This window comes from Pedobacter psychrodurus, assembly GCF_004331735.1.
Classification (GTDB): Bacteria; Bacteroidota; Bacteroidia; order Sphingobacteriales; family Sphingobacteriaceae; genus Pedobacter; species Pedobacter psychrodurus.
The window spans coordinates 288,358-378,326 of the sequence record NZ_SJSO01000007.1; the positions used below are offsets into that span (position 1 = coordinate 288,358).

General features: G+C 36.3%; 83 protein-coding genes, 1 other RNA gene and 2 pseudogenes (1 of these 86 running past the window's edge). 37 read left to right on the forward strand and 49 right to left on the reverse strand.

What is annotated here, in order from left to right; translation table 11 throughout:
• Nucleotides 1–1,291: the 5' portion of an NADP-dependent phosphogluconate dehydrogenase gene (gene gndA, locus EZ456_RS11250; protein WP_131530161.1), read on the reverse strand. Its footprint begins 125 nt before the window's first position; 1,291 of the gene's 1,416 nt are visible here — the first part of the coding sequence; it begins with the start codon at nt 1,289–1,291; its stop codon lies beyond the left edge, outside the window.
• Between the two features lie 86 nt (nt 1,292–1,377).
• On the reverse strand, nt 1,378–2,136 hold the full coding sequence (locus EZ456_RS11255) for an ROK family protein (protein ID WP_131530163.1): 759 nt from the start codon (nt 2,134–2,136) through the stop codon (nt 1,378–1,380).
• 164 nt (nt 2,137–2,300) lie between these two features.
• Here EZ456_RS11255 and EZ456_RS11260 point away from each other — a divergent pair, with 164 nt between their 5' ends.
• The 7 genes from EZ456_RS11260 to EZ456_RS11290 all read left to right on the forward strand — a co-directional run bounded on the left by EZ456_RS11260 (nt 2,301) and on the right by EZ456_RS11290 (nt 13,647).
• Complete coding sequence (locus EZ456_RS11260) at nt 2,301–3,521, forward strand: sterol desaturase family protein (protein ID WP_131530165.1); 1,221 nt, start codon at nt 2,301–2,303, stop codon at nt 3,519–3,521.
• A 605-nt stretch (nt 3,522–4,126) separates the two neighbouring features.
• A complete protein-coding gene (locus EZ456_RS11265; protein ID WP_131530167.1) occupies nt 4,127–7,339 on the forward strand; it encodes a SusC/RagA family TonB-linked outer membrane protein in 3,213 nt (1,070 codons plus the stop codon).
• A gap of 10 nt (nt 7,340–7,349) precedes the next feature.
• Entirely contained in the window at nt 7,350–8,915 is a 1,566-nt protein-coding gene (locus tag EZ456_RS11270; protein ID WP_131530169.1) for a SusD/RagB family nutrient-binding outer membrane lipoprotein, read from the forward strand.
• A 24-nt stretch (nt 8,916–8,939) separates the two neighbouring features.
• Nucleotides 8,940–10,502 (forward strand): DUF5689 domain-containing protein, encoded by a 1,563-nt coding sequence (locus tag EZ456_RS11275; protein WP_225876522.1) that lies wholly within the window; start codon nt 8,940–8,942, stop codon nt 10,500–10,502.
• A gap of 96 nt (nt 10,503–10,598) precedes the next feature.
• Nucleotides 10,599–12,008, forward strand: a complete 1,410-nt coding sequence (locus EZ456_RS11280) for a calcineurin-like phosphoesterase C-terminal domain-containing protein (protein WP_131530171.1) — start codon at nt 10,599–10,601, stop codon at nt 12,006–12,008.
• Nucleotides 12,009–12,025: 17 nt separating this feature from the next.
• On the forward strand, nt 12,026–12,925 hold the full coding sequence (locus tag EZ456_RS11285; RefSeq protein ID WP_131530172.1) for a glycerophosphodiester phosphodiesterase family protein: 900 nt from the start codon (nt 12,026–12,028) through the stop codon (nt 12,923–12,925).
• Nucleotides 12,926–12,951: 26 nt separating this feature from the next.
• Nucleotides 12,952–13,647: a GDSL-type esterase/lipase family protein gene (locus EZ456_RS11290; protein ID WP_131530174.1), complete on the forward strand. Its 696-nt coding sequence runs from the start codon at nt 12,952–12,954 to the stop codon at nt 13,645–13,647.
• Between the two features lie 216 nt (nt 13,648–13,863).
• On the opposite strand, the gene bioD is transcribed toward EZ456_RS11290, so the two are convergent.
• The 4 genes from bioD to EZ456_RS11310 all read right to left on the reverse strand — a co-directional run bounded on the left by bioD (nt 13,864) and on the right by EZ456_RS11310 (nt 16,976).
• Entirely contained in the window at nt 13,864–14,472 is a 609-nt protein-coding gene (gene bioD, locus EZ456_RS11295; protein WP_131530176.1) for a dethiobiotin synthase, read from the reverse strand.
• The gene (locus tag EZ456_RS11300) at nt 14,473–15,594 is read right to left on the reverse strand and encodes an aminotransferase class I/II-fold pyridoxal phosphate-dependent enzyme (protein WP_131530178.1); all 1,122 of its coding nucleotides are present in this window, start codon (nt 15,592–15,594) and stop codon (nt 14,473–14,475) included. It abuts the gene before it with no gap.
• Between the two features lie 74 nt (nt 15,595–15,668).
• Entirely contained in the window at nt 15,669–16,121 is a 453-nt protein-coding gene (locus EZ456_RS11305) for a hypothetical protein (RefSeq protein ID WP_131530180.1), read from the reverse strand.
• A 78-nt stretch (nt 16,122–16,199) separates the two neighbouring features.
• On the reverse strand, nt 16,200–16,976 hold the full coding sequence (locus EZ456_RS11310) for an XRE family transcriptional regulator (protein ID WP_131530182.1): 777 nt from the start codon (nt 16,974–16,976) through the stop codon (nt 16,200–16,202).
• 133 nt (nt 16,977–17,109) lie between these two features.
• Here EZ456_RS11310 and EZ456_RS11315 point away from each other — a divergent pair, with 133 nt between their 5' ends.
• Nucleotides 17,110–17,460: a GIY-YIG nuclease family protein gene (locus EZ456_RS11315; protein WP_029275228.1), complete on the forward strand. Its 351-nt coding sequence runs from the start codon at nt 17,110–17,112 to the stop codon at nt 17,458–17,460.
• A 178-nt stretch (nt 17,461–17,638) separates the two neighbouring features.
• Here EZ456_RS11315 and EZ456_RS11320 read toward each other — a convergent pair whose 3' ends face one another.
• Together EZ456_RS11320 and EZ456_RS11325 are read right to left on the reverse strand one after the other, a co-directional pair.
• Complete coding sequence (locus tag EZ456_RS11320) at nt 17,639–20,812, reverse strand: peptidase MA family metallohydrolase (protein WP_131530184.1); 3,174 nt, start codon at nt 20,810–20,812, stop codon at nt 17,639–17,641.
• 173 nt (nt 20,813–20,985) lie between these two features.
• Complete coding sequence (locus tag EZ456_RS11325; protein ID WP_131530186.1) at nt 20,986–23,436, reverse strand: transglycosylase domain-containing protein; 2,451 nt, start codon at nt 23,434–23,436, stop codon at nt 20,986–20,988.
• A 143-nt stretch (nt 23,437–23,579) separates the two neighbouring features.
• Between EZ456_RS11325 and EZ456_RS11330 the strand changes: the two genes are divergently transcribed.
• A complete protein-coding gene (locus tag EZ456_RS11330) occupies nt 23,580–24,458 on the forward strand; it encodes a polyphosphate kinase 2 family protein (protein ID WP_131530188.1) in 879 nt (292 codons plus the stop codon).
• On the opposite strand, the gene rnpB is transcribed toward EZ456_RS11330, so the two are convergent.
• The 12 genes from rnpB to EZ456_RS11390 all read right to left on the reverse strand — a co-directional run bounded on the left by rnpB (nt 24,458) and on the right by EZ456_RS11390 (nt 33,102).
• Nucleotides 24,458–24,854, reverse strand: an RNA gene (rnpB, locus tag EZ456_RS11335) — RNase P RNA component class A. The two genes, EZ456_RS11330 and rnpB, sit on opposite strands and share 1 nt — an antisense overlap.
• A 58-nt stretch (nt 24,855–24,912) precedes the next feature.
• Complete coding sequence (locus tag EZ456_RS11340) at nt 24,913–25,335, reverse strand: c-type cytochrome (RefSeq protein ID WP_131530190.1); 423 nt, start codon at nt 25,333–25,335, stop codon at nt 24,913–24,915.
• Between the two features lie 152 nt (nt 25,336–25,487).
• Nucleotides 25,488–26,138: an SCO family protein gene (locus EZ456_RS11345; protein ID WP_131530192.1), complete on the reverse strand. Its 651-nt coding sequence runs from the start codon at nt 26,136–26,138 to the stop codon at nt 25,488–25,490.
• A gap of 150 nt (nt 26,139–26,288) precedes the next feature.
• A complete protein-coding gene (locus EZ456_RS11350; RefSeq protein ID WP_131530194.1) occupies nt 26,289–26,549 on the reverse strand; it encodes a YHS domain-containing protein in 261 nt (86 codons plus the stop codon).
• 129 nt (nt 26,550–26,678) lie between these two features.
• On the reverse strand, nt 26,679–27,110 hold the full coding sequence (locus EZ456_RS11355; protein ID WP_131530196.1) for a hypothetical protein: 432 nt from the start codon (nt 27,108–27,110) through the stop codon (nt 26,679–26,681).
• A gap of 11 nt (nt 27,111–27,121) precedes the next feature.
• Nucleotides 27,122–28,099, reverse strand: coding sequence for a transporter (locus tag EZ456_RS11360; protein WP_131530198.1), 978 nt, complete (start codon nt 28,097–28,099; stop codon nt 27,122–27,124).
• Complete coding sequence (locus tag EZ456_RS11365) at nt 28,062–29,072, reverse strand: cytochrome-c peroxidase (protein WP_225876523.1); 1,011 nt, start codon at nt 29,070–29,072, stop codon at nt 28,062–28,064. Before EZ456_RS11365 ends, EZ456_RS11360 begins: the two co-directional genes overlap by 38 nt.
• 27 nt (nt 29,073–29,099) lie before the next feature.
• Nucleotides 29,100–29,870, reverse strand: a complete 771-nt coding sequence (locus tag EZ456_RS11370) for an MbnP family protein (RefSeq protein WP_131530200.1) — start codon at nt 29,868–29,870, stop codon at nt 29,100–29,102.
• A gap of 162 nt (nt 29,871–30,032) precedes the next feature.
• On the reverse strand, nt 30,033–30,347 hold the full coding sequence (locus tag EZ456_RS11375) for a hypothetical protein (protein WP_131530202.1): 315 nt from the start codon (nt 30,345–30,347) through the stop codon (nt 30,033–30,035).
• Between the two features lie 145 nt (nt 30,348–30,492).
• Nucleotides 30,493–30,879 carry a type II toxin-antitoxin system VapC family toxin gene (locus EZ456_RS11380; protein WP_205945072.1) on the reverse strand — a complete coding sequence of 129 codons (387 nt, stop codon included), beginning with the start codon at nt 30,877–30,879 and terminating at the stop codon, nt 30,493–30,495.
• Nucleotides 30,867–31,136, reverse strand: a complete 270-nt coding sequence (locus EZ456_RS11385; protein WP_131530204.1) for a hypothetical protein — start codon at nt 31,134–31,136, stop codon at nt 30,867–30,869. The genes EZ456_RS11380 and EZ456_RS11385 overlap by 13 nt, the downstream gene beginning before the upstream one ends.
• 229 nt (nt 31,137–31,365) lie before the next feature.
• Nucleotides 31,366–33,102: a phospho-sugar mutase gene (locus EZ456_RS11390; RefSeq protein WP_131530206.1), complete on the reverse strand. Its 1,737-nt coding sequence runs from the start codon at nt 33,100–33,102 to the stop codon at nt 31,366–31,368.
• 269 nt (nt 33,103–33,371) lie between these two features.
• Here EZ456_RS11390 and EZ456_RS11395 point away from each other — a divergent pair, with 269 nt between their 5' ends.
• Nucleotides 33,372–34,685 (forward strand): aspartate kinase, encoded by a 1,314-nt coding sequence (locus EZ456_RS11395; RefSeq protein ID WP_131530208.1) that lies wholly within the window; start codon nt 33,372–33,374, stop codon nt 34,683–34,685.
• Here the strand turns inward: EZ456_RS11395 and EZ456_RS25110 are convergent.
• Nucleotides 34,674–34,838, reverse strand: a complete 165-nt coding sequence (locus EZ456_RS25110) for a hypothetical protein (RefSeq protein WP_158273013.1) — start codon at nt 34,836–34,838, stop codon at nt 34,674–34,676. The two genes, EZ456_RS11395 and EZ456_RS25110, sit on opposite strands and share 12 nt — an antisense overlap.
• A 165-nt stretch (nt 34,839–35,003) precedes the next feature.
• Between EZ456_RS25110 and lysA the strand changes: the two genes are divergently transcribed.
• Entirely contained in the window at nt 35,004–36,170 is a 1,167-nt protein-coding gene (gene lysA / locus EZ456_RS11400) for a diaminopimelate decarboxylase (protein ID WP_131530210.1), read from the forward strand.
• 71 nt (nt 36,171–36,241) lie between these two features.
• Here lysA and EZ456_RS11405 read toward each other — a convergent pair whose 3' ends face one another.
• The 5 genes from EZ456_RS11405 to EZ456_RS11425 are packed head-to-tail and all read right to left on the reverse strand — an operon-like array spanning nt 36,242 to nt 41,563.
• Nucleotides 36,242–36,454, reverse strand: coding sequence for a hypothetical protein (locus EZ456_RS11405; protein WP_131530212.1), 213 nt, complete (start codon nt 36,452–36,454; stop codon nt 36,242–36,244).
• A gap of 42 nt (nt 36,455–36,496) precedes the next feature.
• Nucleotides 36,497–37,309, reverse strand: a complete 813-nt coding sequence (locus tag EZ456_RS11410; RefSeq protein WP_131530214.1) for a hypothetical protein — start codon at nt 37,307–37,309, stop codon at nt 36,497–36,499.
• A gap of 13 nt (nt 37,310–37,322) precedes the next feature.
• Nucleotides 37,323–37,703 carry an SRPBCC domain-containing protein gene (locus tag EZ456_RS11415; protein ID WP_131530216.1) on the reverse strand — a complete coding sequence of 127 codons (381 nt, stop codon included), beginning with the start codon at nt 37,701–37,703 and terminating at the stop codon, nt 37,323–37,325.
• Nucleotides 37,690–40,356, reverse strand: a complete 2,667-nt coding sequence (locus tag EZ456_RS11420) for a DUF3857 domain-containing protein (RefSeq protein WP_131530218.1) — start codon at nt 40,354–40,356, stop codon at nt 37,690–37,692. The genes EZ456_RS11415 and EZ456_RS11420 overlap by 14 nt, the downstream gene beginning before the upstream one ends.
• A 16-nt stretch (nt 40,357–40,372) precedes the next feature.
• Nucleotides 40,373–41,563 carry an acyl-CoA dehydrogenase family protein gene (locus EZ456_RS11425; RefSeq protein ID WP_205945073.1) on the reverse strand — a complete coding sequence of 397 codons (1,191 nt, stop codon included), beginning with the start codon at nt 41,561–41,563 and terminating at the stop codon, nt 40,373–40,375.
• A gap of 113 nt (nt 41,564–41,676) precedes the next feature.
• Here EZ456_RS11425 and folB point away from each other — a divergent pair, with 113 nt between their 5' ends.
• Complete coding sequence (gene folB, locus EZ456_RS11430; protein WP_131530219.1) at nt 41,677–42,045, forward strand: dihydroneopterin aldolase; 369 nt, start codon at nt 41,677–41,679, stop codon at nt 42,043–42,045.
• 1 nt (nt 42,046) lies between these two features.
• Nucleotides 42,047–43,456 carry an FAD-binding oxidoreductase gene (locus EZ456_RS11435; RefSeq protein ID WP_131530222.1) on the forward strand — a complete coding sequence of 470 codons (1,410 nt, stop codon included), beginning with the start codon at nt 42,047–42,049 and terminating at the stop codon, nt 43,454–43,456.
• 147 nt (nt 43,457–43,603) lie between these two features.
• On the opposite strand, the gene EZ456_RS11440 is transcribed toward EZ456_RS11435, so the two are convergent.
• Nucleotides 43,604–44,098, reverse strand: coding sequence for an acyl-CoA thioesterase (locus EZ456_RS11440; RefSeq protein ID WP_131530224.1), 495 nt, complete (start codon nt 44,096–44,098; stop codon nt 43,604–43,606).
• A 75-nt stretch (nt 44,099–44,173) separates the two neighbouring features.
• Here EZ456_RS11440 and EZ456_RS11445 point away from each other — a divergent pair, with 75 nt between their 5' ends.
• Nucleotides 44,174–44,608, forward strand: coding sequence for an Hsp20/alpha crystallin family protein (locus tag EZ456_RS11445; protein WP_131530226.1), 435 nt, complete (start codon nt 44,174–44,176; stop codon nt 44,606–44,608).
• A gap of 244 nt (nt 44,609–44,852) precedes the next feature.
• Complete coding sequence (locus EZ456_RS11450; RefSeq protein WP_131530227.1) at nt 44,853–46,169, forward strand: nicotinamide mononucleotide adenylyltransferase; 1,317 nt, start codon at nt 44,853–44,855, stop codon at nt 46,167–46,169.
• 1 nt (nt 46,170) lies between these two features.
• Here the strand turns inward: EZ456_RS11450 and EZ456_RS11455 are convergent.
• From EZ456_RS11455 to EZ456_RS25115, 4 genes and pseudogenes are all read right to left on the reverse strand, one after another.
• Nucleotides 46,171–46,377: pseudogene (locus EZ456_RS11455) on the reverse strand (Txe/YoeB family addiction module toxin); the annotation flags it as partial.
• Between the two features lie 56 nt (nt 46,378–46,433).
• Nucleotides 46,434–46,643 carry a DUF2683 family protein gene (locus EZ456_RS11460; protein ID WP_131530229.1) on the reverse strand — a complete coding sequence of 70 codons (210 nt, stop codon included), beginning with the start codon at nt 46,641–46,643 and terminating at the stop codon, nt 46,434–46,436.
• A gap of 97 nt (nt 46,644–46,740) precedes the next feature.
• The gene (locus tag EZ456_RS11465) at nt 46,741–47,763 is read right to left on the reverse strand and encodes a S66 peptidase family protein (RefSeq protein ID WP_131530231.1); all 1,023 of its coding nucleotides are present in this window, start codon (nt 47,761–47,763) and stop codon (nt 46,741–46,743) included.
• Between the two features lie 598 nt (nt 47,764–48,361).
• Nucleotides 48,362–48,523: a hypothetical protein gene (locus EZ456_RS25115; RefSeq protein WP_165501306.1), complete on the reverse strand. Its 162-nt coding sequence runs from the start codon at nt 48,521–48,523 to the stop codon at nt 48,362–48,364.
• 242 nt (nt 48,524–48,765) lie between these two features.
• Between EZ456_RS25115 and EZ456_RS11470 the strand changes: the two genes are divergently transcribed.
• Complete coding sequence (locus EZ456_RS11470; RefSeq protein ID WP_317130000.1) at nt 48,766–50,145, forward strand: DEAD/DEAH box helicase; 1,380 nt, start codon at nt 48,766–48,768, stop codon at nt 50,143–50,145.
• A gap of 144 nt (nt 50,146–50,289) precedes the next feature.
• Here the strand turns inward: EZ456_RS11470 and EZ456_RS11475 are convergent, their stop codons facing one another.
• The 3 genes from EZ456_RS11475 to EZ456_RS11485 all read right to left on the reverse strand — a co-directional run bounded on the left by EZ456_RS11475 (nt 50,290) and on the right by EZ456_RS11485 (nt 53,725).
• Nucleotides 50,290–51,567, reverse strand: coding sequence for an OmpA family protein (locus EZ456_RS11475; protein ID WP_131530233.1), 1,278 nt, complete (start codon nt 51,565–51,567; stop codon nt 50,290–50,292).
• Nucleotides 51,568–51,965: 398 nt separating this feature from the next.
• Nucleotides 51,966–52,496: an RNA methyltransferase gene (locus tag EZ456_RS11480; RefSeq protein WP_131530235.1), complete on the reverse strand. Its 531-nt coding sequence runs from the start codon at nt 52,494–52,496 to the stop codon at nt 51,966–51,968.
• Between the two features lie 62 nt (nt 52,497–52,558).
• Nucleotides 52,559–53,725, reverse strand: coding sequence for a galactokinase (locus EZ456_RS11485; protein WP_131530237.1), 1,167 nt, complete (start codon nt 53,723–53,725; stop codon nt 52,559–52,561).
• A gap of 76 nt (nt 53,726–53,801) precedes the next feature.
• Between EZ456_RS11485 and EZ456_RS11490 the strand changes: the two genes are divergently transcribed.
• Both EZ456_RS11490 and EZ456_RS11495 read left to right on the forward strand, forming a co-directional pair.
• Nucleotides 53,802–54,851, forward strand: a complete 1,050-nt coding sequence (locus tag EZ456_RS11490; RefSeq protein ID WP_131530239.1) for an aldose epimerase family protein — start codon at nt 53,802–53,804, stop codon at nt 54,849–54,851.
• Between the two features lie 2 nt (nt 54,852–54,853).
• Nucleotides 54,854–55,249 (forward strand): DUF1398 domain-containing protein, encoded by a 396-nt coding sequence (locus EZ456_RS11495; protein WP_131530241.1) that lies wholly within the window; start codon nt 54,854–54,856, stop codon nt 55,247–55,249.
• A gap of 169 nt (nt 55,250–55,418) precedes the next feature.
• Here EZ456_RS11495 and EZ456_RS11500 read toward each other — a convergent pair whose 3' ends face one another.
• Genes EZ456_RS11500 through ribD form a run of 4 tightly spaced genes read right to left on the reverse strand, consistent with a single transcriptional unit; the run spans nt 55,419 to nt 58,862 of the window.
• Nucleotides 55,419–56,279, reverse strand: coding sequence for a nucleoside phosphorylase (locus EZ456_RS11500; protein WP_131530244.1), 861 nt, complete (start codon nt 56,277–56,279; stop codon nt 55,419–55,421).
• A 59-nt stretch (nt 56,280–56,338) separates the two neighbouring features.
• Nucleotides 56,339–56,953 (reverse strand): IMPACT family protein, encoded by a 615-nt coding sequence (locus tag EZ456_RS11505; protein ID WP_131530246.1) that lies wholly within the window; start codon nt 56,951–56,953, stop codon nt 56,339–56,341.
• Nucleotides 56,940–57,809: a DMT family transporter gene (locus tag EZ456_RS11510; protein WP_131530247.1), complete on the reverse strand. Its 870-nt coding sequence runs from the start codon at nt 57,807–57,809 to the stop codon at nt 56,940–56,942. The genes EZ456_RS11505 and EZ456_RS11510 overlap by 14 nt, the downstream gene beginning before the upstream one ends.
• Nucleotides 57,810–58,862, reverse strand: a complete 1,053-nt coding sequence (gene ribD / locus EZ456_RS11515) for a bifunctional diaminohydroxyphosphoribosylaminopyrimidine deaminase/5-amino-6-(5-phosphoribosylamino)uracil reductase RibD (RefSeq protein WP_131530249.1) — start codon at nt 58,860–58,862, stop codon at nt 57,810–57,812.
• 80 nt (nt 58,863–58,942) lie between these two features.
• Between ribD and prmC the strand changes: the two genes are divergently transcribed.
• The gene (prmC, locus tag EZ456_RS11520; RefSeq protein WP_131530251.1) at nt 58,943–59,809 is read left to right on the forward strand and encodes a peptide chain release factor N(5)-glutamine methyltransferase; all 867 of its coding nucleotides are present in this window, start codon (nt 58,943–58,945) and stop codon (nt 59,807–59,809) included.
• Between the two features lie 106 nt (nt 59,810–59,915).
• On the opposite strand, the gene xerD is transcribed toward prmC, so the two are convergent.
• A complete protein-coding gene (gene xerD, locus EZ456_RS11525) occupies nt 59,916–60,815 on the reverse strand; it encodes a site-specific tyrosine recombinase XerD (protein ID WP_131530253.1) in 900 nt (299 codons plus the stop codon).
• 146 nt (nt 60,816–60,961) lie between these two features.
• Here xerD and aroQ point away from each other — a divergent pair, with 146 nt between their 5' ends.
• On the forward strand, nt 60,962–61,378 hold the full coding sequence (aroQ, locus tag EZ456_RS11530) for a type II 3-dehydroquinate dehydratase (RefSeq protein WP_131530255.1): 417 nt from the start codon (nt 60,962–60,964) through the stop codon (nt 61,376–61,378).
• Nucleotides 61,379–61,530: 152 nt separating this feature from the next.
• Here the strand turns inward: aroQ and EZ456_RS11535 are convergent, their stop codons facing one another.
• Both EZ456_RS11535 and EZ456_RS11540 read right to left on the reverse strand, forming a co-directional pair.
• The gene (locus EZ456_RS11535; protein ID WP_131530257.1) at nt 61,531–62,544 is read right to left on the reverse strand and encodes a glycosyltransferase family 2 protein; all 1,014 of its coding nucleotides are present in this window, start codon (nt 62,542–62,544) and stop codon (nt 61,531–61,533) included.
• Between the two features lie 5 nt (nt 62,545–62,549).
• On the reverse strand, nt 62,550–63,422 hold the full coding sequence (locus tag EZ456_RS11540) for a lysophospholipid acyltransferase family protein (RefSeq protein ID WP_131530259.1): 873 nt from the start codon (nt 63,420–63,422) through the stop codon (nt 62,550–62,552).
• A 39-nt stretch (nt 63,423–63,461) separates the two neighbouring features.
• On the opposite strand from EZ456_RS11540, the gene EZ456_RS11545 reads away from it, so the two are divergent.
• From EZ456_RS11545 to bioB, 6 genes are all read left to right on the forward strand, one after another.
• Nucleotides 63,462–64,073 (forward strand): WbqC family protein, encoded by a 612-nt coding sequence (locus tag EZ456_RS11545; protein ID WP_131530261.1) that lies wholly within the window; start codon nt 63,462–63,464, stop codon nt 64,071–64,073.
• Between the two features lie 3 nt (nt 64,074–64,076).
• Nucleotides 64,077–65,198 (forward strand): magnesium/cobalt transporter CorA, encoded by a 1,122-nt coding sequence (gene corA / locus EZ456_RS11550; protein ID WP_165501307.1) that lies wholly within the window; start codon nt 64,077–64,079, stop codon nt 65,196–65,198.
• 61 nt (nt 65,199–65,259) lie between these two features.
• On the forward strand, nt 65,260–65,511 hold the full coding sequence (locus EZ456_RS11555; protein WP_131530263.1) for a type II toxin-antitoxin system ParD family antitoxin: 252 nt from the start codon (nt 65,260–65,262) through the stop codon (nt 65,509–65,511).
• Nucleotides 65,504–65,806: a type II toxin-antitoxin system RelE/ParE family toxin gene (locus EZ456_RS11560; protein ID WP_131530265.1), complete on the forward strand. Its 303-nt coding sequence runs from the start codon at nt 65,504–65,506 to the stop codon at nt 65,804–65,806. Before EZ456_RS11555 ends, EZ456_RS11560 begins: the two co-directional genes overlap by 8 nt.
• Nucleotides 65,807–65,898: 92 nt before the next feature.
• The gene (mgtE, locus tag EZ456_RS11565; RefSeq protein ID WP_131530267.1) at nt 65,899–67,248 is read left to right on the forward strand and encodes a magnesium transporter; all 1,350 of its coding nucleotides are present in this window, start codon (nt 65,899–65,901) and stop codon (nt 67,246–67,248) included.
• A 110-nt stretch (nt 67,249–67,358) separates the two neighbouring features.
• Nucleotides 67,359–68,360, forward strand: coding sequence for a biotin synthase BioB (gene bioB / locus EZ456_RS11570; RefSeq protein WP_131530269.1), 1,002 nt, complete (start codon nt 67,359–67,361; stop codon nt 68,358–68,360).
• Between the two features lie 180 nt (nt 68,361–68,540).
• Here the strand turns inward: bioB and EZ456_RS11575 are convergent, their stop codons facing one another.
• Nucleotides 68,541–68,951, reverse strand: coding sequence for an organic hydroperoxide resistance protein (locus EZ456_RS11575; protein ID WP_116249745.1), 411 nt, complete (start codon nt 68,949–68,951; stop codon nt 68,541–68,543).
• Nucleotides 68,952–69,375: 424 nt separating this feature from the next.
• Here EZ456_RS11575 and EZ456_RS11580 point away from each other — a divergent pair, with 424 nt between their 5' ends.
• Both EZ456_RS11580 and EZ456_RS11585 read left to right on the forward strand, forming a co-directional pair.
• On the forward strand, nt 69,376–71,772 hold the full coding sequence (locus tag EZ456_RS11580; protein ID WP_131530271.1) for a gliding motility-associated C-terminal domain-containing protein: 2,397 nt from the start codon (nt 69,376–69,378) through the stop codon (nt 71,770–71,772).
• On the forward strand, nt 71,772–72,770 hold the full coding sequence (locus EZ456_RS11585; protein ID WP_131530273.1) for a PorP/SprF family type IX secretion system membrane protein: 999 nt from the start codon (nt 71,772–71,774) through the stop codon (nt 72,768–72,770). The genes EZ456_RS11580 and EZ456_RS11585 overlap by 1 nt, the downstream gene beginning before the upstream one ends.
• Before the next feature lie 64 nt (nt 72,771–72,834).
• Here the strand turns inward: EZ456_RS11585 and EZ456_RS11590 are convergent, their stop codons facing one another.
• On the reverse strand, nt 72,835–74,994 hold the full coding sequence (locus EZ456_RS11590) for an FUSC family protein (RefSeq protein ID WP_131530275.1): 2,160 nt from the start codon (nt 74,992–74,994) through the stop codon (nt 72,835–72,837).
• 742 nt (nt 74,995–75,736) lie between these two features.
• Here EZ456_RS11590 and EZ456_RS11595 point away from each other — a divergent pair.
• The 3 genes from EZ456_RS11595 to EZ456_RS11605 all read left to right on the forward strand — a co-directional run bounded on the left by EZ456_RS11595 (nt 75,737) and on the right by EZ456_RS11605 (nt 77,668).
• Entirely contained in the window at nt 75,737–75,955 is a 219-nt protein-coding gene (locus EZ456_RS11595) for a hypothetical protein (RefSeq protein ID WP_131530278.1), read from the forward strand.
• Nucleotides 75,956–75,960: 5 nt separating this feature from the next.
• Nucleotides 75,961–76,242, forward strand: coding sequence for a type II toxin-antitoxin system YafQ family toxin (locus EZ456_RS11600; protein ID WP_131530281.1), 282 nt, complete (start codon nt 75,961–75,963; stop codon nt 76,240–76,242).
• 73 nt (nt 76,243–76,315) lie between these two features.
• On the forward strand, nt 76,316–77,668 hold the full coding sequence (locus EZ456_RS11605; protein WP_131530283.1) for a PhoH family protein: 1,353 nt from the start codon (nt 76,316–76,318) through the stop codon (nt 77,666–77,668).
• 127 nt (nt 77,669–77,795) lie between these two features.
• Here EZ456_RS11605 and EZ456_RS11610 read toward each other — a convergent pair whose 3' ends face one another.
• The gene (locus EZ456_RS11610) at nt 77,796–79,007 is read right to left on the reverse strand and encodes a TCR/Tet family MFS transporter (RefSeq protein WP_131530285.1); all 1,212 of its coding nucleotides are present in this window, start codon (nt 79,005–79,007) and stop codon (nt 77,796–77,798) included.
• A gap of 553 nt (nt 79,008–79,560) precedes the next feature.
• On the opposite strand from EZ456_RS11610, the gene gyrA reads away from it, so the two are divergent.
• The 3 genes from gyrA to EZ456_RS11625 all read left to right on the forward strand — a co-directional run bounded on the left by gyrA (nt 79,561) and on the right by EZ456_RS11625 (nt 84,512).
• Nucleotides 79,561–82,152 carry a DNA gyrase subunit A gene (gyrA, locus tag EZ456_RS11615; protein WP_131530287.1) on the forward strand — a complete coding sequence of 864 codons (2,592 nt, stop codon included), beginning with the start codon at nt 79,561–79,563 and terminating at the stop codon, nt 82,150–82,152.
• Nucleotides 82,153–82,178: 26 nt separating this feature from the next.
• Nucleotides 82,179–83,267: a tetratricopeptide repeat protein gene (locus EZ456_RS11620; RefSeq protein WP_131530288.1), complete on the forward strand. Its 1,089-nt coding sequence runs from the start codon at nt 82,179–82,181 to the stop codon at nt 83,265–83,267.
• 99 nt (nt 83,268–83,366) lie between these two features.
• Entirely contained in the window at nt 83,367–84,512 is a 1,146-nt protein-coding gene (locus tag EZ456_RS11625) for a tetratricopeptide repeat protein (RefSeq protein WP_131530289.1), read from the forward strand.
• A gap of 126 nt (nt 84,513–84,638) precedes the next feature.
• Here EZ456_RS11625 and EZ456_RS11630 read toward each other — a convergent pair whose 3' ends face one another.
• Nucleotides 84,639–85,667, reverse strand: a complete 1,029-nt coding sequence (locus EZ456_RS11630) for a hypothetical protein (protein ID WP_131530290.1) — start codon at nt 85,665–85,667, stop codon at nt 84,639–84,641.
• A gap of 100 nt (nt 85,668–85,767) precedes the next feature.
• Here EZ456_RS11630 and EZ456_RS11635 point away from each other — a divergent pair, with 100 nt between their 5' ends.
• Nucleotides 85,768–86,469, forward strand: a complete 702-nt coding sequence (locus EZ456_RS11635; protein ID WP_131530291.1) for an endonuclease V — start codon at nt 85,768–85,770, stop codon at nt 86,467–86,469.
• Nucleotides 86,470–86,551: 82 nt separating this feature from the next.
• Entirely contained in the window at nt 86,552–86,683 is a 132-nt protein-coding gene (locus EZ456_RS25810) for a PLDc N-terminal domain-containing protein (protein WP_394343142.1), read from the forward strand.
• A gap of 8 nt (nt 86,684–86,691) precedes the next feature.
• Here the strand turns inward: EZ456_RS25810 and EZ456_RS11645 are convergent, their stop codons facing one another.
• The 4 genes and pseudogenes from EZ456_RS11645 to EZ456_RS11660 all read right to left on the reverse strand — a co-directional run.
• Nucleotides 86,692–87,039 (reverse strand): hypothetical protein, encoded by a 348-nt coding sequence (locus tag EZ456_RS11645; RefSeq protein ID WP_131530292.1) that lies wholly within the window; start codon nt 87,037–87,039, stop codon nt 86,692–86,694.
• On the reverse strand, nt 87,040–87,933 hold the full coding sequence (gene hemF / locus EZ456_RS11650; RefSeq protein WP_131530332.1) for an oxygen-dependent coproporphyrinogen oxidase: 894 nt from the start codon (nt 87,931–87,933) through the stop codon (nt 87,040–87,042).
• Between the two features lie 129 nt (nt 87,934–88,062).
• On the reverse strand, nt 88,063–89,295 hold the full coding sequence (locus EZ456_RS11655) for an MFS transporter (RefSeq protein WP_131530294.1): 1,233 nt from the start codon (nt 89,293–89,295) through the stop codon (nt 88,063–88,065).
• 114 nt (nt 89,296–89,409) lie between these two features.
• Nucleotides 89,410–89,670 (reverse strand): annotated as a pseudogene (locus EZ456_RS11660) (transposase); the annotation flags it as partial.
• A 93-nt stretch (nt 89,671–89,763) separates the two neighbouring features.
• Between EZ456_RS11660 and EZ456_RS11665 the strand changes: the two are divergent.
• The coding region (locus EZ456_RS11665; RefSeq protein WP_131527395.1) for a transposase at nt 89,764–89,969 on the forward strand (206 nt) is incomplete at its 3' end.

Consider the following 89,969-nt stretch of genomic DNA (forward strand, 5'->3'; position numbering starts at 1 on the left):
TATCGAAATAAGTTAGGGTAGAGGCAAATGCAGGAATACCCAAACCTGAATTGATACAGGCACTGATTGTTTTGCGTGTGCCCGATAAAGTACCTTTAATGATGTTCTGGATACCCGCATCACCGAATAAATGTTCGAGCGCATTGTTTTTATCATAAGCCTGATAAATATCCTCCAAGAATTTAGCCCTGATGATGCAACCTCCACGCCAAATTTTGGCAATTTCCTGTAACTGTAAGTCGTATTGGTATTCTTTTGAGGCCTGAACCAGTAAATGCATACCCTGTGCATAAGCACTGATCATAGAGAAGTAAAATGCATCCTCCAGCTCGTCAACAGTAACAGCTATTTTAGTGTCTTTTTTTCCGAATGCTTCTTCTAAAGAAACCCTTAGTTTTTTGAATTTCGATAAATCGCGGTTGGAAACGGCTTCATTAATGGTTGGTACGGGTAACTGAAGTTCCATTGAAACCTCTGATGTCCATTTACCAGTGCCTTTTGAGCGCGCTTCATCTTTAATCTGATCTAAAAGATCGTTTTGTGTTTCGGTATCCTTAAATAAGAATATTTCGGCAGTAATTTCCAGTAAAAATGATTGTAGTCTGCCTTCATTCCATTTTTTGAATACTTGATATATATCGCTGTTAGAATAGCCTAAACCATTTTTAAGGATTCCATACACCTCAGCAATAAGCTCCATAATGGCATATTCGATTCCATTGTGCACCATTTTAACAAAGTGGCCAGAAGCACCAGGGCCAATGTAGGTTACACAAGGATCGGTTCCAACTTTTGCAGCTACGGCATCAAAAACATCTTTTACTACATTATAAGCTTGTTTATCGCCACCTGGCATCATACTCGGGCCAAAACGTGCACCTTCTTCGCCACCAGAAATGCCCATTCCGAAGAAATGTAAGCCATCTTTCTCTAACTCATCCACACGGCGGTTAGTATCGGTAAAATGTGAATTCCCACTATCGATAATAATATCTCCTTTGCTTAAAAGTGGTTTTAGTTCTGCAATAACGCTATCTACAATTGGTCCGGCTGGTACTAATAAGATTAATGTACGTGGTGTTTCTAAGCTAGAAATAAAGCTTTCAATATCGTCAAATCCTTCTAAGTTGTGTTTCTTGCCTTCTTCTTCAAGTTTCGAGATCATTTTTCTGTCTTTATCGTAACCTGTTACAGAGAAACCTTTATCAGCCATATTTAATAATAAGTTCCGGCCCATAGTGCCTAAACCGATCATTCCCAATTTATATTTTTTCGAATCGTTATTTGCCATTTTTTATTTTTTAGGATATACCCAAAATTAGGGTTTACAAATTAATATTGCAGCTATTGTTGTTAAAAGATTGTAATAAAGACTAATTATTTTTTAGGTTCAACAGTAAAGATATTGTACTTGTCGGCCAGTTTCCAGAGTTTTGCCCCACCTTTAATTCCATCTCTGTTGGTTACAATTTTAATATTGCTTTCTAATTTAAAATCTATTTGCTTAGAATTGCCACCACCAATATATAAGGTATCATAATTGAAAACCGTTTTATAGATTTCGATTACTTTTTTTAGTCTTTTATTCCAACGTTCAGTTCCAATTTTTTCGAAAGCCTTATTACCGATATAATCATCATAGTCTTCTTCTTTGTTGATCGGGAAATGTGCGAGTTCTAAATGGGGCAGTAATTCTCCATCAAATAATAAAGCCGTTCCAAAACCAGTACCTACCGTAAAAACAATTTCAAAGCCTTTGCCTTCAACCACACCTAAGCCCTGTTGGTCGGCATCATTTACCAAACGGACTGATTTACCTAACTCGTTGGCTACACGCTGAGCGAGATCAACATCTGCCCATTTATTTTTAGCCAGGTTGGGTGCAGTTTTAACAATACCGTTTTTGACATAACCAGGAAAGCCGATCGACACCCGATCATAGCTATTGGGGAAGGGCTTAATCAATTCAACAATGCCAGAAACAATGTCTTTCGGAGTAGCCTCGGGCGGGGTTTTACTTTTTAAATATTCGGTAAGCATATTTCCACTTTCATCCAAAAGAACCGTTTTTATACTTGTGCCGCCAATATCTATAGATAATATATTGTTGTTTTCAGCATTTTTCTTTGTAGCCATAGTTGTGTATTTATAATTTCGAAGTTCTACAAATAAATTAAAACGGCAAACATTAAATCAAGATCGAAGTAATTTAGGTGTAATAATATATTCTATAAAATCTATGTATTTAATAGAATATATTTAAGTTTGTTCCGTTAAACTTAAAAAAGATCTAAATTGTTATGACGGTAAACTACCTTGCATTTGCTATTCCAGCATTTTTTATTTTTGTATTTATTGAATTTAAGATCGCTCAGCACCAAAAGAAGTCGAAAATTTTTAAATACGAGAGCACGGTTGCAAATTTTAGCGTAGGTATTGCCGAAAGATTGTTGAATTTATTTATTGCAGCAAGTTTTTATCAGGTTTATAATTGGGTTTATGTCCATTACGCGATCTTTGATATATCTACTAAATGGTATGTATGGATACTATTACTTTTCTCAACAGATCTTGTTTGGTACTGGTATCACAGGCTTGGCCACGAAATTAATTTTTTGTGGGCTGCACATATTGTGCATCACCAGAGCGAAGAATTTAATTTATCGGCAGCGGCCAGAATTACGACCATTCAAGCCATTTTTCGCAATGTGTTTTGGTGTATATTACCATTAGTTGGTTTTCATCCTAACATGATTATCACCATACTTTTAGCTCACGGAGCCTATTCATTTTTTACACACACGCAATTAATCGGTAAACTGGGCTGGCTTGAAAATATATTGATTACGCCTTCTTTACATGGTGTTCATCATGCTTCTGACGAAAAATACCTCGATAAAAATTATGGTGACGTTTTTGTGTTCTGGGATAAATTATTCGGTACTTTTCAGGCAGAAGAAGAGCCGCCTCAATATGGCTTAACACATCCTATTAAAAGTTATAGTTTCCTTTGGCAGCATTTTCATTACTATTTAGAAATAGGAGAGGCATACAAACGTGCAAATGGATTTAAGGCCAAGTGGAATGCCATTTTCGGAAGTCCTGCGTTGATGGATCAGAACATCCGGCCTGTTTTAGAAGAACGTTACTTTCAAAATAAAAAACAGCATGTTGCTAAGCCTAAGTTTAAAACCTATTTAAATATACAGTTAATAGTAGTGGTTGCAATGCTTACCTGCGCTACACTGTTTTATAGTTATTTGACACCATTTAATAAGGGTTCAATACTTATTTTTATCTTAGTTACCTTAATCAATATCGGAGCGCTTTTGGAGCAAAGAAGGTGGATTTATTATTTGGAATGCTTCAGGCTGATTTTGATTTTCGCTGTCTTTTTCTACACTTTTAATCTGGTAGAATTTTTAATATTTCCTGTGATTATCTTAATTGCACTGGAACGGACATTCTCTTTACGTAAACTTTACATGAAGCATGTATTTGAGCATGTCAAGGCAGGTTAATGGTGTTTCTTTACCTTTCGATTTTGGATGATATATAAATGTTACAAGCTGGTGTTTCGTTTTGTTTTCCTATTCACTTTAGTGCCCCATAACTTGTAATGAAATTATTACGCAGTGGATTTGTGTCGACGATTTAATTAATTGTTTACCTCATTTTCTTTTCTTAATAACAATCAGTCCATTTTTTTATTACTTTTTTGCAAAATTCGTTTATTGCATTCCCTTTGCAATTGTCAATATTTATGTCTGTTTAAACATTCAATTAAAAAATATTTCCTGGCAATTTATTTTATTGTTTTTAGTTTCGATTTGTTTTGTTAATTTTATTAACGAAATATATAGTAAGTTAAAATAAATAAATCGCAACATATTTGGGTTGCTTTCAATACGTTAATGTTCACTTAATATATTTTTAACATAAACAGGCTTACTTTGCCCGCAAATCCGGACAAAATAAATCGAACATATGAACCCTATTACTAACCGGATATACTATAATAATTATGATCAAAAATTTTACTCAACAGATTTCGTGGCATCAGTGCGTTCTGCATGTAAAGCAAAGCAGTCCCGATAATCACCTAAAGCAGAGCAGTACTTTTTTTATGAGTAAACTAAAACGCTTTAGCCTTTTGGTGTATGCCATAATAATACAGCTAATTTGTATTAATGAAGGTTTTGCGCAAACTCCGGCACAAAATATTGTAATCAAAGGTACCGTATTGGATGATCAGGATGGGCAAATATTAATTGGAACAACAATAACGGATAACAATAAAAAGTTTTTAGGAGTGACCAATGAGAAGGGGAATTATACTATCAGTATTGCTAAGGGAACTACTGTTCTTTATAATATGGTGGGCTATTCAACTTTGCGGAAAACGTTTAATAATAGCGAAAACAATGCTACGATAAGGCTGGCTTCATCTACCAGTCAGTTAAATGATGTGGTTGTTACGGCATTAGGCATAAAGCGTGAGGAAAAATCGTTAGGTTATGCAGTTTCTAAATTAGATAGTACGGCCTTTACCAATGCGGTTTCTAGTAACTGGACAGATGCTTTATCGGGCAAAGTTGCAGGTTTAAATTTGGTTAGAAATAGTGGCCCAGCCGGTTCAAATAAAATTATTCTTCGTGGTGAAAATAATTTGACAGGAGATAACGAAGCCTTAATTGTAATTGATGGCGTTGTGGCGAGTAGTTCGGCAAGGCGTACAGGCGGTACAGGAGGCGGTGTTTACGGTACATCAGGAGATATTATGCCTGCCGATTTTGGTAGTGGATTAAATGATTTAAATCCTGATGATATAGAAAATGTAACCGTATTGAAGGGGCCTGCTGCATCAGCATTGTATGGACAGCGTGGAGCAAATGGGGCCATCATCATCACAACAAAATCTGCCAGCTTAAATAAAAAGAAAGTTAATATCTCCTTTACTTCAAACAGTGCATGGGAAGAAATTAACAAAAGTCCTGATAGGCAAACACAATACGGCGCTGGGGTATCTGGCAATTCATATTACTCATATGGAGCGAGTGCCGATGGAGCAAACACCAATTCTACAAGTTCTACTTATGGCCCTGAGTTTTCTCCCGGAGCGATGTTTTTTCAATATGACCCTGCAACCAGAGCGCAAGGATTAACCAGAACACCATGGGTGGCAACTCCTGATCCAATTGATGCATTTTTTAAAACCGGTTTCGAATCATCCAATTCATTTGGTATAGATGGTACTTATAAAAAAGTGGGTTTACGCTTCTCTGCAAGCCATGGCAATAACGAATGGATTGTGCCAAATACAGGTTTGGAGCGAACTACTGCTGCATTAAATATTACAAGTAACGTAACTAAAAAACTAAACATTAACGCCAAGGTGCAATATAGCAATAGAAAAAGCGATAATTTACCAGCCACGGGTTATGGTAATCAGTCGTTAATGTATTGGTTTATGTTTGCACAACCAAATATGAATATTGATTGGTATAAAGATTATTGGGCAACAAACTTAGTTTACAGACAGTTTACAAATTTAACTACCACTTTCCCTGAAGGCCCATATGCTATATCAGAGCAATATTTGAACGGACAAAGACGGAATGGTTGGTTAGGAAACATCCAAGCGACTTATAGATTTACGGATGCATTGAGTTTAATGCTTAGAGCATCGGGAGATTTGAATAATGATGTTCGCGAAACTCTTCGCCCCTGGGATGCTGCAGGTAATAAATTCGCACATGGTTCTTATCGCGTTGCGGATATACGATCTTACGAAATAAGTGCCGATTTTTTATTAAAGTATAATAAACAATTAACTAAAGATATTCAGCTTACTGCTAATTTAGGTGGTAGCCAAATGCGTAATCAATACAACAAGCTAGAAAAAAGAGCTGATGGATTAGTTATTCCAAATTTTTATGAGTTAAGCAATAACGAAAATCCTTTAGTTTATGCCCCCGATACGGCACAATACAGGCTCAATAGCTTTTATGCTTTAGCTTCTTTAAGCTTTAAAAACTACCTTTATTTAGATATAACAGCCCGTCAGGATTGGAACAGTACATTAGCAACAATTACTAGAACTGATAATGTTGGTTTTTTCTATCCTTCTGCAAGTTTGGCTTTTGTTGCTTCCGATTTTTGGAAACTACCAAAGGTAATCAGCTTTGCTAAATTAAGAGCCTCTATTGCCAGTGTTGGTAGTGGTGGCACCACGCCTTACAGAACTGCTTATAATTATTTGTACGCAGCAGATGGTATTTACCCTGATAGTGCGATGAATAATCCACGTGTTTTGCCAAATCCCGATTTAAAGCCACTAAAAACGACCACAATTGAGCTTGGTTTAGATTTAAAATTATTTAACAACCGATTAAACTTTGATTTTGCAGCGTATAGCGGAAACACCAAAAATCAGATTTTGAGTCGCATTGTTGATAAGGCTTCCGGTTATAATGTTCAAGTAATAAATGTGGGTAGGGTAGATAATAAAGGCATTGAGCTTGCTATAAATGCTACACCACTAAAATCTCGCACTTTTAAATGGGAGGTAAATGCAAACTTCTCGGCCAATAGAAATAAAATTAGGGAACTGGCAGATAGTTCAGTGGTGTTACGTACTGGTGCGCTAGGTGGCGGACAAGTGGTTGCCAATGTTGGCGGTAGCATGGGCGATATGTATGGTAGAGGTTATTTACGTTCACCAGATGGGCAAATAGTTTTTAATCCGACCACAGGAGTAGCGCTGGAAAATCCTAATTTGCTGTATTTAGGTAACACAATACCTCAATTTAGGTTTGGTTTTGGCACTAGTATTACTTATAAAAATGTTAGTGTTAGTGCATTGTTTGATGCACAATTAGGCGCAGTTGGGCATTCTTTAACATTTTCTAGAATGGCATCGTTAGGTAAACATAGTATTACCTTGCCAGGAAGATATAATGGCGTAGTTGGCGACGGGGTACTTCTAAATCCTGATGGAACATACCGTAAAAATGATGTGGTAGCCACCGATATGAATGCCTATTACGAATCAATTTATGGTAGTGGGCAAGCAGAAGGAAGTGTATTTAGAACGGATTACTTAAAATTTAGAGAAGCAAATTTAACATACAATTTTGGGCAAAAAGTGCTTAAAAGTATAGGTTTTACTAAATTGAGTCTAGGTGTTTATGGGCGTAACTTATTTATTTGGTCGCCTTGGCCAGCTTTCGATCCCGAGTTTGGAACATTAGCGGGAGGAGATATAGTTCAAGGTTTTGAAACAGGCCAATTGCCTTCAACCAGAACTTTTGGAGCCCGTTTAGTAGTTGGACTTTAATTTTATCAACATGAAAAATTATAAACAAACATTAGCATATACTTTTTTAGCCATTATTGGTTTAACCTTTAATTCTTGTACAAAAGACTTTACCGGAGTTAATACCGATCCTATTGGCAAGAGCACAACAACAGCAAACCAATTATTAGCACCTGCTTTAGTTGGTGTTCTTAACGCAAATATGAACAGAAATTGGAATTTTAATAACCAACTAATGCAAGTTACGGTTGAAATTAACGATTCGGAAGGTCGTGTTTTTAGGTACGATGTACGAAGAACACAGGCAGATTATACCTGGAACAATTGGTACTTATTTTTAACTGATTTAAAAGATATTTATACCATTGCCAGCAAGCCAGAATCGCTAAACAAATCATATCAAGGCATATCACTTGTTGCTCAAACTTGGGTATCTCAATTATTAACTGATACTTATGGAGATGTACCTTATAGCGAAGCCAATTTAGGTAAAGAGGGAAACGTACAACCTAAATTTGACAGACAAAAAGATATTTATGCTGATATGTTTGCCAAATTAGAACAAGCTAACCAACTTTTAAAAGAGGGCACGCCAATTAATACCACTGGCGATCCTGTTTTTCAAGGCGATGTTTCAAAATGGAGAAGGTTTTGCAACTCGTTATATTTACGATTATTATTAAGGGCATCGGGCAAAGCCGAAGTTGCGCCAACTATAATTGCCAAAATAAAACAAATTGTTGATGGCAACCCATCAGAATATCCGATAATGCAAAATAATACCCACACGGCTAAAATTTTATGGAACGGAACAAACAGCAGTACGGCAGTTTTTTCATCACCATTTATGGTAAATATTAGAGCTGCTGATTTCAGAGGAATTCCTATTTGCAATTTCTTTTTGGGTAATCTGGTAACATGGGATGACCCCCGTATGAATAGTAATTTAACAGGTAACAATGTTAATCGTTTTTGTATAGATGCTGCACCAAATGGTGGTTTTGTTGGTATTCCAAGTGGTTATGCTCAGGGATCTGGTCTTACGGTTTTATCTCACTTTAATTCTGATGCTGAAAATAAGCCCACCTTACAAACTGATCGTTTTACAGGTATAATTATGAATGCTGCCGAAGTTGATTTTATTTTGGCAGAAGCTGCTGCAAGAGGATGGATTAGTGGCCCAACTGAAAAATATTACTACAAAGGAATGGTTGATGCGATAAATTATTGGTTGCCAAATTACATCAGTACAACAACTGATAGTAGGTTTATTGATTATGTACAGGCAGCCAATTTAGATTGGGATTCAACACTTCCATTGGATAATACCACATCCGGAAATAGTCAGTTAGAAATGATTCATATACAAAAATACTACGCAATGTTTTTGGTGGATTTTCAGCAATGGTTTGAATATCGCCGTACCGGGCATCCTATTTTACCAAAAGGACCCGGTTTGGTTAACAACCAAAAAATGCCAGCAAGGTTAAATTATCCAGTGGTAACACAATCAACAAATCCAACTAGTTATAATAATGCAATAGCTGCACAAGGTGCTGATGACATAAATACCTTAATGTGGTGGCAGAAACCATAATTATTAAAATTGAGTTAAAAAGTTATGAATAAAATAATAAGAAATATGCTGTTTGCACTAGGGTGTATTGCAGTTATAATAAGTTGTAAAAGAGATACCGATTACGTATTATCAACACCGAGTATGTTTATCCCAAATGTTGATTTACGCAAAATTTATAAAAATACCGAAGTAACGCTTACAACCGAAAATATGCGTGGGGCCAGTATGGTTAAAGGGCAGGTAATTTCTAATCATTCTACCAATAATTTGCCATCGGGTTTGCTCATCATTCAAAATACTAGAATTGTTGGTGGGCTAGATTCATTAAGAGGTATTGCCATAAACATTGGTGTCGATGCCGCAAAATATGTTCCTGGCGATTCTGTTCATGTTAAAATTGAAGGTGGAGTGTTGAAACGTGTTGATGGTACGTTACAAATTATGGGCAAAACTGCTGCTGATGTTACTAAAATTGCTTCAGGTAAAACTTTATATATTTCGAGAGGATATGGCAATCTAATAGCTACTTATCCAGATAGGTACGAATGTACTTTGCTAACTATTTATAAATGTACATTCAATCCAACATTATCTGTTACAGAAACCTTAGCAGGCGATAAAGTTTTAAATGATGGTACAAATGATTTCGGATTCTATACCGATCCAAAAGCGTCATTTGCATCTGTAAAGCCACCATATTCTGGTAATTATAAAGGGATAATAATCAATAAAATCGTTAATGATAAAATACTTCCACAACTACGTATAACTAATGCTAATGATATTGGCGCTTTAAGCACTAACATTGATGCTCCTGAATGTGTAATTTCAGGCTTTATAAGTGATGTAAATGGTGGTGATGGCAACAATGAATACGTTCAGCTCAGGGCTACTAAAGATATTAATTTTGCCAACACGCCTTTTTCTTTAATAGTTTCTAATAATGCTGGAGCATCTGTACCAACGGGTGTACCAGCACAAGGTTGGGCAACTGGCCAGCAGCGTACTTACAAAATAAATCTAACTTCTGGCACTGTAAGCAAAGGCGATTTTTTTTATGTTGGTGGTATAAATAAATTAATTAACGGCGCTAATTCTACATCAATTGCCTCATCAAAATGGATTAGGGCATTAGATTATAATAAGGTGAGCGATCGTTTTAACTCAGCTAGTACAGTTACTGGTAATGCCACCACCGGTTTAATGGCAAATAGTGGTAATGCATTCGGGATGGCAGTATTTAGAGGTATTGAGGTTACCGGAGCTACTGTACCTATCGATGTATTGTGGGTTAGTACTGGTGGGCTTTTATATCAATCTGGCGGTGCCCCTAATTATGGTGGAGGTTACAGAATTGGTAATACTGATATTTACGATGTCATTAATCCTCAAAATTTAGTTCCTCAACCTTTTTACAGAGCAGGTACAAATACACAATCGTTAACCTATTTAACTGCAGATTTAGGCTATTTCTACCTTTTAGGCGGTGCTTATGATACAAAATTAAATAAATGGGTAAAAGCAAGAACGCAAACTCCAATTCTTTTAACTAAAACCTCAGCACTTACAGATATTGAGCCTGCTAACGCAACTGAAATAAGATAATAAATTATAAAAAGTTAAAAATATCTATAAAAATCTTTGTCATCTGCGGAAGAAATCATTTTATATTCTTCCGCAGTAAGTAAAAAATCATTCATAATGAATAGAAGATCCTTTATTCAAAAATCTGCACTCTTAGGTACAACGCTATTTGTTAGTATCAAAGCTTTTTCTTTTTCATCGCTATTAGAAAACAAAATTTCTGGTAGGATATTAAGTAAAGGAAAAGGAATAGCTAACGTTGTAGTTTCAGATGGCTTTAACGTAGTTCAAACTGATAAATCAGGCTATTACACCATCGAAATTAATCCCCTGGCGAAATTTGTCTGGATTAGCACACCTTCAGGTTACGAATTTAAAACTGAAAGTTCTATTGCTAAATATTACGAAAGCGCATTAGGAAAAACCAATCTGAATTTTGAGTTAACACCGCTGAAACAAAATGACAACCGTCATAATTTTATTATATGGGCCGACCCTCAGGTCAAAAACAAAAAGGATGTTGCGCAGATGATGGAAACTTCAGTTCCGGATACGATAAAAATTATCAAGGCAATGGATCCAAAAATTCCTGTTCACGGTATTACCGTTGGCGATATTGTTTGGGATAATCATGAGCTATTTACTGATTATAATGCTGCCGTTACTAAAATGGGAATTCCATTTTTTCAGGCTTTAGGCAATCACGATATGGATTACAGAATGGGTGGTGATGAAACTTCTGACAAAACCTTTCAGGAGCATTACGGTCCAACATATTACTCATTTAACCGCGGAAAAGCACATTATGTTGTGCTAGATGATGTTCGCTATTTAGGCACTGAAAGAAATTATGACGGATTTATTTCCCAGGCTCAATTAGATTGGCTGGCAAAAGATTTGAAGTATGTAGCTAAGGACACATTGCTTATCATTAATCTTCACATTCCTGTACATAACGCAGTTAAGAACAATGCGGACTTTTATGCTGTATTGAATGGATTCACTAATGTTCACATTATGTCGGGCCACACACATTACAATCGCAATGTAATAACCAATGGTATTTTCGAACATAATCATGGTACTGTCTGCGGTGCCTGGTGGACAGGCCCTATTTGTGAAGATGGCACTCCAAGAGGTTACGGTGTTTATGAAGTTAACGGCACGGAGTTGAAATGGTTTTATCAGCCGACAGGCTCAACAAAAAAAGAACAGGTTCATATTTACGTCGATGATTTAACCAACCAGAAGCGACTGATCGCCAATGTTTGGAATTGGGATCCGGAATGGAAAGTTGAATACTTTTTAGATGGAAAAGCCATGGGTCCGTTAGAACAGCAGAAAGGTTACGATCCCTTATCAGTAAGTTTATATAAGGGTGATAAATTGCCCGCAGGAAGAACATTTCCCGAGCCAAGCAAAACAGACCATTTATTTGTGGCACATTTTGAACCTTCAATCAAAAAGATAAAAGTCGTTGCTACTGATAGGTTTGGTGAAAAGTTTGAGGCTGATTTTACGGCTTAATTTAATAAGAAAACATTATGAAAATTTCGAAATCCTTAGTTGTGATTTGTATGAGTGTCATTACTCTTCAAGCGACTGCACAAGTTGCTGAATTTCCAAAATTTAGTGCAGAAGCACATCGTGGTGGGAGAGGCTTATGGCCGGAAAATACCATCCTGGCAATGCAAAATGCGATGAAAATTGATGGCATTACAACCCTTGAAATGGATACGCACATTACTAAGGATGGTCAGGTTGTGGTGACCCATGATGATTATTTAAGTCCGGGTTTTATGCTTACGCCTGAAGGAAAGGAAATTCCATCAACTGATGCAAAAAGATATCCGATTTTTCAAATGGAATATAAGGATTTAAAACAATTCGACTTAGGCACAAAACCATTGGCTGGTTTTCCAAATCAGCAAAAAGTTAAAACAAATATTCCCTTGATGAGCGATTTGATAGATGCCGTTCAAAAAGACATAAAAAAGAATAAAACAAAACAATTTTTTTATAACATTGAAACAAAGTGCGATGCAAAAGGGGATGGCATAACCAATCCTGAACCTGCAGTTTTTGTCGAATTACTGATGGATGTTATCAAAAAGAAAAAAATCATGCCTTATGTGGTTATCCAGTCTTTTGATAAAAGAACAATTCAACTTATTCACGAAAAATATCCTGACGTAAAAACATCATTCCTGGTCGCAAATAAAAAATCTTACGAAGAAAATATTGCAGATTTAGGTTTTAAACCCTTTATTTTAAGTCCGCTGTGGCAAATGGTAAACGAAGAACTGATTAAAAAAGCACATGCCGATGGCGTAAAAATCATTCCCTGGACTGCTAATACCTTAGCTGATATTCAGAAATTAAAAGCCTTAAATGTAGATGGAATTATTTCTGATTATCCGGATATTTTAGTTCAGGCAAAGTAGTATTTTCGGCTTTATAAAAATTGAAAATGAAAGCACTTTTAAATAAGCTATTAATAACCGCAGTTGTCTTTGCCCTGAGTTTTACAGCAGCTACGGCTCAGGTGGTAAAATGGGACAGTACCTATCGTCCGGGGAAATATGTTGAGCTGGTGGCTAAGTTTAAAGCCGATTCAAAATCAAAAAAGGATATTGTTTTTTTAGGTAACAGCATTACTGCCGGAACGGATTGGGCTAAACTTTTGGATCTTCCAAAGGCAAAAAATAGGGGGATCTCTGGTGATATAACTTTTGGTGTTTTAGAACGTTTGCAAGATGTAATTGATGGTAAACCAGCAAAGGTTTTTATTTTGATTGGTATAAATGATATCTCCAGGAATATTCCAGACAGCGTGATCTTAAGAAATTATAAAACAATGATCGCCAGAATCAGAACAGGATCGAAGAAAACAAAGATTTATTTCAATACACTTCTGCCTGTGAATGCTGCTTTCGAAAAGTTTAAAAACCATTATGGTAAAGACGAGCATATTTTGTGGTTGAACGATGAAATCAGAAAGTTTGCTGCTAAAAATGTAACCGTTATCGACCTGTATCCAAATTTTACCGATCAGGACAAACATTTAAGGGCAGAGCTTACCAAAGATGGCCTGCATCTTATTCCTGCTGGATACCAGGTTTGGGCAGATTTTCTTAAAAAAAGCAGTTATTTAACCGAGAAATAATATGATTTAAAAAGAAGTCAAGTTTAAAAACTTGACTTCTTGCGATTTAGTGCCATGTTATTTAACCATTAATAGTTGCAGAAACTCTACATCTCTAAACCTTGTTGACGCGGTCCCGATATAAAATCGGGGCAAGCAGAAAACAGGACGAAACATTAAAAGAAGTACAACAATTGCTTTCCAGAAAAATAAGCTATTACTAGCTTTTGGGATTTATTAAATAAAAAGGTTCTGGCTTGCAATCAGTACTTTTTCTCTATCTATATTTTTTAAGCTGGGTACACTACCTAGCTTTTTTATTTTGGTATACTGAAGAATATATCTTTCGGTTTCCGTATTTTCATCGCCATTAAAAATGATGCCTTTAATCGGAATTTCGTATTGTTTAAGCAGATTAATTGATAAAAGCGTATGGTTAATGCTACCTAAATAATTTTGTGATACCAATATTACTTCTACATCTAATTTTTTAATCAGGTCGATAATCAGCTCGTTTTCGTTTAAAGGTACCATTAAACCGCCAGCTCCTTCAATAATCAAATTGTTATCAGTTAAAGGAATGTTGATTTTGTTAAGTTCAATCTCAATTCCATCTAACTTGGCTGATAAATGCGGTGATAGGGGCTGCGTTAGCCTATAGCTTTCTGGGTGGATAACCGTTTGGGTATTGCTTATTAAACTATCTATGGATATGCTATCGCTGGTATCTAAATCTCCCGATTGGATTGGTTTCCAATAATCTGCTTTTAGTTTTTCGGTTAAAATGGCACTGATTAATGTTTTTCCGATACCCGTTCCAATTCCTGTGATAAAATATTTAGCCATTTAATTTAATTCTTTAAGATGATTAACCAACGAAATAATTTCCTCGTCGGTATTAAAGTTGTGAAGACAGATTCTGAGCCTTTCTTTGCCCAAAGCTACTGTTGGGCCTAATATTGCCCGTACATCGAAACCTTTGCTTTGCAATGCTGTAGCTGCCAGTTTAGTCGCTTCATTTGATGAAAATAAAATACCCTGAATAGCACTTTCGCTATCAAGTGCATTAATGTTTTGCTCTTTTAACATATTTCTAAACAATGCAATTTTTTGATGAATCAGCTGATGATCAATATTATTTAAGTGCTGGTATGCCGATCTAACTGCAACTATACTATGAATGGGAGCAGCTGTGGTGTAAATGAACGATCGTGCAAAATTAATGAGGTAGTGGCGTAAGTTTTTACTTCCTAAAATAATGGCTCCATGTACACCCAAGGCTTTTCCAAAGGTTACAATTCGTGCAAATACCTTGTTGGTTAGGTTAAGCTGGTTAATCAATCCGCTGCCGTTCGCACCAAAAACTCCTGTAGCATGAGCTTCATCTACAATCAGGTTGGCCTGGTAACGCTCGCAAAGGTTAGATACCTCTATTAATGGTGCAATATCTCCATCCATAGAATAAACGCTTTCTACTACTACAAATATGTTTCCCTTTGAAAGTTTCAGTTTGGTTTCAAGATCGTTTATATCGTTATGACGAAATTTATAACGTGTAGCATGACTTAATCTACAGCCATCTATAATACTCGCATGAATCAATTCGTCAGTGATAATCGTATCGCCACGCTGTGGTATGCTTGATAGTAGCCCTACATTGGCATCATAACCAGAGTTAAAGATTAATCCGCTTTCAGCCAGATGAAAATCGGCAATAAACTGTTCGGTTTCTTCCGTAAATGCGGTATTCCCGCTTAACAGTCGCGAACCACCAGCCCCGTTCAGGTAATTGGGCAGTGTTGCTAGTATATTGTCGATTAAATTTTTTAATTCACCAGATCTGGCAAAACCTAAATAATCATTAGAACAAAAATCAAAAGGAGGGATGTTCGTCGATAAATTCCTGATCGAAAGGTTATCTTTTCGTTCCTGAAGTTTATCATTAAGAAAATGTTCAATTTTGCTCATCGGTCAAAAGTAAAAAAAGCGTCCCGAATAATCGGAACGCTTTTAAAAATATAATTAATTACTATTTGTACTATTTATCCTTGTGCAGGAGGATTAGAAACTACAGGTGCTTTATCTTTTTTGCCTCTGCCACCCATTCCTTTTCTCATTTTATCTCCCTTTTCTTTGGCTTCGGCACGGAAAGCATCCATTTTAGTTTTTTGTTCAGCAGTTAGAATACCATCTATTTTAGCTTTTTGCTCATCAATAGCTGCTTTACGCTCTTTCATTTTACCTTTCATATCGCCTTGATCAGCAGATCTCCAAGCCTCCATTTTCTTTGCGTTTTCCAACTCAATGGCGTAAATTTTGGTTTTTTGATCAGCGGTTAAGCTTAGCTGTTTCTCTAATCTAGTGGTTGCCTTTTCTGCTCTTTGCTCAGCAGTCATTTTAGGCATTGCCCGTCTTGCTCTCTTTGTAGTGTCTTGAGCAAATGCAGCGGTTAATCCCATTACTGCAATTGCTATTGTTAAAATTGCCTTTTTCATGTTATGTTTTTTTATGTGTTTGTTAATCAATAGATACATAAAAAGGCAAACGGTTTAATCGGCTGTTGTTAAAAAGTGTTAATTTTTATTTAATTGAGAGATTGACTTCTGCATTTGTGCCATCATCTGTGTCAGGGTTTCCATTGTAGGGTCTGGTGCAGGTTCAGGTAATGAGGTAGAAATATATGCTTTGGCTCTCCAGATTTCCAGGATGTCGTCGGCAGCAATTGTATAAGCATCGTATACCTTATTATCTGATACCAGCTTTAAATCTTTGTTCTCTCTAAAACGATTACCCGCTCTTTTATATACTACACCTTCATTTTTACTAATCACGATGTAGGTTTCGCCAGTTTTTACTTCATTCCAGTTATCGAGATACTCACCAATAATCACACTCCCTGGTTGAACAGGTAACATACTATCACCCATAATTTCGAAAGCCCTAAATGTACCTTGTCTTAATGCAGCTAAAGGAAGTTGAAATTTCGGTAGGTCGCTAATATATTGAGGATCTGAAAACCCGTTCAAATAACCAGCACTGGCTTTAACCGGAACCAATTCGATATTTTCTCGGTCGTTCTGATCAACAGAAATGCTGAGTACCCTTAGGTTAGATCCCTGGCTTTTTGGCTTCGGTTTCCAGCTGTCAGATATTTTCTCATTGATGAATTCATCGATGGTAAGATCAAAGTATTCGGCTATTTTTTTTAGCAAATCATATTTAGGTTCCGCCCGGTCTTCCTCGTAAGCCCCGATGAGCGATCTCTTGATTTCCATAATATCAGCGAAATTTTGCTGTGTATGGCCTTTTTTCTTCCTGAGGTACTTTAAATTATTTGAAATATTTGACATAAAAATAAATTTTAAAATAAATTTGGAATTACTAAAATAGTTAGTAATTTTATGCTCATAAAGTTAGTAATATTATTTTGAATTGCAAGAGCGTATACTAAATAGTTTAGTTTTAATTTTTAAACATAAGATCATGAAAAAGTTTGTTTATATCGTTACCGACAGAAATCGCACAAGTATGCATGTGGGCATGAGCTCTGATTTAATGAAGACACTGGATTTCTACAAACAGATGCCAAACTTGTTTTTTGATAATGGACAGCAATTAACCCGCTTGGTTTACTTTGAAGAGTTTAAAACAGAAGCACAGGCTTTGTTGCGTTTTAAATCAATTAGCCGGTTTACACGCATGCAGAAAGAACGTTTGGTAAGATCTTGTAATCCAGATTGGATTGATTTAACTATAGGCCTCGATTTCGAAAATATTCTTTTACATCGGAATATAAGCAATCAGGTTAAACTATCATTTACAAGTTTATCCTAATCAATTTTTAAGATTTAATAATTTGTAGAATTGATTAGAAATAATGATGAATAAATATATACCTATAAAAAATGCTTGAATGATAAGGACCATCGGTATCCAATCATTCAAGCAATCATTAATTTATTATTTGTTTATCTATTTAGTCATTCTCTCATTCAATCATTCTCTCATTATTTTACCACCCTGGCGCAAATGTTAAACCGAATACTCCAGTTTTAACATCTTTCCTCTGGAAAGGAATTGCATAGTAAGGTTCTAATACAAAATAGCCAAAAACGTTTACCCGTACCGATATACCAACACTCATTGCCGGTACACGTTCTGTTGTTGCTTGATAAGTAACAAGATTTCCTTTTTCATCTTTAGCTGGTTCGCCGTTACTATTTAATACAGATTCTGTCGTATAGGTCGGTTCACTTTTAAACTTTACCTTGGTATCGTTTGTCCAGGCCAATCCCGCATCAAAGAATAAATTCAGGTCAGAGAATAAAAATTTAGAAGGTATAGCCGCTAATTTTTTAGGCCCCGTAAAAGGTAAACGGACTTCGAAATTGAAAACTGCTATTTTACTTCCTGTTAACTGGTTAATGTCGAAAGATTCTGACGATTGGGCTGAGGTGCTTTTGTAAATTGAGTTTGATTCGTAACCTCTAATTAAATAAGGATAACCCAAATACATTGGATAAAGTCTATCTGCATCTTTACCAATTCTTAAAGTATTGTAACTTCTAACGGCAAAAGTTACAGGCTTAGCTCTCCAATATTTACGAAGATCGGCCGTTACACCAGCAAAATTATAGGTGCCAAAATATTTTTCCCCACTTACGCGGTATCTAAAACCATCAAGTGGACCAGTAAGACCAAAAATAGAATTATCACCAACAAAGCCAGCATTTAATTGATATAGTGTAAAGGCATTAAAAGGAATTCCATAATCTTGAGAAGCTACGTCGTTAGAAATTCTCTTTTTGTCTTGACCAATGTAGTAACCAGCCGAATTGTAATAATTGCTATACCGATCAACTCTATAACTATAATGCGAGAATGCACCCCCCAATTCGAATCTATGTATTTTACTAAATGGATAAGCCCCAAAAACCTGGATCTGATCTTCGAATGTTCTAATAATATCTGTCCTATCTGCTAGGGCATTAACAGTTTGGTTATCACCTGTAGGGATATTTTCGTATCCATAGGACCTAAACCCTGATACATAAGGAATATGTGAAATGGCGGCACCCCAATTGATCCTGCTTTTCTGATTGATATAACCAACTAATCCGCCAAAGTCATAAATTTCGCCATTTACGGATAGGTTTGCAATGATTTGGTTGGTACCCAAAATATCACTGAACATCCCAACAATACCACCTGAAACACCGGTTCCGAAACGGCTGGTAGACACGCCAACACCACTATTAGCTAAATAATCTAACCTGAATTTTGGTTTGTAAGGAACAGTTTTCATCGAATCGGCTATGGTTTTTTCGAAACGATCAAAATTATTTAAATTAGAATTGATGATGTTTACACCAATGTTTTCCATTGGGGGAAGGATAGCGGCATCAAAATTTTCTTCCTGATTGCCAATGCGTTTCGCTTTAAAACTGCTTAATTTAGCATTATACAAGGTGTAACGCTGGTAGCGGTAATAGCTATACACAATTTCATCAGTTGTAGAAACGGAAATTGCAGGTGAAAATTCGGTAATCCCACTAATTCCTGTAAAATAATCAGTTAACTGATCAACAGTATTATCTGCGAAATTGTATTTGTATAAATTTCTAAATCCATCTCTGTTCGATAGGAAATAGATATTTTGACTATTTGAAGAGAACTGTGCATTTAAGTTATTCGCTCCTGGAAAAACATCTAAATTGCTCACTGTTTTAGAAGCAATATCGTAAACAGCCAGGTTTATAGGCAATACTGCATTAATTACATTGGCTTGAATGGCTGCTCTATCTGATGAAAACACCAATTTTTTGCCATCAGGCGAGTAACTAGGTGCATAATCAGAATACACATCGTTAGTAATTTGAGTAACCGTTTTAGTATCTAAATTATAAGAGAAAATGTCGCTCTGTCCTTCAACCATGCCCGAAAAAGCTACATCTTTTCCATTTGGCGACCAGGTTAAATTACCAAACTGCTGCACCTGATCCATTGCTGTTTGAGAAACCGTAGTTCCGTTTGAAACATTGATAATCATCATCTGGTTTTTGCCATGACTGAAGATACTAAAGGCAAATTGTTTACTATCCGGCGACCATGCCCCGGCTGACTCTATAAAGTTGAAATCATCAATGTGGCCATTGGAGATCTGACTGCTTAGCTTCCTGATAATTCTCCCTGTTTTGGCATCTGCGAGAAATAAATCAATACCAAAAAGGTCTTTTTCAGACATGAAGGCTAAATATTTTCCGTCTGGACTAAGGGCAGGGGCAACGTTCATATTACCTGCGTTTTTGTTGTCGATGATTTTTGTACCCGTAATTTTGATTTGCGAACTATCTGCTTTTAACATTGGTTTATAATGCGCATCAATAGAATTTTTCCATAAACCCGATAATGTTTTGTCATCGTATCCAAAAGTATACCTAATGGCATTTTCGTAACCATATTTGGCGGTATTCTTAAATAATGGAACAATAGTGGTATCGCCATATTGAGAACCAATGTAAGTCCAAAATGCCTGACCATAACGATATGGAAAATATTTGTTAGAGTTGGTTAAATCTTTTAATGAAGGGATATCACGGTTTAACATGGCATCGCGCATCCACATGGAAGTAAATGCGTCCTTTTTCCCGATTGACAAGTATTCGGCCATGCCTTCAACCATCCATAATGGTGTTTGGCCAACATTTTCTAAGCTAATCGAATCTTTTTCGAGCAGAAGGTGGTATTGAAAAGCATGGACAAGCTCGTGTCCTAAAACGTGCCTTGTTTGGCTATTTAGTTCCATAACAGGCATAATCACCCTATTTTTTAATGCCTCTGTAACCCCGCCGGTACCAATTCCAATTTCTCCGTTAAGTACTGTTGTTTGCTGGAAATCAGGATGATTATTGTATAGAATAATAGGGTTTTTCTTTAAAAAAGTATCTCTAAAAACTTCCTGATGCATTTTGTACCAGGTTTCAGCATCTTGCGAAAAACGTTTTAAAAGTTTCTCGTTTTTGATGTAATAGTAAATCTCGAAATGAGGAGTTTGCAAAACTTTAAACTCGAGTTTTTTATACCTTACCTTGTTTTGTCCGAAATATTGGGCCTTAACAGAAAAAGAAAGAATAAGCAGGAGCAATAAAAAAGAATATCGCCTTAATAAAGTAGAGCCTATTTTCATATGTGTGGTTTTAGTAATGAAGTTCAATAATTTACGAAAATGAAATTGTAAGAGATTTGGAAAATAAAAATAGCAATTGTTTAAAACAGTATTAAAATTTTAACACTTTTTAAAAGTTTTTCTACCAACAAACGCAGATGGATGATTTATCTGGTTTATTTGCCGCAATAAAACTAAGGTTGATTATTCTCGTTCTTTTTCTTTTCTTTTTCTTCCTGACGTTGTTTTTTTTTCAGTTCTCTTTCTTCCTTTCTGGTTAAGGGAACAGTAGCAGCTGGAGGAGTTTGAACAGGTTCAGCTTTCTTTTCTTCTTTTTTTACTTCAGGTTCAACTGTTACAGGGATAACCGTTTCTGGTGTTTCGGGAACGGTAAAATCTGTAGAATCTACCGCTAAACTGTCAGTTGATGTCGTATCTCTAATAATCCGTGGGCTAGGGCAGTTGTAGGTTCTGGTAATATCAACCTTTGCTTTAGGAAACGGACCATAAGTATAACCTGAACTTGGATCGAGGTATACTTTCTCCATAAACTTAGCGAAAATTGGTAGCGCCGTTCTAGAGCCTTCTCCTTGTTCGCCGTTTTTAAAGTGTGCTGTTCTTTCATCACATCCCACCCAAACACCAGTTACCAGATCTTTGGTTAAACCCATGTACCAGGCATCTACATAATCAGAAGAAGTACCTGTTTTACCGCCAATTTGATTATTTTTTCTAAACAGATCGGGCCATTCCCATAATGCTTGCGATGTACCTTCTGGTTCCTCCATACCACCACGGAACATGTAGGTCATTAACCAGGCAATTTCTTCTGTTAAAACCCTTTTTGTTTTAGGTTTAAACTCATCAATTAAATTGTTATCCTGATCGGTAATTTTCTCTACTAAAATGGGATCAGTTTTGATTCCTTTATTCATAAAGGTAGCGTAGGCTTTTACCATTTCGTAAACCGTAACATCGTTTGAACCCAAACTTACCGATGGAACAGATTCTAAATGGCTATCGATGCCGCATTCGTGTGCATATTTTACTACATTATCCCAACCCACCTTTTCAGTTACCTGAGCAGTAATGGTATTCACCGATTTTGCCATCGCCCACCTTAAACTCATTTCTCGGTACGTAACGCTGTAATCGGCATTTTTTGGCTCCCAATATTTAGTTTTACCTTTATCCTGATAAGCAATTTTAACCGGTTTATCAGTAAATTTATCACAAGGGCTCATGCCTTGTTCTAAGGCCGTTAAATAAGCAAATGGTTTAAAAGTAGAGCCCGCCTGACGTTTAGATTGATTAACGTGATCGTATTTGAAAAACTTATGGTCGATACCACCAACCCAAACTTTAATTTTACCACTTGCAGGTTCCATAGTCATCATCCCCGTATTCATGATTTTTCCATAATAGCGGATCGAATCTAAAGTAGAGAATGAGGTATCGCGATCGCCTTTGTAAGTAAAGATCTGCATCCGCTTCTTTTTATTAAAATAGGCATTAACAGAATCTGGATTGTTAGGGAATTTCTTTTGTAAAAGCGCATAAATTGGCAAGTTTTTCATCGCTCTTTCGGGATAATCAACCTTTTGCTTTTCTGAGTCATACCAAGGATCTTCGTTGCCCCACACACTATAAAACCTGCGTTGCAAAATCCTCATCTGATCCGCAACTGCTTCTTCAGCATATTTTTGAAGTTTAGAATCGATAGTAGTGTAAATTTTTAAGCCATCCTCATAAAGGTCGTAACCATTATCTGTACACCATTTCTCCAAGTTTTTTGCTACAGCTGCCCTTAAGTAAGAGTCGCCATCGCTGCCATCCTGCATTTTACCTTCTTTTAGTTTAATCGGTTCCTTTGATAATTCGGTTAAACTATCTTTACTGAGGTACTTGTATTTGTTCATCTGCGCAAGCACCACGTTTCTTCTTTCTAAAGCCTTTGCAGGATTTTTAGTTGGATTATATAATGTTGTGCCTTTTAACATACCCACCAGCATAGCTGCATCTGTAGTGGCTAAATCTTTTGCTTCCTTATCAAAGTAAATCCGGCTTGCCGTTTTTATTCCAAAGGTATTATTACCGAAAGAAACGGTATTGAGGTACATGGTGATAATATCATTTTTAGAATAGTTAGATTCTAACTTTACAGCAGTCATCCATTCCTTTAATTTTACAATTAAGGTTCTTACCAAAGGTATTTTGATCAATAATCCCTGCGATTTATTGTACCGTGTTCGGTACAGATTTTTTGCCAATTGCTGTGTAATGGTACTGGCTCCGCCATCTTTTCCTAAACCAACAACCGCACGGCCAACTGCTTGTACATCGATGCCCCAATGTTTGTAAAAACGCACATCTTCGGTAGCGACCAAAGCCTGCACTATACTAGGCGCAATTTCATTATAATTTACAGGCGTTCTGTTTTCTTTAAAGTATCTGCCAATCAGTTTTCCATCAGCAGTGTAAAGTTCTGAACCTACACGGAGGGTAGGCGCTTTAATATCTCGAACACTTGGTGAGTAGCCAAATAGCCACAAAAAGTTTAATTGAAGGGCAGAAAAGAAAATTATTATAAAAAATAAAACTATTGTAGGATAACGTAAGTACTTGTTTTTTATCTCTTTAAACATATTGGATAAGATGATCTTTAGGTAAAAGCTGTGGCGTTAAATATAAAAAACTCTATATGCAAATTAACGTATTTAATTTACTTATTTTTTAGTTCTATATTTAAATTATTGATGCATCGATTTATCTAAAACAACACATGATTATGAAAAACGAATTTAAAGGATTAATTGTACAAGGAGATAAGAAATTTTCTATAAAAGACCATAAAACAGATTTTACTGGCGGTTATAATAAAGAAAAAGCTAAAGATGCATTGGTGAATTCGAAAATAGAGCTAGATCATTTGCAGGAGAAATTATATGCATCTGGAAAACATTCTGTTCTGATTATTTTTCAGGCCATGGATGCTGCTGGGAAAGATAGTGCGATTGAACATGTAATGAGCGGACTAAATCCGCAGGGATGCCAGGTGTATAGTTTTAAAGTGCCAACATCAGAAGAATATGAGCATGATTTTTTGTGGAGACATTATAAAGCTTTGCCAGAACGTGGCAGGATAGGTATTCACAACCGATCGCATTATGAAAACGTTTTGGTTTGTAAGGTACATCCCGAATATATTTTAAGTGAAAATATCCCAGGCTTTAATGATGTAAAAAAGATCAATAAAAACTTTTGGCAGCAGCGTTATAAGAGCATTAAAAACTTTGAGGAACATTTAACGGCTAACGGGACTGTAATTTTGAAATTCTTTTTAAACGTGAGCAGGGATGAACAAAAACAACGCTTTTTAGAACGTATAGATGATCCTACTAAAAATTGGAAATTCTCTTCCGGCGATATTAAAGAAAGGGCATTGTGGGATAAGTATATGGATGCCTATCAGGATGCGATTAACGAAACTAGTACAGCAGAATCGCCTTGGCACATCATACCTGCCGATAAAAAATGGTTTGCACGGCTGGCAATAAGTGAAATTATTGAAGATAAATTAAAAAGCCTTGATCTGAAGTTCCCTATTTTGGGTGAAGAGGAAGTGCTTAAACTTGGCGAAACCAAGAGTATCTTATTAAGTGAATAAAAAAATGCAGGTCTATAAGCCGGGTTCTGTTTCCTGATTGCTCAGGATTTCTATCATTTATCCACTATAAACGTTGCCGTTTATCTCTAACGACCTACCCACTAACATCGGACGGGCAGCCCTTTATCCCGACGTAAAGTCGGGACGTTAGCCTATTTGGTCTTTCAACTCTCGGGGTTTACAAACCACTACAGTCGCCTGTAATGCTCGTGCGCTCTTACCGCACGTTTTCACCCTTACTCCGATAAATCGGGGCGGTATATTTTCTGTTGCACTAATCCGTAATTCAGGTTTTCATTCCTGAACCCCTTTCCGTTAGAAAGCGAGATGCCCTGCGTTGCCCGGACTTTCCTCTCTCCCGGTTTTACCCGAAACAGCGATAGAACAACCTGCATTTTGCGCAAAGATGAGTTTTTTTAACCACAAAGGCACAAAGAACACGAAGTTTTTATCTCTATTTACAATTCTGCAAATGTTTTGAAACCTGCGAGTAAGGTACGAAACCCTGCTTATTGCCGAACGAATTGGTGATATAAACCATTACCTGTGCTACATCTATATCGGCAAGTTCGGGGAAGGCTGGCATTTTTTCTTTGTATTCTTTCCCATGGATCATTAAAGATTCGTTTGCGCCGTTTTTGATGAAACAAGCTAATCGATTTTTGTTTGTTTTTAAGAAAACTGAATCCGTTAATGGAGGCGCAAGCTGACCTAATCCCTCACCATTTTCACCATGGCAATTCTGGCACTTAGCTTTATAAATATCTTTTCCATTCGACATGTAGTTTTGTAGATCGATAGTTTCTTGGTTTTGGCAGGAAATGATGATGGCAATTATAAAAAGAAAAAAGACGGAGTTGATGATGTACTTGCGCATTGATGTTTTGCTGTAGAAATCGTCATTTCGAACGGAATGAAATGGAGCTGAGAAATCTTTTGCATTGATTATATATAGATTTCTCTCCCGAAAGTTCGGGACTGCACTTCATCCGATAGCTATCAGATCGAAATGACGATTAAATTATAACTCTATTTATTATACTCCGCCAATAAAACTGGAATATCCTTTTTCAATTGTTCTACCTGTTCTTCTTTAGTACCATCATAAGCTCCGCGGATATGCCTGTCTTTGTCTATTAAAACCAAATAACCTTGATGAATGTAGCCATCTTTTGCCGTGCTGTCTTCACCAACGGCCACTAAATAGTTTTTCTCGGCCAAAGTATAAACGCTGTCTTTACTGCCATAAAGAAATAGCCATTTCGAACCATCTACGCCAAGTTTTTGTGCGTATTTTTTTAAAACACTAGGCTTATCATATTTAAAATCGATAGTGTGTGATACAAACATCACATCAGGATTGAGTTTAAATTCACTGAAAACCGTTGCGAGGTTTCGGTGCATGGTAGGGCAAATGGTTGTACAAGAAGTAAAGAAGAAATCGGCTATATAAACTTTGCCATCAGTGGCTTTGCTTGTTGTTACCACACTATCTTGGTTTAAGAAAGACCAATCAGGAATGGTTTGATAAACGGTATCAATTTTCTCTACACCTGCTGCATCTCTAACGGTTTCGGCATGGCGCTCTCCGTAAAAAGGAAGTTTTCTTTCTTGTTTACAAGCAGTAAATATAGAAACTGCCAGTAGGGAACTAGCAAGGTAAGCAGTAATTTTGTTCATGATTTTATTTTAAAAATGTAAATATACAAGGTATTTTTCTTAAGAAATTAATTGTTTGGAAAAGTCTGAGGTCGGGAGTCCGGAGACCGAGGTCTGGATGCTCAAACAATTTGACTCCATAGCTTTTAACTTCGGTCTTCTGCCGATCAATTACTTTTTAACATACTTAGTAGGTTCTGCCACAAACTTTTGTTTACAGCTTTCTGAACAAAAATTATAGATAACTTTATTGTAAACGGTGGTTTTCGATGCACCAGCTTTCACCTTCATTTTGCAAACTGGATCTACCAATACTTTCTTTGCTGAATCGATCAGGGTTGTTTTTGATCCGCTGATTGTTGCGTTGGCATTTGATTTTACTGCTATTGTTACTAATCCAATTAGGACTATTACAAGATTTAATTTTTTCATTTTGAATTTCCTTTGATTGATTTTTTTTAGGTTCCGAGATCAGTAGTCGGAATTCCGAGGTTAAAGCGTATAAGGATTTGCTTTTTACGCTTCCGACATCGGACCCCTGACCTCTGACTTTCTGATTATTTATTTAACTTGATATACTTTTATCAATGAATCTGATTCTCGTGTAACCTTAATATAGCTATCTTCAACAGCCCTGATTTTGATCATTTCAGATTTGTAATAGTCCAGATCTTCTTTTTCTGTTTTTCCCTTAAAATCATCTTTAAAGAAATGCATCCAATCCATCATCTTTTCATCAGCAGCATTTAACTGAGTAATTAATTTACCAATTTTTTGCTTTTGTACAGCTGAATCTGGAGAAAGTTTAATCTGATCTGAAACCAAGAGCGTATCTAATTTCATTTTATTCTTAATTACCTTTTCGCCATCAATCATCAATTTATCATGGATATTTAATACTTCCTGGCGAACTGCTTTGGCATCGGGTTCTGTTTTGCAGGAAATAAACAAAGCGGTTACGAAGCATAACATTGCAATATTTAATCTGTTCATATTCTTTTGATTTAAAAATTATAAGTAATTCCAACATAAACCTTTCCAGCACTCATCGGATGATCGGTTTCGGCCTCCCAAATGTTTTTTTGAACCCCAGCGTTTAATGCTACATTTTTATAGAAAACATCTATACCTGCGCCACCCATCAAGTTATTCATGACATGTTCTCCTGTTTTTTGGCCATTGTATTTTTCTCCGCCAGAATACTCGTAAAAGAACTGAGCAGAAGGCATCACTTGAACGTCCTTGCCAATCCTTTGCGTGTAAAAAATATTCAGAAAACTGGTGGTACTGTTGGCAATACCTTCATCACGGCTATTCGTTCCGTTAACCTTATAAGAAGTATTTAAACTTGCGCCAAATTTACCTAAGCCCACCATATAGTTTAGGTATATAAAACCATCGGTACTTCCTGTTCCGGCCTGCATTAGCGATGAATAACGGATACCTGCTGTATTTTTAAAATCATTTTTGCCAGTGGGCAACTTTATACCGGCACCAGCAACTAATTGTTGTTTGAAATTATCTTCTAATTTTTGAACGAGATGATAACCCGCATACAGATTGATATCACCGATGCTCGAAATAGAAGAAGTATAACCATTGTAGCGTTCGCTATTGGAAACATAAGGTAAAATAGCATTGATTTCGAGTTTGCTATTGATGAAATATTTCCCCCTGATTTCTAAGGAGCGGTAAAGCTCATAATCACTGGGATTGCCTGCGTGATTAGTTATTGGCGAATCCTGACTTCGTGCGGGAATAAAGAAATTTCCTCCATTCGGGAATAAGGAATGCGATTGTCCTTCATAACCACTAAATGAGCGGTAGCGATACAAAAGACTAATGCTGTTGCGGTTATAATAGGGGGTGATCCCCATGAAGCAGCCGCATATATCGCAGGCGAAAACCTGACTGCTCATGAGTACGAAAACTAAAATCAATAATTTACGACTCGCTGTATAGTGTGTTTTTGATAAATTCATGGTCTGTTAATGTTTTTAAAAAGGCTTTAATCTGCTCTTTTTCTGTGGTATTTAAAGGGATGCCAGTTTTCAATTGCGCATCAAGATTTGTTGAGGCTTTTACACCAGAATTGTAATGTTCCAAAACCTCATCCAAGCTATAAAATCGGCCATCGTGCATGTATGGGCTCGTATATTCGATGTTGCGTAAAGTAGGTACACGGAACTTTCCGAAATCTGAAGCTGCGCCCGTAATGTGCGACCGTCCTTCATCTGTACTTACTAAATCCAAGCCATTATTGCGGTAAGAAAAATCAGTAAAAAATGGCTCTGCGTGACAAGAGGTGCATTTTTCTTTGAAGAGGTTATAACCTGCTAGTTCGGTCGAAGTAAAAGCAATGCCACTCTCTTTACGTATTACTTTATCGTATTTCGAATTGCCTGAAACCAATACCGCTGTAAATTGAGCAATCGACTTTAAAATCACCTGTGAGTTAATTTCTGTTGAACCAAAAGCCTGTTTAAATAAATCAGGATAAGGCGCTGTGTTTTTCAGAAATGCAATGATGGTTTCTATATTCGTTCCCATTTCGCAGGCATCGGTAATGGCATTCAATGGCGAAGTTTCGATGTTTTTTACACCACCATCCCAGAAGAATGCTTTTTGCCAGGCCAGGTTAAAAAGTGGAGGGGTATTCCGTTTTCCCTGGCAGTTGTTTACACCGTGGCTTACCTTATGGTCGAGTTGGGTAAATGCTGCAAATTGCTGATGGCAGCTTCCGCAAGAAACGCTTTTATCGGCCGATAATCTTCCTTCATAGAATAATTTTTTACCCAGCGTAAAACCCGCATTGCTTAATTTATTGTCTTCGAAATTATATGCCGGGGCAGGGAAGTTGGCCGGAACCGAAAAAGTAATTTTCTTCTCTTCGGGCGTTACTTCATCTTCATTCTTGCTACAGGCATACATCAACGCAATGCTTAAAAAAAGCATTGCGAAGACAGTTATTTCCCTTGACATTTAGTTGTGGATGTGATCTAACCGAAATAAGCCATTTGCATAGTTATTGGCTACAATTACAGAATTTGCTCCACCCATAGTAAAATATAATGTAGAGAAACTAATATCGGTTTTTCCTGTAAATAACGCAGCCGCATTCACGATAAAGTGCATATTTGGTTTTCCATCGGTTCTCACACGAAGTGGATTTGCAGCATTAATTTCAGTAGTGAATGTTCTGATTGTATTATTTGGATCAGTAACACCACCAATGTGAAAGGTAAGTGCATTTCCAGTTGCTGCTGATTGTGGCGAAGTTCCCTCTAATTTAACAAATATGTAGCCGCTGTTCCATGTCCAGAACATGCCGTTAATCGGATCTAAAGCTCCTGTTTGTGCACCTGCGAAATTACGGGCATAATCTACACCTATAGTGTATTCTATTTTAGTATAATCGCCTGTTGGCACATCTTTTAATGTAATGTTTGTTGATTCTGCTTTAGAGGCATCGATTAAAAAATAGCTTTCAGGAATGAGATAAGTTGTACCATCGGCTTTGCTTAATTTGATATTGCTTACATAGTATTTAAATACGTTGATCTTAAAATCTTCGCCTTTGGCATTTTTGTAAGATGTGGTATTTAAAACTAATGGACTTCCGTTTACCTGGTTTTCGAACTCAATAGAGAAGGTAGATTTGGTATCTGCGGTAACTTCGTCGGTATTTTTTTTACAAGAAGACAATAATATAACAGGGCATAACAATGCCAAAAAGTATGTTGAAATTTTCATTTTAAGGAAATTGGATAAATAAAATATTTAAGAAATTCTAATACGGCTCGTCATGCTGATCCGATAGCTATCGGATTTAATTCAGCATCTTGAAAATACATGATAGACCCTGATCCCGATTTATCGGGACATGGTGACGATCGCAAAAAAAAGAAGATTTACTTAAACCGCTTTCGGTGGATGAAAAATAAAGATAGAAAGGTCTCTAACCGGTTTTTCGATGTAAAGATTTTCTGAAGTAATAATGAAATAGGGAAGATGATGGTTTACGGCTACAATCTGAAATCTAGGTTCAGCCTCTGCAATTCTTTTAAGATTTTCTTGAGCCTGTTTGTTTTTCCCATCAAGGTCTTTCAGTTTTTTGGCTAAGAAACACTGTCCATCACAATGTAATTCTGGGTGTTCTTTATTAATACAGAATACACTTGTGATGTATTCTTTGTTCATTTTATAACCAGAATATATGACTAATTGCATGGCACCGTTAGAAACGGTACATGTGATGATAAGATATATTAAGAATTTTTTGAACATGGTATTGCGCTGCAAAAGTATTAAAGAAATTGGTTGCAGCAAAGAAAAAATAAGAAAGTCGCAGATTTCTTATTTCTAAGGATCAGTTTTAAACTTTGTATAGTTTGAAATTTTCCAGAAATTTAAAATCCTTAAGATTTAATGTGTAAAGTTCTAGATCATGAAATATTGATGTAGATGCAATTAAAGCATCGGGCAGATTAAGATTATGTGATAAAGAAAACTGTTCAACCAGCTTTACTGCTTGGGTAGATATTGGTGAAGAAATTGGCAGAACAATTAACTTTTCTATATCTTTTCTGATCAGATTTAATTCTCTTTTATTTCTCGCTCCATAAAGTAATTCTGCACAAGTAACATCAGAAATAGCAACATTATCCTGACCAATTTTTTCAAAGATCTCAATGATTAAATCATTGCCCTTATAAATTTCGATAAAGATGTTTGTATCACATAAAACCATTACCTGTTCCAAGCTTTATCTCTAAGTTCTGCTGAGTTAACGCTGTAGTCACTCCAAATGCCTTTAGATAAAGAAAATTTGGTCGTTTTTGTTGATTTCTTTGAAGATGTGGTTCTTAGTTCAGCATCAATATCCCATGATTTTAGAAAAGCTAACAAGGCATCAATTTTATTTTGTTCTACATTATCTTTTAAAATTATCTCTGTCATAGGTCTATTCTTTAGTGTGTGTAAATATACGCAATCTATTTTTATTGATGGATTTTGCATCTGATGTTTTGTTTTTTGCCACAGAATCACGGAAGGCATGAAAAATTTTCTTTATGTTTCTTCCTCCGTGTTAATTTGTGTTTCTGTGTCTAAAGATTTCTATGATTCACTACGCTTAGTCGAAGCAACGGCCATCCTTTGAGATTGTTTGCAATCCACTCATAAACAAAAAAACACAGATGAAAATCATTCATCTGTGTTAATCTTTTTTATCACATAACGGATAAAATTACGCCTGCAAATCAGTCATTACTGCTTTGATTTTTTCGCCAAGTTGTGCGTTAACTGATTCAAAATCAGCTCTATCAGCTAAAGGTGCATTCACACTGCAATAGAATTTAATTTTTGGCTCTGTTCCACTCGGACGTGCTGAAACGATGCTACCATCCTCAGTAATAAACTGTAAAACATCCGAAGTTGGATAATCCAATTTGGTTACTTTTCCGGTGGCCAAATCTGTTTCCTGACTTAATTCATAATCTTTAAGTACCGAAACTTTAGAACCACCTAATGTAGCAGGAGGGTTTTCTCTGAATTTAACCATCATGGCTTTAATTTCTTCGGCACCTGATTTACCTTTTTTGGTCAGCGAGACAAGATCTTCCTTGTAAAGACCGTACTCTACATACATGTCTAACAATGCATTGTATAAACTTGCACCCTTATCTTTATAATAAGCGGTCATTTCTGAGATAAAAGCGGCAGAAACCACAGCATCTTTATCGCGTACTAAATCGCCGATCAAGTAACCATAACTTTCCTCACCACCGCCAATAAAATATTTTTTGCCTTCTAACTCCGTCATTAACTGACCGATGTATTTAAATCCGGTTAAGGTGTTGTAATAAGTAACATCCTTTTTCTTTGCGATTTCTTCGATCAAATTAGAAGTTACGATTGTTTTCACAATAAACTGATTACCATCTAATTTTCCGTTAGCTTCCCAGGCTGATAAAAGATAGTTAATCAATAAACATCCAGTCTGGTTGCCGTTAAGCAATACCCATTCACCGTTATTATCTTTTACTGCAATACCTACACGGTCAGCATCAGGATCTGTAGCCAAAACTAGATCAGCGTCAATTTCCTTTGCTTTGTTCATTGCCAAAGTCAGTGCATCTTTTTCCTCTGGATTAGGATATACTACCGTTGGGAAATTCCCGTCTGGTGTACTTTGCTCTTCAACTAAAGTTACGTTGGTAAAACCAAATTGCGCTAAGGCTTTAGGAACCAAAGTAATCCCTGTTCCGTGGATAGGTGAGTATACAATTTTAAGATCGTGCTGTCTTTTAATCGCTTCTGGTGAGATTGAAAGTGCTGTAATACCATCTAAATAAAGTTTATCTACATCTTCACCGATCAATTCGATGTTTGCATCTACACGGTCAAATTTAACTTCGTCGATACTTTTGATCTTGTTTACTTCATCAATCACCAATTTATCATCAGGAGAAGTGAACTGGCCACCATCAGCACCATAAGCTTTATAACCATTATATTCTTTAGGGTTATGAGACGCGGTAAGCATCACACCGCTCTTGCAACCAAAATGGCGCACAGCGAAAGAAAGTTCTGGTGTTGGTCTTAATGCAGAGAAGAAATAAACATGGATTCCATTCGCTGAGAAAACATCAGCTGTAATTTTAGCGAAATAATCAGAGTTGTTACGGCTATCGTGTGCAATGGCAACTTTAATTTTTTCGTTAGGGTATTTGTTGTTTAAATAATTGGCTAATCCCTGTGTAGCTGTTCCAATGGTATATTTATTAATCCGGTTAGAACCTGCACCCATAATACCACGTAAACCACCAGTTCCAAATTCTAAACTTCTATAAAATGCATCCGTTAATTCGGTAGTTGCATCTTTATCTACAAGGGCCTGAATTTCTGCCTTAGTATTTTCATCGTAATTTCCACTTAACCATTGATTGATTGTGGCTTGTGTTGATTGGTCAATTGCCTGCATTGAGCTGTTTTTTAAATTTAATATCTGGTGTTGAACAAATTTTATTGAATGATGTTTGGTTGAAATGCATTTATTTCAACTCATCCAAATTTTATTTTGTTGAGGGTGTTGCTTTTAAGCTGCTTTTGTTTAATTTCACGCCCCGATACAATAATAAAGAAAATTACATATTCCAGTATTAAAATGAAACCATCATAATTTTTCTATAGCCAAAAGTAAATAAATAAATTATGATAGCTTCATTACCGTTAAAAACAATAAGCAAGTAAATGAAAATATTAAAATTTGGGGGTACCTCCGTAGGTAGCCCTGAGCGCATGACGAAATTGTTGGATATTGTTAATCCAAACGAAGAGCAGATCGTAGTTCTATCAGCCGTGTCTGGTACTACAAATAGTTTAGTAGAAATTGCAAATTATTTTTTAGCTGGAGATAAGAAGAAGGGAAGCGAGTGTGTCGAAAATCTATATCAAAAATATAAAACTTTTGTTGTTGAGTTATTGCCTGCAGCCGAATTTCAAGAGCAAGGAAATGAAGTAATAGATTATCACTTCGGTTTCTTGGCCGGATTGGCAAATGATATTTTTACTTCAATCGAAGAAAAAGTGGTGTTGGCTCAGGGTGAGTTGTTATCTACAACACTATATCATATCTATTTAAAATCAATTGGTGTACCATCGGTATTACTGCCTGCTTTAGATTTTATGAAAACTGATGAAGATAACGAACCAGATATTCCTTTTACCACAAAGCACTTAATACCTTTGTTGGAGCAACATAAAGACAATAAACTATTTATTACGCAAGGATACATTTGCCGCAATAGTTTTGGCGAAGTAGATAACCTGCGCCGTGGCGGAAGCGATTATACTGCATCTTTATTGGGTGCAGCAATTCTTGCCGAAGAAGTTCAAATCTGGACGGATATCGATGGTATGCATAACAACGATCCTCGTGTTGTTAAAGGTACCAAGCCAATTGCTCAATTATCTTTCGATGAAGCAGCTGAGTTAGCTTATTTTGGTGCGAAGATTTTACACCCTCAATCTGTTTTTCCTGCACAGAAATATAAAATTCCGGTTCGTTTGTTAAATACGATGGAACCTTCTGCAGCTGGGACTTTGATTACGCACGATAGTGAAAAAGGTAAGATTAAGTCAATAGCGGCTAAAGATGGTATTACGGCAATCCGTATCCAATCGAGCCGCATGTTGTTGGCATACGGTTTCTTACGTAGGGTTTTTGAGGTTTTTGAACGTTACAAAACACCGATCGATATGATAACCACATCTGAGGTTGCCGTATCGTTAACCATCGATGAAACAGCTCATTTGCCGCAGATTATCGAAGAGCTGGAGAGTTTCGGAACTGTTGAAGTTGATACCGATCACAGTATTGTTTGTGTAGTTGGCGATTTCGGTTCGGAGAAACATGGTTTTGCAAGCAGGGTTTTAGAAGGCTTAAAGCATATTCCGATCCGTATGATTTCTTATGGTGGAAGTAATTATAACGTATCGCTTTTGATATTAAGCGAATATAAAACCGAAGCTTTAAGAAGTCTGCACAATAGATTATTCGAATAAGAGGAAAAAGGCGCCGATGATTACCAGCAATCCGATCAGGAAGTGAAAAGCCAGAAAGCTTGATGGTAATAATCCGTTTTTGTATTTTTTGTAGGAGTTATACAATCCTGCAGAAAGAATAAGAACAATAAATATGGCGGCTGCTATCTTCATTTTTTGATAAATAATAGGAACAGTACAATAAGAAGTAACACGATAAAAAACCGGATTTTTCCATTGTATTGTTTCTGGGTAATTCTTCCATGCTTTAAATCCAGGTAGTTACCCAAATAAATTAGCCCAAAGAATAAAATTATAATTATAATAAGGAATTTGAACATGTTCGCCGATAAAGATATATCAAAGTTTAACAATATTGAAACGCCTTTTTACTACTATGATACCGATCTGTTACAAAAAACCTTGCACACTTGTGCAGATGCAGCAGCTCCATATCAATTTCATATTCATTATGCACTAAAAGCGAATTTCAATAGTGTGCTGTTAAAGCAGATCAAAGAGATTGGTTTCGGTGCAGATTGTGTGAGTGCCGGTGAGGTAAGAAGAGCAGTTGAAGTTGGCTTTGAAAATAAAAAAATAGTATTTGCCGGAGTTGGTAAATCTGATAAAGAGATAAATGAGGCTTTAGACCTGGATATTTTCTGCTTTAATGTAGAATCTATTCAGGAATTAGAAGTTTTAAATGAGCTTGCCGGTAAAAAGGGCAAAACGGCTAAGGTGGCTATCCGTATCAATCCTAATGTTGATGCACATACACACCACAACATTACCACTGGTTTAGACGAAAATAAATTCGGGATCAATTCATGGGATTTGCCTGAATGTGCCGAAACATTAAAAGCTTCGCCAAACCTTAAATTTATTGGTATTCACTTCCATATCGGTTCGCAGATTACCAATTTGGATGTATATAAAAACCTATGCGTTCGCGTAAACGAATTTGCAGCCTGGTTTGAAGATAAAGGTTTTAACCTTCAGGTATTAAACGTTGGTGGTGGTTTAGGTATCGATTATCATAATCCTGATCATCAGATTCCAGATTTCAAATCTTACTTTAAAATTTTCAATGAGTTCCTAACGGTTAAACCTGGGCAGGAAGTGCATTTTGAATTGGGAAGAGCTTTGGTCGGCCAATCAGCATCGTTAATTACCAGAGTACTGTACATTAAAAACGGAAAGAAGAAAAATTTCGTGGTTTTAGATGCAGGGATGACGGAATTGATGCGTCCGGCATTGTACCAGGCCTATCATAAAATCGAGAATTTATCTCAAATCTCAAATCTCAAATCTCAAATCTCAGTTAAATACGACATTGTAGGGCCGATTTGCGAAAGTACAGATTGTTTTGGCAAAGAAGTAGAGCAACCAGAATCTTTCAGAGGTGATATTTTTGCTATCCGTAGTGCAGGTGCCTATGGCGAGGTAATGGCATCAAAATATAATTTGAGAGACGCGATAAGATCCGTTTATAGTTACGAGATATAGATGATCTATTTGTGATTTTGAGCCTGTCGAAATGCTTCAAAGTTCTTCGATAGGCTCAGAATGACAATCCGTTATTTCTTCTTCGAAGTCACCAATACAATTACACCAGCTACTAAAATAATACCTCCAACATATGGCGGCCAATTAACAGATTTTTCTCTGTCGGCAGATATTTGAATGGGGCCTGCATCAACGAGTTTTTCTTTTTTAGTATAAGTAAAGCCTGTCCAGATGAGCATGGCAATACCCACAACGATTAATATAAGTCCTATAGTTCTGTTCATGATATTTAATTTATATCAGAACAGCAGCACGTCAATTATGTTTTATTGAAATGAATAACCAAAACTTATTTTTTGTGCATAGTTAACATTATCAGCCATCTCATAAGAAAGGGAAAACCGCTTTACGTACAGGAAATAGTTAAAAACCCAGCCAAGTGAATTTTTACCTCGGATATCAACGGCAGCTTTAGTACCAGATCTAAAACTTTTTATCAAATTAGGGGTACCACCAATAAAAAGCCTGAAAGCATGTTTGATATCATGCTCCTTCCTGGCTCTCCAGATTACCTCCGTGGATAGCCCAGTAGTCCAAAGTACCTTTTTATTCGTAACGGCGACATAATCAGGAATATGATTGCTGTAAACCTCTTGCCTGAACTTGGTGTAATCGCCTCCCTCAAAGCTAACCGCATTTTCAAAATTAATATACCTAAAATCTGTATTCCCGTTAGCCGAGGTATGATGAAGACCTGTAGAAAGTCTAAATCCAACGCCACTGATAGATTTTTTAAAAGATGGAAGATAATTCTTTAGATCCTCTTCAGTGTTGTCGTTTTCTCCACCTGATGCTTTTCCTGCATAACCGAAGATCCCATAAGATATGTTTGATTTTTCGAAAGTGTGAGAACGGCTTATGTTTGCCATTCCGAATTCGAAATTCGTACCGGCGGTTGGCGAAGTGGAACCAGCATAACTTGCTGATACATTTGTTAATGTCTTAATACTATCTGCACCCATCGCTTTTGGCAAATACCCCATATTATTTCCAAGTATGGCAGGGGTAAGGAAAGATGTACAGGATGTGAATGCGGTAAAGAAAAGTAAAGAAGAAAGAGCGATAATTTTAGTTTTCATTTTTATGTTTTGTTTATTCGTCAAAGAAATCTACTAAACCTCCCAAAAAATATTCCTGGATTCCGTCTGTGAAATCTTTATAATCTTCATCAGGAATGTTGGTCTGTTTATATTCTAGTGAGGTTCCTTTTTTATCTTCATGAAGTTTGATGGTTACAATTGAAGGTTCGTTTTCTTCTCCAAAATACCATTGCTGTACAATCAGCTTGCCGTAAACAAACTCAATGTTTTTGCCGGTAATGTCTCCATCCCAGAAAGAAAATTCAGTTCCTGGTACTTCTTCAAATTCAACATCAGCACCAGTCCATAATTTTATACTGGTTTCTTTGGTAAGGGCTAAATAAACTTCTTCGGGTGGGGCAGGGATGTAGGTGTATTTTTTAAAATCTTTCATTTTCTGCTAATATTTCTTGCTTTTCAATTATTTCTTGCTCTTTAAGGTTCTCCGATCTAAAATTTTCATTTAAATCCTGAATAACAGCCGTTCTCCATGCTGATGCCGGATACGTAAATACAAAGGTACTTTTTACGCGGGTAGATTTAATAAAATAAGCTATCCAAAGCGAATAAATGATTATTTTTCTAATTAACGCCGTAGCATCTGAGGCGGTAAAGAGTTGATTACCTATATGATTACCCATTGCAAACAGAAATGCGAAATCTAGAATGGCAACAATAATAGCGGCTATTTTCAATCCTATATAATATTTTGTAAATATTTTTCGGCGGTTAAAAAATAAAAATATCACCAGTATGCTAAATGCAATCATACAGATGTTCAATGCCGTTTCGATAAGCAAACAGAGTTGGTAAACGAACGTTGTAAATCTATCATAACGATCAAGGTTATCCCAAACACTTTGACTAAATGTTTCTGCCTTAATTATAGTAAATAGCGAGGTAAACGGTAAAACCACAATTCCAATGCCTGCAACAATGAGCCAGCCACCGATTTTTGGAGCATCTTTTATTTCTTCAAGGTCAAACGGTCTTTTTCGGGTATAGATAAATACGCACACACCCATCATTATGATGAAAACAAATACGCATAAAGTTACCATCCAGTAATTTAAATCCGATTCATTTTCCGTCTCATAGTCATTACCCCAATATAAACTGTAGCTCAGTTTATCCATTATATTGCTTCTATCTTTAATGTATTGCTTGGTATCGGCACCCGAAATTTCATCGGTTAAGTTTTGATAGCTATAATTTATTGTTAAAGTATCTGATTCGCTTTTCTGCGTGTAATTAAATTTATAGCTAGGTCGATCAACACTAAATTTATTGTCTTTAAGGTCCCAATTATCTGGGAAAATGATTTTTAGTTTTTGATTGATATTGCATGGGTAAACAAGATCCATCGGTACATCACGCGATTTTTTGAGTTTTCTTAAATCATTGCTGATCAGATCGCCATAAAAATAGATGTCAAATCTATTGGAAAGTGAATCGTCTCTTACCCAAATGTTGTCAATCTCATAATTTTCAGTTAAATAAACAATGTTGTTGGTCTCATCATCTTTAACAGTTATGTTTTTTACGGTTTGTATGCCAGGGTATAATTTTGCATAATAACTTAAATAATCCTTTTCTAGTTTATCTGTCCCATCACTATTTAAATCTGACCTGATTTGATCGGCACAATTGTGTGTGTAGACCGTTTTAATTTGGAGGGTCGCTTTTTTACCCTGGATTGTATCCGGTACATTAAAAATTGAAGTGGCATCAATTTTTCCCTTGGGATTGCTTTTAACCTCTTCAAGTTTGTCGTTGCCAGATTTTATTACCAGAACACTTGCAGAGTAAGGGAAATAATTTTCTGTTATAGGTCCACGCTGATCAGACATGGTTGCATCAATCCAGATTTTTTTATTCTTGAATTCAACTAATACCACAACATGGTCAAATGCACCTGTTGAGGGTAACCTTTCTTTTGTTTTATTCTTTAGATAGGTGTTTATGTACACGGGATAGGCCTGTATACCCAGGTTTTTTAACAGGTAAACGAGTAAAAGCGACTTGTCTTTACAGTCGCCGTAGCGTTGTCTTAAAACTTTTTCAGGAGAATTTGGGCGATGGGAATACTGTCCCATTTCTACCCCCATATACCTGATCTCGTCTTGTACAAACCGGGTAGCAAGTTGTAAATATTGTTCTGGATTGTTGTTTGATTTAGCTTTTAGCTCCTTAACCTTAGCATTAAGGATGGCTGAACTTTTTAAGTCGTAAGTGTTTAAACGGACAGACCAATCTACTATGTCTTTCCAGCTGTGGTATTCACTGATTTGAACCCGTCCGTAAGGGTTGTACCAATCGGGTTCATAGTCGTAACTGGTGAAAGTTTTAGATACCTGGCTTTGCCATTGGTATATTTTTAAATCATCTGTCTCCGCAGTTTTTAGAGGAGGAACAAAGTTGAAGTTTTTGAGTTGTATATCGCGTTTCTTATTAAAAAGCAGGCTAGCATAAACATTTGAGATTTGACTTCCGCCTTCAAAATAAATGATGTTGCTGTAGCGCGAATCGAAAACCGGATTTTTTCCTATAATGGTGTATGAAAAGTCAATTCTATCTCCTTTCCGAACATCATCTAAAATCAAATAAGCATTAAATGTTCCGCTATAAATAAATTTATTGAGCTCTTTCTCATTCTGGATAATTTTGAAATTACTGGCGTTAAGTTTATCAATAGGTTTGTTATCTCTCCAGATAATTATCTTATGAAAAACAAGTTTCTGGTAAGATGGATCAAAGGTAACCGATATTTCAGAGCCATTTTGTACACCTGTATCTGAAATAATCTCACGGATATCATGCTCGTATTCTTCGGATGTTTCTATATTGGTTTGTTGCTCATAAAGAAATAAATACCAGCCATCCTGAACATCCCTTGCTGCCGGCCGTTTATCAACAGTTTTTACTTTTTGTAGCCACCGTGGTTCAGTTTTGGAAATGAAAAAATTATTTTTTTGGGCAAAAGATATATTGATCCAAAAAGCTAAAACAAGTAGAATAAGTTTTTTGAGAGCGTTTTTATTTAGCATATTTTTAATTAATAGTTTATTTAAATGCGTTTAATCCGGTTACATCCATTCCTGTGATCAGTAAATGTATGTCGTGCGTACCTTCGTAAGTTACTACCGATTCTAAGTTCATCATGTGGCGCATAATGGAATATTCTCCTGTAATACCCATTCCACCAAGCATTTGGCGTGCGTTACGGGCTATATCCAATGCAATTTCCACACTGTTTCTTTTGGCCATCGATATTTGTTCGGCTGATGCCCTGTTTTCGCTTTTTAGCACACCTAAACGCCAAACTAAAAGCTGCCCTTTGGTAATTTCGGTAACCATTTCTGCCAATTTCTTTTGCTGTAATTGAAAACCGCCAATAGGCTTACCAAACTGAACACGCTCTTTTGAGTAACGCAAGGCTGTATCATAACAATCCATCGCTGCACCCAATGCGCCCCAGGCAATACCGTAGCGGGCCTGATTTAAGCAGCCCAAAGGGCCTTTTAATCCACTGATTTCAGGAAAAATATTTTCTTTTGGTACTTTAACATTATCAAAAACCAGCTCACCTGTGGCAGAAGCGCGTAAACTCCATTTGTTATGCGTTTCTGGAGTAGAAAAACCTTCCATTCCGCGCTCTACAACCAATCCTCTTATTTTTCCAGACTCATCTTTCGCCCATACTATAGCGATATCTGCAAAGGGAGCATTACTGATCCACATTTTGGCACCATTTAAAACATAGTGACTTCCTGCATCTTTAATATTGGTAACCATTCCGCCTGGATTAGAGCCATGATCTGGTTCTGTTAATCCGAAACAGCCCATCATTTCGCCACTGGCCAGTTTTGGGAGGTATTTTTTACGTTGTTCTTCGGTACCGTAAGCATAAATAGGGTACATTACCAGCGAACCTTGAACAGATGCAGTAGAACGGATGCCTGAATCACCGCGTTCAATTTCCTGCATTAAAATTCCATAGGCGGTATAATCTAATCCTGCACCGCCATACTCAACCGGAATGGTAGGACCGAAAGCACCAATATCGGCCAGACCTTTTATTAAATGTTTTGGAAATTCTGCTTTTTGCGCATAATCTTCAATAATTGGGCTCACTTCTTTTTTTACCCAATCTCTGGCTGTAGCACGGATTAATTTATGCTCATCGGTTAACAATTCATCCAATAAATAATAGTCTGGCGCCTCGTACAGGTCTTTTTTTATTGATTTGCTCATGTAATTTCGTGTTATCTGGTTAAGAAATCGCGTTGATTTCAAAGGTAACAATTTACAGCAAGGGGCATTATATTCATGAATAAAAAATTAATTTTGCAGCATACAAAACATATATGAGCCATTTCAAACAAACCGTAGCCTTAAAAGATGTAAAATGCTTTGCCTTACATGGGTATTATCCGGAAGAGCAACTTATTGGAAATCATTTTGTTGTAGATCTTGAAACAGAATTTACACCACAAGGTTTTGATGATGAATTGGCGCAGACCGTTAATTACGAGGATTTGAATTCTATCATTCTCGAGGAAATGAAGCATACACAGAAACTTTTGGAAACCGTTTTGAAGAATATTATTTCGAAGGTTATCGAATTGTATCCTTTTGTTGACCTGGTTCAGGTGAGTATGAAGAAATTAAATCCACCGATGCCGGGCCAGATTGGGCACTCTTTTGTTAAACTTACTTACACATCAGCGAATTAAAATGAATTTTACAAAGATAAATCCTGAAATTTTAGCAGAAATTAAGGCTGCTGTTGGAGCAGATAAAGTTTTTACTGATGCTGATAGTTTAGAAAATTATAGTCATGATGAAACTGAGGATTTGCGTTATCAGCCAGAGCTGGTGGTAAAGCCAACTTCGCCCGAAGAAGTTTCTACTTTATTGAAAATTTGTAATGCACACCATGTTCCGGTAACTCCTCGTGGAGGCGGTACTGGTTTAAGTGGTGCCGCTTTGCCCATTTATGGTGGCGTTTCATTATCGATGGAGAAGTTTAAGGCTATACTTGATATTGATACCGAAAACTTACAGGCAACTGTTGAACCAGGGGTAATTACCGAGGAGTTTATCAATGCTGTAGCTGAAAAGGGGCTTTTATATCCGGTTGATCCTAGCAGCAAAGGCTCTTGCTTCATTGGTGGCAACGTGGCACACGGTTCTGGTGGACCAAGGGTAGTAAAATATGGAACCATACGCGAATATATCTTAAATCTTGAAGTGGTTTTGCCTAATGGCGATATTATATGGACTGGTGCCAATACTTTAAAATATGCGTCAGGTTACAACTTAACGCAGTTAATGATCGGATCAGAAGGTACATTGGCTGTAGTGACCAAAATCGTAACCAAATTATTGCCAAAACCTAGTCAATCGGTTTTAATGATGGGCTCTTTTAGTACCAATGAAGATGCTTGTGCAGCTGTTTCTGCAATTTTTAGGGCAGGTGTAACGCCATCAGCATTGGAGTTTATGGAACGGAAAGGAGTGGAGTGGGTAATTAAATTCGATGATATTAAATTCGATTTAAAAGATGATGTTGCTGCACTGTTGATGATTGAGTTTGATGGAGATGATTTGGACGATATTTTTAAAAACTGTGAAAAAACCAATGTCGTTTTAGAAGAACACAACTGTACTGAAGTATTATTTGCCGATACTGCTGCTCAAAAAGAAGAACTGTGGCGTATGCGCAGAACCATGGCCGAATCGGTTAAATCTAACTCTGTTTATAAAGAGGAAGATACGGTTGTACCGCGTGCAGCTTTACCTAAACTCGTTAATGGTATAAAAGAAATTGGTGCAAAATATGGTTTCGAAAGTGTTTGTTACGGTCATGCCGGCGACGGAAACCTACATGTAAATATTATAAAAGCCGGAATGAGTGATGAAGACTGGAAAAATAAACTCAAATTTGGTATCGCCGAAATATTCGAATTAACTACTGCTTTGGGTGGAACTTTATCTGGTGAGCATGGAATCGGCTTGGTTCAAAAGGAGTTTATGCCGATCAAATATTCTGAAATTCATCTTAATTTAATGAGAGGTATTAAAAATGTTTTCGATCCGAAGGGAATATTAAATCCTGGAAAAATTATGCCTGATACCCCCTAACCCCTAAAGGGGTATTACAGGCCGGGTGGAAAAGCAAAGTTGATCAATATAGAGTGAGGTGATTTTTAAGATGTAAACGCATAAATATTAGGATTTCAAGTTCTATTTTATACTTAAAATATTACTGATGGAAAGTCAACAGCCCCTTTAGGGGTTTGGGGCTAACTGTTCAAAACCAAGCATTTTTTGCTTTTCCTCTTCTGGAATAGCAGTTGGCCTGCTTGTGGTGTAATCAACAGCAATGCAAACCGTTTTTCCTTTACTGCAGATAATTTCTTCAGTTCCTTTTATTTTAACGATCTGATAGTCCAGATCGAAACTTGTGGTGCCGATTCTCGATGTTTTTACATAGATGGCAATTTTATCGTTCATTACGATAGGTAAAATATAATCCAATTCAGCGTGGGCAATTACAATTCCGGTTTTCTTCCAATCCCACTTTGCAATTTCTTCCCAATATTTAGTTCTGGCAATTTCCAAATAGGTAAAGTAAATGGAATTGTTTACGTGACCCATCATATCGAAATCAATAAAGCGCAGATGGATATTGGTTTTATAGTTGAATTTGTCTGAAAAATTCTTTATTTCCGCCAATTTGTCTTTTGATTTGGATCTATTTTGCCAAAATGTCTTAAAAATCATAAATATTTGCTTTGGTATGTAAGTTGAATATGGTGTATTATCAATTTAAAAATTAAAAAAATAAAGAATAGCGATATGACACTAGTAAATTTTAACAACAGAACCCGTAACACAGCTCCTTACTTTAACAATGTTTTCGATTCATTGTTTAGCGATGCAGTAACTAAAAACAAAATGGTTGATAAATCACCTAATGTGAATATTTACGAAAATGAAACCGCGTATGTGATCGAGTTAGCTGCTCCAGGTTTGAAGAAAGAAGATTTTCAGATTAATTTAAAAAAAGACAACCTTTCTGTTTGGGCAGAAGTTAAAAAAGACGAAACCCAAGTAGCTAAAGATTTTACACGTAAAGAATTTGATTATAGCTCATTTGCAAGGTCATTTAATTTACCAGATAGTGCTGATGGTGATAACATTACTGCCGAATACAAAGACGGTATTTTATCGATCAATATCAGTAAAAAAGACGATGCTAAATTGCAACACAAAGAAATTGTAGTATCGTAATCAAGATTTTCTCGAAAGAGGATTTTCATAATAGTTTGGTTTTTTCAAAGGTTATGAAGCTTGCACCAGCTGAGTTTGATGTAGAAGTGAGTGATCGCTGATGCAGGTTTCATAATAGTTTAAGTTTAGGTTTTATAAGGTTAATGCTGGATGGCATTAACCTTATTTTGTTTTGGGTATTTAGATTGATTTTAAGTTACATTCTTAAAATTAGCTTAATCTCAATTTTTTGTACTTTTGCGGCATGGAGAGAGAAATTCTGGATACGAAGCGTAAAGCACTTAAAATAAACCTTGACCCGAGAATTTACGGCACCTTTGCCGAAATTGGAGCGGGACAAGAAGTTTCAAGAAACTTTTTTAATGCTGGTGCAGCATCTGGAACAGTTGCCAAAACCATGTCGGCTTACGATATGACTTTTAGCGACGCCATCTACGGGGCAGAAACGAATGGTCGTTATGTTAGTCAGAACAGGCTTTTACAGATGCTCGATCACGAATTTGGCTTACTTAACGAGCGCTTATCGGGCGAAAAATACGAAAGCCGTACCTTTTTTGCCTTTGCAGATACCGTAACTACCCTAAATTACAAACGTACAAACGAACCTCATGGCTGGGTTGGAATCCGTTTCCAAAACGAGCCAGGAGGTCTGCCTAACGAGATATTTTTCCACGTACGTTTACTAGATACTGATGTAAACATGCAGCAACGTGTTTTGGGCATTATTGGTGTAAACTTACTTTATGCTGCTTTTTACCATTATCAGGATCCAAAGCTGATGGTAGAATCGCTCGCCGATAACTTAACCATAGGTTCAGTAGAAATCGATCTGATTTCAGTTAAAGGACCAGCTTTTCCTGGGGTAGACAATATCCTGCTTAATCTATATATGATTATGAAAGATTTCTCGGCGGCAGCAATTTTCGATGCTGATGCCCATCCACGCCAGGCTAAAGATCTTTTGTATAAAAAGGATATCATGATTTTAAGGACCAAATATGGTCAGAAATCATTGCCTAACTTTAACCTGTTTAATAAAGCTACCGATCAGTTTAAACGTACAAACAAAGTAGAAGAAGGGAATCTGGCGGTAATGATAGAGGTTTTGTTGACCAATGTTTTAACCGATGCACAAGAAACACCAGATGACATCGATCTAGAAGCAGTTGCTAAACGGGCCCAGGAAATGTGCGATACCGGAAACATCGTTATCGTTTCTAATTTTACCCGTCACAACCGTCTTGCTAAATACCTGGCCAGATGTAAGCCAAAAAGTGTTGGTTTGGCTACAAACATCAACAACTTAAAATTTGTATTCAACGCTAAAAACTTTACCGGCGAAAACTATTCAGGTCAGTTATTGAGTTATGTGAACGATATGTTTAATACCAATGTGCGGTTATTTGCTTATCCTTTCCTGGATAAAAAGACCAACCAGGTAATTACCACAGAAAATATGCCGGTTACACCCGAAGCAAAACCATTATTTGATTTTCTCTTAATTAATGGGTATATTACTGATATTAAGGATTATAGCGAAGATGAGGTGAAAACGGTTTAATTTATTTATCTCCGTAATGGCCAAGCGCAGAGATAATGGTTGCAGTAACAATTTCATCTTCAACCAAGTATACGAGCCTGTCTTTTCTGTTAATCTGCCTAGACCAAAATCCAGTTAAATCGTATTTAAGTTTTTCAGGATTCCCAACTCCGGTTTCTGGATGTTCATAAAGTTCTAAAATAATTTGATTAACTTTTTTAATGGAACCTTTATCTCTGGATTTCTAGATAGCAAGTAAATTCTTTTGGGCTTTTTCTGATACAATTACTTTAAATTTTCCCACAATGATTTATTAGGATCTAATGTTAGATAATTACCTTTCTTAACTTCGGTTAGACTCTTTTTGATTTTTGCGACAAATTCGGGATTATAAGGGCTTTCCTCTTCTTTTTGAAAAGAAACATTTAAAGCCTTTAGAACTGCCTCAATTGCAATCTCTTGCTTTTTATTTTTAGGATGTGCTATTATAGTCATAACATTTATTTTAAAACAAAAATACGAAATTATTTAATCAACTTTTCAATTACCCAGGTTGCGTTTTTATTAAATTGCTCTTCTAAAACATTAGAAATTAAATACTTCTCAGCGTTGAGCCTGTTTCGTTTATAATCAAAACATGGTTTACACCGCATTTTAGGGCAAAATTATTTCGTTGATGCCCCACAGGAAAATCAAAAGCAACGGGGTAATTGTATTCCTCTACTTTTTCTAAAACAATATCATAAATGGTTTTGCCGAATTCTTCGCCAACATCGTCGGGTTTGACTTTAAAACCTCCAATAATCAATCCTTTTAGGTTTTTCAGTTTGCCACTGCGTTTCAAGTTCCACAACATTCTGTCAATGCTGTAGAGATATTCGCCAGTATCTTCGATAAAAAGGATTTTACCTCTCGTATCTAAATCGGAACCGCTACCAGCTAAAGTTTCGATAATACTCAGGTTTCCACCCACTAAAATACCATCAACCTTTCCTTGTCTGTTATTGATGTTGATAGGGGCAGTGTAACCCATTTGTTCGCCTAGTAAAGCATTTTTAATCGATAGGATGGTTTCAATCTGTATTGGCTCAGCTTTACTCCAATCATCGGGGAAACTATTGCACATTTTAGAATGGATAGATGCAATGCCATAATTTTTCGTGAGGTGACAGTGCAAAATGGTAATATCACTAAAACCGATAATCCATTTCGGGTTTCTTTTAAATGAAGAGAAATCTAGTTTATCGATTATCCGTACAAAACCATAACCGCCACGTGCGCACATAATAGCTTTGATTGTTGGATCATCGAGCATTTGCTGAAAATCAGCTAACCGCTCCTCATCCGTTCCGCCGTAGGTAAAATCGCGTTTGCCAATGGTACTGCCAACTTTTATCGTAAAACCCCAACTTTGCATTTGTAAAACAGAAGGCTGGATTTGTTCTAGCGTAATGTAGCCCGCAGGACTCGTAATCCCGATGGTATCGCCAGATTTTAAATAAGGAGGTATCTTAAATGATGAACTTTCGTTTTCTACAGTATTGGCCAAAGTTTTAAAAGCAGGAAGTACAGTTACAGCTGCAATAAATGAAGAAAGGAAATGTTTTCTGTTCATCTAAAATAAGGATGTGATGTTGATTTGGCTAATATAGGATTTAAAATATTCGCATAAAAGAAAAGGGATTTATATCCATAAATCCCTTTTTTAAACCAAACAAATTAATCTGTAAAAGATTAGTATAATGTGAATTATATAGATAACCACGAATGAAATAAAATGTTTTGAGATTCAGAAAAAAAAATAAACCATATCATACTCATTACCCACAAATAACTTTTTAAATTGTATCTGCTAAATAGCCCTGATGGAAACGGAAATACTTTTTGGCTCCGTTATATTGTATTTCGAAAGCTTTCCCAAAAAGATCGAAATGGACAGCAGGAGCAACCCTACACTATGAGCACTGAAACTGCGCTTCTAAATAATCAAAATTAGGATATTGATAGATTAAGGCGCTTAAAGGTAAAGGCTACCCATCGCGGATAGCCTTTGCTAACAACAAAACAAATATAAGATAACCAAATCTTGCCTGATTGAGCAGAATCAGGGTAAAGTGCTATGAGATACACTTTGCGGCCTAGTAATGGATTCGAACCATTGTAAAAAGTTTATGAAACTTCAACCTTCCAATCGGTCAACTGGCCAATGTTTTTTATAACTGTCTTAATGCTAAATAATCGCTCAACTCTAAAATCTGCTCTTTATTTAAGCTATCTTCATCCGCTGAATGCTGTTGCTCATCAGTTCTTGTTTTTAACTGATAAATGAGGTGCGGATATTCATCTATAGCAGGATATTGAAAATAGATCGACATAATTTTAGCGTTTTAACTGTTCAACATATTTTTGTTATTGATTAATGTTGAGCAAATATAAAAATAAGTATATAATATCTATAGATTTAGTAGTTTTTATTTTTGATAATCTTTTAACCAATTCATTTTCAGTGAATTATTTTTTAGAGTGATGTTGTTTTGTTTTAGAAAACTACGCTGGATTAAATAAAACTGACAGAAATAAATGGATAGTAGGGCTGAAGTACTCAATAGCTAGCGGCATGTATTTCCAGACCATTAAATTCAATTTCAGAAAAGCTAATTATTTTAAGGATATTTGCAGTTCAAACATTAAAATAGTAATTGTGTCTTTAGATAAATTAAAACTTAGCAAACCACTTGTAGCGGCCATGACTGATGCAGGATTTTTAACTCCAAAAGAAATCCAAGCCAGAACAATGTCGCGCATTTTAGGTGGACAAGATGTTATAGCGGTGGGACCAGAGGGTTCGGGAAAAACAACAACTTATGTTTTAGCTACTTTAATGAAATTGAAGTATGCTTTTGAGGAAGCACCAAGAGCTTTAATTTTAGTGCCTGATGCAGAACATGTTGATCATGTTTTGGAACAATTTAAATTATTGAACCGTAACAATACCTTCAGGATTTTAGGAATTGATAGCCGTGGTGCTGTTGATACACAGATGAATGAAATAACTGATGGTGTTGACATTATCGTTGCTGTACCCGATCGGGCACGTGCTTTATATTTAAAATTAGCCTTAAATACCAATAAAATTCAGCTGTTTATTGTAGATAATGCAGAGCTTATTGTTAAAAAAGGTTTGCAGTTGCCTGTAGTAGAGTTGGCAAACAGTGCCTATAAATCTCAACACGTTGTATTTACAGAGGTAATACACGAGAAATTGAATCTTATGATTTCTCCTTTCATGAAAGATTCTACCACAACCATTGAGGTCGATGAAATCGGCGAAAAGCAAGCGGAGGTTTATCAACAGATGCTCTATCAGGTGCCTAATTTCAGAACCAAACTTAACCTGTTAACCTTATTATTAAACGATACGGAGGTTTTCGATAAGGTTGTGGTTTTCGTAAATACACGATTAACAGCGCAAACGGTTTATAAAAACTTTAATCATACTAAAGAAAACGAAATCAGCATTTACCGCTCTTTATTTTTTGATGATAAGGGTTATGACGATATAGAAGATTTTAAAGATAATCCTGAAGCGAGAGTTTTAATTGTAGCTAACGAGAATTTAGAAGAACTGGATCTTCAGGGAATTCCTTTTATCCTCCACTTAGAATTACCTGAGCAAAAGGAAACTTTAATCCAGCGTATAGTTAAACATGGCGATGAAGATGTTGTGGCCATTACTTTTTCTACCGATATCGAATTAATTGAGGTGAAAAAAATTGAGCAGGCCATCGGTCAGAAATTGGAGATAATGGAATTACCAGAAGATTTGAAAGTTGTTGACGTTGCAGCTAAATCAAAGAAAAAGAAAATTGAACAAGATGAGGATGCTGACCGTGGTGCAGCTTTTCACGAAAAAAAGGCCAGTAACTTAAAAAATTATAATTATAGCGCGGGTACTAAGGCTAAAATGACTTATAAAAATAAGAAGGGATTGTCTTAATGCGTAGGTCGTCACCCTGAATTTATTTCAGGGTCTGTTCCGCTAAAAGATCCTGAAACAAGTTCAGGAAGACGACCCTATATATAGCAAAAAAGCTCCCCAGAAATTAATCTGGGGAGCTTTTTTGTTAACTGTTATTTCCGATTAGTATAAAGTAAACTCTACACGACGGTTTTGTTGACGACCAGCTGCAGTTTTATTTGTTGCAATTGGTTGATCAGGTCCGTAACCTGTAGCTTCAACTCTTGATGCATTTGCACCTTGAGATACTAAATAAGCTTTTACTGATTCTGCTCTGTCTTTAGATAAACGTAAGTTTAACTCTCTACCACCAGTATTATCAGTATGACCAGCTAATTTTAAGCTAAAGTTTTTCTCTACCAATAAACCAGCAACACGGTTTAAAGTAGCATACGATTTAGAACGGATAGTTGATTTACCTAAATCGAATTCTAGGTTAGAAATCGCGTCTTTAACTACTTTACGATCCTCTTCTGTAATTACTCTAGTTTCTTTAATTATTTCACGTTGAACTTTAATCGGGCAACCAGAACCATCAACAACAGTACCTGATGCAGTACCAGGACATTTGTCGAATTTGTTTGCTACACCATCATTATCATCATCGCCTAAATCTTTAGCATATTGCTCTCTATCACGTTGAGCATTTTGCTCAGCGGTTGATAATGCTCTTCTTAATTCAGCACTTTCTTCAGCACTTTCCTTACGTAAGTTTGCTAAAGAACTAAAGTTTTGTAATTGAGGTTTATCTTTGCTACCCAATGCAAATTCTAAACCAGCATGTGCATAAGCAAATCTACTTTTCGGTAAAGATTCAGGAGATTTAATGAAATTAACATCGTAACCTAAATCAATATTAATTCCTTTGGCAACACCTAATTTAACACCAGCACCAACTGGGATAAACCAACCTTCTCTACCTTTACTTTCGCTAACAATTGCACCACTTGTGCTGTAATCTGATGACATATAACCAGCACCACCTTTTAAATAAGGAATTAGAACTGCATTTTCGTCATTAATATTGATATTAGCGACATTAAAAACTGCGGTTAATGCGCCAGACCATGCAACACTTTGTTGAAAATCAGTAGTTCCGTTAGTCGATTTAATATCACCTCTTAAAAAATCTGCTTGTAAACCTAAAGATGGTAATATTTGCTTTCTAACATTTGCTCCATAACCGATACTTTTAAATTCTTTTGCTGTAACACTTCCCGAACCGAAAATAGTGTTAGGAGAAAGTATTCCTCCATGTACACCTACGCTCCAAGTACGAAAAGATTTTTCACCAAACCTGGTACCAGTTGTAGTAGTAGTAGGTGTTTCCTGTGCAAATAATTGTGATGATAACCCTAATAAAGCAATCAACATTGTTGATTTAGTAATTCTTGTATTCATGTTTTTCTATTTTGTAATATTAGTCTCTTAACAGTTTTTACATCATACTGTTTTGCATCGACTAAGAAAAAATCCTGCCAAAAGCATTATTTATTCTACAAATATCATATTATCAGAAGATTAGGTAGGTAAATTAATCTCGCAAAAATGTTACCATATAATTGAAATTAGGTTTGATTTTGTATAGAATTCTATACAAAATCAAATTTCGGCAGTATGAAAATGAATTGTTTTTTTACTTTTCAGAAGGATTTTTCTTGCCCATCAATAGCATCCTCAGAGTTAATTCGATTACGCTTATTGGGTTTTGCTGATAAAATCAAAACAAATATGCTTTGTATAGTTGTTACCGAGGTGGTTAAAGTAGTTTAAATCTTTTGGAATAAATTTGGGAGGAACTACAGCCTCAATTTAGCGAAGAAATCCCAGAAAACGATACCAGCAGAAATCACAATATTAAAAGAGTGTTTAGTTCCAAACTGAGGGATTTCGATACACTCATCAATTTTAGCCATTACTTCATCACTCACACCATCAACTTCGTTCCCGAAAATCAATGCATATTTTTTATTTGGATCGGGCTGAAAAGTGTTTAACATGGTGCTATTTTCTGCTTGCTCAATTGCAACAATCTCATAACCTAAAGCTCTTAATGCGTCAACTGCTTGTAAAGTATCAGTATAGTGTATCCAATCAACAGATTGTGTGGCACCTAATGCCGTTTTCTCAATCTCACGGTGCGGTGGTTGAGCGGTAATACCACAAAGTATCACTTTTTCCAAGGCAAATCCATCTGCAGTACGGAAAACCGAGCCTACATTGTGCATACTGCGGACATTGTCCAAAACCACTACCACAGGCAACTTCTCCTGTGCTTTAAACGCTTCAACATCCGGACGATTTAACTCGTCTAATTTTAATTTTCTCATTATTTTAATTGATTACACAGATTGGGGGATTACACCGATTGGATATAATTTCAGGACTGCGTTTATCTATGTGTGTCGGTTGTTAAATATGGCCCGTTACCAATTTCGCTAATGTAAATGGCGGCAGGGTAACCTATTTTATTTACGTAATAATCAGTTAAATGTTTTGCAAAATCTTCTTCAAAACCTTTCTCTAACAAAGCTATTGCACAACCACCAAATCCGGCACCCGTCATACGCGCACCGATTACATGCTCATAATCAGTGCAAAAATCGACTACCGCATCCAGTTCTTTTCCGCTTACCTCATATAAGGTTCTTAAAGATTCGTGGGAGGCATACATCAACCTGCCAAACTCTGCTAAATTTCCTCCATTTAATGCTTTAGCCGCTAAATGAACGCGATCATTTTCTTTCACCACATGTGTAGCGCGGTTTAAGATAGTTTTATCTGTTATTACATGACTGTGCAGCGCAAATTTCTCAGCGGTTAATTCGCAAAGATAATGAAGGTTTATTTCTTCATTTAATAGTTTTAATGCCGTTTGGCATTCTGCAACACGCTCATTGTATTTAGAATCAGCCAATTCGCGTGGTTTATTGGTATTAATGATAGCCAATAAATAATTGCCGAGATCAACATCAACCATTTTGTATTTTAAGGATTCACAATCTAAAACAATGGCTTTGCTTTTTTCTCCAAAAGCAACCGCAAACTGATCCATAATACCCGAATTAAGACCGATAAAATCATTTTCAACACGTTTAGCGATTTTTACAAGTTCTAATTTATCGTAACCCAGATTAAAATAGGCATTCAGTGCGTAGGCAGTGGCGATCTCTATAGAAGCTGAAGAAGAAAGTCCTGATCCGATTGGAATATTTCCATAGAACAGAAAATCTAGGCCGCTAATTTCCTTACCGTCCTTTATAAATTCATTAATTACCCCAATAGGGTAATTTGCCCATAAGCTACCATCTTTTTCGTTTGTGGTATTACTTGTTACCTCTGTTTGAACATCGAAGTTTAAACTTTTAAACCTAAATCTGCTATCGTTATTCGGGGCAATGGCTACCCATGTTCCTAAGGTAATGGCACAGGGCATAACCAAACCGCCATTATAATCGATATGTTCGCCAATTAGGTTAACCCGCCCAGGTGTAAAATAAATGGCATCAGCTTTTTTGTGGTATTGTTCGGCAAATTTTTCCTCAAGGTTAATGTTCATTTGGCTAAAATATATTTATAAAAAGCATTAATAATAGTATGTTTGTTTAGGAAACAAAAGCCCTAAGTTACAATTTATGAGCGTTCAGCAAATACCCACCGGGAAAATTATTGATGGCGAAGAAGTTATCGCAATCGAACTAACCAATAGTAAAGGTACTTACGTCAAAATATTCAATTATGGTACGATTATCAACAAATTTGTAGTTAAGAATGCCAAAGGCGAAAAACAGGATATCGTTCTTGGTTTCGATACATTTGATGAATACCTTAATCCAGCTTATTTGGCAAACTACCCTTATTTTGGTGCTATAATTGGCCGATATGCCAACCGCATAAAAAATGGTAGACTCAATATTGATGATAAAATCTATCAATTGGCACAAAATGCCGGTACCGATACGCTACATGGTGGTATAGTAGGCTTTGATAAAAAAGTTTGGGACATTGTTGAAATTAATGATGGACCGCAACCTTCAGTTACCCTGCAATATGAAAGTGTAGATGTAGAGGAAAATTTTCCTGGAAACCTGGTTATTGATTTAACTTTCGAACTGACTGAAAATGATGAATTGATTTTAAGTTATGAAGCAGAAACGGATAAAGCTACGGCTATTAACTTAACACATCATAGTTATTTTAACCTGGCTCCTGAGGGTGGAAACATCAAAAACCATAAGCAACAGATTTTTGCCTCGAATTATTTAGAACAGGATGATAATTATTCGGTAACAGGTAAATTAATTCCTGTTGAAGGTACACCTTTGGATTTTACCAAATCTAAAGCGATAGGGCAGGATTGGAATGAGGATGAAGGATATGATCAAACTTTCGTTTTGGATAAGATTTATGGCGATTTATCACTCGCAAGTAAAACAATTGAGGAAGAAAGCGGTTTAGTTTTAAGCGTATATACCACAGAACCGGTAGCCCATTTGTACACGGCAAAATATTTAGGGGTAAAGAATGGTAAGGATGGAAAAGATTACGATAGTTATGGTGCCTTTTGTGTAGAAACCCAACATCATCCAAATGCCGTTAATATTCCAACGTTTCCGAGCACCATTTTGAGGCCAGAAGACTTGTATACGCAAACAACTATTTACAAAGTTTCACTAATCAAATAATTATGGTTACCATCGAAAACATCCGGGCAGCAGAATCAAAAATTAAAACTGGTGCAGATTTTCCTCAGTTTATAAAAGAAATTAAGGAAATGGGTGTTAAACGTAACGATGTATATGTTTCTAACGGCTTATCGATTTATTTTGATGATGAAGATAATGCGCAACAGGTAAGTCCTGATGAGTACCCAACCCTTACGATTAACATAGAATCTTCTTCTGATAAGTTAGCGCATGCTTTGAAAATGCACCAGCAGGGAGAAACCGATTATTTTACATTTTGCAAGCAAGCTGCAGATGCAGGTGTTGAAAAATGGGTAACCGATCTGGATGATATGACCTGTACTTACCTGGATACAGAAGGGAATGAATTGGTAAAAGAAACAATAACAATAGTATAAAAGATATTAAGCATACAGGCCCGAAATTTCGGGCCTTTTTTATTGCGCTGCGATCGTCATCTCGACCGAAGTGCAACGTAGTGGAGAGATCTTTTAAGAAAGATTTGTATTTATCGATGTTAAGCCATTTTTTAAGATTGCTTCGTGCCTTGCAATGACGATTTAGCTATTAAATCCTTTCTAATACCATTTTAATCGCTTGCTCTACAATTTTATTAGGCTCCTTGCTAAATTCGAAATTTACCCTACTGGCCAGAATGGCATTAATAGAAAGAGCTTGATGCCCCAAAACCTTAGCCAAAGCATAAATTCCGGCAGTTTCCATCTCTAAATTAGTAATCCGGCATTGGTTGCTCTTAAAACTGTTAATCAAACCAATAAAATCGGGAACCGCATTTTTTGCCCTAACCATTCTACCCTGTGGGGCATAAAAGCCTGGTGCAGTGATGGTAATGCCTTTTTCCAGATCCTTACCAATGGTATTTAACAGTGTTTCGCTTGCTGCCGTTAAATAGGGGTTAATGTTTTTAAGGTGCCCAAAATGGGCTTTAATATCATCCATTAAAATCTGTTCATCACCAGATAATTGTTGAAGGTAATAGTTCATTAAAGCATCCATTCCTAAGCCATAGGAAGAAGCTAAAATCGTTCCCATTGGAATATCCGGTTGAACAGCCCCAGAAGTGCCAATTCTGATAATATTTAATGAGGTAAGCTCTTTTTTGATTTCACGGGTTTCAAAATTAATATTAACCAGTGCATCTAATTCATTGAAAACGATATCAATGTTATCTGTGCCGATCCCTGTTGAGAGAACGGTAATGCGTTTTTTGCCTACGTAACCCGTATGGGTAATAAATTCGCGTTTGCCTTTTTTAAATTCTATTTTATCGAAATATTTACTTACCTCGCCAACACGGTCAGGATCACCAACGGTAATTACGGTATCAGCAATATCACCAGGTAGAAGGTTTAGGTGGTATATGCTACCATCAGGATTGATGATTAAGTCGCTTTCGGATATTTTCATTTGCTGATAATTTATGGCTATCGGCAAGCTTCGTGCCTATAGCAATGACAGAAATTTTGTTAAACAGTTTGCAGGTATTTTAATCTAACACCTTCAATTTTATCAAATTTAGTTAAAACCTGATTGAGTTGTGCTTTTCTCACTTCAAATGTTAATATACAATCCGTATCAAATTGTTGGCCTAAAATCTGCAGGTTTTCTTCTTTACTCAATTTCATGACTTCATTCATGTGCAGGTAACCGAAATGCGCTTCATAAATATCATTTACGGTTTTACTAATTACAGAAGCTGATTTAATCACTTCTATACTAGCCGTTTTATAAGCGTTAATTAAACCCGCCACCCCCAGTAATGTGCCACCAAAATAACGTACAACAACAATTAGGATATTGGTAATATCTTCTGACAATAAACAGTTCAAAATAGGTCTGCCCGCGGTACCAGAAGGCTCGCCATCATCATTAACCCTAAAAACAGATCGGTCAGGTGTCAAACGGTATGCATAGCAAAAATGATTGGCCTTAATATGTTCCGCACGTAGCTTAGTGATAATTGGTTTTACTTCTATTTCACTACGGATTGGATAGGCGTAACTAATAAATTTACTCCCTTTATCACGAAATATACCTTCTGAGGCACTTTCGATGGTTTTATATGAATCATCGAACAGCATTTTGTGATAGTGTAATGAAGATAACGGCTGCAATTGCCAAAATTATACCTGCGTAATTTAATTTACTTAGTTTTTCTTTAAATGCAATTACTCCAATTAATGTACCTGCAATGATTACCCCTAAATTCATCGCTGCAAAAACGGTTGATGGATTTTCGGCCAATGCTTTATGAGCCTTCATGTAAAAAAGGATATTCCCAAAGTTGAAGAACCCTAAAATAAATCCGCAAATCACATTTACCAGCTGTATTTTTATTTTGCCAGCCATTACCATCGAAATTACAATAAGCAATGAAACCATAAATGCCAGGCAAAAAACAGTAAAGAGCGAGGTGGTATAAGGCAATTCTTTGTATAGTGCAAGTTGTTTAAAAAGTACATCAATTACCCCAAAACCGACGAAAACCATAATTGGGTAGAGCAGGCTTCCTTTATTGCCTTTTTCTTGATTAGATTTCCGGAAAAAAGTTAAGAAAATTGCCACAAAACCAATCGTTAGACCAATAATTTTAAGGTCGTTAAAATCTTCTTTAAAAATAAAATAAGCTGCCAGTATCGGAATAAATAGCGATAAACGTTGTGCAATGTCGGTTTTAACAATGCCAAGATTTTTTACTGAGGCAGCAAGGAATAAAAATATTGATGGCAATAGAATAGCCAAGGCAATATAAATCGGCCATGGTGCTAAAGGGGTGATCAGTTTAACATCAGGCTTAAAAAAGAGAAAACATAAGCTTAATGCAGCAAGGTAATTGATGGTAACGGCTTGAATAATACTGATTTGGTATCGCTTGGCCAGTTTTAATAAAACGGCCACAGTAACACTACAGCAAATGCTTAAAATAATGTAAATCATTTATTTAATGTCGTTTAGATAGATAGAGAGTTTGTCATTTCCAATTTGTACTGTTTCCTGCAAATTTCCATTAATACTTGGAGAAGAAACCCCATCGCTCCAGCTGGTAGACGAAGTAAAAATACGCGCTTCATCCCATAGATTGGTACTTAAAAATTGATTTAAAATGTTGGCGCCACCTTCAATAATTACCGATTGTATATCCATCAGGTATAGCTGAAAAGCAATTTTTTGCGCCAAATAAAAGTGCATATCTTCCATTTGGATATAATGGATATTCGCTACTACATCAGTTTTAATCTCATTAAAGATAATGGTTTTGGCTGCTGCATTGAAAATATGATTTGTAACTGGTACCTGAAGGTTTTTGTCGATTACTAGACGGATGGGGTTTTTACCTGTCCATTCTCGAACAGTTAATTGCGGATTATCCATAATGGCAGTTTGCTTGCCGATCAGCATTGCGTCTTCTTCGCCACGCCATTGATGCGCCAAACGTTTGGCCAAAGCTCCACTGATCCATTTCTGGTGACCATCCTTTGTTGCGAAATAACCATTCGCGGTTTCGGCCCATTTTAAAATGATATATGGTCTTTGTTTTTGTATTCTGGTAAAAAACCTTCTATTGAAATAGCGGCATTCATCATCTAAAATACCACTTACCACTTCAATTCCTGCATTTCTGAGCTTTTCGATACCTTTGCCATCAACACCAGAAAAAGGGTCTCTATTTCCAATAATCACCTTTTTTAGCTGGTGTTTTACCAATAAATCGGCACAGGGAGGTGTTTTGCCAAAGTGCGCACAAGGCTCTAGGTTAACGTAAGCTGTAGCCTGTTTCAATAGATTTTCGGCCTCATTACCATAGCTATCAAATACAGCATTAATCGCATTGGGTTCGGCGTGCGATTTTCCATATTCCTGATGATACCCTTCTCCAATAATTTTACCGTCTACAACAATAACACAGCCAACCATTGGGTTCGGACTAACGTTTTCCAAAGCTAAGGCCGCTAAGTCCAGACAGCGTTTAATATAAAATTCATCGCTCATTAGGGCAAAAGTAGTAAAAAAAGAGTCATGGCCTTACCAAAAGCGATCTGTTATCATCTCAATTAAGTAATTTTGTAAATATGAAGATTGGAGAATTAGCTGAGCATTACGAACTCGAACTTGAGCCATTATACGATAGTAATGAAGCAAAAGCATTATTTAGTATAGCTGCCGAGAAGGTTTTAGCCTTATCTTCAGGTAAACTGATTATGCAAAAGAATATCGATATCAGCTTTATCAACCTGCAAAAACTGTTGAGTATCCTTAACGATTTGCAGATCGGAAAACCCATTCAACATATTTTAGAGGAAGCCCATTTTTACGGCTCCATTTTTAGCGTTAATGAACATGTGCTTATACCGAGGCCAGAAACAGAAGAACTGGTTGATTGGATTATTTCAGTTTGCAGCGCTCAATTTTCAGTAAACAGTTTTAATAAACAAAGTGAAGTAAGCATTCTTGATATTGGAACCGGCTCGGGATGCATTCCCATTACGATTAAAAAACATTTGCCAAAAGCTGAAGTATCTGCATTGGATGTTTCTGTTCATGCCATTGCCGTAGCCAAACAGAATGCCGAACAGCTAGGCGTAAAGATCAAATTTATTGAAGCAGATATTTTGACTTTCAAATGTGAAGAAAAATTTGATGTTATAGTAAGTAATCCACCATATATCAGGGATTTAGAGAAAGCGGATATGCATAATAACGTGTTGATATACGAACCACATTTAGCATTATTTGTTCGTGACGAAAATCCATTAATATTTTATAAAGCTATAGCTGACTTTGCGATAAAAAACCTAAAACCTAATGGACAACTTTATTTCGAGATCAACGAATATTTAGGTAACGAAACTGTTGAAATGTTAGTTGCTAAAGGATTTATTGATATTGAGTTAAGGCAAGACATGCAAGGGAAAGACAGGATGGTAAGAGCGGGGTAGAGGCCGAGAGGAGTAAAATTCCGCTTCGTTCGTCCTCCTGAACTTGTTTCAGGATCTATAATTAAAGGTGCTTTGGTCTTTTAGCTTTAGTCTTTCTGCTCTTCAACTAAGACCTCGGATGAAACTGTGTAATTACCTCCCTTAAGTAATCTCTATCAATGTGCGTATAAATTTCCGTAGTGGTAATGCTAGAATGGCCTAACATTTCTTGTACGGCTCGCAAATCGGCACCACCTTCAATTAAATGTGTGGCGAACGAATGCCTTAACGTATGCGGACTAATCGTTTTCTTTAACCCTGTAGAAATGGCCAGGCTTTTAATCAGGTTGAAAATCGAAATGCGCGAAAGTTTAGCGCCAAAACGGTTTAAAAAGATAAAATCTTCGTGCCCTTTTTTAATATTAGCATGTACCCGAATTTCGTTGATGTAAATATCGAGCAATTTTAAGGCTACGCTTCCAATGGGGACTAAACGCTCTTTATTTCCCTTTCCAATTACCTTTATAAATTCGATATGTGGGAAAAGATTCGAGATTCTTAATTCTGTTAATTCTGTTACACGTAAGCCACAGCCGTATAACACTTCCATAATGGCTTTATTGCGCATGCCCTCGGGTTTTGAGGCGTCTATTGCTGCAATAAGCTCATTAATTTCATGAATATTTAAAGTATCGGGTAATTTTCTGCTGAGCTTTGGTGCTTCAAGCAGTGCTGTGGGATCATTTGAAATCACATCTTCGAGCATTAAATACGCGAAGAAAGCTTTTAATCCTGAGATTACCCTAGCCTGCGTACTGGCTTGCATACCCAGTTCATTTAGCCATGAGATAAAAGATTTTAGATCACTTATCGTAATATCAGTTAGTTTGGGTTCTACATTTAAAGATTGAAAGTACTGGGCCAGTTTATCAATATCGCTCAGATAGGCATCAACAGAATTACCAGATAACGACCGCTCTAGCTTTAAATACGACTTAAATCCTTTAATATATGATTGCCAAAGCATGCTTTTATTTGAGATTTTTTATAACATTGCAACGTTACAACATTTTAACGTTACAACATAGTATGAAAGCAGCATGATTTTTCAAAAATCGAATAGGATTATGGAAATCATGGTAGCTTCATCACCACTAAAAAGATTATTAACAGATGAAAATACAAATTATTAACGGCCCAAACTTAAATCTATTAGGCGTTCGCGAACCATCTATTTACGGAAGTACTAATATTGAAGATTATATTAAAGAATTAAAAACGGTTTATCCGGATATCGAAATTGACTATTATCAGAGTAATGTGGAGGGCGAAATTATTAATAAACTGCATGAAGTTGGTTTTAGTTATGATGGGGTAGTGCTTAATGCCGGCGGTTATACACATACCTCCGTAGCCATTGCTGATGCGATTGCAGCCATTAAAAGTCCGGTGGTTGAGGTGCATATATCTAATATTTATGCCCGTGAAGAATATCGTCATGTTTCTTTAACCGGCAAAAACTGTCAGGGTGTTTTAACTGGCTTTGGTCTGAAAGGTTATCGTTTGGCTATCGAAAGTTTGTTGATTTAAAAAGAGTCGTCATTGCGAGGAGGTACGACGAAGCAATCTAACAACGATCAATATAACCTGGAGTAATAAGATTGCTTCGCCGGCTGAAAAAGCCTTCTCGCAATGACGACTTGCAGCCAACTAAATGCACAAAGCTTACTATGATACACTTTCTATCTCAAATTCGAAAAATATTTAATTTTCTTAATGAAAAATGCCCAAACGACGCTGTTGTTGTATACTCCGGTATGTTCACTATATGCTTTTTGAACGGCTTTCCGCTTTTTGTTAGTTTTTGATAATGATTTTAAAAAGTGGAAATGACCTTTAGTTACAGCCAAGGTGAATTTAGGTTTTCCGGTGAGCAAAAAGTGCCACCATGCAATAAAATCAATAAACATTCTGATCGTAATTCGGAAAATGGCATCATTAGCAGGTAGATTTTTCTGCATGATGATGAGGTTATTCCTGAAATTAAGATAGGTTTTAAAGGGATTCTCAGTTTGTAATGTTCCGCCGCCTACATGGTAAACTTCGGCATCCGGACAGTACATAATCTTATAATTGAGGTTCTTTAAACGCCAGCAAAGATCTATTTCCTCCATATGGGCAAAAAGATCGGCATCTAAACCTCCGGCTTCTTCCCAACATTTGCTTTTAATGAAAAATGCAGCTCCGCTTGCCCAAAAAACTTCCGTTTTATCATTGTACTGGTCATTATCAAATTCATATACATTAAACAGCCTGCCGCGACAGAAAGGAAAAGAATAGATATCCAGATAACCTCCGGCAGCACCTGCATACTCGAATTGTTTTTTGTTTAACTGCCATTTAATTTTAGGTTGTGCTGCAGCAATCTGTGCCTCGCTTTCCATCAAATTAATCACAGGCTGTATCCAATTGGGAGTTACTTCCACATCTGAATTGAGTAAGATAAAATAATCAGCCTCAACACGTTCTAAAACCTTGTTGTAGCCTCCCGCAAAACCATAATTCTGATCGTTTTGAATAATTTTAACGGTAGGAAAGTTTTCTTGTAAAAATAAAATAGAATCATCTGTTGAGGCATTATCGCCCACAACAATTTGCAGATTATCATATTCAGAAAGCAAAATTCCAGGTAAAAATTGCTTTAAATATGCTTTTCCATTCCAGTTTAAAATTACAACGGCTACAGATGGGTTCATTCTTTTTATTCGGGTTTAAATTTCCAGCGCTTATGGCTCCAAAGCCAGTATTGAGGCTGTTCTTTAATAATATCTTCTAAAAACTTAAAGTGCAAATCCGTGATCTCGAACTCATCCATTTTTGCTGGTTCGAGGCACATCGGCAAAACTTCTACATGGTAATAACCTTTTTTAGCTACACTAACCTTAAAATAGTATATCGGCCTTTTGGTAGATTTTGCAATTTTTTCTACGCCTAAAAGCGCAGCAGTAGGTTGATGCAGAAAATCTACAAAGTATTTGGTTTCCTCTCTGGTTGGAGATTGATCGCTTGCAAAACATAAAAGTGTCGGTTCATTTTTATAGGCCGCCATGCCGCGTAAAGTTTGTCGCATAGCGATGAAAATGTTGCCATATTTTGTACGCATACAATCAAACCAGGTTTCAAAAATTTTATTTTTTATAGGTTTAAAAATGACCATGGTTTTAGCAGAAATACTGAGTCCTAAGGCCAAAGTGCCTAATTCCCAGTTCCCGTAGTGGCCAGTGCATGCGAGCACACTTTCTCCTGCTTTAAAATGAGCTTCCAGTTGTTCGAGTCCAGTAAACTTCACCCTCTTTAAAGTTTCGGCCTTTGAAATACTGGTCATTTTAATAATTTCAAAAATAAGTTCGGCCAAGTACAGAAAGAATTTTTTCTCAATAACCTTAATTTCGACTGGAGATTTCTCGGGAAAAGAGTTAGTTAAATTCTGTCTGACAACTTTTTTTCTATAGCCTATTACGTAATAAAGCAGATAATATAGTAATCTTGCAAAAAAAAAGAGCAAAGATAAGGGCAGCAGCGACAATAAGTATAAAAAAAATACGCCAACGTGCGCAATCCCTCTTTTAATCATTATTTTTAAAACGTTTCAGCTACAAACATAAATTTTCAAATGCAGAATACAGCAATACTTCCATTATTTTATCTTCCACCAGTGGGCTATTTTAGTTTACTACAAAAGCTTGGGACAGATTTTTTAATCGAAAAACATGAACATTTAGCTAAGCAAACTTACCGCAATAGGGCCAGTATTTATTCGCCAAACGGAAAACTGGATATTACCGTTCCTGTGGTTAAAGGTTCAAAAACACACACGCAAATGAAAGATGTACGGATTAGTTATGATTTTAAATGGCAACGTTTACATTGGCTGAGCTTAGAAAGCTGTTATAGAAGTTCGGCCTATTTCGAGTTTTATGAAGATGAACTTTCGCGTTTTTATACCAATAAATTCGAATTTCTGTTCGATTATAACCTCGAACTGCTAGAATGGCTGAACAAAAAACTAAAGCTGAATAAAAGCTTCGAAATAACCACCGAGTATTTTGATGATATAACTCCAGAACTGGATTTTCGTGCCATCATGAATCCTAAAAAAGAAGATGGTATTGTAAACAATAAGCCATATTATCAGGTTTTTGAAGATAGGCATCAATTTTTACCCAACTTGAGTATTGTTGATTTGTTATTTAATCAGGGTCCGCAAGCCCGGTTATATTTGTAAAGTATGGGAAAAAACAAACCACGTCACCGCCATAAACACTATAAGGTTCCCGAGCCTGGCACCAGCCCTGGCTTATATGCTATTGATGAAGAGGCACTGAAACCGCTAATTGTACTTCATACTTATAATGATAAAAGTTATAAGAAGGTGGAGCTGGAGAACATCAATAACATTGATAAATTGATTGAGAATAAAGATTTCTGTTATTGGTTTGATATTAAAGGTTTGGCCGATCCGAACATATTCGAAACATTATATTCGAAATTAGACATCAGCAGACTTGTTCTGGAAGATATTACTAGTTCTTACCAGCGGCCTAAGTTGGATGAATATGATAACGACACGTATATTTTTGCAGTAAGCAGGCACCTGTTTTTAGGTGAGGAGAATATTTTAAACAACGATCAGATCTCATTTATCCTGTCTGAGCGTACTTTAATTACCTTTCAGGAAACTTATGCCGACTGTTTCGAGCCGGTTAGGAAGCGTTTGGAAATAGGGAAGGGAAATATCCGCATTGGGGGAAGTAGTTATTTAATGTATGCCATAATGGATGTAATTGTAGATAACTATTTTACCTTATTAAATTTTTGGGGCGAAGAGTTGGATGCAATCGAAGACCGCCTATACGACCATCCCGACCGCAGAATCATGTACGATACGCAAGCCATTAAAAGATCATTGATTACGATTAGGAAAGTAGCCTGGCCAGAGAGAGATAAGCTTAATGATATTATCCGCACCGATAGTCCGTTAATATCCGATCTGACTAAAACTTACATGAAGGATGCTTATGATCATTGTATTCAGATTATTGATTTTATTGAATCGCTAAAAGAGATTGCTTCTGCTAATATCGATATGAATTTATCGATCATTAGCAACCGGATGAATGAAATTATGAAGGTTTTAACCATTATTTCATCAATTTTTATCCCTTTAACCTTTATTGCAGGGATTTACGGGATGAATTTTAGTAGGGAAGACCCCACAACTGGAAAGATACTGAAGGATAATATGCCCGAATTGTACGCAGAACACGGTTATTTGTACACCTGGATCGTAATGGGGGTGATAGCCATTTTGCAGGTAATTTATTTTTGGCGGAAAGGTTGGTTTAAATAAAAATTTATTTTTAAAATGTACCAGTTTTTGGTAACTTTAGTAATATTTTAATGTTAAAACAATGGGACGAAATACATCTATGGCTTTAGGAGATCATTTTGAAAATTTTGTTGATGAAAGAATTTCCGAAGGAAGATTTAAAAATGCAAGTGAAGTTATTCGGGCAGGGTTAAGATTATTGGAAGATGAAGAAAACAAGATCAAAATTTTAAGAGAAGCACTTCAGGTAGGAATTGATAGTGGAATGGTAAAGGATTTTGATCCGAAAAAACATCTTGAAATGTTGAAAGCCAAAAAGAGGAAAAATGGCTAGGTTCTCTCTTAGTAACAAAGCGCTTCAAGATTTAAGTGAAATTTGGGATTATACCTATGATGTTTGGTCTGAAAATCAAGCAGACAAATATTATAAGCTACTGATTGGGTTTTGTACTCAGATTGCCAAGAAACCTGAAATAGGTAGAAATTATAAGGAGACAAGCCAAAATGTATTAGGACTCAAAGCTGGCGAACATATCATTTTCTATCTGATAATTGAGAATCGAGAAATCGAAATAGTTAGGGTTTTACATGCTAAGATGGATTTAGGAGCTAAAATGTCAGAACTTTAATTATGCGGTAAATGATTAGCATTAAAAATCACTTATTGTAAAAAATCAATTTTTAATATTTGTAGCTTTAGGGCGTTTTGGTTAGGTTATAGATGCAGTCATTCGAAATAGATAAAAGCGACGTACTCAAGGTTAAAAATGCAATTTTAGCTGGTGATGAAACTTTAAAAGTAGTTTTAGAGGAATACCATGCCTCAGAAATCGCGATTTTGTTCGAACGTTTGGATAAATCCGAACAACGGCATATTATAAACCTTCTTCCAGCAGAGATCGCTTCCGAGATTATTTCGGAAATGGATGAAGAATCCCACCCGGAGGATTTACTCTTTGAGCTTCACCCCGATAAACGCACTGAAATTGTTGAGGAGCTTGATTATGATGATGCAACGGATATTATTTCGCAACTGGAAGACCACGAGCAGAAAGAAATTCTGGAAGATCTTACTGAGGATCACGCTTCAGAAATCAGGAACCTTTTAACCTACGACGAAAAAACCGCCGGTGGTTTGATGAACACAGAACTGATCTGTGTAAATATTAACCTCACGAAAAAAGATGCGATTGATGAGATCATCCGCCAGAGCGAAGAAATGGAAGAGTTTTATACCATTTACGTGGTGGATGATGCGGAAATTTTTAAAGGCATTGTTTCGTTAAAAGATATCATTAAGGCAAAACACAATGCCAAAATAACCGAACTGGTTAAAATAGATGCCGTTTATGTGCATCCAGATACCGATCAGGAAGAAGTAGCCAACCTCATTTCTCAATATAATTTAACCAGTATCCCGGTAATAGACGATCACCAGAAATTACTCGGTAGGGTTACATTCGATGATGTGATCGATGTAATGGAAGCAGAAAGTACAGAAGATATCTTAAAAATTTCGGGGGTATCAGAAGATGAGGAATTAAGTGGTAACTGGGTAGAGGCTGTAAAATCGCGTTTGCCGTGGTTAATCATTAACCTGGGCACTGCTTTCTTAGCATCATCAGTGGTACGGTATTTCGATCCAACCATTAAACTAATTCCTTCTTTGGCAGCTTATATGACCATTATTGCAGGAATGGGCGGAAATGCTGCTACCCAGGCACTTGCCGTAACGGTTAGGCGTATTTCGCTTTATGACTTGACTGATAAACAGGCTTATCGTACCGTTTTAAAAGAGTTTACCGTTGGTTTAATTAATGGTGCAGCTAACGGATTAATCGTATTTATTTTCGCTTTCTTTTTTGATGGAAACCCAATGCTCGGTTTAGTTATCTTCCTGGCTATGACGGGTAATTTGGTTATTGCGGGTATCACAGGTGCAAGTATTCCTCTTATTTTAAAACGGGTGGGTATCGACCCTGCCATTGCATCATCTATAATTATTACTACTTTTACCGATGTTTTTGGTTTCCTATTAATTTTAGGATTGGCCAGCAAACTTTTACTATAATCAGGATTTGCTTGATTTTAGGATTTCAAGATTTAATGCTTGCAAAACTGAATTAAGCACCTGGTAATTAACTAAGACTACATAAACTAAATCTGTAAAATCTGATCCCGATGCAAGAAACAAGACACGATTGGACAAAAGAAGAAATACACGAAATTTATAATAGACCATTTTTAGATCTGGTTTATGAAGCCGCAACCATTCACAGAGAAAATAAAGATTATAATGAAGTTCAGGTAAGTTCATTAATTTCGATTAAAACAGGTGGCTGTGCCGAAGATTGTAGCTATTGCCCTCAAGCAGCGCGGTACCATACCGATTTAGAAGTACAGCCACTAATGCAAGTAGGCCAGGTAGTTAGTGCTGCCGTTAAAGCAAAAGATGGTGGAGCATCACGTTTATGTATGGGGGCCGCATGGCGCGAAGTACGCGATAACCGTGATTTTGATCGTGTTATTGAAATGGTTAAGGCTGTGAATGATATGGATATGGAAGTTTGCTGTACTTTAGGCATGCTTACCGAAAATCAGGCACAACGTTTAGCTGATGCAGGCTTATATGCCTATAACCATAACATCGATACTTCTGAAGATGATTACAAACGTATTATTTCGACCAGGACTTACGATGATCGCTTAAATACCATTAAAAATGTGCGTAAAGCTAAATTAACAGTATGTAGTGGTGGTATTATCGGTTTAGGTGAAACTGTAGAAGACCGTGTTTCGATGTTACAGACTTTATCAAACATGGAAAAGCATCCTGAATCAGTTCCAGTTAATGCTTTGGTGCCCGTAAAAGGAACTCCTTTAGAAAATCAGCCACGTGTTCCAATCTGGGATATGGTAAGAATGATCGCTACAGCACGAATCGTAATGCCAAACTCGGTGGTACGTTTATCAGCTGGTAGAAATGAAATGAGTACACTAGAACAGGCTTTTTGCTTTATGGCTGGTGCAAGTTCTATTTTCGCAGGCGATAAATTATTAACTACGCCAAATCCTGCATTTATAGATGATATGGCAATGTTTGAATTGTTGGGACTGAAAACCCGCGACGCCTTTAAAAATGGCAGACCAGCAAACACAAGGATTGAACAAGAAGCTGTTTAATCAGAAAATATAATCTATAAAAAAGTCCCGACCAAAATCGGGACTTTTTGTTTTAGGCTAATTGCGGTGTTGGATAGATGTGGTGTCAAATATTACTATCTGACACTAAGTTAACTCCTATTTTATAATCTATTTTAGGGTCAGATGGTAACATCCGACCTCACACCATCCGACTTCACTTTACACAGCAGTTACCCTTACTTCAATATTTCCTTTGGTTGCTTTAGAATATGGACAAGCCCTATGTGCCTTATCCGCTAAAGCTTGTGCTTCTTCATGCGAAATCCCGGGGATGTGTACATCCAGGTCTGCAGAAAGTACGAAGGAATTTCCGTCTTTATTAAACGATACCAATACTTTCACATTTGCCTCACTAATATCAACACCTTCGCGCTCCGCTACACCACCTAATGCTCCCAAATAACATGGTCCCCAGGCGGCAGCAAATAATTCTTCCGGGTTTGTGGCACCTCCTTGCCCGCCAAGTTCTTTTGGTTTTCTTAAATCGAAATCTAAAATTCCATCACTCGATTTAATGTGTCCGTCTCTTCCTCCAGTAGCTGTAACTTCAGCCGTATATAGCTTTTCCATAATGTTTTCTTATTTGATTAGTTTAACAAACTATACTTGTCTTTGTTTTTAGTCGGCTTAAAGACTTCCTAAACATACCATTAAAGGGATAAATGGTCTTAATATAATCAAATAATGACTAGTTCATGTAAAAAATAAATATTTTATCTGATTCTAAGCTGATGTTAAAGTATAATAAAAGCATTTCTTTGAAGTTTGTAAATAATTAAAAACGAGTTGTAGGTTATTTATAGTCAGCTTGTTATGTTGTCTGATTTTTGTATTGGCTAATGTGTAGTATTTGTAAACACTTTTTTATAAGAAATCTGTTTCGTGTAAAAAACCATGACTTTTACCTGACAATATAGCTGTAGATATCCTAAAACAATATTTTTACTACTTAACTATTTAAATCGTCCCAACGTTGATTAGTAGATTGTTTTTAATGCTGATCGTAATAAGTTTTACCTGGTCAGCTAAATTATGTGCACAATCCTGCCCGGAAAACATCGGTTTTGAAAATGGAAATTTTCAGAACTGGAAGATTTATGCCGGTTCAATTGCAATCGAGAATAATCAGAACGTGGTAACGATGAATGAAGTGGCTAAACCAATTTCTGGAAGGCATAGCATTATCAACAACAAAAATTTAATAGATCAGTATGGTGGTTTTCCTTTGATTCCACCATCGGGAGGAAACTTCTCCGTTAAGTTAGGGAATAATGTAACGGGTAGTCAAATTGATGGGATTTCATATCTGATGACGGTTCCAGCAGATCGACCTGAATTTACCATAACCTATCAATATGCGGTGGTGTTAGAAGATCCTATACACGAACCCTTTGAGCAACCGCGTTTTATAGCGAGGATAAAAGATGTGGCCAAAAATGAATACATCCCGTGCGCATCTTTCGAATATGTAGCTACCTCATCTCTGCCAGATTTTAAAAAATCGGCCGATTATGAAGGGGTAATTTACAAAGATTGGTCGCCAGTAACCATTAATTTATCTGGCTACCAGGGTAAACAGTTGTTAATAGAATTTATCAGTACCGATTGTTCGCGGGGTGCACATTTCGGTTATGCTTATGTAGATATTAATAATGTTTGTGGAGATCCCATCACAGGAAATACCTATTGCGCTAGTTCTGATGCACTTGATATTTCAGGACCAAGTGGTTTTCAGACTTACAACTGGTATAACGAAGACCGATCGGTAAAATATGGTTCAGGTCAATCCATTAGTATAAAACCCAAGCCTGCTAATGGTTCCAAAGTTGTTTTGGATTTAGTTCCTTATGCAGGTTTTGGTTGCCAAAGCACGGTAAGCACGCTAATTCATGGAATAGATTACGAACTTAAAGTTTTGGCAAAAGATGTTGTTTGTCAAAATACTGAAATCGATCTTTCAAGTGCTAAATACCTTCTAAACAAATCGGACGACTTTACTTATCTGGTTTATGAGGACAAAGATTTAACTAAACAGATAAGCGGACCTATAAAAATACTGGGCGATAATACTTTCTACATTAAGGCTACCAATTACAAAGGTTGCGAAAGTGTGGCTCCCATAAATATTTCAGTACTTAATATAGTAAATATTACCACTAAAAATCCTGGTGCAGTTTGTTACACAGAAAGCGTAGATATTACGAAAGCTGAATTATACATTGGCGAATTGGGGGGGATTACGAAATCTTATTATACCGATGAGGCCGCTACAAACACTATTGCCGATCCACAGCATATTGCTGTATCTGGTCGATATTTTATTAAACTGTCGAATGAATTTGGTTGCAGCAAAATTGTTTCAATTGATGTTATTATTAAAGATAAACCTATTTTAAAGGTAACTAATCCGAAACCTGTATGTATTGCTGCGAAAGTGGATATTACTGCTGCAACTCATTTCTTAGGGAGCGACGCTACGTTTAAATATAGCTTTTATGCAGATAAAGAATTAACTCATCTCTTAACTGATCCTACACAAATTGATAAATCTGGTACTTATTACGTAAAAGTAACCAATGTGGATGGATGTACGGTGAGTGATAAAATTGAGGTAACGATAAGTGATATGCCAGTGCTCCATATCAAAAATCCTGAAACAGCATGCTATCCTGACAAGATAGACATTTCCAATCCAGCTCTTTATGTTGGATCAGGCGATCGTTTAAGTTATTCGTTTTTCTACGATGAGACACTAACTAATCAGATCACTTCTCCTAAAGCCATTGCAAAAGCAGGAACTTACTATGTTAAAGCTTCAAATGATGGTGGCTGTTTTACTTCTGGTAAAATACAAGTAAGTTTCAATACCACGCCTATTATCGTACTCAACAAACCCAAAGGTGTTTTTGATAATGGTTTTGTTGATTTAACCGCAAAAGAGATTACCAAAGGAAGTAGCGAGTTTGTAAAGGCTGGTTATTTTGAAGATGAGGATTTAAAAAGACCTTTGCCTGATCCTGCAAAAGTAAGCAGGGTAGGGATTTATTATATTTCGATACAAAACGAAAAAGGCTGTATGGTCTCTGCATCAATAGAACTGGAAATTTTGCCACAGCCAAAAATCATCGTCCCAACGGCGTTTACGCCACAGAAAGAAACCAATAACCGCTTATATCCTTTTTTGGTGGGTGTTCAGAAGTTAATCAGTTTTAAGGTATATAACAAATGGGGAATCTTGGTTTATCAGAGTGCCGATTTGGCCAATGGAGGTTGGGATGGACAGTTTAAAAGTAAAATGCAACCTCTGGAAACATTTTCTTGGTTTGCAGAAGGCATTGATATCTTCGGCGGTAAAATTCAGTCAAAAGGAAAAACTATACTCATATTATAATGTACAGATCGCTACTCATTTTAGGTTTGAGCCTCGCTACAATATGTTGTTGGGCACAAGACCCGAAGTTTTCGCAATACTTCGCCGCACCTTTAAGTTTAAATCCAGCATTTACGGGTTTTTTTGATGGCGATTATAGAATTGCAGCCAATACGAGGCAGCAATGGGGCAACCTGGGCGATCCTTACAATACCTACAGCGTGTCTGCCGATGTAAAACTGGTAGAAGACGAAAATTTTATTAATAGTTATTTCAGTTTAGGCTTAAGCGGTTTGTTTGACGAATCTTTGAATAAAGCCTTAAAATCGCAGTACATCAGTGCCAGTGTTTCATACTATCAATACATGGATGAAGAGCATCGCTTTAAACTTGGTTTAGCACCACAGCTCTCTTATGTTTCAAAGTATTTAGATTACAACAAACTTACCTTTGCCTCTCAATATAATGGTGGAGGTGGTTTTGATAGTTCGATGCCAAACTATCTCGATTTAAAGAATGATAAAACATCATATTTCGATTTAAATATTGGGGCTAATTTTGCTGCTAATTTCGATTATTTGAGTATTGCGGTAGGTTATGCACAATATCATTTAACAAAACCTCAGGAGGCTATGCTAAGCAATAGCAGTGATGTTGTTTCGGCACGTAAAACCACCAATTTAGGTTTGCTTTATCTAGTAAACAATAATGTCGATTTAAATTTTACCGGTGTTTATAATGTTCAGAAAAACAACAAGGATATTATTTTCGGTACTGTTTTAGGTTTAAAGCCCGGTGATGAAACTAAAATGAAACTGAATTTTGGCCTGTGGTACAAATTTAACGAAGCTTCATTTTATCCCTATGTTGGTGTAGCCATGGGCAATATAAGTGCTGGTATAAATTATACGGTTTATGGAAGTAAATTAATGAGTGCCACGCCACGCACCTACGAACTGTCCTTTATCTATAGGCATAACAATTTTAAAGGCTTTAAAGTGCCTTGTCCTAAATTTTAACCTTTGAAGTAAATTCACTTCTATTGGTTAGGGTGACAATCGTTTAACTAGACGGTTTCGTTTGCTAAAGCTTTATTTTTACCGATAGTTTGTAAATATCGTAAGCTACTTTCTGGATGAGGTCGAATTGTTCCGGAACCAAGTCTTCACCTTTCTTAATGGTCAAACCCGTATCATTTAGCCTTATTAACGGCACATTATCAATTGTGCTGGTTCCTTGTTCCAGATTATCAATAGAAGTATCGATTAAATAATTGGTGTTATTGGCAATAGGCTTTAAGGAATCGAAACTCTCGAAGATAAATTGATGTTCCTTATTATATAGCGAAAGTGTTGCAACATAAGAAGATAATAAATGGCTAAGTGCTGTAAACTGATGTACTTCTTTAATAAACAATTGTTTGCTTTTTGGTTCTGAAAACATTCTTTGAAACAGGGAAGCCAAATTTGCTGTACTTACATAAACTTCTTTCCTGGCCAATTTATATTCCGTTCTATTGTAGTTTTTCTCAAAATACAACTTAATTACCTGTTCATAATAAGCCTTATTTGCCTTTAAAATATCGAGCATGGCCTCTTTGAGTTTTTCATGCTCCCAAGTTGGAAATAAAGAATAACTGGCTAATAACGCAATACCTGAGCCTATAAAAGTATCATAAATCCTTTCACGTGCCAGTGCTATCGATCCCATGCCTAGGAAATCGAATAGAATTAAGATATATGGCGTCATAAATAGTACACTCACTACGTAATTTTTCCTTTGGAAACTATAACACCCGATCATGCAGATCAATAGGATTACGAATAAAGTGTTTCGATCATGGATGTACGTTAAAACACCCATACCAATAAAGGCTCCAACGGTGGTACCAATTAAACGTTGATAATTACGTTCTTTAGTTAAACTAAATCCTGGTTTCGAAATTACCAGAATGGTGAGGAGAATCCAGTAACTATGCGAAAAATTGAGAATTTGTGCAACTATAAAACCTAAAAGCATCACCACTGTAACCCGTAACGAATGCCTGAAAGTAGAAGAAGTGTAGCTTAAATTCTCTGTAAACAGTTTAAAATCGAATTTTTGCCTGGTGATAAATTTCTCTGTATCTACTTCGGCTTGTCTAATCTCTTTGCTGTTTCTGATTTTAAAATAGCTAAAAATGGTTTTAACTCTTGCCAGTATATTTTCGATGTTAACCTCAATATTTTTCAAAGCAATAATACCGAGGGTATTGTATTCCTGATTTTGATTGTTCTTTTCCAGATCATTGATTTTGATCTTTAATCTCTCGATCTCAATCAATAAACGTTTTGAAATAACGGGTGTTCCTCCACTTTTTAAGGCAAAAGCAATATCGTCAAGGGCGTAAGAAATCCGTTTAATGGCCATCTCATAATCTGATAATATACCTGCTTTATCAAACTGATCATGCAGCTGCTGGTAATTATAATAGGTAGACATTACCTGCTCGAACAGGTCAACCATATCTACAAATACCAGTAACAAAAATCTGCCCTCAGGAGTAGAATCTCTCACAATTTCGCGGGTTCTAAATAGTAATTCCCTTACTGCGTCTTGTTTTTCATGAACCGAAACCTGAAGCTGTAACAGATCAGAATAGGTTTTTTCGTAATTGTTATTTTGATGGTAAAACTTGGCTTTTTCACGCAGAAATTCTGCAACCTCTAGAATAGAATCGCTTAACGATTGCTGTACCAAACGGAATGGGCGTAACCGGTACACAAAATAGCTTAAACCGGTGTACCAAAGGCTACCCGCCAGCACCATAACAGCATGTAACAATACTTCTTGCCATGGGCGAACATCATCAATACTCAATACCATGATCAGCAAAACTGCAGTGCCAACTGATGCTGCCCTGAGGCCATAGATGTAAAACATCGAAAACACAAAACTCGATACAGCCAATAAAAAGCCGATAAAATAATGGTTTTTGTTGGTTAAGCCAGTTATAATGGAGAATGCAAAGATAAGTGCAGTGGTAATGAGCATCGCATTTCTTCGATGCACCATTGGCCCCGGACTATCAACCACGCTTACACATAAAGCGCCTAAAGATAAAGTCATGCCATACTTTAACATACCAAATTGGGCAAAAATTAAAGAGGGGAGCAGTACACCAATGGTAATGCGGAGACCGTCGGCAAAATACGTACTCAATAAAAAGTCTTGTATATTTCTAATGGGTTGCCTAATCTGCATGTTACAAAAATAACATAATAGCGAAGTTTTTTGTTGCGATTAAAATTAAGTTTTTTCCTTTTTTTAAACTTTTAAGCAGAAAACTGGTAATTAACTGATTAGCAAAATGATATGTAATGTTTGTAAGTGAGATTTTTGAAATGTTAATAACCTAATCATAAACGTTCAATAAGGCCCATAAATGGCTATTTAATAAAATTAAGGTGTTGATAACCAGTGTTTTTAGGTGGATAACTTTGTTTATAAAAACACTCATTTTTCTCTTGACAAATGAGTGTTTTCCAACTAAATTAGATCATATCAAATACGAAGTACTTTGAATTCTGATAAAACGAGCCAAAAGAGATGAGGAACCGAAAGGGAAATTGTTTCGGAACGTTTACAGGGAAAACGATTAATTTCTGAAAGGGTTAAACCGAGTAAGGATATACATAACCATCGAAAGATTGGACAATAAGAAAATCGCACAGACCCAAACAGAGATTATTGAAAACTACGAAGTTTACGGACGGGCGAGTTGGAAATAAATTTTCACGAATCGCAAAAGTTGCAAAACCTAACGATAACGGAAAAATCAAAGTAACAAGAATTAGATGCTTTAAAATGCGACTACGGTTGTTTTTAGAGTTAAAACGGGGAACTGAATCGAAAGAAGAAGGACCCCGTTTTTATTTTGCCTAAAAATCACACATCTTTCAAAACATTTAAAAATGTATATTTGTGTATAAATACAAGTAAGAGCATGGAAAGCTTTGTAATACATATACCCAATAAAAAAGCCAATTTGGTTAAGCAGCTTTTAAAAGAACTTGGTGTTACTATTAATGCAATAGAGGGTAACGTAGAAGATTGCAATAAGAACCACATTCCCAACAAAGAAACACTGAAGGCAATTAAAGAAGTTAAAGAAGGTAAAGGAATAAAATTCGCTAGTGTAAATGATTTATTTGCTAGTATTTAATATTAATGTTTCAAATCGTAGTCTCTAACAGATTTCTTAAAGATTTAAAACTACTTAAAAAAAGATCGTTAAAGGATTTTGCTTTACTACAAGATGTAGTTACCATATTAACTGAAAAAGGTCATTCAGGATTAAGTAAAAAACACTTCCCACATAAATTGGCTGGAAATTTTGAAGGCTACTGGGAATGCCACGTAAAACCAGACTTACTTTTGATTTGGGATGAGAATGAAACAATAAAATTGATTGAACTAATCCGAACAGGTACACATTCTGATTTGTTTTAATTTTTGCGGAACAAAGCCAAAAAAGAATAGCGAATTCTTCCGCATATTATTCCTAAAATATTAAATTTACCAAATGGCCAAAAAAGGTAAATCAATCTCCAATCCATCAAAAAAGATATTCGTTTTAGATACCTCCGTTATTTTATACGATCATGATGCGATAAATAACTTCCATGAACATGATGTAGCCATTCCCATTCAGGTTTTAGAAGAACTCGATAATTTTAAAAGCGGTAACGATACCCGAAATTTTGAGGCCAGAAGTTTTATCCGACTCATTGATGAAACTTCAAAACAAAAACTGATCAGCGATTGGATTTCGTTAAAAAGTCCTGACTCAGGAAAATTTAAAGTAGTTTTAAACGAAAAGCCTTTAACTATAAATGCGGAAGAAGTTTATGGAAAAGGCAAAACAGATCACAAGATTTTAAACGCCGCTTTAAGTTTAAAAGAAGAATATCCTGATAAAAAAGTAGTGCTGGTATCGAAAGATATCTGCTTGAGGTTAAAAGCGAAAGCCTTAGATTTAAATGCAGAAGATTACGAAACTGGTAAAATTAAAAATGTAGATGAGCTTTACGCCGGAAAAACAGAACTTATAGATTTTCCGATTGAGATTATAGAGGAGGTAAAAAAGCAGCCATTTATTGATGCGGGTGAAGTAGAATTACCACCTAAAAATGCCAATCACTTTTATATTTTAAAGAACAAGAGAAAAACTGCAAACGTATTTTATAACAATAGTTTAAAAACAATTTCTGCGGTTTCTACCGATCCGATATTTAAAATCAAACCTAAAAATATTGAACAGGCATTTGCTATCCACGCGCTTCTAGATCCAGAAATTAAGCTGGTAAGTATACAAGGAAATGCTGGAACAGGCAAAACCCTTCTTGCTTTGGCTAGTGCTTTAGAACAACGTAAAAACTTTAGACAGATTTATGTTACCCGTCCAATCGTTTCCTTGAGCAATAAAGACATCGGTTTCTTGCCAGGCGATGCAAAATCGAAAACTGATCCATTTATGGCGCCAATTTGGGATAATCTGCGCTTTATTAAAGAGCAGTTTATCGGCGATGATAAAATGTCGGAAAAGATAGATGAACTGATTGTAACCGAAAAAATAGCGATTGCACCATTGGCTTTTATCCGCGGAAGAACCCTTACTAAAATTTTCTTTATTATTGATGAGGCACAAAATTTAACGCCACATGAAGTGAAAACGATCATATCAAGAGCAGGCGAACATACCAAAATAGTTTTTACTGGCGATATTTACCAAATTGATACCCCTTATCTCGATTCGGAAAGTAATGGTCTGTCGTACCTGATCGAAAATGCTAAAAATCATCCGCTTTACGCACACATTACCTTACATAAGGGCGAAAGGAGCGAGCTTGCCAATTTGGCAAATGAGTTGTTATAGAAGATACTTTATTGCGTAAAGATTGGCGGTTCGTCATTCCCAACTTGATTGGGAATCGTAATGCAATAAGCTTTAAGATTCCCGCATGCGCGGGAATGACGCCAGTTTATTAAATATTTAAAAATCCTTAATGGTATTTCTTTAAACTCCTTAAACAGATAAACAAACCAATTAAAGTTAAAACTGCACTTAATATAAACGGTGCACCTGGAAAATAAACTGGGGCTTTACCTTCAATAAAATAAGCAAAAATATGTGTCATTACCCATGGGGCAAATATGGCTGCTAAACTTTGCAAACCAGTTAAAACACCCTGCATTTCGCCTTGTGCGTTCGAAGGTACCTGGTTCGAAATTAAACCCTGCATCGCTGGTCCGCAGATTCCGGCGAAACCGTATGGAAGCATAAAGGCAAACATCATCCAGCCTTTTGATGCAAAAGCAAAGGCTATAAAACCGATTATGTATAAAATCAAACCAAAATAAACGGCTTTCTTTTCTCCAATTTTTGGGAGGATTACCCTTATTAAGCCACCCTGAACAATTCCCACTACCAAACCAACAAATCCTAATGAATAACCTACCCATGCAGCATCCCAACTGAATTTTTCCATCGTATAAAAAGTCCAGTTAGATTGAACAGAGTGACTGGCAAAGTATAATAAGAATAAGGTAGCCATTAGCCCTAACAATGCAGGGTATTTACCAATGCTTACTAACGAACCAATTGGGTTTGCTCTTTTCCAGTCAAAAGCTCTGCGTTTTTCGACAGGTAAGGATTCTGGTAATATAAAATAACCATAAAGCCAGTTAATTAGCGATAGGCCAGCTGCAATCATAAAAGGAACACGGGTACCAAAATGACTAAAAACACCACCTAAAACTGGTCCTAAAATAAATCCAACACCAAATGCCGCACCAACTAACCCAAAATTTTGCGCTCTTTTCTCTGGGGGCGAAACATCTGCAATGTATGCTTGTGCGGTTGTAAAGCTAGCGCCTGTAATACCTGCAATAATTCTTCCTACAAATAACCAAACCATAGAAGGAGCGAATGCTAGAAAGATATAATCGATACCAAGTCCGAATAAAGAGCTTAGCAGTACTGGTCTGCGGCCGTATCGATCACTCATTGCGCCAATAATTGGCGAAAATATAAATTGTACAGATGCGTATGCAAGTGTGAGCCAGCCACCATATTCTGCTGCCAAACCGAAGCCACCACCGGTAAAATCCTGTATAAGTTTAGGTAAAACTGGAATGATTAGCCCAAAGCCTGTAAAATCGATCAGGAGGGTAACCATAATAAAGCTCATTGCAGATTTCTTTCCGTTTGCCATCGTAAAAAGGTTGAACCGCAAAAGTATCAGAATTAGTTAAGAATGTAAATTTTAGTTCTCTACAAACTACACTCATCACAAACATCGCAGGTTTTTAAACGGCACAGCCCTCAATGAGGCCATTAAAAAACAATATAAACTACGAATTAAACCTGCGAGGTTTAATCGAACTATAAAATACAGCCCCCTGTTTATAAACCTGATAAAGCTGAAAGCCCACATCCTGATTTAAGCACTTGTTTTTACTGTTTTATTGTGTGCTTGCTTATTTCACAGGTTTCGTCGGGAAAGGACTTTGAGCGATAGCAGGACTACAGGCCGCCATTAGCAAAGAACCTAACGTTTCAAAAACCTAAATATTCATTTTTGTACGTTAGGCTGTAAAACTTCTTAAACTAGTCTTCAACGAATTAAAATCAGCGCGATGTTTAAAACCTATAACCAAGGTCAAAACTTTTCCACAATGCCTTAATTCGGCTAAATTTTGTTAAATTCGCAAGGTTATAGTAATACCTTTTTTTAATATCGTTTTAAGTAGCGAGAATAATAATTTATGGCAGAAGATTTAGAAAATCAGCAGAACGACAAAATCATTCAAATTAATATAGAGGAGCAGATGAAATCGGCCTACATTGATTACTCAATGTCGGTAATCGTATCTAGGGCTTTGCCTGATGTACGCGATGGATTGAAACCGGTACACCGCCGTGTTTTATATGGTATGCTCGATCTTGGTGTAACCAGTAATAAACCACATAAAAAATCTGCCCGTATTGTAGGGGAGGTATTGGGTAAATATCACCCACATGGTGATGCATCTGTATATTTCACCATGGTTCGTATGGCTCAGGATTGGAGCTTACGTTATCCAATGGTTGATGGACAAGGAAACTTTGGTCACATTGATGGTGACTCTCCGGCTGCAATGCGTTATACTGAAGCACGTTTTTCGAAAATTGCTGAAGAAATGCTTGCGGATATCAATAAAGATACTGTAGATTTTCAGTTAAACTTTGATGATACCTTACAAGAACCAACCGTTTTACCTGCAAAAATCCCTAACTTATTGGTTAACGGATCGTCTGGTATTGCAGTAGGTATGGCTACCAACATGGCGCCACACAACCTAACCGAAGTAATTGATGGTATTGTAAATTATATCGACAATAGAGATATTACCATTGAGGAGTTGATGAAGTTTGTAAAAGCGCCAGATTTCCCTACCGGTGGTATTATTTATGGTTATACTGGTGTAAAAGAAGCTTTCGAAACAGGTCGTGGCCGTATCGTAATGCGTGCAAAAGCCGAAATCGAGAGTATTAAAGACCGTGAGGTAATTATTGTTACCGAAATTCCTTACCAGGTTAACAAAGCACAAATGATTGAGCGTACTGCTGAATTGGTTGGCGAGAAAAAACTTGAAGGTATTTCGAACATTAAAGACGAATCGAACAAAGATGGTATCCGTATCGTTTACGAAATTAAACGTGATGCAAATGCCTCTATCGTTTTAAATAACCTATATAAGTACACAGCTTTACAAACTTCTTTCAGTGTAAATAATATTGCATTGGTAAAAGGCCGTCCACAGATGTTAAATCTTAAAGATTTAATTGTGCATTTTGTGGACCACCGTCATGATGTGGTTGTTCGCCGTACCAGATACGAGTTATCAGAAGCTGAAAAAAGAGCACACATTTTAGAAGGTTATTTAATTGCTTTAGATCATTTAGATGAAGTAATTAAATTAATCCGTGCTTCCGAAACTCCTGAAGATGCGCGTGTAGGTTTGATTGAAAAGTTTGGATTGAGCGATATTCAGGCTCGTGCGATTTTAGATATGACGCTTCGTCGTTTAACAGGACTAGAGCGTGATAAGATTAAAGAGGAGTATGCAGAATTAATGAAAACCATCGAATACTTGAAATCTATCTTAGATGATGAAGGTTTACGTATGCAGATCATTAAAGATGAATTAGCAGAAATCCGTCAGAAATTTGGTGATGAGCGCAGAACAACTATTGTTCACTCAGCCGAAGATATGAGCATGGAAGATTTCATCGATGATGAAGAAGTGGTAATCACTATTTCTCACGAAGGATATGTAAAACGTACTCCAGCAACCGAATTCAGGGCGCAGGGCAGAGGCGGAAAAGGATCAAAAGGCAGTACCTCAAGAAATGAAGATTTTATTGAGCACATGCTGGTGGCCACCAACCATAACTATATGTTGTTCTTTACCGAAGCCGGAAGATGTTTCTGGCTCAGGGTTTACGAAATTCCTGAAGGTTCGCGTACCAGTAAAGGAAGGGCGATCCAGAACATTATCAATATTCCGAAGGAAGAGAAAATTAAGGCATATATTAAAGTGAAAAACCTTAAGGATCAGGAATACTTAGAGAACAACTTCATTATTATGTGTACTAAAAAAGGTACCATTAAGAAAACTTCTCTCGAATCATATTCTCGTCCACGTGTTAATGGTATTAATGCAATCAATATTAATGAAGGGGATGTACTATTAGAAGCTTGTTTAACCAATGGTGAAAGCGAAATTGTAATGGCTTTACGTTCTGGTAGAGCAATTCGTTTCAACGAAAAAACAGTTCGTCCGATGGGTAGAACAGCAACTGGTGTTCGCGGTGTTAGGCTTGCGCATGATCAGGATGAAGTTGTTGGCATGATTGCTGTAAACAATCCTGAAGTTACTGTGTTAGTTGTATCAGAAAAAGGTTATGGTAAACGTACCGATATTGAAGATTACCGTGTAACTAACCGTGGTGGTAAGGGAGTAAAAACAATTAATGTTACTGAAAAAACCGGACAATTAGTTTCTATAAAAGACGTTACAGATAGCGAAGATTTGATGATCATTAACCGTTCAGGTATTGTAATCAGAATTCCTGTATCAGCTTTAAGGGTAATGGGACGTGCCACGCAAGGTGTTCGTTTGATTTCATTAAAAGGTGACGACGAAATTGCATCGGTTACTAAAATTGACCACGAAGAGGACGAAGAGGAAACTGTTGATTTGGAAAGTGTATTGGTTGTTGACGGTGAAGAAGTAGAGGCAGATACTACTCCGGATGCAGATGATGCTGAAGAAGAAGGTGAATCAGATAACGAAACGGAAGAAGAAAATTAATTAAAAATAAGTTTAGAATAAAAATTATGAAAAGAGTATTTCTAAGTATAGTTCTAGCAGGTGCGGTAAGCTCTGCATTTGCTCAGAAAAGTGAAGTTAACGCCGCAAAAAACGACTGGGGTTTGTTTCAGTTAACTTCTTCAAACGCATCAACTCCCTTAGCTAAAAAATTGGAGTCGCTAGCGAAAGGATTGGCTCATACAGATAAAGCTATTGCTGATGAAAAATCTAAGGTGATGCCTGAAGCATGGTCTTATCGTGCTTTATTTGCTTCTTCTGCAGCTATTTTAGATTCAGTGAGCACTGCAAATGCCGATGCAAATTTGAAAATTGCTCAGGATGCAGTTGTTGAAGCCAAAAAACTGGATACAAAAGGTACTGAAAAAGATAATATCGCTTCAGCTGAAACCAATATTAGCAACGCAGTTAGAAATGGTGGTGTAATGGCTTACAATAAGAAAGATTACAAAACTGCTTATGCAAAATTTGTAGCAGCTACAGTGATTAATCCAAGCGATACTGCTATGTATCTAAATGCGGGTATTGCGGCCAGACTTAATGAGGATTATCCGAACATGATTACCCAATTCAAAAAAGTAATCTCGTTGAATTCTCCACAGTCTAAAGATTTGTATACTGAAATTATCACAACCACATTAGCTAAACAAAAAGATACAACAGCGGCTTTGGCTATTATTAAAGAAGCAACGGCTAAATTCCCTGAAAATACAGAGTGGATCAAAACGGAGACTCAGATTTATATTGATAGGGGTGATGCAGCAAAATCTGAGCAAATGTTAATAGCACTGGCCACTAAAGAGCCTAACAATGCTAACTATCAGGTTTTATTGGGTAATATTTATTTCACCCAGGCTTTAAAATTACAGGCCGACAGAAATAAAATCGATTCTAAAAAAGTGAAAGAATTTAACGAAGTAACAGGTAAAATGAACGCTTTGTTAGATAAATCTCTTCCTTTTTACAAAAAAGCACTAGAGGTGGATGCTAAAAATGCAGGAGCATTAGAAACCTTAAAAACGATCTATGCTTTTAGAAATGATACTAAAAATTATGAAGATATCAAGAAACGTTTAGACTCATTGCCTAAACAATAATTCTGATACCGATTTAAAAAAAGAGCTCTGAAATTTCGGGGCTCTTTTTTTTATGTTTATTTTTATGGTTTATTACGGTTTTACCACATTATTTATCTTATGCAGAATTGCTTTAAAATATCATTAATCGCTTTAATTTTCTTCTCTTTTAATGCTGTGGCCCAAAAAACTCAAATTCTTATCGCCAGAAATGCTGTGGGTAAACTACAAGCATCTATTGCTAATAAAGAAGATGAGAAAAAGCAGCTTGCTATTATAAACGAAGGTTTAAAGTCAATTGAATCTGCTGAAAAAGATAATAAAACAAAAAACTGGGCCGAAACCTGGTCAATAAAATCTTACCTAACCTCGTTTGCAGCATTAATCGACACCGATCCAAATAATGCCAATAAATTTTACGATAATGCAGTTGAGGCTGTTGCCAAAGCGAAATCACTTGATCGATATGATGACAATTCTGGTTTGATTAAGGCTTCTAACCACAATATCCTTATCAAAAAACAGGAAAAAGGCAATGAAGCTTTTTTTAATAACGATTTTAAAGAAGCATTTGCTGATTTGAAAGAGGTAGGGGACAATTTCCCGGCAGATACAACTTTAGCTTTAAATACAGCTATTTGCGCCTTAAATATTCAGGCTTATGATGAGTCTTTGACTTATTTTAAACGTGCGAAAGAAAATGGAATTAAAAATCCATCTGTATTTCAGAAAATGGCACAAATGTATGTTGTTAAATCAGAAAATGAAACCGCGCTTAAAACATTAGAGGATGGACTTGTACTTAATCCATTTAACCGTTTTTTAACAAACGATTATATTAATCTCTTACTTGATACCGAGAATTATAGTAAAGCTCAGGGATTAATCGAAAATAATTTAAAAGTAGAAAAAGGAAATAAATTACTTTATTTTCTTTATGGTTATCTGCAACAGGCTGGTGGAAATAATGCTACAGCAATTTTAGCCTATGATAAAGCATTGTCTACAGATCAAAATTATTTCGACGCTTTGTATCAACTGAGTTTAGCTTATATTAATACGGCGAACGAAACCTTGAGTAAAAATGAAGCAGATAAAACTGCTAAGTATAATGGATTAATTAACCGTGCTCAATTTGCTTTGCAGCGTGCAAATGAAATTAATCCAAACGATAAAAAAACTGTTCAGTTACTGATCGATATTTATACCAAAAAGCAAGCTACCGACAAAGTTCAGGAGCTTAACCGTAAACTTCAAGAATTGTAAATTATTGGTCGATTTACATCGATAGGAAGGTGTTGGAAAATACAACTTAACATAATATTAATTATAAGACATTATACAAAACAATTATATATCTTTTGGTGAGTTTGTTTTGTCTTCATAATTTGTTTAGAACATCATATGTATATCATATTCTAGTTTAGTTCTTAAGTTTTCAAGTAGCTTGATATCTAATGGTTCAATGGAATTCCGATGACTCCGTTCGAGTGTGAATGTTGCTAAAATATCATTCATATCTTTTACCATATTTACATCTTTATACTGAATTTCGATATCGTAGCTGACAAATGATGTTATTGGCTGACCTGAAATAGATAAGGCACACTGAAGTTGACAGGTTTTAAATAATTCATATAAATTTGCATCTTGAGTAATAAAATATACAACTTGGTCTATACCTGTGTTAATCGCCTTAAAATGTACCATACGCATATGTAACAAGTCCCAAGCACTGCCCCAAAGTGTTCTAAAAATAACATCTAGTTGATCTCCTTTTTTATCTAAAGCAATCATTTTTCTAAATCTAGAATCTCCACCAAATATTCTGATTGCCAACTGAATCTCTGAAGCCATAGAAGTGTTTAGGTGTTTATTGCACCAATGCAAGAATAACTTCAGATTTTTGAGTACACTTCCCCTATTAGGATTGTTCTTTTTACATAGGAAATAGATTTTCAATAGTGAAACATAGCTCATAAGTAATAAGGGGAATAATCCTTCAAAACCCATACTGTCTGTGTCGTTTACTTCCACATAATAATTAAAAATGCGGTCATTTAATTTAACGGTTTCACTAAATGGAGTATCGAAGGCATAAGTAATTTTATTTACAAAATCCTGATACTTGGGGATATTTAGCTTATTAAAGGTTTCCTTACATAGCTCCATTGATCCAAACTTGGGTATCACTTCAATATTATACTGCTGACAAAATAGTATGAGTATTTCTACATTTGTTTTTGATTGTGGATGTGCTTGCTTGTTCTCAAAATAATTAACTATATCCAAACAAAGATTGGCGTCTAGGTAAAAAAGGATTGCTCGGTTTTGATCTGCAGCTCTTTGTCGCTGGATTGTGTCTGGAAGGATAGATTCGCCATTACTGGTGAGTATATAAAACGATGGTAGAGCAATCATAATATTTAATAGAAAATAGTTGATCAAATGTTTCGACTAATGCTTCTAACGCAAGACATATGAATAAAACAAATATACCAATCAATTTGTACTAATAACCATGTACGATCACTACAGTTTCGAAGATGCAGCCGCTTATCAAATTGAGCTTGCCAAGCAATTAAAGTTTCAACCGCTTACTAAAATTAAAACCATTGCAGGTGCAGATATTTCTTTTAATAAAAACAGTACAACCATGTATGCGGGAATTGTAATCTTAACATATCCAGAAATGGTTTTAAAATCATTCGCGTTAGAAACTTATGAAACGAGTTTTCCATATAAAGCAGGGTTTTTAGGTTTTAAAGAAGTTCCTGCATTATTAAAAGTTTGGGAATTGATTGTAGATAAACCAGATATTGTAGTGCTTGATGGTAATGGAATTTTGCATCCACGCAGAATGGGTGTTGCCTCGCACTTTGGAATTTTAGCTAATCAAAGCACAATTGGCTGCGCAAAAAGTCTTTTACAAGGAAAAAATCATCAGCCGGAAAATGTCAAATATAGTACTGCAGAAATTAAAAATAACGCGGGTGAAATGCTTGGTTTTGCGCTGAGAACAAAAATTAAATGCGAATCTGTTTACGTTTCTGCAGGACATTTAATTACGCAAGAAGAAAGTCTGGATATAATTAAAAATTCTGTCGGAAATTATCGTATTCCTGAGCCTACTCGCGTGGCACACAACATTGTAAATGATTTTAGGATTGGAAAGCTAAAAGCTGGTTATCATGAATTGCCACCACCATTAACCCTGTTTTAAAATTGACTATATTTACGTATGTACGTTTATTTAATCCTCTCCATAATTGTCATGATCATCATGTTCGTAAATTTACGTCATTATAGATATTTCAAAATTTCCATACAATAAAAGACGACAAAAATGGATGTGGACCAACGTAGTATTGTTCTTGCCGCTATTTGGATCTTTAATTTATTTTTTGATTGACAAAAAGATACTCAGCGAAAATTAAGTCCAGAATCAATTCAAACTACAGTTTTCTAAATTCCCATCCCAATTTTCTTTTTCATTGGTTAAAATTTCCAGATAATCTATTTTACCGTTCGTAACGTCCAGGCAATATGTTAATTCGTTTTTCAGGTTTGGAGTTGTTAGTTTTGGTTCGGCACTGAGTAAACCATTCACAAATTCTTCTTCTTGTTCAAATTCCTTTAAGTATACAAAAGTGACGTACAAGCCTGTGCCAGTTGATTTAGCACTCTCAATCCTTATAAAGTCTAAATGTGCCAGTAAGTAATTGAATTTATCGGAATTACCTTTTATTATAGTTTTAAGCAATAATAGCTCAAGTTCATTCAATTCAGTCATTTAAATCCAGTTAATTCCTTTTTTAAGTAATTGTACCGTTTTGTATTCCTCCGAATTAATCTCTGGCTGAACATTATAACCCCAGTTTGCTTGTGGTGGTAAACTCATTAAAATAGATTCGATCCGACCATTCGTTTCAAGACCGAATTTTGTTCCAGAATCGTAAACTAAATTAAACTCCACATAGCGGCTACGGCGTTGGTACTGCCATTGTTTGTGCGCCTCGGTAAAATCTTTATCTCGGTTGCGGTCTATCAATTCTGTATAAATTGGTAAAAATGTTTCGCCAATATTAAGGGAGAAATCTAAAATCTGCTCCCAAGATAAATTGGTGTTTTCAGGTTTCAGTCGATCGTAAAAAATACCGCCAATACCACGGGTTTCTTCACGGTGTTTAATGAAGAAATAATCATCGGCATGTGTTTTGAACTTTGGATAAAATTCAGTACTAAAATCGTCGCATGCTTGTTTTAGTTTATGGTGAAAAAAACGAGCATCGTTTTCGAATACGTAATGTGGGGTTAAATCGATACCACCGCCAAACCAGCGTGTTTCTTCATTGAGTTCGAAATAACGGATATTCATGTGGATAATTGGAACCAAAGGATGATTTGGGTGAATCACGATTGAAACGCCAGTAGCAAAAAAATCATCTTCTGTTACATTAAAGGCTTTTTTTACGGCTTCAGGCAACTTACCATGCACTGCTGAAAAATTTACCCCACCTTTTTCGATAATTGCACCATTTTGCATAATCCGGGTACGTCCGCCTCCCCCACCGTTTCGCTCCCAAAGCTCCTCTTCAAATTTTCCTTTGCCATCGGCAATTTCCAGTCCCCTGCAAATTTCATCCTGTATTTGCTTATACCGTTCTGCTACTTCTTCTCTAAACATGATGGCTCTTTCTAATTCCATACAAATTTAAAGCTATTAAAGCAGCTATGCTGATTTATGTTTAGATAGTACATTTTATTGACATTGAGTTTTAGTCTGAAAGTTTTTGGTTGGAAGTCTCGAAGATTATTACTCTTCTAAATAATCCAGATCTTTGTTAAAACTTTCTTTTAATTGGCTCAAACCGAACATCGCAATCAGGGTTAGGATTCCCATTACTAAATAGCCGGCAGTAATTAATCCGTATTTATGGGTTAAGAATTCAAATAAGAAAGTAATAGGGATTAATGCGCCCCTAACAAAATTAGGAGCGGTTGTAGTTACGGTAGCCCTTATATTTGTGCCAAATTGTTCTGATGCAATGGTAACAAAAGTGGCCCAATAACCTACAGAGAAACCCATAAATAAGCAGATCCAAATAAAATTGCTGCTGGTTAAGCCGAAACTGGTTAAATAAACAACTACACTCGCCACAGAAAGCAAGTGGAAAATAAAGACTGTTTTTTTTCTAGATTTTAATACCTGAGAGAGTAAACCTGTAACCACATCGCCTATGGCAATTCCAAAATAAGTAAACATAATTCCTGTGCCTGCTTTTAGTGGTTCTGTTGCACCCAAGGCCTTACCAAATTCTGGTGCTAACGTAACCAGTATCCCCACAACGAACCATAATGGAATACCAATTAAGATACAATACAGGTATTTCGAAAAACGTTTCCAATTGTTAAAAAGCATAAAGATATTTCCTTTTGACACTTCTGTTTGGTTAGCCGCATGTTTAAACATGCCCGATTCGAATGTGCCAACACGTAATAAAAGCAGTACCAAGCCCATCCCGCCACCTACAAAGTACGAGGTTTGCCAGGTAAATTCGGCTGCTACCGTTGCCGCAACAGCTGCACCTAATAAACCTACGGCACCCACAATCATGGTCCCATAACCACGCTTTTCTTTATCCATGGTTTCCGCAACCAAAGTAATCCCAGCACCAAGTTCTCCAGCTAAACCTATACCGGCAATAAACCTGATGATGGCATAACTGTTAACTGATGTAACAAAACCATTGGCAATATTGGCGAGTGAATATAAAAGGATTGAACCAAAAAGAACTTTAATCCTTCCAAGCTTATCTCCCAGTACCCCCCATAAAATTCCACCTAAAAGTAAGCCGAACATTTGAGAATTGATGATCAGGAAACCATCAGATTGCATGTCGGCCTGCGAAACGCCAATCTCAGTTAAACTTTGAACACGAACAACAGAGAATAGAACAAGATCGTAAATGTCGACGAAATAGCCCAGGGCAGCTACAATGACTAAGAAAATTACATTACGGTTGTTTGCTTTTGCTTGAAGATCCATTTAATTATTTGGTTTGAACGATGAAAGTACGCAATAACACAAATATTTAAAATAGATTTTTAAAATAAAAGCCACTCTTGTGGACTGACCCCCAAAGGTTGGACAAGTTAAAAATTAATTACAGTGGTGAGCTCGATATTTTATCGGGCTCATTCCATTTAGATTTAGTTTGATCCTGTCGTTATTATAGTAATAGATATACTCTTCGATATCTTGTTTTAACTGGCTGATATCATTATACTTTTTAAGATAGAAAAGTTCAGATTTTAAAGTTCCAAAAAAGTTTTCAATGACAGCGTTGTCCAAACAGTTCCCCTTCCTTGACATACTTTGTCTTATTCCTTTTTCCTTAAGCAGATATTGATATTCTTTCATTGTGCACTTCCCCAAATTCAGACCAGTTAAAAGTATAATTCTAGACCGAGCGTAGCGAGGCTATTAGAAAAACTATTAATTTTAATTGGCAATATGAAAAGAATTAAGTTTACGGAATCCCAGATTGTAAAAGCAATCAAAGAACATGAGAATGGCAAAAATGTGCACGATCTCTGCAGAGAGTTAGGAATTAGCACAGCAGCCTTTTACAAATGGCGCCAAAGGTATGGAGGAATGGAAGTGAAAGAGTTATCAAAGCTCAAGGCATTAGAGGAGGAAAATGCACGTTTAAAAAAAAT

Coding starts and splice junctions, on each gene's coding strand:
- EZ456_RS11255 (WP_131530163.1), bottom strand. CDS start 2,136: ATGGCTACAAAGAAAAATGCTGAAAACAACAATATATTATCTATAGAT.
- EZ456_RS11260 (WP_131530165.1), top strand. CDS start 2,301: ATGACGGTAAACTACCTTGCATTTGCTATTCCAGCATTTTTTATTTTT.
- EZ456_RS11265 (WP_131530167.1), top strand. CDS start 4,127: ATGAGTAAACTAAAACGCTTTAGCCTTTTGGTGTATGCCATAATAATA.
- EZ456_RS11270 (WP_131530169.1), top strand. CDS start 7,350: ATGAAAAATTATAAACAAACATTAGCATATACTTTTTTAGCCATTATT.
- EZ456_RS11275 (WP_225876522.1), top strand. CDS start 8,940: ATGAATAAAATAATAAGAAATATGCTGTTTGCACTAGGGTGTATTGCA.
- EZ456_RS11280 (WP_131530171.1), top strand. CDS start 10,599: ATGAATAGAAGATCCTTTATTCAAAAATCTGCACTCTTAGGTACAACG.
- EZ456_RS11285 (WP_131530172.1), top strand. CDS start 12,026: ATGAAAATTTCGAAATCCTTAGTTGTGATTTGTATGAGTGTCATTACT.
- EZ456_RS11290 (WP_131530174.1), top strand. CDS start 12,952: ATGAAAGCACTTTTAAATAAGCTATTAATAACCGCAGTTGTCTTTGCC.
- bioD (WP_131530176.1), bottom strand. CDS start 14,472: ATGGCTAAATATTTTATCACAGGAATTGGAACGGGTATCGGAAAAACA.
- EZ456_RS11300 (WP_131530178.1), bottom strand. CDS start 15,594: ATGAGCAAAATTGAACATTTTCTTAATGATAAACTTCAGGAACGAAAA.
- EZ456_RS11305 (WP_131530180.1), bottom strand. CDS start 16,121: ATGAAAAAGGCAATTTTAACAATAGCAATTGCAGTAATGGGATTAACC.
- EZ456_RS11310 (WP_131530182.1), bottom strand. CDS start 16,976: ATGTCAAATATTTCAAATAATTTAAAGTACCTCAGGAAGAAAAAAGGC.
- EZ456_RS11315 (WP_029275228.1), top strand. CDS start 17,110: ATGAAAAAGTTTGTTTATATCGTTACCGACAGAAATCGCACAAGTATG.
- EZ456_RS11320 (WP_131530184.1), bottom strand. CDS start 20,812: ATGAAAATAGGCTCTACTTTATTAAGGCGATATTCTTTTTTATTGCTC.
- EZ456_RS11325 (WP_131530186.1), bottom strand. CDS start 23,436: ATGTTTAAAGAGATAAAAAACAAGTACTTACGTTATCCTACAATAGTT.
- EZ456_RS11330 (WP_131530188.1), top strand. CDS start 23,580: ATGAAAAACGAATTTAAAGGATTAATTGTACAAGGAGATAAGAAATTT.
- EZ456_RS11340 (WP_131530190.1), bottom strand. CDS start 25,335: ATGCGCAAGTACATCATCAACTCCGTCTTTTTTCTTTTTATAATTGCC.
- EZ456_RS11345 (WP_131530192.1), bottom strand. CDS start 26,138: ATGAACAAAATTACTGCTTACCTTGCTAGTTCCCTACTGGCAGTTTCT.
- EZ456_RS11350 (WP_131530194.1), bottom strand. CDS start 26,549: ATGAAAAAATTAAATCTTGTAATAGTCCTAATTGGATTAGTAACAATA.
- EZ456_RS11355 (WP_131530196.1), bottom strand. CDS start 27,110: ATGAACAGATTAAATATTGCAATGTTATGCTTCGTAACCGCTTTGTTT.
- EZ456_RS11360 (WP_131530198.1), bottom strand. CDS start 28,099: ATGAATTTATCAAAAACACACTATACAGCGAGTCGTAAATTATTGATT.
- EZ456_RS11365 (WP_225876523.1), bottom strand. CDS start 29,072: ATGCTTTTTTTAAGCATTGCGTTGATGTATGCCTGTAGCAAGAATGAA.
- EZ456_RS11370 (WP_131530200.1), bottom strand. CDS start 29,870: ATGAAAATTTCAACATACTTTTTGGCATTGTTATGCCCTGTTATATTA.
- EZ456_RS11375 (WP_131530202.1), bottom strand. CDS start 30,347: ATGCAATTAGTCATATATTCTGGTTATAAAATGAACAAAGAATACATC.
- EZ456_RS11385 (WP_131530204.1), bottom strand. CDS start 31,136: ATGCAAAATCCATCAATAAAAATAGATTGCGTATATTTACACACACTA.
- EZ456_RS11390 (WP_131530206.1), bottom strand. CDS start 33,102: ATGCAGGCAATTGACCAATCAACACAAGCCACAATCAATCAATGGTTA.
- EZ456_RS11395 (WP_131530208.1), top strand. CDS start 33,372: ATGAAAATATTAAAATTTGGGGGTACCTCCGTAGGTAGCCCTGAGCGC.
- EZ456_RS25110 (WP_158273013.1), bottom strand. CDS start 34,838: ATGAAGATAGCAGCCGCCATATTTATTGTTCTTATTCTTTCTGCAGGA.
- lysA (WP_131530210.1), top strand. CDS start 35,004: ATGTTCGCCGATAAAGATATATCAAAGTTTAACAATATTGAAACGCCT.
- EZ456_RS11405 (WP_131530212.1), bottom strand. CDS start 36,454: ATGAACAGAACTATAGGACTTATATTAATCGTTGTGGGTATTGCCATG.
- EZ456_RS11410 (WP_131530214.1), bottom strand. CDS start 37,309: ATGAAAACTAAAATTATCGCTCTTTCTTCTTTACTTTTCTTTACCGCA.
- EZ456_RS11415 (WP_131530216.1), bottom strand. CDS start 37,703: ATGAAAGATTTTAAAAAATACACCTACATCCCTGCCCCACCCGAAGAA.
- EZ456_RS11420 (WP_131530218.1), bottom strand. CDS start 40,356: ATGCTAAATAAAAACGCTCTCAAAAAACTTATTCTACTTGTTTTAGCT.
- EZ456_RS11425 (WP_205945073.1), bottom strand. CDS start 41,563: ATGAGCAAATCAATAAAAAAAGACCTGTACGAGGCGCCAGACTATTAT.
- folB (WP_131530219.1), top strand. CDS start 41,677: ATGAGCCATTTCAAACAAACCGTAGCCTTAAAAGATGTAAAATGCTTT.
- EZ456_RS11435 (WP_131530222.1), top strand. CDS start 42,047: ATGAATTTTACAAAGATAAATCCTGAAATTTTAGCAGAAATTAAGGCT.
- EZ456_RS11440 (WP_131530224.1), bottom strand. CDS start 44,098: ATGATTTTTAAGACATTTTGGCAAAATAGATCCAAATCAAAAGACAAA.
- EZ456_RS11445 (WP_131530226.1), top strand. CDS start 44,174: ATGACACTAGTAAATTTTAACAACAGAACCCGTAACACAGCTCCTTAC.
- EZ456_RS11450 (WP_131530227.1), top strand. CDS start 44,853: ATGGAGAGAGAAATTCTGGATACGAAGCGTAAAGCACTTAAAATAAAC.
- EZ456_RS11460 (WP_131530229.1), bottom strand. CDS start 46,643: ATGACTATAATAGCACATCCTAAAAATAAAAAGCAAGAGATTGCAATT.
- EZ456_RS11465 (WP_131530231.1), bottom strand. CDS start 47,763: ATGAACAGAAAACATTTCCTTTCTTCATTTATTGCAGCTGTAACTGTA.
- EZ456_RS25115 (WP_165501306.1), bottom strand. CDS start 48,523: ATGTCGATCTATTTTCAATATCCTGCTATAGATGAATATCCGCACCTC.
- EZ456_RS11470 (WP_317130000.1), top strand. CDS start 48,766: ATGTATTTCCAGACCATTAAATTCAATTTCAGAAAAGCTAATTATTTT.
- EZ456_RS11475 (WP_131530233.1), bottom strand. CDS start 51,567: ATGAATACAAGAATTACTAAATCAACAATGTTGATTGCTTTATTAGGG.
- EZ456_RS11480 (WP_131530235.1), bottom strand. CDS start 52,496: ATGAGAAAATTAAAATTAGACGAGTTAAATCGTCCGGATGTTGAAGCG.
- EZ456_RS11485 (WP_131530237.1), bottom strand. CDS start 53,725: ATGAACATTAACCTTGAGGAAAAATTTGCCGAACAATACCACAAAAAA.
- EZ456_RS11490 (WP_131530239.1), top strand. CDS start 53,802: ATGAGCGTTCAGCAAATACCCACCGGGAAAATTATTGATGGCGAAGAA.
- EZ456_RS11495 (WP_131530241.1), top strand. CDS start 54,854: ATGGTTACCATCGAAAACATCCGGGCAGCAGAATCAAAAATTAAAACT.
- EZ456_RS11500 (WP_131530244.1), bottom strand. CDS start 56,279: ATGAAAATATCCGAAAGCGACTTAATCATCAATCCTGATGGTAGCATA.
- EZ456_RS11505 (WP_131530246.1), bottom strand. CDS start 56,953: ATGCTGTTCGATGATTCATATAAAACCATCGAAAGTGCCTCAGAAGGT.
- EZ456_RS11510 (WP_131530247.1), bottom strand. CDS start 57,809: ATGATTTACATTATTTTAAGCATTTGCTGTAGTGTTACTGTGGCCGTT.
- ribD (WP_131530249.1), bottom strand. CDS start 58,862: ATGAGCGATGAATTTTATATTAAACGCTGTCTGGACTTAGCGGCCTTA.
- prmC (WP_131530251.1), top strand. CDS start 58,943: ATGAAGATTGGAGAATTAGCTGAGCATTACGAACTCGAACTTGAGCCA.
- xerD (WP_131530253.1), bottom strand. CDS start 60,815: ATGCTTTGGCAATCATATATTAAAGGATTTAAGTCGTATTTAAAGCTA.
- aroQ (WP_131530255.1), top strand. CDS start 60,962: ATGAAAATACAAATTATTAACGGCCCAAACTTAAATCTATTAGGCGTT.
- EZ456_RS11535 (WP_131530257.1), bottom strand. CDS start 62,544: ATGAACCCATCTGTAGCCGTTGTAATTTTAAACTGGAATGGAAAAGCA.
- EZ456_RS11540 (WP_131530259.1), bottom strand. CDS start 63,422: ATGATTAAAAGAGGGATTGCGCACGTTGGCGTATTTTTTTTATACTTA.
- EZ456_RS11545 (WP_131530261.1), top strand. CDS start 63,462: ATGCAGAATACAGCAATACTTCCATTATTTTATCTTCCACCAGTGGGC.
- corA (WP_165501307.1), top strand. CDS start 64,077: ATGGGAAAAAACAAACCACGTCACCGCCATAAACACTATAAGGTTCCC.
- EZ456_RS11555 (WP_131530263.1), top strand. CDS start 65,260: ATGGGACGAAATACATCTATGGCTTTAGGAGATCATTTTGAAAATTTT.
- EZ456_RS11560 (WP_131530265.1), top strand. CDS start 65,504: ATGGCTAGGTTCTCTCTTAGTAACAAAGCGCTTCAAGATTTAAGTGAA.
- mgtE (WP_131530267.1), top strand. CDS start 65,899: ATGCAGTCATTCGAAATAGATAAAAGCGACGTACTCAAGGTTAAAAAT.
- bioB (WP_131530269.1), top strand. CDS start 67,359: ATGCAAGAAACAAGACACGATTGGACAAAAGAAGAAATACACGAAATT.
- EZ456_RS11575 (WP_116249745.1), bottom strand. CDS start 68,951: ATGGAAAAGCTATATACGGCTGAAGTTACAGCTACTGGAGGAAGAGAC.
- EZ456_RS11580 (WP_131530271.1), top strand. CDS start 69,376: ATGCTGATCGTAATAAGTTTTACCTGGTCAGCTAAATTATGTGCACAA.
- EZ456_RS11585 (WP_131530273.1), top strand. CDS start 71,772: ATGTACAGATCGCTACTCATTTTAGGTTTGAGCCTCGCTACAATATGT.
- EZ456_RS11590 (WP_131530275.1), bottom strand. CDS start 74,994: ATGCAGATTAGGCAACCCATTAGAAATATACAAGACTTTTTATTGAGT.
- EZ456_RS11595 (WP_131530278.1), top strand. CDS start 75,737: ATGGAAAGCTTTGTAATACATATACCCAATAAAAAAGCCAATTTGGTT.
- EZ456_RS11600 (WP_131530281.1), top strand. CDS start 75,961: ATGTTTCAAATCGTAGTCTCTAACAGATTTCTTAAAGATTTAAAACTA.
- EZ456_RS11605 (WP_131530283.1), top strand. CDS start 76,316: ATGGCCAAAAAAGGTAAATCAATCTCCAATCCATCAAAAAAGATATTC.
- EZ456_RS11610 (WP_131530285.1), bottom strand. CDS start 79,007: ATGGCAAACGGAAAGAAATCTGCAATGAGCTTTATTATGGTTACCCTC.
- gyrA (WP_131530287.1), top strand. CDS start 79,561: ATGGCAGAAGATTTAGAAAATCAGCAGAACGACAAAATCATTCAAATT.
- EZ456_RS11620 (WP_131530288.1), top strand. CDS start 82,179: ATGAAAAGAGTATTTCTAAGTATAGTTCTAGCAGGTGCGGTAAGCTCT.
- EZ456_RS11625 (WP_131530289.1), top strand. CDS start 83,367: ATGCAGAATTGCTTTAAAATATCATTAATCGCTTTAATTTTCTTCTCT.
- EZ456_RS11630 (WP_131530290.1), bottom strand. CDS start 85,667: ATGATTGCTCTACCATCGTTTTATATACTCACCAGTAATGGCGAATCT.
- EZ456_RS11635 (WP_131530291.1), top strand. CDS start 85,768: ATGTACGATCACTACAGTTTCGAAGATGCAGCCGCTTATCAAATTGAG.
- EZ456_RS11645 (WP_131530292.1), bottom strand. CDS start 87,039: ATGACTGAATTGAATGAACTTGAGCTATTATTGCTTAAAACTATAATA.
- hemF (WP_131530332.1), bottom strand. CDS start 87,933: ATGTTTAGAGAAGAAGTAGCAGAACGGTATAAGCAAATACAGGATGAA.
- EZ456_RS11655 (WP_131530294.1), bottom strand. CDS start 89,295: ATGGATCTTCAAGCAAAAGCAAACAACCGTAATGTAATTTTCTTAGTC.